The sequence below is a fragment of the Candidatus Lokiarchaeum ossiferum genome (assembly GCA_025839675.1).
GTDB classification, from domain to species: domain Archaea; phylum Asgardarchaeota; class Lokiarchaeia; order Sigyniarchaeales; family Promethearchaeaceae; genus Lokiarchaeum; species Lokiarchaeum ossiferum.
Window position 1 is genome coordinate 115,344 of sequence record CP104013.1, and the last position, 115,343, is coordinate 230,686.

Genomic DNA, 115,343 nt, shown 5'->3' on the forward strand with positions numbered 1-115,343 from the left:
ATTCAGCTTGGGACAATTTCATGCCAAAGATATGCTTTTAACTGGTCGCAAGGTATCTCTCGAAGAGTTTACTCAGTGGGGAGCGCTAACAAAAGTGTGTCCACCAGAAAAATTGGACCAAGAAGTTGAATTATTTGCTCAGTCCTTAGCAAAAAAGATCCCTTTCTTAATGAATACGATTAAACCGGCGATTAATCTTATGGCTTTTGCGCAAGCCATGAATTGGTTTGACCTAGAAAATGAATTGCAAGAATTTAAATCCACTGAATTTGACAATGTGAAGAAAAATATCCCCAAAAAAATTAAGGAAATGTGGAATAAATATGGGAAAGGCCTTCCTTATATTCGAGAAACATTATAGCACAAATATTTTCATCAGATTTATTTCTTAACCTTTTTTAAAATGAAGAATCTTTTTGTGATACTTATTAAATAATTTCAAAAATGTCATAAACTGGACTTGTTTGAAGGAATTGACCTCGATCAATGAAAAGTTGCAGATTTTTAGTATTTAAAATTACAATATATTTCGGGATTCTTCAAATATTATTAATATGATGATTATTAAAAATTATAATTCTTTTTGTAGTATGTGGCACATCAATCTTCGGAACAACAAAATTTAAGTTTTCACAACCAACAAAGAATAATTTCGAAAATACCGGTGCAAGTAGAGAATACTTATTCCGCGGCACAAAATTTAATCAAAATCATTACTGATGTGTCTACTAGCATTATTAAACAGCTTGAAGCAATTGACGTAGTTGTAAATGGGATTGAAAATTATTCTGTGTTGGCCGAAGAGGTGCATTCACAAACCGAAAGTTCTATGACTTTTGCTCATAAGACTGTAGAAGTTGCGCATTCGGGTCAAACCGCCACAGACGAAACCATGAATGCTATTGGCAACATTTCAACTTCCGTTGAAAACACGAGAAATGAAATTGATACATTACAAGAAAAAACGGTAAATATTGGAAATATTTTAAAAAATATGAAAGATATTGCTCAACAAACTAAAATCTTATCTATCAACGCAGCAATTGAAGCAGCACGTGCAGGGGATGCGGGATATGGATTTGCAGTTGTAGCAGATGAAGTTGGAAAATTAGCAAAAAACAGTGATTTAGCTGCCGAAGAAATCAAAACGATATTAATGGATATTGATGTGAGTATTAAAAGAACACTTACTGCAATGAATGACAGCACTAAAAAAGTGAATGATGGAGAGCAAGTGGTGAAGCAAACAGGAATTGTATTCGAAGATATTATTAATTCAGTCGAAAATACTCTTGAGGTATTTACCGAAATTAATGAAGGTTTGCATCAACAAAATCAGAATTTAGTTCAAATAATGCGTTCGACTGAAATTATGGATTCTGAATCTAAAAAAGTATTAATTTTAAGTGACATGGCTTTAAGTAATACTGAAAACACCAAGTCATCATTAACAGAATTAGCAAAGATCACAACCCAATTATCAGTAATATCAGAAAGAACGAATCAATTTTTAAATCAAACAGATGTTATCACAGAAAAAGTGCGATTAACAACCCATATCCAAAGGGAATTATTAACTTTAGATCCCGCAATTTCCAACGAGATAGAAGCGAACAGAATATTGGCCAATATTCATTCTGGATTAATTACTCTAAACGCAGATTTAACAATTTTGCCTGGAGTTGCTAAAAGTTGGTATTTAAAAGAAGATAATTTAACATGGGTGTTTTCCCTTCGAAAAAATGTGAAATTCCATCATGGAAGGATGGTTCAAGCGAGTGATGTAAAATTTTCTTTCGAAAGAGTATTAAGTCCTCAATTAAATTCACCTTGCGCATGGTTTTTATATCAAATTGAAGGAGCGGAAGCCTATCATGATGGGCGCACAAAATCTGTATCAGGAATTACTATAAATAATCAATACCAAATCGAATTGAAATTAAAAAGTCCATATTCAGGTTTCTTACTAAATTTGGCTCACCCAACATGTTCTATTCTCCCACGCGAAGAAGTTTTAAAGAACCATTTCATTGGATGTGGAAGCTTTTTATTAGATCAAATTGAAGACCGTTTCTATTTATTGAAGTGTTTTAAGGATTATTACGGTGGTTCTGCATATGCAGATGAAGTTTTAGTTGAATATAATAATCCCAATCTTGTTGACGATTTAATTGATGGTAAATATGATTTTGTTGATCTGAGAGATTCCACAATAATTGCAAAATTACAAGAAAAGACTCAGCATATGAAAATAGTAACCAGTGATTCAATCTCGACGAATTTCCTTACTTTCAATTTTAACTCGAAAAATCCCTTAATTCATGACAAGGATATTAGACTTGCCATAAATTATTCTATAGATAAAGCAACAATTAATAAAGAATTGTTATTGGGTCTTGTTGATGAATGTAAAGGTATTTTTCCCCCAAGTATGATCAACGATCTGACATTGCAAGGGTATAGATATAACGTCACGAAAGCAAGATCTTTGGTACAAGGAAAGAAACACTTGATTGACGGCCATCCTTTAAAAATATTAATTCGGGAAACTGATATTTTGCATAAAAATCAAAATTTTCTTGTTTTAGAACAGATACGTCAAAATTTGAAACAAATTGGAATTTCATCCCAATATGTTGAGGTTCAATCTGCAAAATATTATACTCGAGCAACTTCACAATTAGGCGATCTGTGTTTCATTGGATGGTTTGCAGACACGGGAGATATGGATAATTATCTCGAGCCTTTACTGAACTATTATAATGAAAACAATTTTGGATTTTACAAAAATGAAGAGGTGATGCAGGGTATAATTGATGCTAAGAAAATGATTATTCCTGCTAAACGAATTCAAAAATATAAGGAAATCCAAAAATTAATTTTAGCGGATGTTCCTTGGATTTATTTATATCATACGAAAATCATTAGCGCTATTCGGAAGAAGGGAATTGACAATGTGCAATACTTCCCGACTGGAGCATTAAAAATGGACAATATCTTGATTACTGATACACCTTAGAAGGGTTATTATATTCGTTATTGTTATTTTCTATTGAAAATGGGTTGCAAATCGGAGTTGTTTTAAAGCTCGTTCCATTTTTGCAACTGTATATTGAATGTCTTCAGCCGTTGTTCCTTTTCCGAGTGTTAATCGAATTGATCCGCTTGCATCAGATGGAGAAAGCCCTAGTGATGTTAGAACCCGTGAAGGTTTATCGGATTTTGAGGAACAAGCGGAACCGGTGGAAGTTGCTATACCTTGATTATCTAACAGCATAAGTAAATCAAACCCATCAACGCCATCAAACCGAAAATTGCAGTTATTATATAAGCGTTTTTCTTGGTTTCCATTTAGATAGGAGTAGGGAATTTTAGTAAGCACTTCACTAATAAATACTTCTTGAAGTTTTTTACCTTGCTCTTTCCACTTGTTCATATTTTGTTCGGCATTTTCAACTGCTCTTCCTAAGGCAATTATAGCGGGTACATTTTCAGTTGATGGGCGTAAAGAATTTTCTTGTAATCCTCCATACAACATTGGCTCTAAAAAAGTAGCAAGATTTGAAAATTTCTCTGAAGTCAATTTTTGAGAATTTATACACAATGCTCCAACACCTTTTGGACCGTATAGTTTGTGCCCTGAAAGAGATAATAAATCAATGTTTAAAGCTTGCATGTCTATCGGAATTTTTCCAAAGGCTTGTACAGCATCGCTATGAAAAATAATGTTATTCTTTTTAGCTAATTGTCCAATTTCTTTAATGGGTTGATAGGTTCCAATCTCATTATTGACAAAATGAATGGAAATTAACTGAGTGTTTTCTTGAATTAAAGATTCCAAAACAGATAATTCAACAAATCCTTCAGAAGTGACTGGGACATAGGAGACCTCAAACCCTTCATGTTCTAAATATTTAGCTGTATTGTAGATCGCTGGATGTTCAATTTGACTGACAATCAAATGAGGCCTTTCTTTAGCTCTATGTCTCATTATGCCTTGTAAAGCTAAATTATCTGATTCTGTTCCGCTACTTGTAAAAATTACACCTTTGGGATGAATATTAAGAGAAGAAGCAATGATCTTTCGTGAATTCTCTACGCTTTTCCGAGCTCTTTTTCCCATTTCATGCAAGGATGATGGATTTTCAAAATTATTTATTGAATATTCTGTGAAAACCTTAAAAACATCAGGATCCATTGGGGTTGTGGCTGCGTGATCTAGATAAACATATTTTTTTTGTAGCTGTGAAGTATCTCGTGAGGTCATAGTTCTTTACTGGTAGAATAGTCTTGCACATAATTTAATCTTAGTCTTTTAGACTATAAATTAGCTTATTTGCTCCCAATTTCATTTGTAATTGGCCAGCCCGAATAATACTTTTAATTTTCAATGGAAGATAGCGCTTTTGTTCCTTTTCTGTTATACTTAATTTACTTATTATATCCTCAATGGAAATCCATACTCCGGGTTCAAAAAGATTCAGAATACTTGCTGTTGTAAATGAATAGGGCATTTCACTTTTTTCTTGGGGTAATTTCTCGGATTCATGTTTGTAATCTTGACATTTTTCAACTTCACGTTCGAGAACAAAATATTGGCGCTTCAAACAAGTTGCATAGGGTTCAAAAATGGGAATGGCACCACTTTGAATGGGTATAACTCCTTTCTCATGGCGACCTCCTAAGTAAATACATGTGTCACATTTAATTTGGGTCATAAGAATTTTCCTTAAAAGTAATGTGATTAATGGCAATATATAATCTACCTTTTTTTCAATATTAGAATATAGTTTGTATTTTAACATTATCTTTCATATTTTTCTATTCCACCTTTTTCTTCATAGAAATAGTTATGGAATATTCCAAGTCTAATAAAAAATACATACTATTTTTCATCTATACAAATTCTTTATAAAAAGGTTGAATTAAAAATTGAAAAGTGAGGGTGAATAATATGTGGTTATGAGGTATGAAAAGAAAGAATTAACTAACCAAATTAGAGCCAAACAGTCTGGACAAATGGTTCAATTATCCAAAGGTAAAACATACTATGAATTGAAGGGTGCTCCAGCAAATGATCTGGTTGTTTTAGTGCATGGATTTTCAATGCCTTCATGTATCTGGGAACCTCTATTTTTATTTCTCCTTGATAATGGATTTTCTGTTTTAAGGTATGATTTGTATGGGAGAGGCTATTCCGATCGGCCTAAATTGAAATACAATAAGGATTTATTTGTTGATCAACTTCATGAATTGCTATCGGCACTAAACTTGAACTCGAAACCATACTCTCTTATGGGATTATCAATGGGAGGTCCTATTTGTATTCATTATACCGACAAATATCCTCAGTTTGTAAATAAGCTTGTTCTTTCTGATCCTGCGGGATTTCCATTTAACGGAATTCCTTTCATTATGAAAATTCCCGGATTAAGCAAATTTCTTTTTAAAACATTGGGTCCTAATTTGTTATTAAAAAAGATAGATACCGATTTTGGGAAGAACGTCGACATTTCGCATCTTTATGAATGTTTTCGAGAGCAGATGAAGTATAAGGGGTTCTTAGATGCCATTTTCTCGACCATGTTTCACTTTCCCATGAATACATCAAAACCCGTTTTTCAAAGAGTTGGTTGTCTTTCGATTCCCAAATTATTAATTTGGGGTGTAAATGATACCACTGTTCCATTTTCACTCCATCAAGAAGTAATTTCAACGCTTCCTGGTGTTGAATTTCACGCTATCTCTAATACATCTCATATTCCCCATTTTGAAAAACCCGAAGAAGTAAATCCAATCATTCTTAAATTCTTGCAATCAACTCACTAAATTTTACTTTTTTCATCATTTCACCTTTTTATTTTACGGAGGGTGATAACTATTTTAAACCCTAAGATGAAAAAGGATCATAACTTGGTGTTTATCTTATGGCTCTTTCATTCTCTGCTGTGTTAAATGGAATTAGCGGAACAATTGTTCTGTTAATTGGTATGTTTTATTCTATATCATTTTTGCTTATGTATCGCAAAAAAAAGTTGAAATTAATTCCAATTGTATCCTTATTGGCTTTTTGTGCTGGATTAATTTTTCTTGGAGTTTCATCTAATTTCCTTTCTCTAGTATTTACAGGAAACAATCTCGATAAAAATACCTATGGTCTTTTATCTTATACAATTATTCCCGTTGCCACATTAGTAGCGCTCTATCTTGGATTTCATATATTTAAACCCAAATGGAAACTACAAATCACTATATTTTATTCTATATTGTGGGTGGTGTATTGGGTGTGCATCTTTTTCTTTACAGACTCAATGTTTAAAGATAGTACTGAAGTTGGTGTTGATCTACTTGATATCTCGTTAAGTTCGGTAGTATTTTACTTAACGATGTTTTATGTGTTCAGTCTTTTATTTGTCTTAAGTGGTGGTTTCTTTAGTCTAAGCCGAAAATTCAAAAAAGAAGATCTGAATGCCCCAGAAATTAAATATCTCAATTTTTTAAGTCTTGGGTGGGCGTTATTTGGGATTAGCTCTATCATTGACAGTGGAGCACCTGTTGGAATACCTGTGTTGATCATTATTGCCCGAATAATGATGTGTACGGCATATATTCTAATTTTTGAAGGCTTCAAAGGGGCAAAATAATTTAACTGCTCCAAAACTCTTTTTTTTCATCTTTCCTTTTATTAATTACTTATGATAAAGGCTGTATCCTTTGATTTTTGGTTTACTTTATGCACTACTTCAAAAGATCGAGACAACAAAATCAATAACTTGCGATCTGATGCAATTTACATCATTTTAAGAGAATATGGTTATGCCGATTCAAAGAGAAGATTTCAATCGCATTATGACCTCTCAGAAAAAAAAATTAGTGAGGAAATAATTAATAACGGGTTTATTGATTATAGGATGGATGTCAGAATCTCACGTTTTTTGGAAATTATTCTTTCTTCTGATCCACTTTTAATGCAATCCCTAAAACGAGAACAGAAATGGAATGAAGTCTGTGAACGTGTAGGAGTGCCTTATATGGAGAAATTAATGGCAATTATACCTGATGCTGCCAGAAATTTTGAATTTGTACTTAACTATTTGAAAGAACAAGGAATTAAAATTGCTCTGATTTCAAATACTGGTAAATCTCCAGGGAGTATTTTACGAAAAGTGCTTGAATTTCATGGGATGCTTGATTACTTTGATGAAACCATTTTCTCAAATGAAGTTGAAATGATTAAACCCAAACGCGAGATATTTGAACTTCTAATAGACCGCGTTAATTTATCTCCTGATGAAATTTTGCATATTGGAGATGGGATTTTCCCTGATGTGGGAGGGGCTAATAATGCGGGAATGAAAAGTGCCCTTTATTTAGGCACTCTTCCTGAAAATTACTCCACTCGCCCAACCTTGGAAAAAGATTTTCACCAGATTCAACCAAAATATGTAATAGATGATTTTCAAGATCTGCCTGATCTTATTACTTCAATTAATAAAAATGATCCTTATTTCTATCGTATTAGGCATCATGCTGATATACTGCCAGCCTCGCTATATTTCTTGGCTGATTCGAAATAAGTTTCATTTTAAGTTTTTTCAACGTAACCTTTTTATTTTCAAGTTTCCTTTTTAATTTTGATCAGATTTAGGAGTCTATCACCATGTTTACACGAACAAACTCAGATATTTCACATGATGTTTTGGTTACTTTTTGTAGTGTTGTAAACGTGGTTGTGGTGCAAGTTTAATAGACTCCATAAAAAGTCAACCTCGTTTATTCTGTTCAACTTTTATGGAGTGGATCTATATTAGAGATCAAAAGATTAAAGAAGAAAAAAAAAAACATAGTTTACCTTTGAGATCATCGGACCAGTTTCCGAATCGATTTAGTTTTCAAAAGATTGAAAAAAATTGGATTAAATATTGGTCCGAAGAAGAAATTTATAAATTCAAGATACCCGAAAAAATCTCCCATAAAGATATTTTTTCCATTGACACCCCCCCAGACTTTACAAGTGGAAATTTGCATATGGGTCACATTTTGAATCATTCCTGGATTGATTTCATGGCCCGATTTCAGCGTTCTATGGGAAAAATTGTTTATTTCCCCCAAGGATTTGATTGTCATGGTTTACCCACAGAACTCAAAGTTCAAAAATTAACCGGTTTAACTCCCACGAGTGACCGGGCGACTTTCATTGAAACTTGTAAACATTATACAAGGAAATTCATTGATCGTATGAGAGAACAATTTGATAGTTTGGGCTATTCCACGGATTGGGATCTTTCTTATGAAACGATGAGTTCTGATTATATTCTTTCAGTCCAAAAAACTTTAATCGAATTTTATAAATTTGGGTGGTTATACCGAGCCAATTATCCCGTTCATTGGTGTCCAAAATGTGAAACATCACTGGCTAAGCAAGAGGTTGGCTATATTGAATCATCCGGTTTTTTATGGCAAATTAAATTGCCTATTAAAGGTGATTCTCATAAAAAATTAACTATAGCAACCACTCGTCCAGAGTTAATTGAAGCGTGTATTGCAGTTTTAATTCATCCAGATGATTGGAGGTATACTAATATTGAAAATGAAGAAATTTTTATTCCGATTGCTGAGAGATTTGTTCCAATTATTAAGGATCATGCAGTAGATATGAATTTTGGAACGGGAGTTGTTTATTGCTGTACATTTGGGGACGAAATGGACATTCAATGGCAGCAAAAATATCATTTACCTATATACCAAATTTTAAATCCTAATGGAACCATGAGCTCAATTTCGAAGTTTAAAGGATTGAAAAGTCTTCAAGCAAGATATAAAATTATTAATTTTCTTGAAGAACAAGGTTATCTTGGGGTAAAAGAAGATTATCCCCATAGAATTATTGTCCACAGTGAACGAAGTTCATGTAACTCTCCAATTGAATATCTCCCGATTCCTCAATGGTTTATAAAGATCAAGGAATTCATTCCTGAAATTCGAAAAGATGGCCATACTCTCAATTGGTTCCCCAACATGAGTCTTAAGTTGTTTGATTGGTGCGACAATTTAACCTGGGATTGGGTAATTTCACGACAAAGAGCTTTTGGTACCCCCATTCCATTTTGGTATTGTTCAAATCTGGAGTGTTCTTATGTTTATGTTCCTTCAATCGAAAATTTACCTTTAGATCCAACCAAAAAATCATGTCCAATAGACCATTGTCCAGATTGTGGTTCCGCTTTGACTGGAGAAAAGGATGTTTGTGATTGTTGGATAGATTCATCCATCACACCCCTTTTTATTTCTCAATGGGGTCGCAATGACTTATTTTTTAAATTAATCTATCCAATTACTGTTCGACCTCAAGGGTATGAAATTATCCGCACATGGCTGTTTTATACCCTTTTTAGATCTAAGAAATTATCTGGAAGTAAACCATTTCAAGATGTTATGCTCAATGGTATGGTTGCTGGACCAGATGGAAGAAAAATGTCAAAAAGCTTTGGAAATATTGTTTCTCCTGATGAAGTATTTCCTCTATATGGTACGGATGCTGTCCGCCTCTGGGCCGCAATGGGTCCCCCAGGTCAAGATTATCAATTTAAATTTGAATGGGTTCACCGGACAAATCCTAAGCAAAAAGCGGGAAAGAAATTCAATGAAGATCAAAATCGATTACAAAAAGGAAAAATGTCTCAAACAGAATTTGATGCTAAGTATATGAAGCATTTTCCAGGGATTCAAGAAAATGGAAAGATTATTAACAAAATTTGGAATGCATACCGTCTGATTTGGTTAATAAAACAATCTATTTCTGATCAAAAATTACAAATGACATCAGAACGGTTACATTCGCTTGATTTGAAATACTATTCCTTGACCGATATAGATATTTTCATTTTGAACAACTTGAAGAAATCACTCGAGGAAATTGAATCTTATTGGAAAAAATATCAGTGGAAGCAAGGTACATCCATTCTCCGAAATTTTTTCAAAGAATACTTTTGCGATCAATATTTAGAGGCCTTAAAATATCGCTTCAATTCAGAAAACAGGTTTGAAAAACTATCTGCTATAAGGATTTGTCTCTTCATCTCTTTTCAGTTGTTAAAAATTTGGGGAATACTCCTGCCTTTTATCACAGAAGAATTGTATTCTCGGTTATTTTCTTCATGGATCATACCAAAATCGATCCATTTAGAATTGTGGCCCTTTTTAAACTATAATTTTTCTCAAGAAAACATTGAAAGTGGACAATTACAACTAAAAGCTATAAAACGGATCAGAAAGGCAAAATCTCAAGTTAAATATGCTCTCAACGAATATTTAGAGGAAATATTAATATATTGCCCTGAAGTAGAACAAAGACGCCTTGAAAACAATTTGAATCCGGTTAAAAACACGCTAAATGTTCAAAAGATCACATTTCTCAGTGGAAGCGAGTTATTAAATTTGAAAGAATGTAATGTTTACCATCCCATCGAAGATAAATCTTCCGATTGGATCATTTTCATCAAGATTTTAGATTAAACTCCTTTAGAATGTTCAAACACAAACTTTTTTCTTTTATTTAATCTCGGAAGTGTAGTTATAAAAATATAAAATAGCAAGCGGATTTTATGAAGTTGATGTCTCAAAATTAAAACAAAATTCTCTATCTTGAAATTATTGGTTTTTCTTCACTTATTATTTTAATTTTGATTGATGAACTGTTTGATTTACCGCATCTTCTCTTAAATACTCCAAAAACTCCCTTCAATCTCACTGAAGTTATATTTGAAGTTACAAGTGCTTTTTTCTTAGGACTTTTTACCATTTTAAGTACTCAAAAGGTACTAAAAAGAAACCGAAAATTACGAAAGTTTTATCATATCTGTGCATCTTGTAAGAGAGTGAAATTAGATGAGAGATGGATCTCAATAGAAGAATTCTTACATGAGCATTCAGATGCAGATCTCTCTCATGGATTATGCGAAACTTGTATGGAAAAATATCTTTATGATTCTGGATTGGATTAATTTACTTCTTCTATTTCTGGTGAGAATAAGATGGAAAAAACCATTAAGAGTGAGGGAAGGGAACAAGTTGACTCGGGAGTATTAAATTTTATAAGAGTTGGAAATTAAATTAACAGTAGATTGAAACTAAATAACACCGTTTTTCAAATTAAAATAACTTCGGGAATCATTTTTGGGGGAATTGGGTACATAGTATTACGGCTTTTGTATCTCGAAATGGCCATTCTATTTTTAATTGTGGGGTTTCTACTTTCTTGCCTTATAACAATCGGGGTTGTATTTAGCGATCCTTTATCAGGGAAAGAATTAACCAATTTAAAAAATAGTATTTGGGAATTAGCTGTGAAATATATACATGTCTATATTTTAGCATTTTCTATTACGGCAGGGGGCTTATTCTCACTTGGGGGATAAAACAATGATACAAAAAACGACAGTTCAAAAATATCTTTTTGGCGCTCTTCTATTTGGTTCCCTTGTCACATTATTAATTACAGGCTCTGTTACGAGAGAAAACGGGGAATTATATTTTTTAAACGATTCGGAGGCAATTTTTAAAGGTAATTATTCGGGTTCGTTTTTAATCGCTCAACAATCAGGAAATATATCTGTTTTATCTGAAAACCAAGAAATCCTCTGGAATTTAGATCTTAATTCATCTGAGATACGAGATGTCGATATCCTCCCCAATGGAAATTTTTTGATTGCGGATTATTCTAATGACTGCATTCTTGAGATTAATCCATCAAACAACTCAGAAATTGTATGGATGTGGGATGCTCTAAATCCTCAACATATTAATTGGTCAGATTATGCCATTTTTAAAAATTGGAGCACACCTGTAAGAGCCTTCTTGAACGGGTCCCAAGGTATTTCTAACCCTTGGACTGGAATTTCAGAAGTTCAATTTATCGAAGGATCTCAATTCAATCGAAACTTTGATTCAATTCTCATTACTTTAAGCTTATTTGATATGGTAATTGAAATTAAATATTCTTCTACACCCTCTATATTATGGTCTTATGGTATTCCAGGATATTACAGTCAATTACAAGATCCTATTTATGCCAGTTATCTTTCAAGTGGAAATATTATCATTTCTGACTCCGGAAATCATCGGTTATTGGAATTGCACAAAACTTGGCATTATTTGCTTTGGACATGTAAAGTGCCTTTTCCTGAAGGAAATATGCACGAAATTAATGATATCGTGGAAGTAAATGCAACTCATCTATTAATTTCTGATTCTCAAGGGGGGAAAATCAAATTTCTTAACAAGACTTCTAAATCGTTCGAACAAGAATTGACCTTTTCTAACTTGATGAATCCCTACGATTTAGATAGAATTAACAATTCCCTTTATATAACAGATATTGATAATATTTATCGTGTATCCTTGCTCAATTATAATGTGGAATCTTTATTTACTACCCAAAATTATTTAAAACCATTTTATATAATAATGGGAATGGGAATGTTATACCATTGCCTTCTATTAGGATATGAATCAATATATTATTACAATCAAGAAGTTAGATGTAAGATAATTAGGAGTCCGCTTCGAAATCGGCTCATTATCCTTGGTTTGTGTACACTTGTTATATTATTACTTCCCGACATCGTTTCGTTTTATCTAAATTTTGAATCTTTAATTTAATTTCCTTTTTTTTTCCGAAAATTTTATGGGAAATCTAAACTTATTATGAATATGAACAAAATTGAACTCTTGGCCCCTGCTCAGAATAAGAAATCAATTAATGCGGTAAAAAATTTTGCCAATGCAGTTTATTTTGGGACTGAAGCTCTTAATATGAGGATGAATGCAGATAATATTTCCTTACAATCTTTGCCAGATTTTATTTCTCTCTGCCACTCTTATAATATAAAAGCATATATGACCACAAATGTAATTATCTATGAGAATGAATTGGAATATTTGGAAAAAATTATCACAACCGCCAAAGATGCTAACGTGGATGCACTTATTCTTCATGATATGGCAACTCTCGAACTTGCGAGAGAGGTTGGGATCCCATTTCATATTTCTACTCAAGCAAGTGTTTCGAATTCGAGAGCGGCTCAATTTTACGAAAATCTTGGAGCGGATCGGATTATTCTCGCTCGTGAATGTTCCTTAAATCAAATGAGAGAAATCGGAAAAAAACTGTCCAGAGCAAAAATTGAAGCTTTCGTTCATGGGGCGCAATGTACTTCAGTCTCCGGACGATGTTATTTTTCAGCTTATGTGAATAACGATCCAATCTGCTCGGCAAATCGTGGGAAATGTTTACAACCATGTCGCCATGAGTGGACCTTAACTCATAAAAATGGGACCGTGATTGATCAGCACCAAGGTTTCTTCCTCAATTCAAAAGATATGTGCATGATTGAACATGTTCCAGAATTAATTGAAGCAAATATTGCCTCCTTGAAAATTGAAGGGCGTATGAGAGATCCTCATTATATTGAAACAGTTGCACGATGTTATCGGGAAGCCATAGATAGTCATTATGACAATACAATTTCACAAGAAAAAGTAGAGCAATGGTTGACACAATTAAAAAGCGTGTATAATCGAGGGTTTTCGACTGGTTTTTATTATTCTAAACCTGGATCTGAAGATATCTCTGTAGAACGCTCTGGTAATTTAGCCACCACCAAAAAAACTCAAATTGGTAGAGTCATTTCCTATTATCGGAAGGTGAAAGTTGCCAAAATCCAACTTAATACCGGAATGTTGAAAATTGGAGATGAAATCATCATCGAAGGCGCAAAATCTGGATCCTATTTAAATCAAAAGATTACTTCTATGCAAATTAAAATGAAATCAATTACTGAAACCCCTCCTATTACAGAGGGATCCCAAATTCTCGTTAGCTTAACTGTTGACGAACCAGTCAAACAAGGAGACTGGATTTACCGATACCTTTAGATATCAAATTTTTCCAAAATTTCGTTTTTAGTCTTTACTCAAAAGTTCATTTATACAATTGGAAATTTTTTGTAATATTTTCAATATTATGTCTTTATGAGTTTTTGTTCGATGTATCTTAATATGGCCCTTTCAATTCATCTCCCTTTTGATGATCAAATACTCTCCAGCTTTGCAGGAATTGTATCATCTGTCACTAAAACCCCAATTATTCAATCAATTTATAAATTATTTGAAGAAATCAAAGAAGAAGTCATTTATGAGCTTGATCACCCAGAAGCAGAAAAAATGTGGACTTAATTGAGATCCAAAAAAAAATAATACGTTTTTTTAATTCGTTTTTCGTTTTCGTTTTATTACAAAAAGGGATGCCGCTTTCTTAATATCTGATTCATTCAAATTTGTTTTTTTCATACGTAATTTCAATTGTTCTATAAATTTCTCACATAAGGGAAGACTTAAATCTTCACCCAAAGCTTGAATCTCTTTTTGCAATCTAAGTTCATCAGAAATTTTTTCCCCATGAACAATGGCGGAGGGATTATTAAAGGATTCTAAGGGGTTATTTTTCACTTCTGCAGTTGGAGTCGCTTTCTTAATATCTCTTTTAACATTTTTAAAATCGTCTTTAATCATCGGCGAACGTTCAAGAGTTAGTGCTTTAGTCCGAGTTTCCCCTACTTTAATACCACTTGGTGATTTCGTTGATGGTTTCTGCTCCATTTGTTCATGGATGGTTGGTTTTGGAGGTAATTCTATGGATTTCACATTAATCGGGTTAACGCGATGGGTTTGAATTTTGAATTCATTTACAGGAGTACCTGGATCCATTTGAGGAATGGGGGTTTTTGGTTCTGAAAAATTGGCTGGAACCTTTGGAAGAGGATGTTCTGAAGCCGAATTTTGATCCAAAGAAGGAAGTCCTTCAAAAATAGGATTTGAATCTGAAATGTCACTTATTACTGAGTTTTCAATAGAATCTTTTGAAGAACTTACATCGGAATCAATTCCAGTCAAGATTGGTTTTTTTCCCGATAATCCTGTGAAAAATGGATTAGAATTATCAATTGTGTTTAATATATCGTCTTTATCATCATTTGAATCTGCTAAGTTATCCGATTGAGTTATTTTCGGAGGCAAAGACGAAATTTGGGGTGTAGAGGGTAAATTAGGGGTTTGAGGTTTGAATGATGAAAGCATAGGTAATTTTCCTTGGCCTGGAAGTGTTTTTGTTCCTTTAAACGAATCAAAGGATATCTTTTTGGGAGCCTTGATTTTTCTGGCTTCTCGTTCTTCCGCTTCCTGTTTTACTTTTGCTTTTTCTTCCAATTCATTTATTTTGTTTTTGAAGATTTCGAGATAACTATATTCTTGATAGTCTTCACAAATTTGGATAAGATCTTGTAAAATTGAAATTGCTGCCTTAAATTCTTCAGTTCCTACGAAATCATTGGCTTGTTGTAATTTTGTCCTAAAATCTGAAGGTAAACTACGTTTTAATCCAATTGTATCACTAAAAATCGAAGAAAGCTGTTCTTTAATATCAGCATCGGCCAAATCAACTTCAAATATTTTTTTTCCTTTTAATAAGTCATATTTCTCGGTTAGTTGTGGACCAGAAACAAAATCAGGACTATTTTTATGGGTCAATATGACTACCCAATTGCTATATTTGCCTTCACGGCGTATGAGATTCAAAAAGAATTTTACTTTTTTATCAGTTAATTTATTTTGGGAGCCATCTAAGATATAAAATATGAGATCTGAACCTCGTACATAATTATTCCATAAGGGAGAATAATCATCAGATTCGACAAAATCCCATAAATCAAAGAAGATTTCGCCAAGTTTAACTTGATAATATACTGCAAAGTTCATTATCTTCTTGTCTGGAGTTCCTGTTGCTCCCAAAAAAGAAGCGATGCTGGTTTTTCCCGCACCTAAGGGACCCATCAAAGTAAACTTTGGATGAAGAAAATAGTGGGTTTCTTTAATGAAGAGGGTAAATTCTTCTTTTCCAGTTGTTGGGTTTTTAATTTCCATAGGATCAGAAAAATGTTTAGAAAATAATTTAGCCGCTCGTTCAATTTCTTTTGCAATTATTTTCGGTCGATCGGCCATATCGGTGACAAAAATATAAAATACTCCCTTGAACATCCCATAATGAGCCTGAAAATCGAACATTGGTTTACTAAAAACTTTACCCTCCATGGGATTGCTAATAAAAGTATCAAGTTTTGTTATTAACAAGTTCATTGTGGCTGAATCGTAAGCTTGACCGAAGAAATGTGAAAAAATCATTTCTTTGTGGTGATATAGGAAGACTTGTCGTAGCATTTTTCTAATCTCTTTGTAATATATTTAAATCTATGTTAAATATGAATTTTTCTCAAATCCGAAATTTTCTGGCGAACTTGGTCAATATAGATATCATCTGTAGGTAATTCAGCTAATAGATCTTTCGCAATAGTTTCAGCTTCTTCAATTAAATGCAAATCTTGAAGTAAATCAATCAGTTGAACAGCACTATCGGTTGACAATTTAGCATGGACGATTGGGGGGTCATCTTCGTTTTTACCTGGACACGAAAACCCTTTGATAAAACTAAGAATAGAATCTTTAATGGGATTAACAACACTCTCTTCAAGAGGAGCTTGACTTTTAGTTAATTCTTTAACCAATCCCTTGAATCCTTGCATAATGGCATATGGTTCTTTATATAATTGAATGCCTCGAATAATACGATTAATTAAATCAATGCAAACTTCATCTGCTTTTAGATATAATGCTGAAACAACCAAAATTATTAAAGATTGTTCCCGTAAATATTGACTTCGAATATTTTTAATTAAATTATCTTTTGCATAAATTAAAATTTCAATGAGAGATGGTTCTTTGGTTTTTTCGATTACATCTGCCAAAAATAAAATAATTGTGTTCTTTAAACGGGCATCATTAGTATTACTACCAGTAGAATAGTTAATTAGGACATATTTGATACGTTCGATAGCTTCTTCGATCTTAGGGGGCTGTTCAACTAATTTATAAAAGGTACTTTCTATTGCACTGGCAATTTTTTCCTGATTATCAATTTGAAAGGGAAAATATCGGGATAATTCAGGTTGAGGACCTGCTTTAGTTGACGCTTTCTTAGTTCTTCTTCTTGGAGATTTGGTAGCATTCGTTGCTGAAGAATTTGAGGCTTTTTTTTCCTTTTGAACAAGATTAAGGTCTTGAATTTCATACTCTTTGACCTTCTGAAAAATTAACTTATTGTCTTCCTGCCAAAATGCAAACATGAGAGTTTCATCTTCATTTTCAACCAATTGTTCCCGTATTTTCTTAGGGATGGTGATTCCTCCATTCTTTCGCATTTTAATGATTTCTACAGGGTGTTTAGGTAACTTGTTTTTTGTGGGAGGTTCCTCGCTTACGCTTTTGTTATTTTCTAAATTTTGTTGGTTTTCACCCATACTTAACTTATGTCAACTTCCCACAAATAACTTTTACTGTTCTAAATTAGTTCATTCCTCAACTTGAAAAACCTTTTTGGGAGTCGTTAATAGTTTTAACTTGTAAATAACCATGACATTCACCGAAGAAGATCTTGTTAGTTATGTTTCCCGATCTAATATCCCTAAAGAAGCCATGGTTCAATTAAATCAACTTTTATTTAAAGAACTTCAAGAATATTGTGATGTTTGTGAAGATGATCGGATGATTTGTGTATTATCCCCTCAATGTCCAAAACGAATTTTATTAAAAGTTCGCATTCAATCGGGGGCAGTAGTCGATGATTTACCAAAATTTTGCTACTCTCAAGCGGTAAACAACATCAAACGATACTTAAACAAGAATACAACTCTCTATTCTCCGAGAGATGAACTCATTTTTAATGAAGATTTCATTAATATTATGTTTCCACGTTTACAGAAGAAAATTCTCTCCAACTATAAAAAAGATTTAAAATTAGTTCATGAACTCATAGATAAAAGTAAGATTCCCGCAGTACACCTCGATATTCGCCATTCTAATCATGATGTCTTTTATAAAATTCGGACAAAAGATAAGCTAATTCGGGAAGGAACTTTCATTTATGATATTATAGGAGAATTTCTTCTCATTTGGTATGAAGAAGCAATATTTTTAAGTAATTTTAAGACTGGAGTTACCATTATTAACGCTAAGAAGGATCCAATTGAGGATTTGAAAATAATCGATATTGTGTTTCATACCTATTGCTCAGAACTGAATATCCAAGGATTTACAACCTTAAATAGCGATAAACAAATGAATATTATTTTGAAACTCCCATTTGCCGATATTCACGAGGCGAATAAAAGCCCAGAAAAAGGCTTTTTCTATTCACTTATTCAATTTTTACAAGATTACTTTTTTGAAATCACCCTCTCTATTGATCCTCAAGAGAATTTCGTGCTTTCATTGAAATATCATAATTCCAGTGTCACCTACCGTACGTTCAAGTATAACAATCTAACTTATGAAATCATTCGTCAAACGGTTCAAATGATCGATGCTTTGAGACGAAATGAAAATAATTAAGGAGATAAAAAAAAAATGAGTAATATTATGGAAGAAATCTTCGAGTTTTTAGACAAGAATCAAAATGATCAAGCGGTTCAACTCATCAAAGAAAATTTGACCAAAAGAGATCAATCCTTTATTGAAGATTTAGTTCCCAGCTTAGGTATAATCACCAATACTTCCATAGAAGTGGTGGAAGCAATAATGCCCTCTTTATTGGGAATATTAAATTTTGACGATGATGTAATTCGGTATTCTATTATTATTTCGATTAAAAAGTTTGTAGAAGAACATAAGGAACTAATTTTCCCCTATATTGAAGACTTTCTTAAATACGGGTCTCCAAAAAAGCGCGAAGGGATTTTACTTCTCCTACAATATGTGGCTGAAACCGATCCAAAATCAATGGAGCCATATTATGATATTATAATTACCGAGTTGGCCGATTCTGAAGATTATGTTCGCAAAAAAGCCGTAGAAGTATTACAAGCTATCGGGAAAGAAGATCGAAATGAAATTGAATCACGAATTCTCAAATTTCTCAAATCCATGGAAGAAGAGTCGCAAAAGCAACAAAATGGGGAGAATATCCTCAAAGCTGCTGATGAAATTTTAGCTAAAAATACCGAAAATTCCCCTATCGACCCTGTGGATCAAATTCTAATTGATGCTGCTGATAAAGTATTAAAAAAAGGGTCCGATGGATCCTCAAAACGTGCACCCGAAGATGAATTAAGAGATGCAGCCGGTAGTGTTCTCAAAGAAATTGTTGATATCAAATCTCTAGAGAAAATTGAGCTGGAAAAGCGCCAAATGGAAGCCCAATCGAAAGCTTTGAAAGAGAAAATTGAAGAAAATGATCAAAAAATGCAGCTCGAAAAACTGCAATTGGAAGAGGAACAACGACTTATTGAACAAAAGCGATTGGAACAAGAAAAAGAACGTCTCAAGAAAGAAGTGGAACTGCTCGAAAAGCAACAAGAACTTAATAAAGTCAAACAAGAATTAGAACTCAAACGAATTGAAGAAGAAAAAGCTCATATCATCGCTAAAGAAGCCAAAAGGATTCAGAAAAAAATGAATCAACTGGAAAAAGAAGGTGATTCTGAGGATGAATTCGAAGAATTACTGTAATCTTGCCCAGTTTCTAATTTCCGAAGATTTATCATCTCTTTTTTGTTTGTTTTTTGGCTCTTGACTCAAAAAGACAAACAATTTTACCATAACACAACAACCAAAACATGGGATATATTATGACAAAATTAAAAGCTGTAATACTTGCCGCGGGAGAAGGCAAACGGTTAGCTCCTTTAACCGACACCCGCCCAAAACCAATCATTCCAATTGCGGGAAAGCCACTTTTGCAACATACTATTGAAGCCTTGAAAACCCAAGGTATTGAAGAAATTTTATTGATTGTGGGTTACCGCAAAGAACAAGTTATTGAATATTTTCAAGAAGGCCTTCAATTCGGTGTGCAGATCACTTATATTGAACAAACCGAATTCTTAGGAACTGGACATGCCGCAAATTTAGCCAAAGATTTTGCGGGATCTGATCCCTTCCTCTTAATTTATGGAGATTTATTCATGGATTCTGCAATTTATCACCTTGCCATTCAAAAATTTCAAGAAGACAATTGTGATGGCGTCATCACTGCTAAACAAATGCCCGATCCAACTAAATGGGGTATTTTAAAAACAGATGTGGGTGGATATTTAGAGCAGTTAATCGAAAAACCATCGGATGATAGATATGGAAATCTCGCAAATGCAGGAGTTTATTTATTTGATCCTTCGATATTTGAAAGTATCCATGAAACCCCCCTCTCGAGTCGCGGTGAATATGAATTAACTGAATCTATTGAAATTCATCTTCGCAAGAAAAAGAAATTTGCAGTCGTTGATATCTCTGCTCATTTTTGGAGTGATGTCGGTCACCCATGGCAATTGTTAGACGCCACAAAGCATGTTATCGAGATGTTGCCCGGAGATCCGGTCACCAAAACCCATTCTCCTCCCGCCCAAGTAATTAATCATGGTGGGAAAGTTGAAGAGGGTGTGACGATCCATGGAACTGTGGTTATTGGGAAAAATACCATATTGAAATCTGGCACTTATATTGAAGGACCCGTTATTCTTGGAGATAACTGCACCATTGGCCCTAATTCCTATCTCCGTCCTTATACTTGTCTTGGTAATGGCTGCAAAGTTGGAAATGGTTCCGAAATCAAAGGGTCGATTATCATGGATAAGACTGCCATCCCGCATCTCTCATACGTGGGCGATAGTATTATTGGAGAAAATGTGAATATGGGGTGTGGCACCATTACAGCTAATTTACGCTTGGATAAAATGCCGATTTCCATGCAAGTCAAAGAGAAACGGGTTAATACCCATTGTAAAAAACTTGGGACTATTATTGGAGATAATGCTCAACTCGGTATTCAAGTCAGCATTATGCCGGGCAAAACCATTGGGGCTAATGCCTATGTCGGCAGTAATACGATTGTTACTGAAAATGTCCCTGCTGATTCGATATATTATATGAAAGTTCAAAATAAAATAATTATAAAAACTTAACCTTTTTTTTAATCCACTACGTACGTTTTGGGAGACTTTTCATTTCGTGAAATTTCACAAGAAATTCAAAAGTTGAAAAAAAATGAAAAACCTTTGAAATAAAAATGTTAAAACCCAATTTTCTCTCAATCATCCCTTGAGAGATAACTTGCATAATCTTTCTTCTGGTCCCCTAATACTAAAAATCCTAGCATGCTTATAGTTCCCAAAAGTAAAATTCCAAGTACAACTAAAAATTCTCTCACGTTAAAAATAATTGGAAGGTTTAAATTCGAAACATCTCGTATTCCAGAATAGGTTGCAACTTTTAATAGACTAGCTGTCCAAGCATATCCTGTTAATAACCCTATGGTTGTTCCGATGATATAGGAACTAAAAATGACAAATATCATTTGAGTTATGATCAGAATGGAAATATTTTTTTTCCCAAATCCTTGTATAAGTAGTAACCCATGATATCGTTGATTTTCTTTCCGATATAGCAAGATTAGAATGATTATACTTAGTACTAAAAAGAAAGTTAGTAAAGTCAGTTCAATATAGACCGGATAGAATTCCGTAATAACACCTCCATGAGGTGAAAATATGCGCGTGGTTCCATCATCAATGTCTGTGGCAGTCTTAATTTCAAGTGAATAAGAATAAATTGCTGATATTTCTTGCATTGGGCAAATTGACTTTAATTCACTTAATTCAAAATGACTCGATAGATTTTTTTCAATAACACCCATGAAATTCAGGGTATCATGAGAGATTTTATCTTCTGGATTAATAAAAAATGCTATATCTGCAAGAATTTCTATATTTCCGCCATATGAATAGGTAATTCCAGGAATAAGACCAATAGTATCAATAATTTTTATTGATAGCGTTGATTGATTTGCAAAAGATTCCGTAAAGGGAAATAGTTTAGGATTTAAAGTAAAAACATCTCCAATCTTGTATTGATTATAATCTAAAAATTCCTCTGTCACTAAGACTCCTAAATCTTCATTGCTATTGACGTTATAATCCATGGTTTTTCGAATTTTTGAACTTAAATCGGGCATACTGGATTGGAGACTGCTCGATTGGGCTAAAACTTCAAACTTAGTGAAATTAGAAAGCACAAGTGTATCATATTCATAACGGTTTCCAGCACTCAAATCACTTTGGGATATAATTGAAGTGGCCCAAACATCTTGGATATCCTCAGAATAATAGGATCTATTTGAGAGGATGTTTTCAATTGTGATTAATTCTTCATAAGTAATAGTTTGATTCCCATCCCTCATATAGCTCCAATCATTTTGTGCCTGAATGTTAAAATCCCCCCCCAAAATTGCGTTATCAATCACTGGATTTCTTACCATATTTGAATTAAGGGATATGTTTGTAAAAATGAAAGTGCCGGAAATTATCGCTAATAGAATGGAAATTACTTTAAGATTATGGTAGCGTAATGTCTCGAGGGCATTTAATAACCCTTTTTCTCCAAGGAAAATTTTTGTAAATTTTTCACATATATTTGCATATAACAATGGTTTTTCAAAAACTAACCACCGCATTAGTCCATATATGATTAAAAATGGGCTGAAAAACGCTAGTACGACTAAGATATTATTATAACTATTTAATGTTTGCGCGAAAAATGCTATATTATCCATTTTTGAATAATATCCCCATTGAATTGAATAGATTAAGATCACTGGAATCCACCCGATAAAAAACAGCGGTAATCCAAATCTTTTGATGTTCTTTTTAAATTCATAATCAAGCGATTTATAGAGTTCTAGTTTAGATTCTCTTAAAAATTTAGATTTTTCTGTAATTGAAGTCTCATTTGGTGTATATTTTGCATCATTAAAAGAAGGCTGAGGTGGGGTTTTCTCTTTCTTTCTTTTCTTTTTCTTTTTCTTCTGTTGAGATAATAATAAATTTTCATTCAGTTGAGCATTTAACCCTAAAGTTTTGACAGATTCAGAAATTTCATAAATTTTTACCTTTTGAAATTGAACAATCATTTTAAGATATATTAAAGCGACAACCAAAGTACTCATGCCAATACTCCCTAATATTAGTCCAAAATTCAGAGTAAATTCCAAATATGATGTGGGAGGATATAATCTAACAAATTCAAAGTTACCTTCACTATTGCCCCCTGATGATCTCGCAAAAAGTAATGGATTTAATCCAACTTGAATAGGTTTATAAAAAATCCAACTGAAAAGAATACTTCCTAAACCAACAACAATTCCAATTATGAAGATCTCCCAAATTAATTGAATGTTTATCATTTTGCGGGGATAACCTTTGATTAAGGACTCATGATACGAAGATAATCGGGAAGTAAAAGATGTTTTTACTAGTAAATTTCCCACGATGATTGCACACATCAATAGAGGGACATTTAGTATTTGATAAGTATATAGCATTTCAGATGAATTTATGAGCTCTCTAAATGTTTGATGCATATCCGTTGTTAATCTAACTGTATCTGATATATGGGAATAATAGAAAGATGACCATTTTTCTTGAAAATTCTGTAGTTCTTTCTCTATTCTATTTGGATTAATCGTGCCACGATCATATTGATAACCAAATCCATTGCTTTGTTTCCAAGGATATGTTGAATTCATTGGTAAAGAAGAATAGGTTGAATTCAAGAGATTTATGTAGGGATTTGACGCAACTGCATTTTGATCTATAACCCCTAATATCACTGCCCGGTTCCATATTTGATAAGTGGCACTGGTTATTGAATCAACAGAATTGAAATCATAATAAAACTGTAAAGAATAATTAAAAAACCTGATCATACTCTGTTTAGGGGCAAAAATTCCGACAATCTGACCGTTTTGTTGATTAAAATTAAGGTTGCGTAAAATTTGGGAAGAGTTTTGTTTATTGTAGATTTTAAGAGTTAAATCCCTCGTATCATTGGAAAAAAAGCCAATTTTTTCCGCTGAAACTATGTCAATTATATATTCGGATGAATTTTGAGGTTTTTTTCCTTCTATCATCTCAAAATCTCTATCAAAATCGGGTGTATTGTAAAAACCTTCATCTGAGAAAAAAAAATCCAAATACTTTGAAGGATCGATTTTATCATCAATTGATGAGAGTCGAATAAAATCATTCGCCATATAGAATATGGGATGACTTGATTCAATGGGAAAATCCGAAATGACATCAGCATTTATGCCAGAATTATTTCCAAAAATTTCTTGGTTAACAAGGAGGTTTGGACTACCTCCAGTCGAATGATATACTCCAATATCAAAATAATTATACTTTAGGTTATTTATTTTGTATAGCTTCACGTTATGAACATAAATATTCATGACGCTTAACATTGCTAAAATCATCGCTAATCCTACGATTAATAAGGGTGTTCGCTTGACATTTTTGAGGGATTGGGTAAGATTGTACTTGAATTTAATTGGCATAGGGATCATTGGTTTTAAATTGCTTTAGGATATGTTTTTTACGAAAAAAGACTAAATTCAATTAGGATTATGCATATCATGCTTGAGATTAAAAATACCTCCAAATTCGTAGGTAATTTTATGACATTCAAGACAAGCCACAGAAATACGACTAACAATTTGCTGATTATGGTTGTACATCGCTCCAGCTTCTCTGTCATAATTTTTAATTATATTGGTTGATTGACAATTAGGACACTGGGATATATCGGAATATAGAGGATAATTTTGTGGACCATTTATTATAAAATGTGCTTCTTTTTGTTTGCGAGTAATTTTAGAAATTGAAGTTTCCTCTTTAACTTCAATATCATCCTCATTTTCATCTTGAGCTAATCGACCGTATTCTTTAACTATTTCCCCATCTTTCAAGATCATAGTTCTATCAGCGATCTTGCGAAAAGCGCTATCATGGGTCACAATAACCATGGCTTTATCTGGATTATCAGCTAAGGCTTTCTTAAAATACTGCATGATTTTTTCCGCAGAAATGGAATCAACATTCCCCGTTGGTTCATCAGCAATAATTATATCTGGATCATTTGCAAAAGCTTGAGCTATTGCAATTCTTTGCTTTTCCCCTCCTGAAAGCGCAAAAGGGCGATGTTTTGCACGATCTTCCATCCCAACTTCTTTTAATAGTGCTTCAACTCTTTCTTGCCGCTCTTTTTTTGGTACTTTTGCCACAATCATGGGCATCTCTATATTTCCAGCTGCAGATAGTGTCGGGATTAAGTTAAAAAATTGAAACACTATTCCTATATGGTTTTGCAAGAGGTCTTGTATTCCTGCATCCTTCAGACGATTTACTTCTAGATCGTTTACTAAAATCGTCCCCGAAGATGGACGGGAAATTCCTGCCAGTACATGTAAAAGAGTCGTTTTGCCAGATCCGCTGGGACCCATAATAACAATTAATTCTCCCGGATAAATATTTAGGCTAATATTTTTCAATGCCATGACCTCATTTTGACCTTGTTTAAAGATTTTATATACTTCTGAAAGCTTAGCAACGGGTTGAGTTTTGGAATTTGTTCGATGATTTGGTAAAGTTTCTGTCATTTTTATCACATTTTTTTTTGGTTTTTTCAATCTATTTCACTGCTTAGTATAAGCAAAAAAAGAATCCATTCTTTGTGTTTTGAAAAAAATAGTATAAAGAAGAATCGATCCCACAAAAATTGATGCCAAATTGATTCCTAAAAGAGGCCAATTAATCAAAATGGGGTATTTTGCCACTGATAATTTAAATTGCCAGTTTTCTTCCACCAGTAATTGTGCAGGGTAGATTTTAAGGGCGAGAATTATTGGTGCAATTACTGTTATAAGTGCAATTCCTAATGAAATAAGGAAAAATAGCAGCAATTGACTGAGTCCAAATAGATACACTTGTTTTCTACTTACTCCTCGGGTTAACAAATTTCCGTAGAAATTAAAATTATCTCGAGTGTTTTGGATGAAAAGTATTCCTTGCCCAAAACAAAGAGTAAATCCTATCAACAACAGGCTGTACAGGGAATAACCTGATTTTGTATTGAACACTGCAAAAGATGATGAATAAGCTAAATAACTATAATCCATTTCTCGAATTTCATAATTAGCTGTATTATTTGCAAGGAACGTATTTACATTTGAATTTTCTTGGATTGAATGTTTCCCTTTTTCTTCCAAGTTGCCCATAAAAACATAATTATGGGCTAAAATGGAACAATTTTCTTGAGAAATCGCATTTACGTCTATGAAAAAACTACTATCCCTTTCCCAAGATGATATTGCATCATAGACACCGGGAAACAAAACGGTTCTGGCAATGAATTCACATTCCAGCCATGTTGATTCTATTTGCATGCTTGTAAAATTAAAGTAAGTTAAATTCACAAAATACGGAGGATTATCCTTGATATTCTCACTATACTCATAATAGTTCCCGACTATAATCCCGATCTTGGAATTAGTGGGATCTTCATTATAACTAATCGTTTTTTGGATCGATTTTATTAAATCTCGTGTGGGAAGATATTGATCTCGGGCCGAATTTAAGGAAAGATATTCAGAATAGTTCAAATAGAACAATTCACGCTCAAATTTGGCTTCGCTTTCTGTACTGGAATATACCTCGGCTTTTTGGGATAGGATGCAAAGATGATTTTCTAAATCGAGTTTTTCGTCTTGAAATACAACGCTAAGATTTTTGTCAAAATCAAAAACTCCTTTCTGAAATGCCAGATTTTCAGGCCCTATATTGATATCAATTGCAATATCCGCCCCAATTCTTCCATTGTCAATCATCATAGGATAACTCGCGCTGGATGTGACAAAGGGGTTCAAAATTAAAATTGATGTTACATAAACCGATATCAAAATTATAATATAACGAAATTCTTTTCGTCGAATCATTTCCAAGCCTACAAGATAATTAATTTCCTTATGGAATGGTTTTGATAAGAATTTGCTCAGCTTGGCAAATCTTCGAGGTGATTCAACAATCAGAAATCTATAAAAGCCATATCCTACAATAAAAATCGGGAATATTGCACCAAACACAAGATATAAAGTTGGTTCGGAGTAAATTCTAATCACAGTCCATCTTAAATTATCCGATACTTCATGGTTTCCTGAATAGATTGCCAGTCCATAAATAAAAATTGGAATCAAAATAAAGGGGAAAAGAAAATAAGATATTTTTCGTATCTTTTTTTCTTCCCCTTCGACACTATCCTCATATTTTTCTTCGTTTTTACTTTGTTTTCGCTTTTCTACTTTCTCTTTTCCATAGGTTGAGTTCTCATCATAAATCCCTGCCAAATATTCTTGATTTTGCAACTCATAAATATCCTGAATTTCAGTTTTCTTTAGAATTTTTAAAAGATGACTGTAGGCAATGCCTATTATAATAAATCCAAATAAAAATGTTATTCCTAACCATAAAGGGTTAACTACCAGTTTAATATCTTGGGGTTCTAATGTAGGGAAAAATAATGGTGTCAAAGTGGTCCGTATCGGATAGAAGAGGATCATTCCGAGTAAAACACTAATTATCATGCTTATTAAACTCAAAATAATTATTTCTTGAATTATTTGAGCCGTAATTTGTTTTTTGGTCATTCCCTTAATCGACATTTGCAGAAAATTGCTTAATCGAGCTTCTTCCGCGTTCTTCATGCTAAAATAAGTAATTAAGAACGTAAAAAGTATTAAGGGGAGATTAATGGCTATACTTAGAAATCTTGTTGAATAAATATAAGATCTTAGACGCAATATCGAATCTCCATAGGTTCGGGTATAAATTTCATGAGAAAATTCTTTTTGCAAGAGCTGATGAACTTTAGTGATTCGATTCTCGTAGGAAATGATTTGATTGTAGTTGATGCTATCAAGCTTAGCCATCAGTGATATTCCATAGTGAATAAGATTTTCAACGTTCTCACTTAATCCAAAATTTATGTCATTTACTGCATCATATAAAGATTCATTATGAACAATGGAGTCATAAAATTGGTATACTGGATGATTTCCCAAGCTTGTTTGTGAAAAATTGGAATAAAAAAAGAGCGGAGCATCCCCAAAATATCCCAGATTGTCTGTTTCTCCTTCTAAAATTTTTTGATAGGTTAAATCCATTTGACATTGGTCTCCATTTAGTTCTATAATTCTTGAGGAAAAAGCGTAAAAACCAACGATTTTTGTGGATTCGAGCTGCATTGTATTAACAATCGTATCTATTTCAGGAAATGTGATATTCAGTTTGTTAGATGTTGGATCTAAATCAATTTGAGGGTGTGAATAGTTTCCGATGAAATAGGTTAGATCATAGGAATCATTCAACTCATACTTACTTTGCAATTTATATGTATAGGGTACTAACACTTCATTTTCGGTTTGAGGTACTCGACCTTCGATAATTTTGAAATTCGTGGTAAACCTTTCATTTTGGTAATATTCTTCTGAATATAACAAAAAATTGATTCTGGGCAGAAAAAACTCGTAAATTCCATGGAAATCGTACACATCCGTCAAATTTACTCTCGCTCCAAAATTACTCCAATGGGATCGAAAATTCAAATACGGGAATGTGTTGAAATCTTTTAGTAAATCTTGATTTTCAGGAGAATTTTCAGAAACCGTCACGAATTGATCTTGAAAACTTTCTATATCATTTGCAATATTATCTGGATTTGGAGATATTGGTTGGGAAGAAGTAACTAAAAATTCTGAATTTGTTTCAAGATGAGAGCCAGAATCCTCCGCGATTCCCGATTCAATCATACAATTTGTTGCAAAGATCATTGCCAGTGAAATACTTACGGAGAGAATTATCAAATAGGATTTTTTTACCCATAAAAACGTGAGTCGAAAGTAGAACGGTATTAAAGATTTCATGATTTTCAATTTCATCTTTTTGAATAATTAATTGTCATTTTATTATAAGAACTTTTTGACAAAAAAGATTTATAATGTCCCAATATGGCTGAACCAATAACCCTCAAACCATTTTTTCTACTCCAAATTGAAATGATTACTATATAAAATTTAATTAATGAAATTTTGATTTTTAAGACTAAATTCCCTATTATTAATCAATCTACGGGTTATGAGATTCTTTAGAAAAAAAGATTGGGAAGAGAAATACCGAGATCAGAATTTTTGCCTCAATTATACAATGAATATTTTGTGATATTTCATTTCAATGGCTTTTTTTTGATCACTTCATTTACCTTTCATGATGTTAAATGAAAATCGTAATTCTTGAACCATTATCCATTAGGCCCTCCCAATTACAAAGATATGTGGATGAACTTCAACAACTCGGCCATTCTGTTGTCCATTACCCTGATAGACCTAATGATACTCCTACGATTCTTTCTCGAGTTCAGGATGCCGATGTAGTAGTGCTCACCAATTTACCTTTTCCCAAAGAAGTAATCTCCCAGTGTGCTAGTTTGAAAATGATTTCCGTCGCCTTCACTGGAGTGGATCACATTGACTTGGATGCGTGTAAGGAACGAAATGTTGTCGTATGCAATGCGGCGGGATATTCCACCTATTCTGTCGTTGAATTAACTTTTGGGCTCATTTTTTCCCTCCTCCGGAATATTCTTCTGTGTGACCACAATATTCGTATGGGAAGAACACGGTGTGGGTTGATCGGGAATGAATTACATGGTAAAACCCTTGGAGTAATTGGCACGGGAGCTATTGGTTCTCAGGTATGTCAAATTGCCACAGCCTTTGGATGCAAGGTGATTGCCTACTCTCGGACCGAAAAAGCCGATTTACAACAACTTGGGGTTCAGTATGTAGCTCTAAATGAAATGTTGCAAAAGAGTGATATTGTCTCGCTTCATCTCCCGTTAAATTCCGAAACGAAAGGCTTGCTTGATCTGCATTCTTTCCAGATGATGAAGAAGACTGCCCTTTTAATTAATTGTGCCCGAGGACCGATCGTGAACACCAAAGATTTACTTCGCGCGCTTGATTTAAAACTGATTGCTGGGGCCGGTCTTGATGTTTTTGATCAGGAACCTCCATTGGATTCCAGTTCTCCCTTGTTTCAAGCGGAAAATCTCGTGGTAACTCCCCATGTTGCTTTTGCTACCCACGAAGCCTTTGAAAACCGCGCCCAAATTGTGTTTGAAAACATTCTTCAGTGGTTGAATGATACTCCAATCAATCAAGTATAATATTAGCGAAATAAAAATCTCTTTCCTTCTATTCATCTTTTCTTTTTCGCTTTTTTAAAACCACATCGGAAAACCTTTTTCATTCCATTCAACTAAGATTAAATACATGACCATCGAAAAAAAATATTTAATTTCGTGTTGGGGGACTATTATCCTCTTCGGTGTTTTGCTCTTTACATTATGGAAAGGGAGTTCCTCTGGGACAACATTGTTCTTAGTCATTTTTATTATAATACTTTGCTTGATTTCGTGCTATTTGGGAAATAAACCGGGAGAATTTCAGGCACCCAAATCATCGGAATCTTAAATCACACACAAAATGTTTTGTGTTGGAAGTTTTCATGCTGCTCATAATTGCATCGTGCTATCTGAAACCACCAATCGATGAATTATGAGAGTAACTCAAGAAACCGGGAACCACCGACTTATTCGAGGTTGTAACTAAAAATATATAACTTAATACAAATAAACTAAATTACATTTATGAATTACTTCAATTTCATTCTAAAACTTATCATCATAATCGCTGCACTTGTATGCGCTATTTTAATCATTAAAAAAGATTCTCTATATCTTGGAAACCGATTGATGGCCGTAGCTATGGTTCTTTTCTTATTTTATACTTTAGGTATTTTCCTTTACGATTTAATCGAATCCGAGTGGGCGGTTCAATTATTCCTACGAATTTCTATGATTTCTGCGATACTTGGGGCCAATTTGATTTATTTTAGCATGCAATGCCTGGTTAATTCGAGTCACTGGTTCAATCAAAAACGAAATTGGATTCCCCACTTCTTTATTGTGTTCATTTATTCCATTTACATTATCTCCATTGATTTCATAACTTTTTCCTTGTTACCTGATGGAGGTGTGAATGTACAGATTTCCCTTCTACCTACTGCAATAATGGGTATTGGAATGCTATTTTATTTAGGATCCAGCTTGTATTTTGTGAATAAGTATGGGATTAAGAAAACAAGCGGAATTCAACAACAAAAAATGAAAATCTTTTCCATGGGGATTATATCAGGCATTTTGAGCATTTTTATGAGTATTTTCAGTCAATTACCATTTTTTACTGATGCAACTGGCTCTCTATTTGATATCTTATTTTTCATGATTTTAGCCTTTTCATTGATGGTCCTGACACTTGGGTTTATTAAGAAAGGGAAGAACGATACGAAAGAAAGTAGAGAAAATAATTGAAACCAACAGTTTGAATCATATAATTTTTTTTACTTAATCCAATAATTTTGTTCAGAAGTAGAAAAAAAAAATTTAAAATTTTTGAACTTATTCTGCGAGTTCTTTAGGAAGATCTTCAATCTCTTCATCCGCATCTTCTTCTTCAGCCGGTGCGGCTTCAGGATCTGATTCCATTTCCTTCTTTTTGCGGACTTTCTTGGCTTTAACAGATTTCCCATGTTCATCTAATTCAATCATTACATCTTCAAAAGTCTCATCCTCGTTGACAATGATGTCGTCGTTAATGCCTTCAGGGACACTGATTACTTTTACTTTCCGTACTTGGCATTCTCGAAGTGGATAGATGGTTTTTGCGATCTTTGAGATGTTTTTAGCGAACTTGCCATTAACGATTCCTTGAATAAACTTCTCATGGGTCATATTTTTGGCAAATTCATTGAGAACTTGGTGGATAATTTTGCGGATGGTGACTTTTTGACTTTTCTTGGCCCGTCGTCGGGTGACAACAAAAGTGCTGACTCGATAAACAACATTATCGGCAGTGGTATAATTGAAAATTCCATCAATTCGGGATGATCCACGATGAATCAAAGAGCGGATAAAATCACGGGTTAATTCATGCCCCCAAAAGATAGTGTTAGCACGTTTACCAGCAATATCGGTAACTTTGAATTTGAGTTTGGTAGTGGTGTGTTTGAAGTTATTGGTTAGATCATACAATAAAATTTCCAAGGTGCGTCCAATGACACTGTCTGGATTGCTGGATGGAATTTGACCAATAAATTCTTCTTTAAATGTTTTTGGAGCGTAAACATCGTACCATTCTTTTGTCTTCCAGTTATCAATGGTTTTTCCTCTTCCTCGTTTTTTAGATTTGCTTGACATTTTTCATTTCACCTTATCGGAGATAAATTTGAATCTTTTCAGGGTCATATTTGAAGTCTTTTGCTACAACGCCCTTTTTACGATAATATTTGATTAACCGTCGGATTTTTGCTTCGGTTCGATTTAAACCTTTGCGGCCTTCTAAATCCTTTTTGTTTTCTTCCAAATGTCGTCTTACCGATACAGCTTTACGAGATAAAAATAGAACATCTTCGGGTAACTTAGGGAGTAAATCGTGTTCTTTCAAGATTTGAGAGATCGATTTTCCAGTTACAATTTTACAAAGAGGGGTTCCATATGCATCACGTAATGTAAGGCCGATAAGTGACATAGATTCTCCCTTTCGGGCTAATTCTACGACTTTTGCTTCCACTTCTTCAGCAGAGTGTGGAAACCATGGTTGAATCTCGAGTTTCGCAGGTCGCGAGCTTCCAGATTTTCCCTTTTTTCGACTGTGCATTCGTGCCATGTTAGTTTCACCAAATTGAAGTAATACGAGTTTATTCAACAAACTTAAATGTGAAATATTCCGGTATATGGTTCAAAGGTTGCTCTTCTCAAGTTTGAACAGATCGTGAGAAGAGTGTAAGTTGATAAAGCAAGCAAAAATATTAAATTTTCCGATTTAGAAAAAGGAATATCAAATTAAACAAACGGAAAAGTCTCTAATTTTATGAATTTATGCTGATTTATATTTTTTTCCGAATTGTTGCACCCAAAAAAGAAGAAAAGTAAATTATGGAACGTTTATTCAGTAGATATATATTGGTAGATTTATGAATCAAAAAATTCGGTGATATGGTTGGTTTAAAGTTTTTTTCCTTCCTCATGTAATTCGTTGTTTTGCCAGTTTTCAAACATTTGATCTAAGGATGCGGTAAATTCCTTCAATTTTTCAATGATTATTCGATTATTTTGGATTTGAAAGGGCAGGATTTGCATCCATTCAATTAAATATTCGTGTAATTCCTCTTCAGCGAGCCCTAAGCCTTGGGCTACTAAGGGGATATCAATTTCTGAGCTCATTTTTAAGATACGGGAGAATTTAATTAGCAGTTCGGATTTACTTTCCGGATTGGTCTTATGTTCTTGATTTATTCTGTTGTTATTATTAATTGATGAAGGTTGGTTAATTTTTTTTTCAAAATTGGCGAAATTATTCGTTTCAATTGCCTTTTCGGGGACTTCAGTAAAATCTTCAAAATTAAAAAATGCAGGCTTTTCTCCTCTAGGTTTAAAAATTTTTCTTATTAGATTCACAATTCCAACGAAAATGGCCACACCAATAGCGATTAATACTCCAAAAGTTAGTAAGAGCAAAAATCCATCTAGGAAACTATATCCACCTCCCATAGAAATTGTAGAATAATCAAATTTCCAAAGATAAAAATAGACTTTATTCATAGGATTCCGAGCGGTATTTTGACATCCGGTGAATTGCACCGATTGAGCGTTGTAAACGTACAAGTATGCACATACGCCTTGGTCAATTACACGTGCCTGAATGTCATCATAAATTTGTTCACGTTTGGTCACGTTTGTTTCAATTAAACCCGCTTTCATCAAAGCGTTTAATCCAAAAACAGGTTCCGAATCATTCACATGTGCATGGTTATCAATTGAGGAGGGGGATAATAATGGGTTGATAAAGTTGCTCGGATCATTATAGTCTGGACCCCATCCCAACATAAAGATTTGGCACGTTCCGTCATCTAATGAATCAACGAATTCTCCCCAAGTTAAACCAATAAGGGTGACTTTAATTCCAATTTTAGCAAAGTTCGCTTTTGCTACTTGTCCAACACCTTCACGCATGGAATTTCCAGAGTTGTAGGGGTAGGTATAAGAAACGACTTCAGTTGATTCCCAATCATCATCAGTTGAAGATGCGGTTAATCCTGTATCTTGAGCTAATGTATAATCTCCAGTCCCTTCTCCTTCCGCTATTGCTTGTAATATTATTTCGCGAGCTAAAGTTATATTTTGAACGGGTGCTTTGATGGAAGAATCGTGGTACATAATACCTTTGGGTACGATAGAGGTCATTTGGGCAATTTCACCTTTACCTAATTCTTCAATAATATAGGTGTAATTTAATGCGGCTTGCATCGCATTACGGGTTAATTTGTCAATGTTGTTACAATCAAATCCGAGATAAATGATGACAGTTCCTTGCATTCGGTCTCCCACGTCATGATATTCGCTTGCTTTATATTCTTCCATGAATTCCATGCTGATTCCATCAATTGCATCAAGGTCTCCATCAAGGAAATCTTGGTTTTTGGAAGTAACATCATCATATAAAACCCAATGCATTTCTAAGATGTCAGGGGCCTCTCCCCCATACCAATCTTCGAAGTATTTGAATTCAGTTAAACGGGTTCCCATCGAATGTTGGTAATATGGCCCTGTTCCGATTAAAGTATCGGTTGCGGTTATATAATAATCATCGACAGGCGTGCTACCTGCTGCATTCGATAGGATAACCGAACCAGAAAAACATAACAAAGAAACAAACGCGGCATATTTATAGTTTAATAAAAATTTAACATGGGTCGCATTTAATGCAGTGGTACTATAGATCAATAATGGTGTGTTCGGATGAAGCGCTGCTAAGGGTTCATATAATTCTGCAATTTGGGTTTTCGTTTCGGCAGAACAGAATCGATTCAATCGGTCGAAAGTGAAAACCACATCCTCAGCATCAAAATCCGAACCGTCATGGAATGTGACCCCTGTTTTTAATTCAACGGTGTAGCTATACTTGGTCCCATTGATTGTACTTTCAGTCCCCCACACACCGAAGGCTTTAGCCAACTGTGGCTGGATAGCGAGGTTAGGATCGGTCAAATCATAAGAGAAAAGCCCTTCGCAGACTTGATTGATGTGGGCGATTGAAGCGCTATCCCAGGCATATTGTGGGTCTAAATCCACAACGAGAGAAGAAGTCCCGTATATCAACGGACGGGGCTTTAATTCTCGTTCACCAGCCACGAGAAAAGGACTAAAAAAACTTCCTAAGATTACCGCTAACATAGCAACTAGGTTTTTTTTTTTCACGTTTTTTCCCTTTTAGATTTAGAATTTATACAATGGATAATTATTTCCTCAGCTATTTGAAGATAGTGGAAAATATATCCGCCAATATTGCGCAGATTATTTTAATCATACTTTTTTTTCCTATTCCGACAGATGGGAAGTAATACCTTTTATTTTATTCTGGAACGAAGAATTAAAAAATGCAATGGTATCCAAGAAACCAGTCCAATTTTTTTAGTATAAAAGAGATAACAAATTCTGAAATAATTGTAGAAACATAAATTCTTTTTTTCCAAGTAGTATGAAAGATCTTAATAATAAGAAAGAACTAGTTTTAAAAATAAATTGAATGTGTTAATGAAAAAAGGGACTGAATTTACCTTATACAAATAAAAATCAACAATATTACTAGGATTTGAAAATGAGCAATTTACGAAATCTATCTTTATCAAAAAAGAGTTTGAGAAAAATTGAGGGACTGAATATTTATACAGACTTGGTAACACTTGTTTTAAATCACAATGAGATACAAAAAATTGAAGGTCTTGATAATTTAAGAAAAATAGAGATTCTTAAAATGAATGATAATCAAATCCATAAAATTGAAAATCTAAGTCATTTAACCAATTTAAAAAACCTATCATTAAGTAGAAACTTAATTCAAAAAGTTGAAGGATTAGATAATTTATGTAATCTTCGTTCTTTGAATCTCAGTTATAATGATATTTCTAAAATAGAAGGTTTAGATAAGAATTTTGAACTCCGACAATTGCGGATACGTGATAATATACATATTAGAAAAATTGAAGGTTTAGATAATCTTAGATCTTTACAAGTATTAGACTTAGGAATAATAAATATAGTAAAAATTGAAGGATTATCTTATTTGCATTCATTAAAAGATTTAATTTTTACCTTACCAAAGAATTGTGAAGTTGATCTACAAATCGAAGGTTTTGAACACCTTATTTCAGCAAAAAATATCGATATTGATTATTATAAATTCCAAGAAGAATTTGTGGATTCAAAAACCATTGTATGTCTTTTAAGGTTTGCCTGTATTATTAAAACTCAAATAAAATTGGATGATTGGCAACGTATCTTAATGATTTTTCCGGGAAATTTTTGGATGTATAGCAATACCCATTCGATTGATCATGTAAATTGGTATTTAAATCAATGTCAACCACATCTGGAGAAATTTATCACAGATTTGACTTCTGAACAAAATTATCATTCCATTTATAATGCTTCTAAGAAAAATTGGGATCTTTTTCTAACTCGAGTGAAATTATTTTTGAAAGAATCTCCCCAAATCAAACCAATCTATGAAATAGATCCCAAACTATGAGTCATTCTAATATATTTTTGGGAATATTTAGTATTAACATTTTAAATCATAATTGAAAGATGCATTGATGCATTTTAAACCATAATTGAAATAGTGCAATGGGAGGATCTATCAAGTATTTTTAATTAAATATTTTTGAGATATAGTCCTTGAAATCGATTAGACATTCTAATTAAATCAAGAAACCAGTCAAATTTTTTTTGTATTCGGGATTGTAATCCTTATGGGTACAAAAATCACTTTTGTTACAGGTAATAAGCATAAATTTGAGGAAGTATCAAAATTATTGGAAACATCGGTGGAAGGGTATGAGGTGATCCAATCCACCAAAGAATTATCCGAATTACAAGCGGATTCCTTAGAAGAAGTGGCCAAATTCAAAGTGAATAGTGTTAAAACCGTCATCAAACCACCGTATTTTATTGAAGATGCGGGGTTTTTTGTTGATGATGTGTGTAAGGGTTTTCCAGGGGTGTATAGTTCCTATGTCATGAAAACCATTGGTTACGAGGGGATTCTGAAAATCTTAGGTTCGACTGATCAACGGAAGGCTCATTTTGAAAGTGTTATCGCCTATATTGATGAATATTATCAAATACGGTTTTTTAAGGGAATTAATGAGGGAGCCGTGGAACTGGAAGCCAGAGGAAAATCCGGTTTTGGCTTTGATCCCATCTTTATCTCGAAGGATACTCCAGATCGTACTTTTGCGGAATTAACCATGGAAGAAAAAAATGCGATCTCTCACCGGCGAAGAGCCATGATGAAACTGATCGAATTTCTAAATTCCAAAAAGAATAAGAGCCAATCAAGGTCAAATTAATAATTAAAAAAAACATTTCTATTGGATAGGGAAGATCTATCTTAATTTGGATGGGATAGGAGTTTTTTTTTCTTGGTATATTTAAAAATTAACACCATAACAGGGAAGAGAGCTATAGGAATAAAATTATACCCTTGGATGGTTTTGTTTCCATCTAATCCAAAAATTTCGATTATTCTCACCCCATCTTTTAAATCTGCTACATATATTAAATTGCCACATATTTCGACATCAAATGGTTCTCCACCATCCGAAAAATGTCCCAATTGTGTTGGGTTAGTTGGATCTGAAATATTCACTAAGTAAACTCCCTTTTCCATATCTGCAATATAGGCAATCCCATTCTTCACTTGTAAATCACATGGATCTCCTTCTAAAGAATAATGACTGACATGTATTGGCTTGGAGTGGTTGTTAATATTGTATATATGAAGCCCTTTTTCTAAGGAATTATCGGTGAAATAGGCATACTCCTTTTCAACAAAAACACCGAAGTATCCGGGGGAACGATTCATTTTTGAAAGAGTATTTAAGTTGGATGGAAGGCTGGCATTTATAATTTCAAATCCAAATTCATAATCGGCTGAAAATACAGTTTGATTTTGGACAAACAAATTACTGGGTTTCCCACCACTCTGAAAATGGACTATTTTGTTAGGGTGGTAAGGATCACTCACATTCACTATTTTAATACCCGCAGAAGATCCAGAAACGGTCCCATGATCACTGAGATAGGCTAATTCATCTTCAACATAAACATCGATAATCGCTCCCGCATCGTGATAACTGCTAAGATATGTTGGAGCCATAGGGTCGCTAATATTATATATCCTTAACCCCCCAAATAAAATGGCAATAAAAGCCAAATCGTGTTTAACAAATATCCCATTGGCTTTTTTAGCGCCTGAATCTTGGAATAATTGCGTAGGATTTTCAGGATCACTTACATTATACATCAGAAATCCATTGATATCATCAGCAATGTAGCTGATATTATTTTTCACAACAACATCGGTAACCATACCATTGGTTTCAATTAAACCAATCTCTTTCATAGGAAACCTCGTTCCGGAAGCTTTCGTAAAATTTCCGGGAAATATTCCACCCATCAGTAAGATAATACCAATGCAAATCAAAAATTTTGTTTTATATTTCATAATTATCACATTTTTTTTTTTAACACGGAGTTGTTATAGTTTTTTTCTCGGTCCATCCAAGCAATCGATTATTATTCTTGGCAATAATCGTTTCAAATTTATATCTAAGCAATTTTGGTTTTTTAACCAAGAAGAAAATATTGCCCATAGAGAATATGGCAAAGCCAATCAAGCTGTATATCGTTGTATCAAGAGTTAATTTTAAGTATAAGAAATAAATCCACCTGAAAAATAGCATATCTAAATTGAGTAAGGATGATTCTTGATCAGTCATGAATCTCATGGATTTCACTATTGTTAGTTGAGCTGATTTTAAACTTACAATAGTGTTGATGAATATAAATCATTTCAAGAAATAATAATTTTGAGTTCATTGGATTTGAACCCTGATCATGAACTAAGTACTCATAAACAATATTTTAGTTGTCTAATTATAATTTTTCAATTCATAATCAAAATTATTAGCTCATGAATTAATTATTTAGAAATTGAATTAGTCATAAAACCTCTATTTTTTATTGTTTTAGAGCAAAAATTGACGATTCAAAGGAATCATAAGAGAAAAAGAGAAAAAGATAGGGAAAAGGAAAAAAACCAGAAAAACAAGATTAGTTTTCCTTTTGTCCCTTGGTAATAAGGAGCAAAAAGATGAAAAAGATCACCGAAAATAAGAAAAGCAAGACGGGGATCATAGGTGTTGAATTTCCTGCCCATAAATAGGCTAAAAATCCAAAAGGTACGGCAAATATGATTGTGATTATTATTAAGGCAACAATATTTACAGGTGTCTCTTTTAAATCAATGATCAAAGGAATAATAACCGTCAAAGTTAACACAGTGCACATTATTTTATACACTAAAATTATTGCTGCTGAAGGCGAATAGGTAAATATATGGAACGTTTCCGGAATTCGAAACCATGTCCAAAATTCTTTAGTTCCATTTGCCATAAAATTTAAACTTGTAAATGCAGGTAACACTGCAGATAAAATAAAATTTAAAATTAAAGCAATAATTAGAACTAAGACCACATCATCTGCATCTTTATAGCCCTCACTTTTATCCTTTATTAATATATCTCGAAAGACTGCAAATAGCCAAAGGCATACAAGAACCATAGATGCACCTGTTGCCCCAAAATCATACATCGCATTCTTTGTAACGATATACCATAGATAATTTCCGGGTAGTAAAGCGAAGATGTAGGCTAACGTCCCGTAATTATCTCCTCTTTTGAAGAGATCATAGACTAAAAATATCCCATAGATCAATCCAAACGTTATAAGTAGAATTATTTCAGTTGCTGCGAAACCCATAATTTGATCACTTAGTTTTTAGTATTTATCCTAATGTAATCATATTGGTTTGGAATTATAAATATTTTTTCCACCAGTTGTTGGCCAAATTACATGGAATATTAGAATTTCTAAATTTTGTCTTTTCAATTCAAAAGGAAAAAAGTTTATACATTCAATCACCTAAATACACTTGGTATGGATTTGAAAAAAGAATTAATCGGGTTACGGATATTATTTGGGTCATATTTCTTGGAAACCCAAAAAACATGGGGAGAAAGTACCGTGAAAGCATTATTAAATCGGTTAGGGCAAAAACCCGCCGAGATTGTGGCCAACCAAATACTAGAAAAATATGATAAATCCTTGGATGATCCGTTTAAAATTCCTTCCGCAGCATTTTCGTTATTTGAAAACACAATTACAAAATTATTTAATTCTGAAGTTATTAGTCAAGAGACTTTAAGTGATCGGATCATCATTAAAATCAAAAATGAATGCACATTTCGCCAGACGATTAAAGGGAGAACAGAATTAGAATATGGGGGGACTTTATGTGAATTTACTGTGGGATATTTTGAAACTGCACTGAAAATGCTCACTGGATTAAATGTAGAATATCATATTGTAAAGAAAGAAACAACCGATGAATCTTGCGTCATAAATCTTGTTTTTTATAAGAAAACCGAAAATCTTAAGGAGTAATTTTCCCTTATTTCTATATTATTCTTTTCCGAAAAAGGAGATTCACTATGTTACCGTATACTTTTTATGATTATCCCCGTGGGGATATCGATACCCTTACCAAATTTGCAATATTTGGTATCCCTTGGGATGCGAATTCAACTCATATGCAAGGATGTGCCCGCGCCGCCCCCTTAAAACTTCGGGAAATCACCTCTCATCTTGCCCGTATGACCGAAAAAGGACATAATATTGAAGAATTTGCTGCGGCGGATTTTGGGGATGTGAATATTTATCCTTCCTTGCCTGATAAATCACGATCCAATATCATAGAATTTGTCAAAGAGTTTTTACCTTGGAAAAGTGCCTCCCTCTTGCCAATTATGATTGGGGGTGATCATTATTGCACCTATCCAGTTGTAAAAGCTCTTTCTGAAATATACGCGGAAAAATCCCAAGAGAAAATAGGAGTCATCATTTTTGATGCCCATCTTGATTACTATGATAAATGGTTGGATGTGGAAACGGATTTTCACTGTACGGTGACCAAAAGAATTACTGATTTGCCAAATATTGACCCCGAGCATGTGGCGGTAATTGGGATTCGGGATGCGGATATTCCAGAATATGAACTCGCCCGAACTGATGGCCTGTATTGGGTAAATGCCTATGAGTTATATCCCTACGATCAATTACAAAATCAAATTGAGAAGCTAATTACGTATTATAGGGCGAAAAACATAACCAAAATATACTTATCCATCGATATTGATGCATTAGATGGAGCTGTTGCTCCCGGAACAGGATATACTCTTCCTGGAGGTTTATCCTATCGGGATTTATGGCTATTCCTTCAGAAAATAATTCAGAATTTTACTCTCATTGGGATGGATTTAGTCGAAGTGGCGCCTGATATGGATCTCCCCTCAAAATTAACTCAAATTACTGCAGTAAAATTAATTACTGAAACGATGGCCTTTATTACTGAGAAAGAGGACTAAAAATGAAAGAAGCAAATGACAATTATCAAGGAAAAGCAGTAAAACAAGCCACTTTTCCTCCAAGTGCTGATATAGTTCAAATAGTAGAATCCTGGGATAATATGGGATTTAATGCCAAACGATTAGCACGTGCTTGCAAGATTTATGAAAAAATGTGCCAAGATAAAGAATGTGTGAAATTCTTTGCTTTATCGGGAGCAATGGTACCCGTGGGTATGCAAAAAGTTGTTTACGACTTTATAGATGAAGGTTTTATTGATGTATTGGTGACAACTGGAGCCAATCTAACCCATGATCTAGCTGAAGCCTTAGGAGATCACCACCTTCAAGGACACGCTACTGAAGATAAACAAACTGACGCTGCACTGCATGAAGATGAGTTAAACCGAATTTATGATGTGTATATGCCCAATTCGATTTATGAAAATATGGAAGATTGGATTGGGACATGGAAACTAGATCCAAAATCTTCTTTAAAAGAAGCCATTTGGGAAGTTGGTAAGCATTTACCCCAAGATAGTAAATCCGTCTTACGTATCTGCTATGATAAACAAATTCCAATCTATTGTCCAGCCTTTACTGATTCTGGTTTGGGCATGCAGCTTATGTTCAAGTATCCTAATATCAATTTGAACCATTTTGAAGATTTAAATGAAATGATAAATAAAGCATGGGATACCAAAGTTCCTGGAGTCTTTATCTGTGGAGGAGGAGTGCCCAAGAATTTCATTTTCCAAGCCATGCAATTTTCACCCAATTCTGCGAAATTCGTTGTGCAAATCACAACTGATGCTCAAGTTTCGGCAGGAGGTTTGTCATCAGCTTCTTTAAGTGAAGCGGTTTCTTGGGGGAAAATTAATGCGAAAGGTGAATCTTCTCAAGTGCATTTGGATGCCACTATTGCAATGCCGATTATTCTATCTTATCTAAAACAAAAAAAACTAGAAGGAACTTTGTAAATTTTATTCCTTTGTCAAGATCACTTTTTTTTTATAAATTGCAGAATCTTTTTGAACTTGTTTTTGAAGCATGTTAAAGGCATACGCTGAAGTTGAGAATGTTGTTGCATTAAATCGCTCCATAATTGCGGCTAATTCTTCATCGAATATTCTGACATAGACCTTTATTGATGGATATTTTTGATTTAACCGGGTACATAAGTAAAGGGAATCAGAAAATTCCTCTTCTTCCTTCCATACAATGAAAATTTGAGTTACTTCATTCAGATTAATGTGATCTTCAATAAAACGCAACCGATTAGCACTATCTGAAATTGCGTTAATGGCTGATTCTTCATCATACAAGTCGGAATCGATATGTTCATCCATGATGACTGTCGGACGACTCTGGTCTTTGCCTAAATACTCGGCAATTCGTTGGGATAAATTATCTCTTCCAAGAACCAATGTTTTTCCTGTCTCTCCTTGAGACCATTCTTTGATTGAACTCATTGCCCATTTGGATGTCGAGAAAGAAAATGCGTTAATTGGTTCCTGAGCCAAGTACTTATAGTAATAATCCCCAAACAATCGCACATATAGAGCACAATCTTTATTAATGTCTCTAATTTTATTACAAATCACAATTGAATCCCGTGCGTCATTTATAGTGATAAATACTTCTTTGGCTTTTGAAATTGAGGCATCTATCAAAATTTCATCATCTGTTGCATCTCCAATTACTACCGGTGCGGAAGAATTTATGAGATTTTCAACCTTATTATCTTCTCGTTCTATCAAAACGAAATTTTTATTATTCAATTGCAAATACTCAATAATTCTCTCCCCTAAATGAGTGGATCCGATTACAATCGTATGGTTTCGCTGGTGTTTTGCTAGAATCTGGGAGGTAATTACTGGGTTATATTTTTTAAAGAGTGCTCCAAAAATGAATCCTAAAATAATTGTTTCTAATAGTACTGGCCAAACTAGATTATAAAGACCGGCCATATCCGAATGATTATTTGAATTGCGAATTCCAAAGGAAATAAGAAGAATATTTCCAATTGCTTTATCATTTTCTACGAGGTAAAAAAAAATAAAACCCATCAACCAAAAACCAATGCATACCATAATAGGCCATTTGTTTTGTTTGATTTTTAATTTTAAATCAATTAAAAAAGTGTTTAAACTCATGCATAAATCTTGGGAGTTAATCCATATAAACACTACTTTTTCAATATATATTAAAAGAGACAAATACCTTTTTATTTGAGCCTAATAAGTGTACATTGGGAAATACCAGCATGTTAATTGATCATATTTGGATTTGTAATCAATTCGGAATCAATTCAGATTGTTTTCAGATATATCAAGAAAATACCGCAAGCTTCCTTAACGATCCAAAAATTTTAACCTCCCTAAAGAAGTGGCAAGCCTCCAAGTTTACACAAAACCATATTAGACTGAAATCCTCATCACTTAATCTTACCGAGGATGGTCCTATAAAAGAAACTTCCCTTTTCTTTTTTAGATACAGCTATTTATTCCAAGTTTTGAATACTTGTGTCCATTTTATTGCCCCTAAATTCAATTTGTCAAAAGATTATTGGGTTTATTATTATTGGACACACGATTATCAGAAAGAATTATTCCCAAATCTTAAAGAAACTTTCCCTTCGAATTTTAAAGGAAATGTAGTCATCGCAAAAGAAGATTTGTTTGGTGATCTGCTAAATGAAATACTAATGATTAATTTACGAGAAGAAAAAGGGATGTTTTATACTCCCCAGATTTTAAGTAATTTTTTTATGGAAATCCTAGTAAAAACTCAAATTTTCAGACAATCCCGAAAATTAATAGATCCAACTTGTGGATCCGGAAGTATTCTTCTGCCCCTAATAAAAAAGATTATTAATACTACAGAGAATATCGAGCAAAAGAAAAATCACATTTTAAATATTTACGGGAACGATGAAAATCCCGTTGCAATTTTGGCTACTCTTGCTAACATAGTCAACCTACTATGTGAATATAATTTCTCTTCAGGATTTTATCAAAAAATGTGTCAGAATTTTTCTTGTCAAGATGTTTTTAAATTCCATAATTTATCAGAGAATCATGATTATAAACATCACTTTGATATAATTATCGGAAATCTTCCATGGAATGTGATAAACAACATCCAAAACCCTCAAATTAAGGAATTGATCATTTCAGTTGGAAAGGAATTTGATATTTTTATGACATGGAAGAATCAATCCAATTTAGAAATTGCAACTGTTCTATTCAAAATTTTACAGCATAATTTACTTACCGAAAATGGCCATATTGGTTTTTTACTTCCTGCTAGTTTATTAACTGCAACGCAACATTCGAAATTCCGTCGATTTGAAGGATTGAAGAACTTGCACAGCTATCACATAATACCCGACTTCTTTCCAATACATTCGATGTATTTAATTGCTCAAAATGATCAAAATGCTTCTCGAAACGATGATTTTCAAATTATTACTGCAGAATACTATCATTTGTTTGAAGAATCAAATTCGTGGTCAAGAACTCGAAAAGAATGCTTGGAAGCATCTCATATTTCCTATCATCGTGGAAAACCTTTAGTCGGAAAGTATTATACTAAAAGCACGGAAGAATTTATTTTACCGATAAAGAAATCCGGATATTATTCTTCTGTAAAAAGAGGTATAGATATCACCCCTAGAAGGTTAATTTTTATCCAATCCACCAAATCCGTCAATGTTGCTTTTAAAAACCCTGAAACTCAAAAATTGGAGATTTTTCCTGATCTAGATCAAATGAAATCAACTCAGAGTTCACGATGGGATTTTACTCCGTATAAATCTTCCCAAATTGACAGCAGTGATCTTCATTTGGTTGTTAAAAGTACTGACTTAATCCCCTTTGCTTTGAATAACTTTCACTATGCCTTTTTACCACTTAAAATCTATGATGGACACTATATGTTAAAAAAAAATGAGGAGTTAGGTGCACATTCCCGTGACCATCTTAATCTACTTGAAGATATTTACAAAAAACACCGAAAACCTACTGCAAAAAATCAAACTTTGATGGATAGTCTAAATTATGGAAAAAAAATTCAAAATCCCGATATGATTGCTCCTATTAAGGTAGTTTATCCTGTTGGAGGCTCTTATTGTAAAGCAGCCATCATCAACCATCCAAATATAGTAATTGATGTTACATTTTATTATATTGCATGTAATGACAGGAATGAAGCATATTATTTGTTAGCATGGTTAAACTCTTCTCTTCTACAAAAAAATCTTCCCCGTGTTTGTACAATTGGGGCGAATGGGAGTATACGAGTCATTCATATGGCTCCCTGGATGTTTCCTCTTCCAAAGTTTAATTTTCAGCAAGAACAAATGAAAATTGTTGAATTATCGAAACAACTAGAAAATGTTTCCAGAAATGTTCTAATATCTAATAAGATTATTTCAAATCACTCTTTTCCTCATTTTACCAACAAGTTATTAAAAAAATCCCGAAGGAATGTCTATAAAATATTGAAAACAAGCTCAAAATATGTCGAAATAATTTCAAAAATTGATAATCTTTTTCTTTCTATGATAAAATTAAACGCAGAGTGAAAAATATTCTTCTATTTATTAATATCAACTAATTGCATGATAATCCAAAGGAGAGATTCTTCTATTCCATAATTTTTCTCAATTGAAACAATGCTAAATCCTGAATTCAGATTCAAATGATCAAAATGTATTAGATTATAAATTTCCTCTGTTGTATAGTTATTAATTTTATCTGATTCATTAGCTAAGAGAATTATGGGTATTTTTTGTCTTTTTGGTTCATTTATTCTGTCAGAACAATAATGATCAAAAACTTTTTGAAAATTTGAATGGAGTTTAGCGATTTCTTCACGGGGTGTTATAGGATCAAATACTGCTATTATAGCTATGGGCTTTTTGCAAACATCGAACCACATTTTGCAAGGAATCGTATCTAAATCATATGCCCAAAATTCAACTTGCTCTAAAAATTGTTTTAATATTAACTTTCCTGGGGTAATTGAAGCTAAATCATCTGATTCTGTATATGTCGACGCATTTTTGAACATATCAACATACAATTTTTGATGATCTGTAGAAACATTATCAATTAATCTTTGTTTACCCGCTTTTTTATTACCAATAACAAGTATTCTTCCCAATTGAATAGAATTTAAATAACGTTCTAAGAATCTCGCACTGGATGAGATAGTATAATTAAGAAAATAGAGAAAATCTCGGATTTCTTCATCTTTTTTTTCTTTTTCGCTGTAAAATCCTTTGTAGAGATTTTCTTTTGTTTTAAATTTATCTGCAATTTGGAGCATAAACTCTTTTACTGAACTGAATTTTTGGTTAGAATTTAAGACAACTGTTAACATTACCGATTCTATGCTACCTCGGGCCCATTCAGATTCAATCTCAAAAATATAGTTTCCTAAGGTCAATCCTTTCTCCACTATTCGATGTTCAAAAAATCCTTCGGGCAAGTTTAGATCAAGCAAATTGCAGACCAAGGTATCGATATGCGATTTAACTTCGGGAGGACTGGCCAAAAAAACCACAGGTCCTCGATGGGTATCGAAGTGAGTTAAAATTATCTGGAAGGGATTATCAGAAGTCTCATAGATTTCTTCCGTAATTTTATTTTTATAAAAGGAAATTAAAGGCATATACAAAATATATTTCACTTGACACCTTATTTACCTTTTCTACTACAATTCTATTTTTTTGAGGGAATGAATCACTTTTAAATTCTTAAATTGATATTTACCTATGCAAATATTTCATGGGCCAATAATCACTTGCGATAAAGAAAATCATGTATTCAAGTACCTTGTGGAAGATCAAGGCAAAATTATCTATGTTGGGGATGATCTTCCAAATGAATATGATCATCATGGAAAAATCATTGAACTGCAAGAAAAAGCTCTCCTTCCCTCTTTTGGGGATGGCCATATGCATTTTAGCAATTACGCACTGTTTGCTGGAACCTATTTTGATGTGAGAGAAGCGAAAAATTTTGAAGATATCAAATCCCAAATTACAAAATTCATAACAAAGCATCCGAAAAAGAAAATAATAATCGCGTTTGGGGCCTCGAAACATAGTGTTGAAGAAAAAAGATTAATTCCTAGACAAGAACTTGATTCGGTTTGCCCCAAAATACCCTTAGTCATAGTATGCTATGATGGACATTCTGCGATTTGTAATTCTGTTATGATGAATAAATTTCCTGAAAAGATCCAAAAACTTCGAGGATTCAACGCAGATCAAGGATATTTATTTAATGAAGCTTATTACGATGGTGTTGATTATGCCACCTCATTAATTTCGCCTATTACTCTCATAAACAGCATGATAAAAAGTTATGATATAATTGCAAAATATGGAGTTGGGATGATCCATGCAACAGAAGGTATTGGGTTTCCTAATGATCTCGATGTAACTCTTGTAAGTCTTATTGCCAAAGCAAAAACGAAGAGAAATTCATTTCAATCTCGTATTTTCTTCCAAACAATGGAAATTGAAAAAGTTTTGAAACGAAAATTGCCTCGAATTGGTGGATGTTTTGCAACAGCGTTAGATGGCTGTTTTGGTGCATGCGACGCCGCATTGCATGAACCTTATTCCAACGATCTTGATAATAATGGAATTTTGTTTCAATCCGAAGATGAAGTTTATAATTTTGCTAAAAAAGCCAATCGCGCTGGATTGCAAATTGAAATGCACGCTATAGGGGATGCAGCGGTAACTCGTGCAGTCAATGCCATTGAACAAGCGTTGGAAGATTTTCCTAGAGATGATCACCGCCATACAATTATTCATGCCTGTTTAATTCGTCCTGAGGATATGGAAAAAATTGCCCGACTTGGGATCGGAATAACACTTCAACCAGGATTTTTAATTAGTCCGCTAGAACCCATTGAATATCTAGAAGAAATTTTGGGTTCAAGAGTCAAATCTAGTTCCCCTCTCCGTAAGATCAAAGATGCAGGGATCCATCTTAGTGGAGGCTCTGATGCCCCAGTGACCCATCCTAATCCAATTGAAGGAATTTATGGGGCATGCAATCATCCTTATGATCCAAGTCAATCCCTAACTGTTCAAGAAGCTTTACATATGTATACTTCTGAAGTGGCTTGGACAACCTTTGATGATCACGATCGAGGTAGTTTAGAGCAAGGAAAAATTGCCGATTTGGTTATTTTGAATAAAAATCCACTCAAGGTTAAACCGGCTAACTTACTTTCGTTAAAGGTGGAGCAACTCTATCTTTCTGGTCAAAAATACAAATCTGGGATGGGTATACCAAGTATGCTTTGGAATGGACTCATTGGAAAGAAACCTAAGACATAATTCGTTTTTTGTTAGTTTCTGTTGAAAACACTTTTTTCACAAGATTGCTTTTTTTTTTTCCTCATTTGTAGTGAAATAATCTATATACTGCTTTCTAGTGGCACAAGAAGATATTGGAAAAAAAAAGATAAATATTCGAATTATTCCACTATGATTGAGGTCTCTTTTATTGTGTCTGATTCCATTGGTTCCGAAGCACCTTCAAATCTTTCAAAATCAATTTTATGCATTTGTCTTGTAAGAATGAAGATTGAAATTATTCCCATCGCAATGAATGCACATATTGTGAAAAGATTCCCAATTCCAAGATATATTCCTAATGGAGCCGCCAACATCATTCCAATTGGTGTGGCAATTGCACTAAAAACTGAGTCTAATGAAAAGACTCTTCCTAGTTTGTCCTTAGGTACAGAAATTTGAATATAGGTCAAATAGAATGTATTGATGACTGGGATTGAAAATAGAAGTATGAATCCTCCTAAGCTGATCAACCAAAATTGACCGAAAGGTGCTAAACCAACTAGAGCATACCCTCCAAATGCAATGTAGTGCCAGATAGAAAAGTGAAATCGTTTTCTTTTCCATGTTTTTTTTACCGACATAAGAATGGACCCACCTATTATTCCTGCTGTTATAAAAATGGAGACAATTGCGTAAGTATTAGCATCTCCTCCATGATCATAAAGAATAAAATAAGTTGTCAGTACATTGATTGGGGTAATCAGCAAATTGTTAAAAATTGCAGTAGTTATTAAAACCCACAATCCAGGTGTGTCTTTGATAGTTTGCATTCCTTCCTTGAAATCTTGAAAATACGATGATTTGGTATTTTTCTTTTCGATATTCGCTTCTTTAAGTAGACTTGAGACTTTTTGAACTTTTGGAATCTTGATTATTAGAAGTGGGATGAAACCAATTATGAAAGTTATAATATCTAGCCACATTATCTGAAAAATTGAATATTTTGAGACTAATAGCGCTCCAATAAATGGGGATACCATTTGAACTAACGCTTGAAGTAAAGAATTAAGTCCATTTATTTGTGATAATTTTTCATCAGGTACCATCAAAGGAATAATTGTATTGACCGCGGGTCGTTGAAAAGCGCTCCCAATGTATCGAATCCCCATGAAAATAATAAAAGTCCAAATACTTGAAGATAAGAATATTGCAAATAGGATTAATCCTAAAGTTACAAGTGCTTGATAAGCATCCGATAGGAAAATTATAACCTTTTTATTATAACGATCTGCTAATACTCCCGCTAATGCGCCAAAAAGTATATTTGGTAAAAACATAAAAAGCATCATTAAACTCATGTAAATTGGATTTGCAGATTGTTCAGTAATCCACCAAGATCCTGCAAATTGAACTACACTTGAACCGAAGAGAGAAATCAGTTGGCCAATCCAAAATATTAAATACATTTTGAAAGTTTTATTGTTTTTTTCAATTATTGGTTGATTTGAGTTTGTTTCTTCCATTTTTTTCACTTCATTTGAATTTATCAAAAAAAAAAATCCGAAGATATCATCAATAGATTAAGCCACTTCTGTAATTAATACTGGATCTGTTGTTTCTAAATTTTCTATGTGATCTTGTGCATCAATTGCATCAAATTGAACTTTTGAGTATTGTTTTGTGAGACTGAAAAGGGCTAAGATTCCAAATGCTATAATGCCACAGAGTGTGAACACCATGCTATTACCAATTAAATTAGCTAGTGGAGCTGCTCCAACCATTCCTATAGGAGTCGCCACTGTACTAAAGAAAGTGTCCATTGAAAATACTCTGCCTTGTTTTTCTTTGGGAACAATCACTTGCATGTAGGTAATGTAAAAGTTGTTTATCATGGGAATACTTGCCATCATCAAAAATCCTCCTAAGGCAATCATCCAAAACGCCCCTCTTGGCGCTAAACCAATAATGATCAATCCCCCATATGTCAGAAAATGGAACAAGATATAACTTCGTCTGCGATTTTTCCATTTTTTCTTTATTGACATGAAGATTGATCCCCCGATTACACCGATTGTAATACATGCTCCAATAATAGAGTATATCAATGCCGATCCTCCATGATCATACAGAACAAAATAAGAAGCAAGAACATTGACCGGTGTTGCGGCGAGATTTGTAAAAAGTACGGAGATAATTAAAATCCATAATCCCGGTGTTTCACTAATTCCTTTCAGCCCAATTTTAAAATCGGTGAAAAATGAAGACTTTATTTTGGTTTTCTTTTCTTCATTTTTAGCGGAAGAAGTTGCCATTTGATGAATATTTGGGAATGAAATGAATATTAAGGGGAGCATTGCGATTCCAAAAGAAATAATATCGATGATCATTATTTGCGAAATAGTGTAGTAGTTTAACAAGATTGCACCCACAAATGGTGATCCCATGGTTAAGAGTGCCTGCAATAATGAAGAGATTCCATTGATTTGTCCTATTTTATCATCAGGTACGAGCATAGGAATAACAGTTTTTACAGCAGGTTGTTGAAATGCTTGTCCAACATAACGTATCGATAAGAAAACTATGAATAACCATAAATCATTAGTAATTGTTGCAGCAAAGATAATAATCGCTAAGGTAACTAGGGCTTGAAATGCATCGGAAAGAATAATGATTTTTTTACGGCTAAATTTGTCTGCCAATACACCAGCTATTGGTCCGATGATGAGTTGAGGAACGAACATAAGTAACATTAAAATGGACATGTAAAGAGGGTCTTGAGATTGTTCTGTTATCCACCATGTGCCAGCAAATTGAACGATTGATGATCCGAATAACGAGATACTTTGTCCAATAAAGAAAATGATATACATTTTAAAGGTTTTATTATTTTTTTCAATTGTGAGTTGTTTTTCCATATCTATACTCAATCCTTTTATTTCGGCATAAGAATGGACTTTTTTTGCCTGAATATCACTAGTTTTCCAATTAACATTAAGGTGAGAAAAACGGGATATCCCTACAAAATAATTTTCGTATGCGAAATTTAAAGTATGATATAATTATGGTGTGTATCATATTTAAATATGTGTATTTTAGTGTGTATCAAAATATGTATTCTTTGAGTAAAAAAAAAGTTACATTTCAAGAAGCCAAGGATTGACTTTTGTCTAAAAAAAATGAACCCCGAAGGTATTTCATTACAAAAATTTAATTTGGTGATATACTTTTTTAAGTTTAACTATTTGGATGCCCCACTATGGATAAAACCTCTCATTATAATCGACAAGCTGAAAAATATCTCAATACCCGCAATTTCGATTCAATAGATTTTCAACCCTTTAAGACTTTTAAATGGTTTCAATTGCTCCTCGCCCCTATCATTGTTTGGTTAATTTATCAAGGTCTTCTTTTTGGATTGAACTATTTCCTGGGAAAAAATCCGAATTTGTTTAATTATCTTGCCGGTTTGACTAATTTAATTGTATTTGGGGGATTTTTCTGGATTTTTGGTCTCCGTTCAAGAAAATTAGATCTACTCATAACAGGTATAAAACCAATTGAATTCGGATCAAAAAAGTGGATTATTTTGGCAATCTTGAGTGCAATCGTATTGTTAATTGTCCGCATTGTTCTGATGATTATTTTAATTGATCTTTTTCCTGGAATTAGTCCTCCATCTAGAACAAGTGCTGACCCTTCTCCATTTTTACTTGATTTCACAGTTACTGCTCTAATGGTTCCAATTGGGGAAGAATTATTCTTTCGTGCCTTTCTTTTTAAAGGTCTATGCCAGAAAACACACATATGGTTCGCTATTATTTTGAGTTCAATTTTTTTTGGAGTTGCACATTTTTCTATCCTACAAGGAATCTCTGCTTTTATTTTTGGAATCGTTGTCGCTTATTTTTATCATCGCTCAGAGTCAATTTACATTCCCATAATCATGCACATGATAAATAATGGGCTTTTGACTATATTACTCCACTTTTTTTAAATGAAATTACGAAAATGAATGTTTATTGGTGAACCAGTTGAAAAATATTTGTTCTATTTAGGAAGAGCATATTAAAATTAAGAGAAACCTATTCAACATAAAATGAATTATTATTAAATAGTAGCAAATAAGGTGCATTCTTATGATAAATAATGAAAATTTAAACCACCATAACATAGAAGAAATTAAAGAATCAGGTTTGAAAACAAATGAAAAAGATGAAGAAGAAGGAATTTCTTGGGGAAAAATACTTCTAATTCCAATTTTGGCGTTTTTTCTCTATCACTTATTCAATTATATCTTTACATTGCTTATTCCAAATAATGAACCTTTACAAAGATTAGCCTTTGGATCCTCCAGTCTATTAGTTTTTGGAGGATATTTCTACTTTTTTGGTATTAGATCATCGAAAAATGGGGCTCAAGAATTCGGATTGAGTCCTATCTCATTCGGTAATCCCAAATGGCTCTCTTATGGCTTTTTGATAATCTTAACTTACGTTATTTTTGGAATTTTAATAATGATGCCCTTTTCTCAATTTTGGAATATTCTTATTAACGAGAACGTATTTTCCAAAGAAAACTTGAGTATCCTATTCTGGATCGAACTCCTTGTTATTGGGTTTATTGCTCCCATCAGTGAAGAATTTTTTTTCCGCGGGTTTGTTTATTCCAGCATTAGAAATAAGGTTGGTGTATCAAAAGGGGTTTTTTTAAGTGCCCTCATTTTTGGAATTGTGCATCTCAATTTATTACAAGGGTTTCTCGCTTTTTTAATAAGTATTCCTTTAGCATATTTATATGAGAAATCAAAATCGCTGTATGTCCCCATTTTTCTACATGTTTTGAGTAATGTGCTTATTCATCTTACTTCAGTAGTTTTCAAAGTCTATTGGGCAGCTTAATCTGGTAAGGATCTAAACATTTTTTTCTTAAATCAAAAAAAATCTACTCATTGCGGGTTTTTGATAAATTTAGTAGAAGAAAATAGATGTAAAGAAATTCATTTCATATTAAGTAAAAAAAAATGGAGATTAAATTTTCCGTTCTTTTAGCTTCTTACGGCGAATAAGAAATGCGATGGAATTGACGATCACAAAAGTACCAACTAGTAATCCTTTTAACCAAGTTTCTTCTGCCAAAAAGGATAGACCTAGTAAGGTCAATAAAATATTCGATATCGTTTCCTTGATAAATTCACCCTTTTCAATATTTTCGTCAATTTTTTCATCTATTATCTTATTCGTGTTGATTTCCTCTAAATATTGATCAATCAATACATCCAATTCTGCATTTTCTCCAAAATTTAACACTTTTTGGGGGTTTATAATCCAATCTTGACTCATTGCAGTGTTAATAAACGATTTTGACCTATTTGCAAAATATTCTTCACATTTTGGGAAAAAGGACGCCAGATCAAATTGTTCATCGTGAATTTCTTTCGTTAGAATGCAGCTGTTCCCAAATACATGTTTTCCTTCGAATAATTGAGGAAAATCGTAAAAATATTTGAACACATTGTTAAATTTCGTTGTGTAAAACGCTTGTTTTTCTTTTGCCCGAAAAATCGGAACTGTGGGGATGTACATTTCATCTTCATTGATTACTGGTACTTTTGAATAATTGCGGCTCATTTGCAGCATTTCTTTTATTATCTTTCTTCCAATTTGAATAAGAGTATATGCTGTTTTATCGATTTTTTCTTCAGTTGTGAAGCATCGGAGAATTAATATATTATTTTCAATATACCCATCTAATTTATCTTTAAAAATATCAAATTTATGTTCTTCTTTTGCTTTTTTAGGGATTGCAATCTTAAATCCCTTGAAGGTCGCTATTGGATTACAACTTGAGAAAAAGTGCGAGGCCCCATGGGCGGTAGGAAGTTTAAATAGCATATATACTTCATTCTTTCCTTGGGGAATCTTATAGGATTTCCATTTAAATTCCAATTTTTTAGATTTCACCTTAATGGGCTTTGTTTTATTAATATAGAACACGTGGCTCCCATTTTCAATTGAGAACTTAATTTTCTTTTTCCACCGAAGTTGTTTTAATACACCTCCTAATTCTGGTATTTCAGGATTGATAGCATTTGATATCAAGTTAATACGAAACTTATATTCTAATCCTCTTAACACCAATAATCGGGTTAAGTTTAGTTTGGTGACAACTTTACCCGTCCGAAGAATTCGCAATACTTCTTTTTCTATTTTAACCCTTTTTTTCAGCTTAAGCGCTTTTTCTTTCTCATTTTGATCTTGATCAATTTCTTTTTGGGTTTTTTGATTATATGGGTTTTCAGTCATAGTTTTCACAATTTTTTACAATACTAATAACTTTGTGAGCTGAAAATAAAAACCAATGGTTTGGGGAATGCAATTTAGAACTCTTACCTAGGTTAGACTTAAGACCTTTTTATTAGTTTGATTCTAATGCTCTATTATGAATAAAAAAAATATTAGAGAAACTAAAATTGAAGAACTTTTTTGTCAATGCGGTATGTTTTGTGGATTGTGCACTTCATATCTCTCTTATAAATATCAAATTCCCCGAAGAAGAGGAATTATAAGTTATTGTTTGGGGTGTCGCCCACGAGACAAACAATGTTCATGGATTAAGAAAAAATGTGAATATCCACAAAAAAATGAAATTAAATATTGCTATGAATGTCCTAATTATCCGTGCAGTCTAATTGATAAAATTTGTGATGGATACAACTCTACTGGCAAATATAGATTTGATTTCAAGGAGAATCTGAAAATAATACAGAATTATGGTTATGAAAAAGCAATTTCTTATCTAAAAAAGGACCACAGCTGTGAAAAGTGTGGCGAAATTCTTTGTATTCATAATAATCTATGTTATAATTGTGACAAAGATACCTTAGCAACCATGAAAAATTATAAAAATGATCAATAGTTCAAACTTATTAGAGTGTGTATTTGTAACTTAGCTAAATTTTTCTGGGTTTAATCAAGTGATAAATCCATCATCTTCTTCCACAAGAACTTCTAGAAGATTTATCTCATTTTCAAATTAAGTTTGAGAAGAAATGAGAGTGCGCCATCCGGGAATTGAACCCGGGTCTCCAGGTTGGGAACCTGAAATGCTAACCGCTACACAAATGGCGCATTTTTCTTTATGATACAAGAATCAAGAAAAGTAAAGATATACATATTATTTAAGAACCATATTTTAAAAAATTTCTGTTATGGATACTGCATCTTATTGGCTACCGTATAATTCAAATTACCTCAATAGTTTGTGCTGCCCCTTTTATTAGTTGTAGTGTTTTTTAAAAGGAATTTCTCGATGCAAAATGACCAGAAAAAAAAAATCATTTTCAAACAGTCGGAGGAAAAAAACGATTTTTACTTACTAAATATCTGGCTTAATTTCAAATCCACACTTGTTTAACATATCTCGAGAAATATTCCATAATTTCGATTGATACTCTTCATCTTGAGTCATTTTATGGGATTTTGCAATAGCGCATTTCTTAAAATATTCTCCTGAAATATTGGATACTTCTGGAGATGTTGCAAGATAGACACCAGTTTGAGCCGCTTTGTTAACAGGGGTATATAGTGGCCCCGATAGTGCTGTAAAAAAGCGCACAAATCGTGAATCATTTGAAGTTGTCATATTTGTTTTTACATGGCCAGGATGGAATGCATTTACGGTTATGCCCGTTCCAGCCAATTTTTTAGCTAAGTCTTTTGTAAAAAGGACATTTGCAAATTTTGCTGACCCGTAGGCTTTTTGTGATGCATATTTTTTTTCAAACATCAAATCCTCAAAATGGACTGTAAAAAACCGGTGAATATCTGATGAAACATTGATTATTCGGGCGGGAGCACTCTTTTTTAGAGATTCCAGCAGAAGTATGGTCAAATAGAAGTGTCCAAGGTGGGCCACAGCAAAAATCATTTCAAATCCATCTACACTTGTAGTGCGTTTTTGCTTAAAAACTCCCGCGTTATTTATGAGCACATCTAAACGGGGATATTTTGCCAAAAATTGATCCACCATGGGTTTAATTGTTCTCAAATTTCCTAAATCGGCAATTAATAGGTCGATTTTTGAATTTCCCGATCGATTTTTAATTTCTTCTAAGGCTTTTTTTCCACGATCTTCATTGCGACAAATCATGACTACATGATGGCCACGTTTCGCGAGTTGGATGGCCATTTCCTTCCCAATTCCTGAATTCGCTCCTGTGATCATACAGATTTTTTCCTCCATAAATACTGGAATGAAGGATTGCATTATAAGTTAGAGAAAAAGCTAAAAGATATCAACCATGTCTTTACCATGTTGGGGTTCAGGAATAATATCTGGATGAATTTAATCTATATTTGTAAACTTGTGGGATCAAAAAGGGAAGATTGATTGATAATATTCAAATTCCACTCATCAAAAGAGAATCGATTTGAAGTCTTTAATCATTCTTTCTTTAACCATCCTATCATACTGAAGTTTTATCAATTCGTACTTGTCCTGTGTCATTTCACCCCTGTCAAATTTTACTCGTGCTAGTTCGAGGAGTGAAGTAGGATTGATGGATATTTCGCAATTTTGATTTTGCATTATCATAACAGTAATTTGTTTTTGGTTATTTTTAAATGAATCTAATAATGTATACGATCGTTTTATAGTTGGATTTTGAGCATATCCTCACAATTGAACGAGAATTTAATACTTGATTAGATCGGTAGTTAAATTAATTTCGCAAACATGGCTAATTGTGGGATCTGGCTTAAAGCCGTATGTCCATGATGTGCCATATGCTCATATCCTTGTGCAAGTGACTCTAAAAAATTTAAACTAATTGAATTATACGCTGATGGTGGCACCGTCCGATATAAAAATCTGCCTAATGTTCGGATATCATGAGATGTCATAGAAACTGGTAGCGATAAGTGGTCCAAATGGTGTGCTAGTTCGCTGGGAAAAGGAAGTTTTTGGGAAACCAAAGATCTCTGGATCGATGAGGATGCTTGTGGAGATAAAATCGCCATAGATCTCTTTTGTAATGTAACTATATAATGGCAGAAAATTTTGATAGATCGCTCTTCATTTTTTTCAGTTGAGAATGAAATATTCCAGCAGACTTAAAAGTCATTTTACATGTATTAATGTAAGGACAACGTGTCTAAGTTATGAGTTCCTCAAAAAATAGTTTTGCTCTCGATGACTATCCCTTCGTGCTAAGTAATGCCCACTTACACTTTATGCAAGGAAAAATTAGCCAACATCAGTGGGTGCGTATTCGTGGGCTATGTGAAGCCAAGGTTAAGACGTCTTCTGCAAAAAAAAACTCCTAAAACAGCCATCTTTGTGATGTCTTCACTCTACAAAAATTTAGAGTGAAATCAGTATGTAGCTACAGAACAAAAACCAAGAATTTAAAAACTCTTTTCAAGAGCTAAGTATGATAAAAAATGAAAGTGGACAAAAAAATCATCATCCCGGTTATAATGCTTTTTGTGCTCGGATCGGTTTATGGCGGTTCATTTTTCGGAATTCAATCCTATATAAATTCTCAACTTGAGAATCCAAGTGAAGAAAGTAGTATGGAACTTCTTGATTTTCAAATCATTTCCATGGGGGATACTTTCATTGAAGTTTTTATTGATGCTGCATTAACAGGTTCAACTGAAAACACTCCGGCCTTTGAGGTTGAAATCCGGAATTTTCAAATCATTCAAAATGATCAGATTTTAGCGGAATATACTCCCCTTTCTTTTTTTAGCATCAATACTGGATCTTCACACTTCAGCTTCACATTAAATGTTACAATTGTGGATCAACAGAAATTATTTGATTCAATTCAATCCATTTTAAATAAAGAAAATATTTATATCAATTTTGAGGTTAAAGTCAAAGTCAAAGGAATAGCTGCCATTTATCCACCTTTCTTTATAAAAAAACAATTTTTTATCAATTCGACCAATCTTCTTGAATCTGGGAGCGAAGAAACATTCTATAATATCCAATTCAATTCCATTGATTTTGATATCACCAATTTAAAATGTGCCTTCAATTTTACTATTAGTATCACTAATCCTGTGAATTTTTCCATCAATATTACCGGTTTCAAAGGGTATGTGGATTTTGATGATTTAGATGGGGCAGGATTCTTAATATCGTCTAAAAATGATGTATTTCTTTTGGATTTTGATTATAACTGGGAAACTGAGCCCTTCACTTTGTTACCTGCTCAAAATTCTTCAAAAAATATCCTTTTCTCCGAAGATATTCCCGATGTGATTACTTCTTCGCGGATTTCAGATGAGTATTTTGTTAAAGATCATCTGCTAGTGGATATTACAAACGGGGAAATTGGATTAGAAATTGCGGGTTATCCATTTACTTTTCCCTTTTCATTGGAGAATATTTACATTCCTTTAAATGTTTAATCCAAACTATGAATAAATCAATGTTATTCTGAATATAAAGGAATAATTGAAATACCCAATGACCTCTGAATTACTAATCATCAATAGAATTATTGATAATTAGGAAAAATATAAATTTAAAAGAGATTGAGCAAAATTTACGGGATCAGATTTGAATTGTCCTCATGAGATAGAAAATAAAAAAACTCTTAATAAAAACAAATGAATCATCTCTCCATTAGATAGAAGTTTTTCAAATTCTATGATATGGAAATTAGTAAATTAAATTTCTGTTAGTTAGGATCCAAATTTTAGACTACGTCTTAACCCTCCGCTTGAAAATTTTTTGCTTTTTGCATTTTTAATTAAATGAATCATAACTCCCATCATGATAATGAAGAAGAAATTCATTGAATACCCTGGGATACTACCTAAAACATCTGCAAATGGATCTGTATCTTCTGATTGTGTCCCTCTAGGATTGGAGTTATCTGATGTTCCACTTCCTGTTCCAGATACGGGGATTACAATTATTGTCATAGTTGCATAATCAGTATTGCCTTGTCCATCAGTTACCCATAAAGTAATTGTAAAAGTTCCTGAAGAACTATAGCTATGAGTAGGATTTTGTAACGTTGATGATGTCCCATCCCCAAAATCCCAAAAATAAGTAAAGGGTAAAAATTCTCCGATAGATGTACCATAGAGAGAAAATTCTTCTAGGCGAAACACATCATTGCCACTTGAAGGGGTAAATGATACTTCAAGGACTTTAATTGGCCCACCATCTTCTATCGTCCACCCATATATGTAAGTTAGGATGTCATGTGCATTTCCTGCAATAGATTCGTGATAATTGGAATTTCCAGCATGAAATATCACATTTGATTGTAAAAATAATTCAGACCAGCCGAGGAGAAGCGCATCATAGTTTGTAGATGATAATGCCGCCTCTGCAAACATATTTTCCATGTTTGTAACCGATGAGACATCCCATTGACTAAGATCTTGATTGAAAACTGTTGCACCTTGGAACATCGAGCCCATTTGAGTAACGCTCGCTACATCCCAATTTTCAATTGGTTGATTAAAATTTTCTGCACCCTGAAACATGTACCACATGGAAGTTACTTTTGAAACATTCCACAATCCAATCGGTTGATTAAAGGCTTTTGCTCTCGCAAATGTGGCATGCATCGTAATAACATTGGAAACATCCCAACTCCCAATGTCTTGATTGAATGAATCTGTGTCTATAAACATATCCCATATGTTTGTAACGGATGAGACATCCCAAGAATCAATTGATCCATTAAATGCGGTTGCCCCTCCAAACATTCGACCCATATTTGTTACTCTAGACACATTCCAATTATTCAAGGGTTGATCAAAAGATATAGCCCAGTAAAACATACTACTCATATCAGTGACTTTTGAGACATCCCAAGTATCAAGAGGTTGATTGAAAGCTGATGCCCCAGAAAACATGGAATTCATATTGGTGACTGACGAAACATTCCAATCATTTAAAGGTTGATCAAAGTTCTCAGCGCTATCGAACATCTTATTCATTTCAGTTACATGGGATACGTCCCATGAATTCAATGGTTGGTTGAATGCGAAAGCATGCTCAAACATGCATTCCATGTTTGTAATCTGTGATGTATCCCAATTATCTAAAGGTTGGTTGAAAGTTTGCGCCTCATAAAACATCCATCTTGTGGTGGTGACTTGCGAGATATTCCAAATATTTAGGAATTGATCGAAATTTAGAGCATTACTGAACATTCCGTGCATATTGTTGACATGAGACACATCCCAATTCCAAAGAGGCTGATTGAAAGCTGATGCCCCAGAAAACATGGAAAACATATTGGTAACTGAAGAGACATCCCAATTATTAATATCTTGATTGAATGATATGGCATTTTCAAACATATGACTTAGATCTGTTATAGAAGAGACATCCCAATTATTGATATCTTGATTGAACGCTAATGCGCTGGAAAACACCCCACTCATGGTAATAATATTTGTGAGGTTCCAATTCCCTATGGGTTGGTCAAAAACTGATGCTCCACAAAACATTCCATCCAAGTGTTGAACATTCGAAACATCCCATTCTCCTATCGCTTGGTTAAAAGCTGAAGTTCCTGAAAACATAGATTGCATATCTAAGACGCACGAGACATTCCATCCTCCGATCGGTTGATTGAAGGCAAGAGTATCTAAAAACATTCGATTCATTGTTGTTACTTTTGAAACATCCCAGTTCCCAATGGGTTGATTGAAAGAAGATGCCCCCTCAAACATTCTAGATGTGTCAGTCACTCTAGATATATTCCAATTTCCAATCTCTTGATCGAAAGTTTCAGCTCCACAAAATAGGCTATTCATTGTATTAACATTCGAAACATCCCAATTATTCAATGGTTGATTGTAGATGTTAATTCCATGGAACATTTCTGCCATATTTGTGACTGATGATACATCCCAGCTATTTATGTTTTGATTAAAACTATAGGCATCAAAAAACATCCCCCCCATATTTGTTACTTTAGACACATTCCAAGTATCAAGGGGTTGGTTAAAACTTGTTGCCCAATGAAAAGTACCCCCCATATTCGTGACTGAAGACACATCCCATATTCCAATTGGTTGATTAAAACTCCATGCATGGGTGAATATACTGCCCATATCTATCACAGAAGAGACATTCCAGACTTCAATTGGTTGATTGAAGTCAGTTGCCCATCCAAACATCATATTCATATCGGATACAGATGAAACATCCCATAAGTTGATAGGTTGGTTAAAATCAGTCGCTAAATCCCATTCACCAGTAAAAAACATTTCCCTCATGGAAGTGATTTGGGCAACATCCCACGAATTCATATTTCCTATTGTTCCTAGATTAAGACAACGATAAAATGTTCGTTCTAAACTAGTCGTACCCGCAAGATTTGGGGCATCAATTGCGGTAAGGATAAGATTTTCGCATCCTTCAAAATAATTTCCATTATTTCCAAATGCTATAGAACCCCATTGGCTAATTTCGCTTATCTTTAAACAATCTCCACTTCCTGCAAATCGCCATCCCTGGAGAATCCCGCTAATTTCAACTATATATATTCCACTCGAGGGATAAGTATGAGTTATTTCACTTTGATTCCAGGCGGTAATTGTATTATTTTCACCATCACCCCAGGCAACCTCAAAAGAATAGGTTCCACTTGATTCCAAGGGCAATTTGATTTGATTATTTCCGGAAACTCCTTCCATCTCGGTATTCCATACTGACACAAAAGTATTTGATCCATAGGATGATTTGATTTGTGTTGGTTCAGAATATTCATCCCTTAATTCTTCATTCAAGGGTGTTATGTCAACGGTTCCAAATATTCCGATACAGAGTAAACTTATCACCGCCAAGACTCCTCCGATATTCTTGTTGAGTTGTTTCATAATATATCTATCTGTTTGTTTTGTTTTATTACATTTTTTATTGAATTATGACACTAGTATCTTTATAATTTATAAAATGTTTCGAAGTCCGTTATGAATCTAATAGAGAATTTGATTGTTTTATTATTGATCTCATAATCAAGTCAATTCATTTTCCTTTTTAACCAAGCTTTTACACTCACAATAGTCATTAGAGATAACAATGTATGCGAAGCAGACATTATATAGGTCTATCCATTTATGGGAATTCTGAAAAGTACTGCTAAAAAATTACTGGGTGATTAAAAGAGGTATGTCTCAATCATCCTCATTTATTCCAAGTCCTTCATTCTGCTATCCAAAAAATTTCTGTACTCCGTTTTCTCACTTCAGTGGAACTCATTCTCTCCAGCATAAACCTTCCTAAACCAATGCCTTCAAAAGAACGAAAATGCTTGACCTTCTTATATCGAACTGTCCCCCCTTCAACTTATTCTGGCATCAGTATTCCCTTTTTTCACTCTTTCCCGAAGGAATGCTCATCCATTACGTCTCATTGCAAGATGTCATTAAGCAATATTCCACAATTGACCGCTTTCGCTCGCTTTTGCCCTAAATGAGTACCTAAACATTTAATAACATTTTAATCATACTTCTATCCAAGATGTCAAAAGATATTATGATTACCAATATCGAGGAAGGCCGAAAGGCAATTAATCTGGCATTAAACCATCTTAATACCAATATTATTAGCAAAATTTATGGTCTCGAGCAGAAAAGCTTGTCTTTGGATCAATATAATGGGACTTTTCAGCAATATGCACGTTGGTTAGTTTGCCTTAACAATTTCATTAAATCAGGAGAATTATACGACCTCCAAAATTTCTTAGAAAAACCGAAGAAGCTGCGACATTACCGAAAACCTCCAACTGTAGAAGGTACCTCGAAAAAGATCAAATATTCCATCGAAATGCCTCCGGAAAAAATCACCGCTTTAAAAAATTCATTGATTACCGAACAAGAACGGATTAGAGATTTAATTACTTTGGTATTAGAAGCTCGAAAACGCGTTAATGAGCGAAAAGCAATTCGACTTAATATATTGATATCTATTGGAGCGGCATTAATGGCATTAGTGTCTCTTCTCTTCAGCTTAAATGTTTTTCCATAGGGGAAAATTTTGTTTGGATTTCCTATTTTTTTCTTCCATAAATTAAAATGCAATAATTATCAAATGTCGGGCGAATCCCACATAATTCATTAATCCGTTTGAAAATGGAAGAATATCTGAAATCAATGATGAGAGGGACCAATGATGATCCTTTAGAGATATGTCTCCATAGATCTCTTATGTGATAAATCTAAAGGAAGGCAGAAATTTTTGAAGAATTATTCTTCTTCATCTGGGAATCATATTCATCCTTAGACTTAAAAGTCATTTAAAATATATTACAGTAAGGACAATTGATTTGTTCATGAATTCGTCAAAAAAAACTTTTAATATCAAAGATTATTCCCTCGTCCAAGAGAATGCCTATCTACATTATATAAAGGGTAAAATATCTTTGGATCAATTATATCGTATTCGTAGGAAATGTTCTGCCAAAATTAAGTCTGACTCCAAGAATTAACTTTTATATTTAATTCTCTTATTGACAGGGTCTGTACAAAATTAGGATCGAGTTTTTCCTGAATATATTTGGGCCCATCCTTCAATGTTATCAGATTTCATCAAAATATGATCTTTAATTTAAAGTACGTGCAGAAAAGAATTTAGTGTTTACATTTTGGAATGTAGTTTCTAACTTTAGATACTAAATAAAAAATAAAAAATCTACAATTTCAAAATTCTACCCCGTAAAGATTAAGGAATGCTTTAGAAATTGCCCCAAAATGTAAATACGTATGAATTTTTAGATTAATACCGTGGAAAATTCTAATATTTGTTTAATACTTCTTTATATTAATGAAAAAAAATAATGGGAAAGAAGGAACTCGAATTCGCATTCCAACCTTGTTATCCTGATTTATCTCCTTTTCCTTGCATTTTTAATTCAATATGATTAATTCGGTTTTTTTTTGAAATAAGAAAAATTACTGCCCAAATTGAAAATGAACTGAATCCTATAATACTGTAAATATTAAACACTTCAATATTCATCGTTGGAGTATCATTATCTTCTAAACTACTTTCTATAGGACTAGTCGTTGTATTTGAATTTTCGGTCGTAGTTGTTGTACTTGATGCCGTAGTTGTTGTACTTGATGTCGTAGTTGTTGAAGAGTTAATTTTTCCAACATCAATCGTAGATCTCCTACTTTCTCCTCCGATGTTACTTGCTTTTATATAATAGAAATAATAATATCCAATAAGGACCTCCCAATCAGAATAAGTAAAGTTATACCTATCAACCACTGCAAGAAGGAAGTAAGAATCTTCAAATAATTCGCTTCGACATCTACATTACATAAAGGGTAAAATATCTTCATAGGGAATATGTAGAAAATGCAATTTTACTTTTTTGTAGATGAATTGACTTGAATTATCTTCGAAATGTAGAAAATAAAAGTAGCTATTGATTTGTATTTATTGATATTGAATGAGTAGGGAAGTAAACCAAAACAAAACAAACCTCTTTTTATTAATAAAAAAGACAAAGCGATCAATACTAGTATCGATCACCATTAGTGTTTTATTAGTGGGAGGATCTCTACTTCTAATGCAGTTAAAGTGGCTTCCAAAAACAGTTGGAGGAATCCTTTTATTTACGGTTCTCTTTTTTTTTGTGAGATCTGTGTGGTTAGATTATTTATATCTACGAAGGTTAATTTTGATTGGATACGTCTAACAAAATGCCAAATGTCAGGAGATTGTTAAAAAATGTCCCTTACTACTCCCTTGAGTAGGCGCTCCCATCCATTCGCTCTTTGGATCCGATCTCTGGTTTCTTACCACCTTTTGGGATAAGATCCAAATGCGCACCTCCAATCTCCCCTCATCTATCAAGCATCTATTTAATGATCGTGCTAATATCCCCCAAATTCACTCGATATATGTGAAATCATGTCTGGAATTAGCTAGGGACTATGCAAAGGGTCACACTCTCTCCCCGATTCTTCACGAACGTCTTCTACATGAAGGATCCGATCGGGAATATGACATTATTGCTGCTGCCCGCCCCACCGACAAATTGATCCTTCCCTTTCTTCAATTACGAAATAAAATTGCGGTGAAAGATCATTCACTCTTGTTATAAAAGAAAGTTAAAAAATCTCCTTCAGGAAAAGAAGGATCTCGAACCGTGCTTTAAATTAATTCAATTTCTACTAAAACTTGTTCAGGGAACATAATTTTCATTATCAAAACCATAGAACGTTCATCGGCATTAACATCAATCAAACGCTTATGGATTCTCATCTGATAGTGCTCCCACGTAGTTGTTCCCTCCCCACAAGGACTTTTTTGGGTAGGGATGGTAAGTTTTTTGGTGGGAAGGGGGACGGGGCCATACATTTTGACACCGGTTTTGGTGACAACGCGTTTAATTTCACTGATAACTTGGTTGAGGGCATCCATATCAACGGAGCTTAATCTGACTCGTGCTTTTTGCATAATAATTCACTTTAGGTACGGAGTTATATCGTTTGGCTTCGGATCCGAATTTAGAGAACAATGAGGTATTAGCGCAGAAGGGAAAGGATTCGGATCTGCCCCACCAAACGTACTCACAATAGAAGGCTTAGGTCTATCGTCTGCAACAGAGAATTTCATCCATTGCCAAACCACTGAGTTTTGAAATGTAGCATATATAAAAAATTTTTCGATAAAAGGGGGGAAAAAAGAGGGAAATCGGGGAGATGGGATTGGAAAAGAGGAGGTGAGAAGGGTCGGGTGAAGTGAAACGGGTGAATTTTTTCGTTATCGATCATTTTGATCGTAATGAGAATGAATTGCCATACTTTATACAGAATAATTGTGTTTTGGAAAGTATTGATAATGAATTTGTAATTACTTGACAAAATTTAGAGTTGATTTCCTCAATGAGATATCTGGTTCCTATTTTTAACTCAGAGTAATTCGCGTGCGTGATTCTCTGGGAAATGAACACATTGAAAAATATATCATCCAGATACCAGAACCTTCTTCTAATACAGGTCTAATAATTGGATTAATTGGTGGAGGGTTAGTTTTAATCGGTACAGGAGCAGGTGTTTTTATATTTCTCAAAAAAAAAAAACAAGGTTAATGTTATAGGTTTGCCCGACTGTGTTAAATTGCAGTGAATATTTTTCTTTTTCTCTCTTTTTATTCTTAATTTGAGTTGTTATTTTCATTTTAGGTGATTTCATTTAATTTTGGGATTCATTACATACAGTTGCAAGCTTGATTATCGCCTAATTATCATTAGATAAACTTGAGGGGGATGAAAAATATAAAAAGGATGTCAGCATTGAACTTCAAATATGCACAAAAGCGAAACTACTCAGAAAAAAAAAGGAAAGGCAAAGGAAAATCAAACGAAGGCGAATAAAAATTCAAAAATGACCTTAGGTGATCAATTACTCGAAAAAGAATTTCAAAGGAAAAAGGATGTTGAAGATCTACTGGCGAAACACCAAGAAGATAAAAACAATCCCCAACAAGAAAAATAGACTACAAAATTAATTCCAAACCTTTAGTCTCGCTTATAAAGTTGAAAGAACTCGATATACGTTTTGAATGGTATAAGGTTTGGGAATAATAGCAAATATGCCATGTTTTTGGTAATTCGCCATAAAGGGGTCATCTGAATAACCGCTAGAGATGATAATTTTTACTTTTGGATCGATCTTTAAAAGTTGGGTTGCAACATATTTTCCGCCTCGTTTTCCTGGGATGATAAGATCCAATATGGCACAATCATAGCGATGATGAGACAACAAACTTTGATCATATTTTTGCAACAAATCCTCATCAATCTGGGTAAAATCAGCCGTACATCCAAGCTTATTCAGAATTTTCAATAACACATGTTGAATCATAGACTGATCCTCCAAAATTAAAATGTGTTTTCCTAACTCATGGAATGAGAAATTGGTTTTTACATGCGTTTCAGAAACAATTTCTTTAGAAACGGGAAGAATAATGACAAATTTTGCACCTAATGTATATGTATCGTCATGAAATAGCAATCCTCGGTGCTTTTTAATGATAGAATAGGATGTGGTAAGCCCTAAACCAGTACCATGAGGTTTTGTGGTAAAATACGGGTCAAAAATTTTGGATGCATTTTCCTTGTGGATTCCTACCCCAGTATCTTCAATACTTAGGTAAATGTATTGGCCTGGAGGGACCTTAATGGAATTTAAATCATCAAAATGGACATTTTTGGCAGTAATTTTTACAACTCCTCCGTCAGACATCGCCTGAACTGCATTTAGCAAAAGATTCTGAAGAACTTGATGAATTTGGGCTTCATCCCCATAAATTGGTAATAAATCCGGATCGATGGAAGACTGATATGTGCAATTAGTTCCCTTAAACACTAATTCGGAGGTAAATGAAATTGTGGATGCCAAATCAAGAACTTTTTTGATGGGGGCACCTCCTTTGGCGAAGGTGAGAAGCTGATTCGCAAGTTTTTTTGCTTTATTTCCAGCAAGATCCATTTCTTGACAAAGTTCTTGCAAATCTTCATGTTCTTCGAGTTCCATCGCAAGAAGGGAATTGAGTCCCAAAATAGATGTCAAAATATTATTAAAATCATGGGCGATTCCACCTGCCAGTAATCCGATTGTCTCCATTCTTTGAGTGATGCTTTGATCCTGTTCTAAGCTTTTACGTAGAGAAATGTCGGTCACAACTTCTATAATTCCCACCATATCTCCATTTGAATCAAAATAAGGGGTAGCATTTTTTATAACGGTTTTATCAATGGATGATTTGGTTTTTAACTTAATTTCTATTCCTTGTATTTTTTCCCCTGCAAAAATTCTCCGCAAGACACATTTGTTTGTGTGACAGATCATCGTTGGAAAATCAATATAGCATTTTTTTTGTGTAAACTGCTGCACCTCCTCAGAATCACATCCCATGATGTTTAAAAAAATCGAGTTCACATATCGGACAGAAAAATATCTATCAACAATACGGATTCCTAAAGGCAGAGAATTTAAAATTTGATTGATTTGAGTATCCAGATTTGGATTTCTCGGATTTCGTGTTGATTTGATCTTCGGATCAATAATACAGCTGGATCTGATGAAATTATGATTTGTGTCATAAAGAATTTTACCATTATAGCTTATTTCAATGAAGTTTCCGGATTTCTGCCTCATTTTAAATATAATTCCAGCGATTTTTCCTTCTTTTTGAAACCTTGGAAAATTTAACTTGAAATTTTCGAGATAATCTTCATGTACTAAATCCCCAAACCATGTTCCGATAATTTCTTCATGATCATATCCAAAAAGTTCTAACCATGCATCATTTACTATGATAATATTCCCATTTTTGTCTAAAGATTGGTATGGAACTGGAAGGGTGTTATAATCCATTTGTGAATCACATAAAAAAGCTAATCTATTTACCTAATTTATATGTACCTAAGTACTTAATGAATGAAAATCTTAGGAGAATAGGTTTTTTTTTTCATTTCTTCTTCAGTTGCAACATTAGAAATTTTTTTTCCTTTTTGGTATTGGGAAACATTATATACATCCCACCAATGAAAGGATAACGCCTCAAAGTGGATAGAAATACTTCTTCTTCTAGTTTCGTTGGATAAAATTCAATAACAATATGTCCGTGATTTTTAAGAATTTTTTGGATACATTGAAATGCTTTTCCAATTTGTTGTTCCATCTGTTTTCGGGTTTTAGCATGGGCCGCAGCAAAATTAAAAGCCGAGATGGAAATAACATGATCTACTTGATTGGTGCGAAGTGGAATAAATCGCATATCAGCATTAATCAAATGCAAATTGGGATCTGTGGGGCATTCATCTAACATGTCATGGGAAAAGTCCACACCTATGACTCGAGAGCCTTGAGCAAGAATCGTGTGGCTGGAATAGCCGGTACCACACCCAATGTCCAAAAAGAGTAATTCGTGTTTTGGATTTGTTATGATACCGCCGATTTGCTCATCTTCCAACATGTTCAAGGCGGTTTCGGTAGTATGAATTTGATTTCGCGCCATCCATTGGGATGTTCCATAGGCCTCTGCTTCTAATCCAAAATATTCATCAAGATCGGGGCGATTATTTTTGCGAGGTGACAATTTGATCTACCATAACTTGGAACAATTAATGTATAGGTTTTTCTAAATAGAGAAAAATCCTACGCTTTTTGGGAATATCGGGATTATCGATGATGAAATTGCCGGAGAAATGATCCGTATCGGCAATGATCCCTCCAAATTCTTTCATGGCCTCATCGGATTTAGGATAAAACTGCATGATAATTTTACCCCCAGGTTTTAGGACAAAATTACAAATCTCTGCAATATTTTTGATATATTGGGTCCTTTTCTTTAATTTTGGTTCTGCCAACACCCATTGAACAGCGGATATGGATATGATGAAATCGAACATTTCGGGACGAAATGCAAATTGGCGCATATCTGCGTGGACTGGATTAATTTCGGGAATATCGTAGAAATTGAGAAACATACGATTAATATCAATACCCACGGTCTGATAATGTTTCAAACGTAAATATGTCGAGGCAAATCCACACCCCATTCCTAAATCTAAAACTCGTGCAGGAGGTTCGGCTTCCAAAATCCGCAAGGCTCTTTTGGTGATTCCTTCTTGAATACGCATTAATGCTTTGGAACGCGCATATTCGGTGACTTCTTTCTGGGTATAAAACACCAAAGGATCACGCGCTTGTTCTTCTGGGCGCTGATGTTTGATAAAGAACTCAAAAGCTTGCTTCTTCCGTTCTTGCTTTTTTTTGGACATATTTACTCGACTTGTGAAATTATCTTAATGCAACTCGGTATTTTGAACTAAATAATCGACATAAAGCTCCAATACCCGTTTGTATTTATATGAAAAATCTTTAGTTTTCCTTCCTTCAAAGATTTTTATTATATGTAAAGAAATGAAAGCTTCCCAATATTCTTTGTGATGTAAGGGGGGAAAGGAAGATCGCAAAATTTGAAGATAAAAATCTTCTGGATTTAAATCGGCTCACGGTGTTCTTTTATAATAAAATTTTTTATTGATGTCGTATTTTTTGACCATAAGAATATAATATTCATTACATTCAATGTGAAATTTTATGGCAAAGAAAGGAAAAGCTGTCAAAGAAGAAGTTGTAAAAGCACCTGAAATCGAAGATGAACGTCTCGATAAGACGGAAGTGCTCACCAAAGTCAAAAAGATGGCAAAAAAATATGGTAAAGTGGCAAACATCGAATTAAAACAAAGAGATCCTTATGTACCTCGTGCATTAGAAAATAAACTCAGACAAGATATTGTGAAGATGAAAGCCATTACCGCAAATGATTTAGCTGCACGACATGATGTTCGTGTTTCTGCGATGAAAAAACTACTTTTAACCATGGAAGATGAAGGATTAATTGAACGAATTGCTTCTTCTTCCCGATTGAAAGTATTTAATCCCGTACAGTAAACTTTTTTTTTTTCTGACACATCGTTAGATTGTTATTATATTTTTCTTCATTCTATTATAAACAATAATCATAGGAATAAAAAACAATGGCAAATTTTTTAGAAGAACTTCAAAGCAAAATTACCATAAAAGAAGGTATTGAAGGACATCGGAGCATTTTACGGGAAATTTATCGTGCAGGACATATTTCATTGCAAGACTTGGCTTTTAAAACACTCCTCCCAATTTCGCTTTTATCAAAAATTGTCAATTTTCTTATCGAAAAAGAACTGTTGGGGCGTATTCCCGAAGGAATTCTTTATACAGACAAAGGAATGCAATTTGTTGAAGCAGAATTACACTTTTATGGAATTGGAATCAGCAATTGTGAAGAATGTGGAGATACTCCAGTATATATTTCACCTCGCTGGGATGATTTACTTGATAAGATGGACTTGATTTTAGACTCGCGACCAAAAGTAGATACAACCCTCGATCAAGCTTTTGCAGATGCCGAGACAGATGTACTTCGGGCCCTTTATCTATATCAAAAGGGTGCCTTGGAAGGAAAATCGCTGTGTTTCTTGGGCGATGATGATTTCACTTCTCTATCCGTGGTAAATTTATATGAAGGTATTATCCCTGAAGACCAAAAGATGATTCCAACCGAAATAATGGTTGTGGATATTGATCAGCGGATGTTGTCTGGAATTCAAGCAAATATTCCCAATAAATCAATGAAAATTGGATTTGAACTGTGGGATTACCGTCATCCTGTCCCAAAAGGACTGATCCACCGATTTGATACCATTATGGTGGATCCCCCCTATTCATTAAGTGGGTTACGTTTAGTGCTTTCACGCGCAATATCATTATTACGAACAATTCCAGGCGGTGAAATTTATTTGTCTTTTGCTCATCGCGCAGCGGAAGATACACTGGCGATGCATGCATTGTTTTGTAAACTTGGATTAGCAGTGATCGAAATGATCCCTCGCTTTAATTATTATGAAGGGGCGGGAATTTTAGGAAATACTACTCAAATGATACGATTGGTTACAACCAGCAAGAGTTCTCCCTTAATCTCTCCGAAAGAAGAATTTCAAGAGAAAATATACACTGGAGAAATCAAACCCAATATTCGGTATTACTTCTGCAATAATTGTGGAAAATTAATTCCGATTGGTGAAACAGAGCAAATAAAGACGGTTGAAGAATTGAAAGCTCAAAAATGTCCTCATTGTAATGCAGATGGTCCCTTTAATTTAGATCATAAAGAAGATGCCTAATCATCATCCATCATATCCCAAAACATGGGCGGCTCGTTCGATTTTTTACTTTTACTATTTACTTTAAATTTTGGAGCGTCTTTTTTAGATGAAAGTTTGATTTGACCTGCAGCCGCAATCTTGCTTTGTTCATGTCGTTCCTTTTTATCAATATAATTGATCGTTTGTTCCAAATGGAGTATTTTTGCTTCGGAATCGTCTGAATTCGCAGCTGAAGTATCTTTTGTAATATCTTCTGAAGTTTCATTTTGACTTCGTTTAATATTGCGCGAGGTTTTCTTTCCTTTGTTCTCTACATAATCTTTCCACAAGGCGATTTCATGCTTGATATCATGAGCTAAATGATTAAGAAATGTCTCAAAAATCTGAAAATTCGAGTTTGCACGTTTTTTGAATATATAAAATCGATCCGATTCACTTAAACTTTGAAAATCCAATATAACTCGTTCATTGAGGGCCGGATCATTTAAATCTATCATCATTTTTTTGTAATTCCACTCTTTCATATCAAAAAAATCATCTTCAAAGATATCTTGAATCACTTCCAATGTGCTTTTCGTACTTTCCGATTTTTCCGTTGAAGATTCTTCAATGTTTGACCCATTCTGGGTTTCGAGTTGTTTTATTCGCTCTTTGTCAGCTAACTGCGATGTTCGGTAAATTCCACGAATTGATAACCAATGGTAATATTGTCCATATATTATAATATAATCCGGATTATTAGCAAATTGTTCCAGCTTATTCCATTTGACTTTTGTATTTTGAGAGATTTTTTTTTTTAGTTCTTTTTGGGTAAAATAAATCGCACCGGTCATATCCTCGCTATCTTGATACAAAAATTCATAGTTGAAAATTTCGGCTAAAATTTTTAATTCCAGATCCGTTTTCATGGTATGAATATTTTCCATCAACATAATTGGGGTAATATAGTCGCGATCTTGAGTGTAATTTAAATATAAATAGCCTTCTTTTAATTTTCCTTGATCTAACATGGCTTTATGAAATTGTTCTTGATTAAAAGAGTTCATTACTCGGATATCTTCATAAGTATAGTTTAAGCGATCACTGAAAAAGGAATATATCTGATCTTTGCCTTCCTTTGATGAATATCCTACAGCTTTTAATAATAAATATTGAAGAGCAATAGCATATTGCAATTCTTTTTGTTCAAATTTTGTTTTAAGAAAAATTAACTTGACTTTATTCCATGTTTTTTGTAAAAAGTCTTCAATTTCCTTATTTTGGGGTAAATCAAGTAACATAAGTAAAGCCGAAAGTCCACAACCATTCGGGTGTTGTGTATAAGTCGGAATATTACGAATTAGGGGCTTTTTACTAGACAAGATAAATAAAAATAGGTATTAATTCCTTTATTTATTTTGTTATTTGCTATCTTTGTTTTTTAATCACATAATCCAAAAATGGGGTTTTTCCCGACAAAATCCATTTAGTATGAGTTAATAGAGGTAGGAAATTTCTTTTAGGAATACCGTTTGGTCCTAAATTAGAAAATTAGGAATTGGGTTTCAACAATCGGTAATTTTTTTAGCGATTTTGCATTTTAAAACTTAGATTTTTGTTCCAACTTTGCACGTGTATCCAAGCGGTTACGGAGCCGGATTCGAAATCCGGTGCCCTCACAGGTTCATGGGTTCAAGTCCCCTCACGTGCGCTTATTATTACCCTTAGATTGATAGTTATTTTTCCCTTTTCTTTAATATAGAATGGAATTCATTAAGGGGGAAAGGAAGGGATATAAATCACACCCTCAAAAATTCAAGAAACTAAAATATTAACCGATTTTTTATGATCTGGATATTGAAATGGCAAAGTTTCATACATAAGGAAAAGGTTATCCAATTCATTCTCCAAATAATGATCAATAAAATGAAGATCTATTAAAATGGAATACAATTGGTAAAGGACCCCATTAATAGGAATATATCTTGCAAATTCGATGTTGATATTTGCCATATCGGAAATCTTCAAAGTTAAGTTTGGTGTTATTGCTCTATTTAGAAGAAGGAAGTTATCTTCTTTTCTTAAAAATAGGGGATAAAAAAAGGGTGCTCGAGTTCTTCTTGAATCTGTTTCAATGATATAATTCATCGATGTTTGATTCCTTTTCATCGGAATTAGTCTGTTTTGGTGACTGAAGTATTATTATTTCTTCGTTTAACTCGTCATTAATTGGAGGAATTGCGAAATGTTTCTTTTTTCTAATAAAAAGCTTTTTAATTCTATCGAGATATTTTTGTTGGCCTTTCACCCATTTCTTGTTCAATTTATGGGCATACAGACCAATAAATAAACTGATTAGATTTCCTCTAATGAATCTACGAAAAACGTTACCAAATTTATAAAATTGGTCATGAGCCATTATTTGGGTTTGTTGTAAGTCCCAGAGTGAAAACTGCTTAGGAATGAAATTAACATGGTGGGTATCGTATTTCTCCCAATTCTGCTCTAACAATCTATTCTCTTCAATCATTTGTTTAAAAAATCCTGTACCTGGTAAGGGAGTTAAAATTAAAAACTGAGCGCTGCCAATTTTAGATTTTATCGCAAAATCCACGGTGCTTTGTGTTGTTGCGATATTATCACTATCGAACCCAAACACAAACATACCATGAATGTGAATTCCACGTTTTCGAATTTCTTTAATGCCAAATTGAATATCTTGAATGGATTGTGCTTTCTTCATTTCTTTCAAAGCTTCAGGGTTGACTGATTCAATTCCTATGAAAAGTACCATACAACCTGATTCTTTCAGGAGATCCATTAGTTCGGAATCTTTAGCGATATCAATCCTTACTTGTGTTACCCATTGAAATAATCCTCCAAATTCCTTCTGGTGAGAAATCATAGCTCTCAACAATTGTTTTGTACGGGTTTTGTTGGCAGAAAAATTGTCATCGTAGAAAAACAAAATATCTTTTTTAGGATTATAGCGTTTCATTTCACTTATTATACTTTCAACGGATCTAAATCGGAATTTTTTTCCAAACATTGAGGTAACTGAACAAAATTTACAATTGAAAGGGCATCCTCGACTCGCTTGGATTGGAATGGTCATTTTTCGTGTAATACCATTGTATGCTTTACCTCCATTATCAAGTAAAGAAAAATCGGGAAAAGGAAGACTATCTAAATTCTCGATGGGCCGACATAAATCATTATGAGTAATTTCGCCCTTATTTATCCAAGAAAGGGAGGGAACTTCCTCAAGGTGCATATTATTATTTAATTCAGAAACAAGTTTCGGTAAGGGAATTTCGCCTTCACCTCGAATAACAAAATCGCAATGATCCAAAGCTTCATTAGGAAGGGCGGTTACGTGTGGACCTCCAAGAACTACGGGTATCCCTTTTTCCCGAAAATAATCGGCTAATCTAAAGGCATAAGTAATGGTGGGAGTGATTGAAGAAATGGCAATTAAATCTGCGTCAAGATTTCTCTCAATGATTTCGTCGGTTTTTAAAAAATAAGCTTCAACCAAATAGCCTTCTTGCTTCATTATTGTAGCCAATAACACCGAACCTAATCGAGGAAGTTCAAATTTGGAATAAATGTGTAAATTCTCAGTTTTTGGTTCTAAAAAGATAATTTTTTTAATTGACATAAAGATCACATAGGATACTTGTTTGTTTGCACAAGAAGTATGTAGTTGTTAGATCAACATAGATATTTAAACCTTTTGTTAAATCTACATTGTTATTTTTAGATTTTCCCACATCAAAGCAGTCAACTTCATAATGAAGAAGATCTTTGATATTAGTGTAATGGTCCGGGTTGCTAAACATTTGGAACATGGTATCTTTGAATATCGCGAAAATCGATTTGTGGGTTATTTTAAGATGAATGGGCAATTACATAAATGCCATATACTTAACCCAGGTAGAATGGAAAATTTTCTAAACCCTGGAGCTGAAATACTGGTAGAGAATCGTAAATCTCCCAAACGTAAAATTGCATTTTCTTTACTTTATGTGATTCATCCCAATTCATTAATATTAATTGATTCTCAGCTTCCCAATAAGATTATTAAAGAAGCATTGCAAAATCGAGTAATTGACCAGTTCAAGCATGCAAAACTCATAAAACCTGAACAAACCTATGGAAAATTAAGAAAATCACGAATTGATTTTTTGTTAGATAATTCTCTTTACATTGAAGTAAAAGCAACGAATTTTGTGCATGAAGGAATTGGATATTTTCCGGATGCGCCTAGTATTCGAGCTCAAAAGCATATTACTGAATTATGTGAGGTAATAGAGAAGGATTCTTCAAAGGAAGCCTATATCATTTTTCTCGCCCAAAGAACGGATATCACAGAAATTCGGCCTTTTGATAAAATCGATCCAAAAGTTGCACATTTATTGCGAGCGGGGGCGGCTAAAGGAATAAGAATGCTTGGCTTTTTAATAAAGTATGCTGAAAGTGGACATTTAGCTTGTTTGGGTGAAGAAATTCCAATCAATTTGCAACCTTATGATGATTTTTAGATAGAAAAATGGAAAAAAATGTGTTTTATTACCAAGTCAATTTAGATAATGCTTAATTTTTTGCCAACTTTTTCAATGGAGGCTAAGGCTTGGTCCAAATCTTCTCGAGTTAAGGCAGCATTCATTTGAACTCGGATACGTGATAATTCACGGGCAACCATTGGGAAGACAATTGGAGTACCATAGATATTTTCTTCACGGAATAATATATCGGCTAATTGCTGGGATTTACCCGGATCTCCTACTATTAGAGGTATGATCGGTGTGCAGGAATTACCCGTATTAAAGCCTAGGGCTTGGACTTTTTCTCTAAAATAGGTTGTATTTTCCCATAACCGTTCAACAATTTCTGGTTCATTTTCAACCACAGAGATTGCGGCATCGGCGGCTGCAACAACACTTGGAGGATGGGCAGTACTTAACAAATAGGATCGACTTTTATTGGTGACAAACTCACATAAATCTTTAGAACCAGCGACAGTTCCTCCGAAACACCCGAAACCTTTGCTTAAGGATCCTCCTTCAACATGAACTTTGCCTTGTAATCCAAAATGAGCAACTATTCCTCGTCCTTTGCCTAACATTCCTTCCCCATGGCAATCGTCTACATAGATCATAGCGCCATAAGGTTCACAAACTTTAGTTATTTCATCAAGGGGGGCCATATCTCCATCCATGGAAAAGACTCCATCTGTAATCACTAAAATTCTTCTTGCTCCTGCGGCATCGGCTTCTTTTAAAACGCTTTCCAAATCGGAGGCATCATTATGTTTGTAAACACCTCGTTTTGCTTTGGTTAAGCGAACCCCATCAATGATAGATCCATGATTGAGAGCATCCGATATAACATAATCTTCCTTTCCAACTAATTGTGGAATTACTCCTTGATTCACAGCAAATCCAGTTTGACATAACAAGGAGGCTTCAACTCCTTTAAATTTAGCGAAATGTTCTTGGAATTTCTTTGTTAAATCAAAAGTTCCAGCAATTGTTGGCACTGCGCCTGCCCCCAAACCATATTTATCTAAGGCATCTCGAGCAGCTTGAACCACTTTAGGGTGAGTTGCTAATCCTAAATAATTATTTGTGTTTAGCATGAGGACTTTTTTTCCATCTACAGTTGAGTGTGGTTTAGATCCTTCTTCTAAATGGCGAATAACCCAGTTAAGATTATTGTCATAGAGATTCTTAACTTCGGTTCCGAGAAAATTTGTGGGATTTCTTGTCATTTTAACACCAATGAATGTTTTTTATAAATCTTGAAAATGATTTACAGCTAATCTTCATGAAAAAATTAAGAAGAGTTAGATTATAATTTTTCCCAATTCAGATTTGAATATAATTCGCCTTCAACCCCAATAAAATGGGATGAAAATTCAGTAAAAATTATGACTGTGTTGAATTTACCTAACATTTATATGAAGTGTGAATATTTGATACCCTAGAATTAAGAAATATCTTCAATTGAATCATTTATAGTAGCTGAAAAATAATGCGAAAAATTCTTGTTATTGGAAGTTTAGGACAAATTGGGAGCGAATTAGTACCTGCTCTTCGTAAAAAATATGGAAATGATAATGTTATCGCTTCTGATCGAAGAAATCCCGAAATCGAAAGCGAATTGGGTTCTGGACCTTTTATTAATATTGATGCTTTGGATCGAGATGCAATCCGTCAAGTTTTGAAGGATTATCAAATTGATACGATTTATCACATGGCATCATTGTTATCTGCAACAGGAGAAAAAATGCCTCAAGCAGCATGGAATTTAAACATGAATGGGTTGATTAATGTATTAGAACTTGGGCGGGAAAATGGCATAAAAAATATCATTTGGCCAAGTTCAATTGCCGCTTTTGGTCCAACTACCCCAAGAGATAATACACCTAACGACACGATACTCCAACCTTCAACTATGTACGGAGTCACCAAGGTTGCTGGTGAATTGTTAGCAGAATATTATTTCAATAAATATGGATTAGATACACGATCAATGCGATTACCTGGAATAATCAGTAGTGAAACCTTACCAGGAGGGGGAACTACAGATTATGCCGTTGAAATATTTTATGAAGCTATTAAAAATAAGCGATATACATGCTTTGTTAGTGAAGATACCGTATTACCAATGTTATACCAACCCGATTGTATTAAATGTATGGTTGATTTATTAGAAGCGGATAACTCCCATTTGAAGCATCACATCTTTAATTTAACAGGAATGAGTTTTTCTGCAGGAGAACTTGCTGCTGAAATTAAAAAACATATCCCAGAATTTGAAATCGAATATCGACCTGATTTTCGACAAGCAATTGCTGATACATGGCCTCGTACTATTGATGATTCGTGTGCTCGAGCAGAATGGGGCTGGAGTCCCGATTATGATCTTGCTTCTATGGTAAAGGATATGATTGACAAATTGCGTGCTAAGTTAAATGCTTAAAAAGCTCGTTTTTTTTAGAAAAAGGTATAAGAAATTAAATTCCAATTCCTTTTCTTTTTTAATTTTGTTTGTTTAAATTATCATAGATGACTAATTTTGAAGAAATAATTCGGATCCCTTCACCTATAGGCAATCTTGAGGCAAAATTTTCTAAAGGGAATAATTCAAAAAAGTTTGGAATTATTTTTTGTTGCCCGCACCCTATATATTCAGGTACGATGGATATGGAGTTAATTTCTATCATAATGTCACCCTTTATTGAAGCAGGTTATCCCACAATTCGATTCAATTATCGAGGAAAGGGAAATTCGGATGGACAATATGGACGGGGAATTGGAGAACGGATGGATGTACGAACAGTTTGCACCCACTATCTGTCTACTCCAAATGTCCCGCCAAAAATCGTTTTAATGGGATATTCTTTTGGGGCCGCCATTGGATCTTCAATCGTTTCTGAATTTCAAGATATAATCGGTTATGTCGCAATTTCTTATCCTTTTCCAATTAATCCCATTTATATTAAAAACGCTTCCGTATCAAGACCTAAATTGTTTTTATGGGGGGATGCTGATAAAGTAATTAGCATTTCTGCATTGGAGTCTGCTTATGCCGATCTTCAGGAACCTAAAGAAAAAAAAGTATTTCCCGGAGCAAGACATTCATGGAAAACATTTGAAGAAAATTTGGCCACTTTTATTTTTTCCTGGGTTAAAAATTTACATTTTATTAAGTGAGAATCATGCACAATAAAAAAATTATGATCCCCAATAGTGTTGGAGTACTGGAAGCACAAATTTCCGATAGCATCGAACATTTCAAACTGGGTTTGGTTCTATGTCATCCGCATCCTCAGTTTGGTGGAACGATGACAAATAATGTAACTGGGAAAATTTTTCATCATTTTTCTTCTTTAGGATATCCGTGTGTTCGGTTCAACTTCCGTGGTGTGGGAGCATCCTCAGGATCTTATTCCAATGGTGTCGGTGAAAGACAAGATGTGAAAGATGTGTGTAACTTCTTTTTGAAAAACAAACCGCAACTGGAAAAAATAATTATTATTGGTTATTCCTTTGGGGCAGCAATTGGTTCATCTATTGTAGATGAAATTTCAGAAATATGTGGATTTGTGGCAATATCATATCCGTTTACCTTTATTCCTGATTTTATCACAAGTTCTTATTCAAATAAACCCAAATTATTTATTATGGGAGATCAAGATGATTTTACATCTATTGCCAGCTTTAAACGAGAGTACGAAAAATATCCAATCCCAAAAAATCAAGAGATTCTGGAAGGGATAAATCACTTTTGGAATGGGAAAGAAGAACTTGTCATTAAAAAAATTGAATGGTGGATCAATTTGCTATAAAATCTAAAAAATAATATACAAATCCATGAAATTCAATTTTATTAGACAAGAAATAGATGCAATTTTTGTCTTATAGATACCAATATTCCAAGACAAACTTAGAATAATTACAGAAATATTATTATTTAACTAAGAGAAAATTAAGCTGTATTAACTAACATAAAGACTTCAAATGAAGACCTTAGTTATATCTTAATATGGATTTAATGGAAATAAAATGATTCAAATCAAAAATGATGAAATGATAAAAGATTCTTCTCACCATGCACGCGCACTAGTGTTGGATGATGATCCAGCAATATGTAAAATGCTCTCAAAGTTACTTCTTCGGCTGAAATTTGACGTTGTGTGCACTTTTCAAGGTAAGCAAGCAATGGATGAATATAAAAAAGCTAAATCTTTAGCTGAGGGATTTGATGTTGTGATATTGGATTTAATAATACCCGGCGATATGGGAGGTGAAGAAGCCTTTCAGCACATTTTTGAATTTGACCCTAAAGTTAGAGCCATTGTGTCTAGTGGATATTCAAAAAATCCTATAATGTCTAATTATCAAAATTACGGGTTTAGAGCAGCTCTTCCCAAACCCTATAATTTTAGTGAATTAAGAGAAGTTATTGAAGAAATAATGCAAGTATCTTAGATTCTATATTTTCCATGGAAAAAAGGGAAATTTGTGGTCCTTCCTTTTATTCTTGTATTCATCTAATTTTGAATCAAAATCACTTTTATATATGGAATTCCTTAAGGATATGTAATAATGGAAGAGAATTCAATACATAAAATTATTAAATTATTACAAAATCTACCTAAAGATTTTCAAAAAAATAACATTAATGTGCTTTCAGAGATTTTTGGCTTATTAGAGCATTTAGAAACTGTATTCGATAAACATTATCAAATTTCAAAGCCTTCGACGCATTTTACTTCAAGAAGTGAAACAACTTCCAATATACCTCAAATTTCAGTTCAATCAAATGCTGATGCTCAGAAGTTACAAAAAGATTTATTAAAATATTTACGCCGGACTCGTAGTTCTATGGTTCGAATAGATCATAAGAAAATTATAGAGGATCATTAAGTCTCTTAACAAAAATTAACGATCGGCATTTTGGTTTTTTTTTCCCCTTATATTTTATTTTTTATGTTCTAAAATGTGCTTTCCATTTAAATAAGATATTGAAATATGAAACAAGTAAAAAAAACTCGCTCAAAATCTAAAAGCTTTTTATGAGGCTTAACGTTTTAAATCCTATACCTCTACAAAAGTTTATGGTTATTAGACAATGAGATTACTTAAAGATAGAATACTAAAAGAAGTTACAGCTTCGGAAATAACTTCAATTACCTTTGAACCACGTAAGAAATTCATTGCTATTGGAGCCTTTCAAGAACCAGTTCTGGTATATCGCTATCCATACATGAAATTGTTTAAAAAAATTATCCATCGAGAAAAAATTCCGATTACTGATGAAGAAATATCTTTAAACCCTGATTTAAAAGTTATAGTTGATCCTAGTGGAGACAAATTCAAAAAAGGTAATATACTATCTCCAGCAAATATCCTTTTTACAAAAAATGGCTCCAAACTCGTTATTGGATATGAAAATGGAGATATTCTTGTTTATAATACCCAATTGTGGAAGAAAGAATCAGAATTAATCTTGAATGACAAAATTTCTTCAATGAATTTTATTAAAGACAACACCTTGCTTTTTGTACTTTTAGCAAACTGGACTTTTCATTTAATCAATACGAAAACATGGAAGATTAATAAAACTTTTCAACTTAAAACTGCAAACGATGGAAGAGCCGTATTAACAAACGATCTCAAGAAGATTTATGCAATTACAGATAAAAAAAGAATTAGCGTTATCGATGTGAGCACGTTGGAAGAAATTCATTCATTCAAAGCCCATAATTCTGGAATAAACATGATAAAATTATCCCCCAATGAAGATATATTATGTTCTTGCGGGAATGATTGTAAACTAAGTTTATTTGATCTCCAAACTAATGAATTATTAAGTTATTTGTTAGGGCATTCAGATGAAGTGCATTCTTTTGCTTTTTCTCAAAAAGGGGATTTTATTGTATCTGGTTCTGAAGATAATACATTGCGCTTGTGGGATTCGAAAACATACAAATGTGTAAAGATTATGCATGAAATTCCAAATTCGTTTGTTATGGAACGATATGGGGAATTATTAGTTATGGGTAATGTTGAAGGTGATATCTGTACCTTCAAGTTTTACTAGTTTTTTTTTTATATGCCAAAATCGCTCTTTCCCCAAAATATTATATTTTGTTTTTAACTTTTTATTACCTATTTAAGATATTCACAATTAAATCCTGATTTGTATGGCTTCCGAAGAAAATAGAAAATCAAAATACTTTTTAAAACAAGAAGCTAAACGTTTAAAAGACGAAGAAAGGCGTCGGAAGAGCTTGGAAAAAAGCGAAGCTCGATTACGGAAAGAAATGGCCCGAGATGATAAAAGAAATAAAAAAAATCGGCAAAAAATTCTGTCTTCCGAACCTTCAAGAAATAAACCAATCGATACGAAAGTAAATAAAAAAAAAAAGGAAAAGACTAATAAATCTTCATCAGGATTCCAAAATTCTCAAAAAAGAAAATCTAAGAAAGAACAACCTAAGAAAGAACAACCTAAGAAAGAAAAACCTAAGAAAGATAAACCTAAGAAAGATAAACCTAAGAAAGAAAAACCTAAGAAGGAAAAACCTAAGAAAGAACAACCTAAGAAAGAAAAACCTAAGAAAGAAAAAGCTAAGAAAGAAATATCTAAGAAGGAAAAACCTAAGAAAGAAAAACCTAAGAAGGAAAAACCTAAGAAGGAAAAACCTAAGAAGGAAAAACCTAAGAAGGAAAAACCTAAGAAGGAAAAAGCTCCGAAATCAGTTAAAGTGAATAAACCAAGAAAGAAAAAACATGCTGCCAAAGACCAGATTCTTAAAGAGATTACTTATGAAAAAACAGTCCAAACAGAAATATTAAGCCATAGATCGAATAAAAAAAGAAAATCTCTCCCTTCTCCATTATCAAATCCACAATATCAACCAAAACCTCAAAAAATCCAGAGTTCAAGGAAGCCTGAACCCAAAATTTCCGGATTTACATTTGCAACGGAATTAAAAAATGATAAAATAAATTTTACTGATACTATTAAAGCTAAGTTCATCATAGCTAACAACGGTTATCTTCAAGATACGGATCGTATCTTATATAAAATATACATGGTAAATTCTTCTGAAGAAGTTTTTCTTCTCAAAATTGGTTTAAAATCCTTTAAACGTAATTTAAAGCTATCAATTTCCACTAAATTTTCTAAAATTATTCCTCCAACTCCCTTCTTTAATTTTAGGATTGAATTATTTTCACATCGGAAATTAATTGCTAGCTACGATGGGGAAGAAATAAAAGTCGATGATATCAAAGCTGAAAAAAATATTAAAATTCAATCCATTGATATTGTTTCAAACGTCATTATTCCCAAAAATCCTCTGATCTTCTGGCTTAAATACACATATAAACCTATTCCTCGGGCTAGAACGGTAGAAATGCAAGTTTCTTTATCATCTCAAAATTTGAATTTAGAAGAAAATACCTATGAATTGGAACTTGGAGATTCTTCCCATAAGGGTAATGATTCACAAATAATTCCATTTTCGTTTAATATTCCTGAATTTACAGATGAGAAAGAAAAATTGAAATTTAATGTTTCTATCATGGATGTAGAATCACAGAAGACTCTTTTTTCAAAAAATTTGTTGATCAATGGAAAATCTTCACTAATGGGGTTACGGTATGAACACATTGGATACAAACGTGATATAAAAATTGGAGAGACTGCTTATATGGTGGCCGATTTAATCAACAAAACACCTTATAAAGTAAAAGGAAAAGCAACATTTACTTTTTTCACAGTTTTATCGGAAAGTGTCAAATGTTTCTCTCGAAAATTCCGAATCCGTCCGAATAATTATGATAAAATCTCAGAGGATATAACTCTTACTGAAGATCTCGGAGGAAAAAAGATGTGGGTGATTGTTCGCTCCAAATTTAAGACAAAAAGAGGAAAAATTTTACTTGAGGGCATGTCCAAACAAATAAATCCAAGAATTAATAATTCACCTCATTTTATTGCAAAAATTCGGGCAGCAATCCATGCTGATGGTGTATACTTTAATGATATAATTACAATTGGGATTGACACTCGGATTCGTACACGGGATAAATTAAAGCATGCAATTTGTGAAGTGGTTCAAAATTTTGAAAATATAGATATAAAACCGATTCACACCTTCAAAATAAAAGATTTGGAATCATTTCATAGTAATTTTCATTGGAAGGTACCACCAAAATATGGTCAATGTACCCTTGATGTGCGATTTTATGTAAACGGATTACGAGTGCTTGATGAAAATATTGAGAAGAGCCCTCTTACTTTTGATTTATACCCAAAACCAAAATAAAAAAGTGTAAATTGCACCGTTTTTTAATTCATTTATGCATGCCTTAGGGTTTCATTATTTAATTGAACTTTATGAGTGTGATCATAATCTTTTGAAAAACTCCAATTTTCTTGAAAATCTTCTTCGGGAGTCCGTAAAAGAAAGTGGTGCTACCGAAATCGGACATGTATTTCATGAATTCTCACCACATGGTGTAAGTGGAGTGGTTTTGATTTCTGAATCTCATTTTTCGATTCATACATGGCCTGAACATAATTATGCGGCGGTTGATCTTTTTACTTGTAATCCAGATCTTAAAATTCAGCATGTCTATCAGAAATTGAAAAAAGAGTTAGAATCACCTAAATCATCTATTTTAGAAATCAAACGTGGAATCGAAATTTAAATTTCTACTTCAATTTTCTCCAATACTTCCTATTTGATCAACAATTTTAACAATAGTTACAATAAATGCAATTCTATTTGAACTTAATATTATTTAAGAAAATTTAGTTAAGATGACTTTTGTGTTATATTTTTTCTACAAACATTTAAATATCTACGTTCGCTTATTAATATTAGAATCGAACGTATTGAAAAAATTATTATTTTCAATACTTATGGTGAAAAAAAATGAAAAAAAAAAACATAAAAAATAACAATTATCGCTTAGCCTACAATTACACAACTGATTTACGTACCATTGCATAATTTTTTTTAAAATCACATAAGGAGAAATCAAACAATGAAAAAAAATAACATGAAAAATAACAATTATCGCTTAGCCTACAATTACACAATTGATTTACGCACCATTGCATAGTTTTTTTTAAAATCACATAGGGAGAAATCAAACAATGAAAAAAAATAACATAAAAAATAACAATTATCGCTTAGCCTACAGTTACATAACCGATTTACGCACCATTGCATAGTTTTTTTTAAAATCACATAGGGAGAAATCAAATAATGAAAAAAAATAACATAAAAAATAACAATTATCGCTTAGCCTACAGTTACACAACCGATTTACGCACCATTGCATAGTTTTTTTTAAAATCACATAGGGAGAAATCAAACAATGAAAAAAAATAACATAAAAAATAACAATTATCGCTTAGCCTACAGTTACACAACCGATTTACGCACCATTGCATAGTTTTTTTTAAAATCACATAGGGAGAAATCAAACAATGAAAAAAAATAACATAAAAAATAACAATTATCGCTTAGCCTACAGTTACACAACCGATTTACGCACCATTGCCTAGTTTTTTTAAAAAACTGCACATAAACATATCTGGTATACAAATTTAGATATTATACACTACTCATAGTTTAAATTTTCATTTATTCTTACTATTCTTATTCTTTAAATAAATTAAAAAATCAAACAACTATTCCATCTTTTATATTTATGTTCTATTTATTGAATATGATAAGGGACACTCAATATTTTCAGACTTGGAATTCTCCAAATTATGGATATGCTAAACGTTCTTTTGATCTTCCAATTCTCCATGTAATTGGTCTTGTTGGTTCAGGAAAAACCTTTTTTATAAAGAAATTCTTTTCCAATGTCCCAACCTTTGATATCAAAAAAATTTATGAAGATTTTGGATTTTCACCCGAAGATTTACATAAACAACCAGAAAAATATTCCCAGTTTCAAAGCGCATTACAAATAAATTTTGAGAAATTTCTTGCTTTTGTTAAAATGGAAAAATTTCCGATTGTTTTAGTAGAATCATCAGGCATAAATCAAGCTTTGAATCAGATACTAAATCAATACAATAATTATAGAATATGGATAAAAGCTGATATTTCTAGAATAACTTCTCTTAACATCTATACAAATAGACCTTATGCAAAAAAATTGAATGAACATATGCTAGGTTTAAGAAAAAATCGGAAAATAATTTTCAATAATGAGTTTGATCTCAAATCACTGGAGTTTTCAAATTCATTACCTCCGATTCTTAAGTCAGATTTAAATCCATTTAAAGCTAAAAGGCCAAATCCAGAAAGGGACAATAAAATGCAAGATTTTCGTAAAAATGATCGCTATCATTGTCCAAATTGCGGAGCTAATTTTGGTAGAAGCAAATTATTAGAATTACATTTTTCAAGATCAAAAACGTGTCAAAAAATTTTGGGTTAACCTCTCTATTTTTTTTTAAAGAAAATGACATATTCCGTAAATTCTTTCATAGATGCTTTTTTATTTTGATTTGGAGAGTTTTTTTGAAAAAACTACTGCAATAAGGGCTTCTTGGGAGTATTTTTATGAAACGGATAATGATCATCGGTTGTGCAGGATCAGGAAAATCAACTCTGGCTTCTAATTTGGGAACAACATTGAATTTACCGGTCTATCACTTAGATAAAGTATTTTGGAAACCAAATTGGGTAAAGATATCACCTGAAGATTGGCAGCAATATATATCAACTATTATCCAAAAAGAATCTTGGATAATCGATGGAAATTATTCAAGCACAATGGAAATTCGAATGCGTCGTGCAAATATTATAATTTATTTAGATTTTCCTCGTTTTTTTTGTCTCTGGCGTGTAATTAAGCGACGATTTCAGTACAATAACAAGTCTCGACCGGATATAAATGACCAATGTAATGAAAAACTTGACTTGGAATTTCTTAAATGGGTATGGAATTATCCCAAACGCTCTAAACCAAAAACGATGCAATTATTGGAGCAGTGTACAAAAAATCACATTATTTTTCATATTACCAAGAAAAAGCAATTACTAAACATTCAAGAAAAAATTTTGAATCTCTTTTTTTGAGACAGAGATCATTAAATTTGTAAAGATTATCACTTCAATCTGTTTAAAAGATTATAGAATCATGATATTTCATGTTCTAACTTCTTTGAATATTGTAAACTCTAAGGAAAAAATCTAAAAAATTATTCAATTAAATACGATCAAAAGATTATGCGTCTTCAATTGTAATTGCTTCTTCAGGACATCCAGACACACATGCTTGACATCCAACACAATCATCTTCACGAGCAACAACAGTTTTACCGTCTACCGGTGCATCATAACATTCTGAAGGGCATACATCAACACATTCGCCACAACCGGTACATTTGCCAAAATCGATTATTATTTTAAAATCTCCCATGGTTTTTCTACCTCGGAATTAATTGGTTCTTTAAACACCAAACCAATATGACTTTATTAGGTGCGATTTCATTAAAAACTTTATCTGGCAAATTTTGAATATTCTTTCCGCGGAAGTTAGCATTCTATTCGCAAAGCTAATTTTAAAATTAAACACAAAAAATGAAGAAAAATAGTTAGGAAAAAAATTCAGTAAATACCGTCGTATTTCTGGAGAATTATAATAATGCCTTCTTAGGAGGACATCCATGCATATCTCGAATTTTACATTTTTCTTTAGTAGAACTGCCTTCACACATTGCACAGTCTACATCTCGAAGCATTTGAACAATGGCATCTTCTTGGCGAGGTACTACATCTTTTTCATCAGCAAGCATTTCATCATCTAATTCATCAAGGTCTTCTTCGATAAATTCGGGACCATCTTCTTCTTCTTCTTCGATCTCAATTTTTTTCTTGGCCATATTAATTGAAAATTTCCAAAAAAAAAAAAGTTTTCGATATTCTGATTTTGGAGTTACTTTATGGTAAATCTTTTTCTGAAATCTCACCAAAAAAATTTTAATGAGATTAGAAAAAATCCGTCATATAGGTAGAAAATTAAAAAATTTCCAATCCTTTACTGGGACATTATAGAATCCTTCCATATTCCATTTTTCTTATATATATTAGATTTAACATAAATCAATTTGTATCGATTAGAAAAAGAAGCCATCTGGTATTAACAATTTAATGTTATCAAACTATCTTTTTAGTATTACAGATGAAACATTTCTTAATCCAAATTTCAGTTGACAATTCTCCAGTTTTAAATTATTTCTCGAAATTTTTAACATATCAAACTTTTTCGGGAAAAAAAAAATCAAATAATCAAGTTCATTATGAAATTTTGGAAAATGGTTTAGTTTTGGTATATTCAGATTATACAACCTTTCTTGATTTTAATGATCAACCACCAATTAGAGATATATCCATGAAAACTAAAATTTTGTCTACTTTAGGGGGACTATCTAAAATAATCGTTCCTGCAAAAGGTATTAATTTAACAATGGAACCTTTCCACTGTGAATTTGATAATTTCTTTCAAGAAATTAAGAAATATTTTACATTATTGCATGAGAATTTTCAATTGTCTCAAGATGGAAAGAAAGTGCATATAAAATTAACTCAGATTGAGGCAGTGACCGCATTTCTCAACGATTTTTTCAAGAGATATGGGATGTTTTAAGCTTAATTACATTTTATTAGAAATCATTAAGATAAAAAGAGAATAGGAAAAAAGCTTAAATAAAAAAAATATTGAATTTAAACGTCAAGGTGCATTACACTATCTTTACGTTGAGACCCAGATTCGTATTTTCTGTCTTTCTTGAAAGAATCTCGAAGGGATTGAAACACGAGGTCTAATGGAATATTCATTGGACAATTAGTAGTGCATCGCCCACATTCTACACAAGTATCCCCAACATGGGTAAATCTGGTAGTAAGAAAAGTCATCTTATCCATGGTTTTAGCTTTAACTTGGGTTGTGAGGTTACAAACTTTGCAGAAACAGACGGGGCAAGACTTTACACACATTCCACAGGCAGTACATTTTGTTAAAAGGGAAAATCGCTCTTCATTAGCAAGGAAAGCAGAAAGATCTTTTTCTCTTTTGGTTGTGCACTTGGAAATAACTTCTTGTGCAACCTTGTCATAATCTGCACTAATTTTTTCGTCAACCGCTTTTTTACTCCATCCTAAAGTTTCTACCATTCTTTTTGCTCGATCACTTTGTGGTGTTATAATATAATCTTCCGATTTTTCAGGAAGGGAATAAGTTCCGATCATGAAATCTGCCAGTGCATGATCTTTTTGAATACATCGGGAACAATTACCCGCAATATCAATATCTTTTCCTAAAGGAAAAGATTGAAATTTACCATTTTTCATTTTTAAAATAAAATTGGAAGGGGTAAGTCGTTCATATTCAATATCTGCATCTTTAATTTCAGTTTTTTTAAAGAATTTTTTAAGGGATTTGTTCGGAAGGTATCCTAGATCATGAAAAGCAATAATAAACAAATTTTCCCATACGACTTGCTTTTTCTTGTCCAATTCTACCATCGCTCTTACATCACATGCTCGCCCAATAACTGCGACCTTTGTATTAAGCGCTTTTTGACTGTGCAATATGGAATTTGATGCCGAATCTGTCCGGGCGTAACCGTATGTCATTAATTGTGAAAGAGGAAATAAATCAATCTGAGCAGGGTCGGAAACAAATTCCGGAGTTACTACATAGCGATTCTTCTTTTCTGTACCCGAAAGTATTTCAGACACAACATTTTTCTTCAAGAGATGTTTCAAGAGTTCTTGGAAATCAGTTTTTGTAATTTGATAGCGCAAAATTCTTACCTCTGACTATATATGTGATAGCTAAAATCAAAAACTTAAAGAAACTTTCTATTTCTTCCAGTGAAGGAAAATCATACTATTATAATACCACTTCGTCGAAAATGAAAAATGGAAGGCATGGAATTGTAGGAAAAAAAACATTTTTATCGATACATCCTAAATAAAAACTCTCACTGACAATAGATGAATTTTGTTGAAAAATTTATTAGAAGTTTAATTTATAGGAAGAATTTCCTTAAATTTTCTTAATAGCATGGTCAAAATCTGTATTATCGGGGTTTTATGGAACAAATGCAAGGAAATTCGAGTAAAAATGCCTTCCAATAGCAAAAATTTTCCAAATAAGCAATATTTAAATGTAATTTTTCTGATTTACTTAATATTTTTTCCCATCATCGCTTTTTCCACTTCATCACCATCTGAAAATAACTATTCGACTCAGATATTAAATACAGATAATGGTATGAAACCCCGACCAAATATATATTCTCCCTCCGCAAAATCACCTGTAATGGTTGATGATATTCTCATTTATGATGTAATCCAAAGTGAAAATGGAACGCTATGGGAAGGAAAGTATAAGTATACAATCTCTTCGATTACTAATATTTTAGGTGTTCTAAATATAAAAGCAAATTTGTTCATAAAAAATTCAACCACTACTGAATGGGGTTCTTCTGTAAATTCAGAAATGACAATTGGGGAGTTAACCCTAAATAATGTCAAAATTGGAAATCCTTACATAATACAGCATCAATATTTCTTTTTTGATTTTCAAGGCGAAAATGATTTGAGTTCTGCAAAAGAACTGATACGTCAAAATATAAGTTCTGAAAGCTCAATGAATGTAGATAGTGAGATAGAAGAATGGCTGGATTATTTTAATCCTCATCTTTCTTTAGAAATGTCAAATTTAACTCATGAAGGTCACTTTTCTTATGAATTCTATCGAGGAATTTTAGCTTGTTCTAATGAATCAATTATCCAGCTCTCCAATTCGAATAAAAGTGAAGATTTTTTCATGTTAAATCAAGCTGAATCCTTCATTCAAAAAGAACAATATAATTTTTGGGGAGCAACGACCCAAAATATACCCCTTCATGCAGATGACCAAATAATTAACACTGATAAATTGATTTATTCTTATTCTGATGATGTAAGTTCTAATCCAGAAACTATTTTAAAACAATATACGATTATATCTATTGATCCTGATCCTCAGAATCGCAAAACGATAGTAACAACTACGATTGAAGATTATGATGAAGAAAATAGCATTTGGGAATCAAAAGGATCTGGTTTGATCACTATAGACCATTCGAATCCCTTTAAATTAGCAAGTTATCAAACTAATTTTCTAATTCTACCCTCAACTTTACGCTTCAATATAAATGATACAGTTGAGGAATTAGAAGCCACAAAGTATTGGTTAGAAGAATATAATATCTGGGACAGTTTTGATTATATAATAAATGCTCAAGATTACTCTTTTCACCTTAAATCTGGCTCAAGAGAAATTAACGTTGCAGCGACCTACGGGTTTGATAATATTTTAATGAATTATGAATTGACAGAATATACTTCATCCGTAAAAACAAAATTCATAAGTTACGAACTCAAATACTTGGAATCTAAAATCAAAGATTGGCTAGATACACCGCCCGCAGCCCCAACATTGCGTTTGTTATCTTCAAGTCTTACTACAAATATCTCAATTCGTTTATCTTGGACTCAACCTTTTTTCACTGTAGGTTCAACGGTATACATGCACAGGAGAGAAGGGTTTAATTCATCTTTAGCCTCTCCAGCTACATCTTCGTATATTCCAGTATTGGAAGGGCTTACAAATACCGAACTGACCTTTCAAGGTGCTGTTAATTATACTTATTACTTCCGAGTTGCATCCGTTAATCCGGGAGGAATAGAATCAAGTTTATCCAACTCCGTTACAGTAATAATAAGCGCCAAAGAGGAAACCAGCTTTCCAACTTGGATAATTTTCTTGATCATATTCATAATTATTGGTGGTGTTGCTACCTTCTTCATGATTAAAAAACTAAAAACAACAAAAAAAAAAGAAGAGTTAGATCTTTCCGATTTTTCTTAAAAAAATGTGAAAATATTACATATTTTGGGAAGAATCGGACTGATCTTCATCAAAAACCTCGATTTTTTCTTCTTCATCTATAAAAGAAACTTCCACTTGGTCTGGTTTCATAGATTTTTTATCATCATCATGTGAATTTGACTCCATGGTGAGATTATTGTTTTGCCATCCTTTCTTTTTGACGAGATATGAAGCAACGAAAGCTAATCCTATTGAAACACCGATAATTCCTCCAACTATGGCGTATGGAATTAATTTAGAAATTAAAGCTGAACTAAACATCTGAGTCGATATTACATTTCCATAAACATCCAGTATCATAATGATAAACCGCAGATTCGAATCCATATTTTCTAAATCATTTAAAATAATTTCGCATGAATCTTGACTATTATCATAAATTTGGGTATAAGTTTTCCAACCTTGTCCTTGGGAATATAATATTTGAATCTTCTGGATGGGGTTTTCATCTGAAACATGTAAATTGATTTTAAAAAGCATATCATCAGTGTCATCCTTTTGCGAATATTGATAGGATTGAATTTGTGGTGTATAAACATCCCTATAAAGGGTATCATTTGAGTAGTATTTGATTGGTATGTTTTCAAGAACCAATGTGTCTGCGGACACAGAAACGCTGTCATACATCCCCCATAAACGACAATCACCAAAATAGGAATTCTTCACTCTCGCAATTTGCAATTGGTAAGTGATGGATAGAGTTCCGACTTCCAATTCGGAAATGAACATATTTAAACCCGAAGTGGTAACCTCTAATGTCGTATTAATTACTTCATCATTCATCAAAAAAACTAAAGAATTTTCAATATATGATGCACCTGCGGGGAATGAATCACTAAAGGCATAATACTGTCCGATTTCTCCATTATTTTGAATTGTTATGGAAATGTTTACAATATCTCCTGGTAATAATAACTCGTTTGATTCAATATCTTTCCTAAGAGATAGAGATGATTCGGATGATAAAGGCTCTAATAAAGGTGAATTTGTTTTTAAAATATGGTGATTTCTTGAATTTTGAGATTCTAAAGGCAGAGTATTAGTACTGACTTCCACATTAATAGGGCCGATTGTTTTTCGTAAGGCTTGTTGACTTTGGCAACCTTGATCTGTTCGATTGTAAATTATTGTGGCTCTAATTATCATTTGATCTATTTCATAATCCCCAGTTGTTTGTGGAGCTTGTAACGTAAATACTACCTCACTATCCGATTCTATCAATGAAAAATATTTCTCATAATCAATATCTTTTAATTTCATTTCTTCCGGAATTCCCTGTAATGCAACCGTAACATCTTTCATTGGAATTCTAGAAGTAATATCAGAAACAATCATAGAAACTTCAAATTCTTCTCCAGGTTGAACAATTATAGCTTTATTAGTGTTAATCGTTGGGTTTGCTCTAATGATTTGTTTTTGTGAAAATACATAAGAAATTTGCCCTTCACCTTCAAGATCTATTCTAATATTATTTGATTTCAAATTTGTGTTGGGAATTCTAAGTAAAACATCATTCAAATCAATTGAGGTATTACTAACAGCGATTTTTTTAAAAGGTTCTAAATCATCACTAATATAAATTGAGATATTCCCGTCAAACTTAATTATCTCATTTGTACTGGCAAATGACTTCAAATTTGTCAAGCTTGTAATTGCTGCGGCCGTATCAGCAGTACTGCTCCAACCCCATTCATTTTTCTCATTTAGCAAATATTCAATTGATTTTTGAATTATTGAAAAATGATCCAAATATCCATCTAGCGCCAGAGCCCAAACACAATAGGAGGTGATCTCAACATTATTACCAAGATTTCTCCAATACCACCCAATACGGCCTGGATTGCTCCAATAGACAGTTCCATCCTTTGTATCACGCTCTAACAGAATATAATTAATTAAAGTGTCACAAAATGCAGTATTTTCAAAGCTCGAATTTTTAAATCCAAGATAATATAAGGCTGCCCCAAATGGACTTTGGTTATCGGCTGTTCCCCATAAATTTTGTAGTGCAATATTGGCTTTTTGAATCGCTGTTGAAAGCGTTGATGTTAATGTTGGAGCAGAAAGTAAAGCTTTTGAAATATACGCTGTAGATTCAAAAAGGTTAGAGCTTAAGTATTCAAACATCCATGTACCATCACTTTTTTGATTCCCAAGAATGAAGTCAATAGCTTTCGAAAATACACTTTCACTAATTGAAAAACCTGCTGCATCAATTTGATATAGAGCAGAAAGAACTATCGCAGACATTTGAACTCGCGAGTTATCGTCAAACCACCATCCCCACCCTCCATCACTATGTTGAAATCCATAAATCCGATTTAGACCTTCGAAAATCATTTGAGTCATTTCCTGCTGTTGTGTAGAAGAAAGCATATTATTATCTTGAAGATATTTATAAATTTTTGCCGTAGGAAGCAATTTAGACATGGTTTGCTCTACACACCCATACGGGTAACCAATGAGTGATTCCCAAGAGTCGATTGAGATATCCATTAAATCTGTATAAAGTGCAATGGTTTCTTTATTGTAAATGCTTAAGGGATCAACAGTAAAATTAATTTGCGTCGAACCTAAAGTTGCATTCAAAAATCCTTTGGTAAAATTGATAAGTTCAAGACCATTGGGTTGTACATAAATATTCATAAGTTTAGCATCCGAGTAGACTTGGCCAGATATATTCGTCGCAGCTAATAAGGTTATATTATTCATATAGGGATTTTCACAGTACAAAGAAAACTCAATTTCTGCGACATAGTCTTTCGGCACTAGTATTTGTTGGACTTCATTATTTAATACTGCAAATCCAGGCGCATCTATAGCCACATAAACATGAGTTGCTTCTTCCAAATAATTGTGTACATAGCCTTTAACTGATAAAATATCATCCTGATAAATTGGTTCCGCAATATCAAATTCAATGAAAAAGGGAAGATATGTTTTAATTTGAATGGTCTGAATTTCTCCCCATAACAGATTTCCTTCTTGGTCTGAATCATAATGATTTCCCACCGCACGAATTGTCCATTCCCCAATGTTATCAGGTAATTTAAATGTAAAATCAGTTGATTCCGTAATAATCAGGCTTGGGATCCAGTTTGCAGATTCCGATATGTTTTTTCGAATTTCTGTTTCAAAATTTGATAATAAATCATTAAAGCTTGGAGGTTCAATAGCTCGTTCCCCACCTTTTTGACTATTGGCATCATCTGCCGCATAATCTGAAACCATTTCCATTGTATCATCAACAAAATATCTGTTCGGTATATAGATTCCTCCAGTGGAAGATCCATACCCAATCCACCAATAACTTTCAGCACTAAATCCGGATCCCCATGAACTCCCGGAACCAATATAGGCATAATATGAAGATTGAGTGAAGTAGGCAAGTTCTGAATCATCCTCGGGCTCCACATCTAACACCGAACTATCAATAAATGAGAGTGATACAAGGGTTGGATGATTATCATTGGGAGATATTGTCAACGTTATCGTATCTCCCGGTTCATAAATTTCTTTATCCGTTTCTAGAGTGAAGCCTGTATCATAGGAAATATGGGCAACAATTGCTTCTTCATACAATCGTCCCGTTGTAGAAATAGAATACACCATAATTGTAAAATCTGGACCCAAAGAAGAAGTTATAGGCAGATTATAATCAAAATTTCCTCCATTTAGGAGCAATTTTTCAGAAAATAACAACCCCCGTTTATAGATTTCTATATATACAGGCAAATTTGACGGGATCGGAATGTTACCAGAAATCGATAATATATCACCCAAGGTCACTTGAATTTCTTTTCGTTCCGTATCAATTATAGTTCCATTCGAATTAAGAGTGATAGCAAAATCTTCCCCCACTGTAAAAGTTAAATAAGCGGAGTGATAATTATAACCACCATAGAAATCTGTTGAAGGAGAATATACATAAGAATAGATTCTGTATTCTCCTGTTGGAGCATAATCTGATAAATAAACTTCTATATTTTCTTCTCCTGTCAATTCTACATATTTTTCGCCCAAAAGTTGATATTCTGAATCGTATAAATAAATATATCCTTGCCCAGTTTCTTCTTCTTTTGTAATTATGTCATGAAAACTCATTGTTAGTGATAAATTATCTCCTGGATTAATTGCAACTGTGGAGGGTTCTAGATCCAACGAATATTTTTGAAATCGGAAATAAGTCGAAGATTCAGTTTCTCTTTGATCTTCCAATGAGACAGAAATTTTAACCTCAAATAAATTATATAAACCAATTTTTGCTTCCGGTATATTAAAGATTAATTTGCCTGATCCATATATATTGGTGGTTGCTTGATAAGAATCGATCAATCGTCCCTTACCAATATCAACAAGATAGTTAACAAATTTAAAATGACCAAAAACTTCAATGGTGACCGTTAAGTTGGCCAAAGGATTATAATCATAGTTCCAATAATAATCTCCACTCCGATCGTTTAATATCAATTGATAAGCTGAAAAGTGATACTCGAGTTCATCAGCTGGATTAGGCGCCCAATCTGTTAAATATCCATAGGCATATAGCTCTTCAATGCGAGTGAATTGTTTGCTTGTAAATGCTTCCCTATTATACTGATCTATTACTTCTACTTCCGCTTTGAAGGAATAATCGAGTTCTTCAAACTCTGCAAGATTTACTGAAAACTCAAGGTTACCCATGCTATTGGTCTTTCCTTCAACTTGAGTAACTATGGTTTCCGTATAATCTTTTAAAACCATAATAACAGAAGCATCCACTACAGGTTGCCCAAAATAATATTCCACATGAATTTTACCTTCAAACAACTCGCTGGTTCCAAATATGTTAAAATTTTTATTAGGATAGAAATCTCTTCCGTTTGTATCAATTTCCACTCGAAACACTGGTTTTACATAATATTGGACTTTAATATCATATCTATATTGGATATCCTCTATTTCAAAAGTGATCCCATATAAACCAAGATCACAATCCTCGTCAAATGGTATTTGATAAAGCAAAACCCCATTTTGGTCCGATACAATATTATCCCAAAAGATATCCATCTCATCCGGATTTGAGAGAGTAATCTGAACAGGAAAGTTTTTCAAAATCGTTTTCGTTTCATTCATGAAAGAGTATTGAAGTATAAGTGCTCTGAGATTAACCACATCTCCTGGATTATAAATTGTTTTATCGGTGGTCACTACAAATTGATATTGATCTAAATTGGATTCCTGTTCTCCACCCCAAAGTGAATAATAATAATAATCCCACGATTTGTAAATAAAAGTAGAATACTTGGCTGAATTATCGAGCGTTTTAATCGTTAAACGAATTGAATAATAATAACTTTCTTGGGAAAGAAATTCCGCTGATATAATAGCATATCCATAAACATCAGTTTGTGTTGTTTCAGTTGAAATATCTTCCCATGCTTCTAGACTATAGTTATAATATGACAAAGAATATGTAAAATCAATATTGCTTAGAGAGGAATAATCCGTCAGATTTACTATTTGGACTGCTGCCTTATAATCGTTGTTATCCATAAAATAACGCGGACCCTTACAAAAAATTCCAACATCCCCAATCGTAAATTCTTTATATGCATCATTTCCACCATCGGTGTAAGCAAAAATTGTGTAAATCCCGAGATTGGCTGTATTGGATAGTGTGTAACTTGCTTCTCCATTACTATTGGTTTGAACGGTAAAAGTTTCAACTGGTGTAGATACTTCATAATAATTATTGTAATAATAATACCAATTTCGATAGTATCCAGAATAAATTGAAACATGAATGGCTTCATTTGCAGCAGGAACTAAATTATCGGTAAGATAAAATTTCATGTTCAGAGCTTCATTTGGAATAATAGCATTTTTATCGAGATAAATACTTAAAGCTTCATAGTCGGAATAATCTGCTGATTTAGGTGTTTGAAGCGATTCCTCTTCATTATTATCGTCGGAAAGTAGAGGTGTTGTTTCTTGTACCTTAAAATAATAAGGTGATGAATGACTCGGCAATTCCTGTTCTAATTCAGGATGAATTATACCTGCTTGTGAATTTTGATCTTTTTCAATAATTGAATTTCCTAACCCCAAGGATAAAAATTGAATCATAATCATTAGGAAACATAATATCGTTTCCTTCTGTGATAAAAGTTTAAATTTTTTCATTTTTCCGTTATTCCTAAATTGTGATTAAGTAAGATTTAGGGTAATACAACTTAATGCTACAGATTAGAACACCAAAAAAAAAGGGAGAACAATTTGAAATTAGTATACTTCCGTTAATTTTTATTAAATTTTAAGGTTGATTTCAGCAATATTATTTAAATTTTATAATCTTGAGGATAATAGAGACAAATTTTAAGTGATTGAATCGAAAATGGCTTGTATTTAACTATAAATTTACTATCGCTCATTAACTTCTTTAAATAGGCTTATTTTGATAGTGTACCCACACATCCCACCAAGTATATAAGGTTATCAACCCACCAAATAAAAATACAAACAGACTATCTTTTCCCCAAAAAGAAAATATGAATATGAGATATCCTATGAAAAGAACTGAAAAGAAAACGGCTGCAAATAAGACTTTTGGTAATAATCTCCGTCCAATTAAAATCCACGATGTTAAAACTGGCAGATCTGCTTTTTTAATTAAATAATAAACCCCATTTCGATTTTCAACCAATTTTAAATCGGTTAATTTTTCCAAATGATATCGTGCTACACTTGGGCTTGATAAATCTAAATGTCTCTGCAGTTCTCTTACGCCTATTTTTATTTTGTTAAGTAATACAAAATAAATCATAAGAGTTCTTCCATTTAGTTTCTTAAGAACTTCTTGACGGTTTAAAGCTTTTTCTTTAGACAGATTAGTAATGGATTTCATTTTAATCGAAATATAATAGATCCTTTGTTATATTTTGATAAAAACTCTGAGGTAATAAATTCGAACAAAAAAAGAAAAGGAAGAAAAAAAAATCTAGTTGAGAATTTCGCCTTCGGCAGGTTCTGGAAACCCTTTTTTGATAATTTTACCCAAGGTGATTATTCGATTTTCATCTTGTGATGGATCTACTTCTCTCACAAATATTGCCCCCTTTGGACAATATTCAACACATTGAGGTTTATCGAATTCGGTAGATTCACATAAATCACAAGTGATTGCTTGTTTGTTTTTAGTATGAATAGTGATGGCTCCATATTCGCAAAAACGAACACATGCCCCACATCCATCACATTTATTGTAATCTATTTTAATTACACCAGTTTCATCATTTTTAGTTATAATTCCAAGAGGACAAGCTGAAACACAACTTGGATTAAAACATGACACACAGCTAATGGTTGCATTAATTATTGGTTCTAAACGAATTCGGTGAATACGGGCATTTAATGGATTAAATTCTCCATCATGCACCATTGAGCAGACGGACTCACAAATTTCACAACCTGTGCATCTTCGTTCATCCACAACAAGAATTTCATGCATTTTAACTTCTTCAGTAGGTTTAGTTTTTGTTGCCATTTTTTTCCACCTATATCTTTCCAATTACAAATTCTAATCCGCGCTCTTTAAGCGCCTTTTCTGTTGGAACCCCATGTTCGTCCCAATCATGAACTTTGTAATAGGATAATATTGCTTTTTTGAATTCCTTTTCATCATTAAACCAACCCTTTGTTGGGCCATCAGTATTTGGTTCATTGAAATTTCTCCATGGCAATGTGTCTTCCGAAGCTGGATCAATACCTTCAAATTTGCATTCACGAATATTGAAACATTTTGCGAGATCATGAATTCGAGTTCCGCACATCTCCAGTTCTTCACCATTCATTGGGATTCCGGTGACCATCTCATAAACTTCTGCAACTTCTGGAATACCCCGATGATAAATGCCCCGTGTAAATTTACAAACAACGAGGGAATCAATAACGGCGAGGTAATTTTCCATTCCCATCAAATCTTTTCCACGTTTTTCTGCTTGGTCATATTTAGAGCGGTCGTATTTCTTTTTCATGTCGTATCCATAAGATCCACTTCGTAAATGACACGCTCCTCGCACTGAGACTGCAAAACCAATTGATGCGGTAGATAAACCTTTCAATTCATATCCTGGAATTCCGACTCCTTTAATTTGCATTGCATATCGAATAGAATCATTACCCAGTTTTAATGCAGCTCCACGAGAACCTTCTGCCAAAATATCTCCTGCAGGTGTGGACCGTAAGCAAATATCTTCGATCATTTGGACCATGGCTTTTCCATCGCCCCAATTGAAGCCATCTTTGTAGACTGGATTATCTCCTAACATTTCTTTGGTAATTAATCCTTTTTCATATGCTTCCATACCAAAACCAAGAGTAATTCCTCCAGACATTGTGTCAATTCCATATCTATCGCATAATTCTACACCTTTTATGATGGCGGCAAAATCATCAACCATGCACACGGGTCCTAAGGCATAAATACTTTCAAAATCAACACTTGATACTACGTTTGGCCAATCTTTATGATCCTTGGGTATTCCGCAAAGGTGATCGCATGCAATTGGACATTGGGAACATCCTGTTTTTTTAACAACCCATTTCTCATCCATTGTTTCTCCAGAAACTTTATCAGCCGTTTCAAAAAAGCCCGTTTGGAAATTTTTTGTAGGTAATACTCCCAAATCGTTGAATTTCATAACATTGATTGGAGTTCCCAAATCTCGATATTTAATTGTATCTTTCCCATTGGCTAACTGAATCAATTCCTTGGCTTTAACCATAAATTCCTTTGGTTTGGCGACTTTAATTGGTTTGGATCCGCGGAATGCTAAGGCTTTGAGATTTTTAGATCCCATAACGGCACCCATTCCAGTTCTTCCCACTTGACGAGCACGATCATTAGTAATACATGCAAGCCTGCTAAGATTTTCTCCACCTTGGCCGCATCCCATAACAGCAATTCGTTGATCTCCAAACATATTTCGAATTTCTTCTTCCGTATGCCAGATATCAGTTCCCCATAGGGTATCTTTACACGGAATTATTTTTACAGCATCATCATCAAAGAAAATAAAGACCGGTTCTGGAGATTTTCCTGTAATTATTAAGAGATCAATCCCCGCCCTTCGCATTTGAGCTCCGACGGATCCAGAACTAATTCCGAACCCAATTCTTCGAGATGCTGGTGACTTGGCACCAACGGCATATTTTGATGATGTTGGAACAATTGTCCCTGGAAATGGGCCAATTGCTACAATAAATGGGTTTTGAGGATCAAAAGGATCAATTCCTACTGGACATTCATCCCACAATATTTTGGTGATGAACCCATATCCACCGATATAATTTTTGCAAAATTCTTTATCTAATTTTTCTTTTTTAACTGTTCCGGTAGTTAAATCAATCCGGACACATATTTGAGTGTAAGCTTCAACCATTTCATATCCACCTTTATAATCGATTATTTACTCCATAAAAAATCTTCGTTCCATTATAATGGTTCATGATATCTGTAATAATTGATTTCATGTTTTCTTTTATCGAAGATCCAAAATCAGTCGGTACTAATTGGGCATCAGAAATGATCTTATTACGTGTTTCTACTTCAATTTTATCATTAATTATCCATGTTGGTAACATTTCTTGAACCCATTTCCGCATTTCATCTTTGTTTAATTCTTTAATCGCATTAGGGACTAATTCTCGCAATTGAACAATAATACTTTGAATATAATCCATGGAAAAAGGTTTGCCTCCTTCCAAAGCAATTAATAATTCTTCCATATAGGGTTCCCTATTGAAAGTATCTAAAGAACCAATTATTGTTTTAATTGTTCCATCCAAAAATTCATCTTGTTCTAGTTTATCGGGGAATAAAACCGCAGTACTCAAATAATAATTAATTTGTGCAATTTTCCGGTTATCCCAGAATTCTTTTCCAAGAGGATCCATGTTTTTAATTTTTTCAACAATTGTGTCGACCATAGCAAAAATTTTGTCATCGTTTGCGGTCGTATCATTGCTGCGAATAATTGTTTCAATTTGACCAACTTGAGATTTGATTGCAACTGGTTTCACAGTTAATAATTTAAACATTTCTGCAGTTTTCTTCTCATCTAATTCAAGTATCATGCGATTAATTTTAGTTAAAAATCCCAGAGAAATTAAAAATTGTTTAAACTCTGTATCTTCGGGTACATCGATACTTATAGATTTTAATTCATCTAACCCAAAGTATTCGAGCAGCTTAATGAAGGTGAAATCTAAGATTCCTCGATAAGAGTGAGATTTGTTAATTCCCGCGGGACCAAAACGAAGTTCTGAGCCGACTTTTTCAATTCCCACAAACATCCCAATGTGAATTGTATTTGCATACACATCAACAATCTCGGTTGTGGTTTTTCGGGGGCGTTTCGTTATTCGTATTTTTTCCTTGTCGCCAAAATTTATCTCAATCGGAAAATATTCTTTAGATTTGAAGAATTTGGATGCAAGGTTTTGTGATTCTGCTGTTATTTTTAAGCACCTCAATATAGGAATTTAATATTGATTTATTTGATTTGATCAATACATGATGGAAAAAAAGCATTTTTAGTTTGAGCCATCACTCAAACTAGTGTTTTTTCTTTAATGGATTTGGCCCCAATTTCTTAAGACCCGCTGTATATTCATGGACTATTTCGGTAAGTTCTGCGCCTTCGCTAGCAGAAATATGTCGGAGCCAAACACGATTAGGATCAATTCCAAACTGTTGAATATATTCTTGAACCAAAGGCATACGTCGAACTGTCTTGTAATTACCATTTACATAATGACAATCGCCAATGTGACATGCTCCAATGAGAACACCGTCTGCACCTCGTTTTAAAGCTTCCAATACCATTTCAGGTTCTACTCGTCCAGAACACATCACCCTCATAACGCGTAAATTTGCTGGGCGTTGCATTCTTGAAGTTCCCGCTTGATCACAACCTGTATAGGTGCACCAGTTGCAAAAAATACCTAATATAAATGGTTCAAATTCTTCTGCTTCCACACCTGATTCAGTTGAAATTATTTCTTCATTTTTAATGCTATCTGCGGTCATTTTAATTTCCTCCTAACACACCTTTAATTATGGCCATCAACTGTTTAGTTGTAAAATGATTTTGTAATATGGCATTGCTTGGGCAAGTGCTCACACAAGTTCCACATCCTTTGCATTTAATACTATTGATTTTTGCTTTACCAATAGATTCATCAAAAGTTATGGCTCCATATGGGCACTGGCCTATACACGAACGACAACCTGAACATAAGCCATTTTGTACTATTGAATAATAGGGATCAACCTCTACTTCTCCTTTAGCCATAAGCACTGCAGCACCTGCAGCAGCACCTTTCGCTTGTGAGACAGCATCGGGAATATCCTTTGGTCCTTGAGCCACACCAGCAATAAAAATTCCATCTGTCAATGAATCAACAGGACGCAATTTGGGATGTGCTTCCATTAAAAATCCATCGGTTGATTGTTGAATGGATAATAATGAAGTGATATTCTTAGTATCAGATCGAGATTCTACTCCAGTGGATAATACAACTAAATCTGCATTTATATTGATTGGTCTTGAAAGAAAAGTATCCTCGGCTCGAATATATAATGTTTTGTCTGGATTTTCTTGAATTTCTGCAAGTCGCCCTCGCATATATTTAATACCAAATTGATGGCTAGAAGATTCATAAAATTCTTCAAATCCTTTTCCGAAAGCTCGTATATCCATGTAAAATATATAACAATTTGCATCTGGATGTTTTTCTTTGTATTGACGTGCTTGTTTGATCGCATACATACAACACACGCGTGAACAATAAGCATGACATCCTTCCCGAGTATCTCGACTACCAATACATTGAAGCCAAACTACCGTATGGGGATCAGATCCATCGGAGGGTTTAACGGGATGACCCAAGTTTGGGCCTGTACTGCTTAAATTTCGTTCCATCTCTAACCCGGTGATAACATTCTCATATTTTCCATATCCGTAATTTCCTAAGGGTGTTGGATCAATTGCATCATAGCCCGTGGCAACGATAATTGTTCCCACTTCTATATCCACTAATTTATCTACATCATCAAAATTTATTGCTTGAGGTTCACAAACAGTTGTTTGTGCACAAATTCCACATTGGATACAACTATCCATATCTATTGTATATTGTCCTGGAACTGCTTGTGGAAATGGAATGTAAATTGCTTTTCGTGGCCCCATTCCTAAATCAAACTCATTTGGAACAGTAACTGGACAGTGCATTGCGCATTCTCCACATCCCGTACATTGACCTTGATTTACATAGTGGGCTTTTTGCCTAATCGTAACTTCAAAGTTCCCGACATAACCATCTACGTTTTCTACTTCACTATAACTCATTATGGTGATATTGGGATTCCGGGATACTTCTACCATTTTTGGAGTTAAAATACAACTAGAACAATCCATTGTTGGAAAAGTTTTATCAAGTTGCGCCATATGTCCCCCAATGGTTGTATCCTTCTCTATTAGATATACTTTAAAACCTTGATTGGCTAAATCAAGAGCAGAATTTATTCCTGCAATGCCTGCACCAATAATTAAGCAAGAAGGTTTTACTTTCACTTTTTGAGGTTCCAGGGCTTTTAATTGGGCCACTTTTGCTACTTGCATCCGAAGATGATCTTTGGAAATACGCGTTGCTCCAGGTTTATCGTACATATTTACCCATGTTCCATGCTCGCGAATATTCGCTTGGGCAAAATAAAAAGGGTTTAAATTTGACTCCTTTAATACTCTGCGAAAAGTAGATTCGTGCATTCGTGGTGAACAAGCTGCCACAACTACACGATTTACAAGACCTTCTTTGATATCTTTGGCAATCTCTGCTTGACCATTATCGGAACAATAAAATTTATATTGCTTTGCTAAAACAACATTCGGTAAAGTTTTGGCAAAGGCTTCCATCTCATCCATATCAATGACACCAGCGATATTTACACCGCAGTGACAAAGGTAAACACCTACACGGATGTCTCCAATATCGGTGGCTGTTATTTTTGGTTGTGAATTTGATTTACTCATAAGATCACCGTAAATTATTTTTTCTCCTTTTTCTCTTGCTTTTCATCTTTAGATTCAGGAACAAAGCCCACCATTTTATCAAAGTCCAAATTGTGCATTAATGTCTGGATATCCTTTATGGTCTCTGGATGAGAGAGAGTTGTTGGTGGAACATTGGGCAATCCATAAGATTGTCTCATTTTGCTCCAATTATTATCGGGTTCTCCCTTGACAATCCCTAAAGGAACACCATGACCTGTTTTAGCTAAAGTGTGAGTCACAGCAGTATGGGGTGGTTTCATGTAACCCCTCCGACTTGCGATGTTACGCAATTTGATGATTACATCGGTGACTGGGATGTTTCTCGGGCATCGTTCATAGCAAGTGTAGCAAGTTGAGCATAACCAGATATCCTCCGATGAAATAACTTCATCTAACCCAATTAGTGCCTTTCGGATGATTTGGCGAGTTCGAATTGCCGTCCGTCTTCCTGAGGGACACCCTCCTGTACAAGTTCCACATTGAAAGCATGCTTTTACCACTTCCAAAGCTTCATCCAGAACTAATTGGTCGGAGATATCATTATTGATATCTAGTATTAAATCTGGGTTAATTTTTTCCATAGTTTTCCATTCCATTGTTCTTGCATTTCACGATATCAGATTACCAGGCAGTTTTAGGAGTTTTAAGTTCAACTCTCGTAAAAAAGTTCAAATACCTCAGTAATCTCGCAAATTAATGAAATTTAAATTTGAATGTTATAATTTTTTTCTCTCTGATTTAAAAAGATTAATTTATTTTATTTTGGAAAAACGGAGAATAACAATGAAGATTTTAGTCTTTTTTATCTCTTTTACCCATTTTATTTAGACTTAAGGGTCCTTTTCCATGATTTTTTTCCAAATTATGATCGATATGCGTTATTGCGTAGTCATTTTACAATAATTCCTTTTGAGGAAATAATTTAATCTATTTTCGGAAATAAGATGAAGCAAATCTTAAATAAGACTTTAAAGTTGGTTAATATCATTCTATTAAAAAAAAATTCACTTGGAATTTTTTATGAGTTGAGTCGAATAAAATGGAAGACGTTGGAAAACAGATTCAAAAGCTAAAGAAACTCGATGAATCCGCTGAAAATTTAATTCATCTTGGGAATCTTTACCTTAAGAAACAAGATAAACTCGAAGCCCGATATTATTTTCAACAAGCAATCGAAAAATATCCTAGTCATATCGAAGGATATATCAAATTGGGTGAGTTTAGCTTAGAACAAAATAAACTTAAAGAAGCGAATAATCATTTTAGCAAAGCCTATGATATTGACAGTAAAAATGTCGAAGTGCTCATAGGATTGATTAAAACCCATTTGAAACGTGATGGATTATCGTTCGCTGATAGGTATTCAGAAAAAGCAATAAAAGTCGCTCCTGAAAATGTAGAAATCTTATTTTTAGCAGGATTAACGAAATTGAAACAACATAATATATTTTATGCTAAAAAATATCTAAATCTCGCTATGGAAAAGCAAGATGCTGAATTTATGCCATTTATCCGATTTTATCTCGGTGTCTTGCTCGTAAAACAAGGACTTTTCGAAACCGCATTAGATCATTTCCGAGCAATTCAAGAAAGTGCACCATTCCAAAATATTGATTTAAAAAATGGCCAAGCTTTACGAAACAATGTAGCTTACACCGAATTTCGTGTGGGCAATATTGAAAAAGCCGAAAAATTATTTGTTGAATTAACCTCAACTGCAAAAGCAGTGGATCCTTATATTTGGGTCAATTTAGGGCAAATTTATTGGATACAAAACAAAGTAGAAGATGCGGTCAAAGCTTTGGAAACTGCTCATAAAATGGATTCTCGTTCATGGCCTTGGATGAGGGAAACTCGAGAGTATTTAGAAACTGGAGAAAAAGGATTGGCTCAGAAAATTAATGGACTTATGAAAGAAAATCCCAATGGGTTAAACCTTGGAATGTATTTAGGGTGTGTTATTCCAAATCGTTATCCATTTATAGATGCCGCTTCTCGCCATGTGTTAGATGCCATGAAAGTTGGTGTCGCAGAACTTGAAGGAGCAGGATGTTGTCCTGCTCCCGGTGTGTTTCGATCCTTCGATATTAACACTTGGATGACTTTAGGCGCTCGTAATATTACCATCGCTGAAGATATGAATCGGAATATGTGTATTATGTGTAATGGCTGTTTTGGAACGCTTAATGATATTAACACAGAACTGAAGGAAGATAAAACTAAACGAGATTTTGTTAATAAGCAACTTAAAGAGATTGGAAAAGAATTTAAAGGCACTGTTGATGCAGAACACCTTGTTTGGATTCTATTTAACGATATTGGGATTGAAAATATAAAGAAAAAAATAGTCCATAAATTGGGTTATAAAGTTGCCGTGCACTACGGTTGTCATATTATTAAACCAAGTCACAATAAACCATGGGCCGATAGTTCAGAAACTCCTGAATTCATTGATAAATTGGTTGAAATTACCGGATGTCAATCTGTGCCCTATCGTGATAAACTTATGTGTTGTGGTGCAGGTGGTGGTCTTCGAGGGTCTGAAAAAGAAATTTCTTTGGATTTTACTCGAGATAAACTCGAATCCATTCGTAATGCTGGTGTGGATATAATTATTGATTGTTGTCCTTTCTGTCATTTGCAATTAGATTTAGGTCAGATGGAAATCAATGGATTATTCAAAGATAAAATTTCCGCGCCCTTCAAAATTCCTGTTATTTATATCACCCAGCTATTAGGTCTTGCGATGGGTATGGATCCATATCGATTGGGGTTGCAAAAAACACCCGTTCCGAAAGGTCTTCCGCCTTTTACTCCCGTTGACTCCATTTTTACACAATTGAGTGACGACCTAGATCTCTAAACTGATCCCCTCCATTCACTTATATTCAAGTGAATGCTTTTTTAGAAATGATAAATTTAACAAAATATTAGCACTTCGTAAAATAACGAGGAAATAACTATGGCTTTCCCTAAACTATCTAAAGTAATTGACGAATCACAAATTAAAATTGAGCAAAAATACTTAGTGAAAAAGTATGAGCTCATCTTAGATCGACTCAAATGTGTTGGATGTGGACAATGCAGTATTGTCTGTCCTAAAGACGCTATTTTATTCGGTCCAGCTGCTGCTGTTTACGAAAATAAACCCAAAGATTTGAATGCCGCTGTTATTGATACAGTAGATGAAGAAAAATGTGTCTATTGCGGTACTTGCACCGTGTTCTGCCCCTTTGATGCCATTCATGTTTATGAAGATGGTGAAAAAATCAAAATGGAAGATTTGGATATTATCAAGCATAACTCCTTACCAACCCTAAATGCAGAAATGGTGGCTTGTTCCAATTTAGGAAGAGATGCAAAAGTCTATTGGGAAGGAGAAATTGAAGTAAAATTCAAAATGCCAGAAGATAAAACCGAATTCAAGCAAATCTATACTAATAAATGCCCAGGTGATTGTCACAAATGTGACCAAATTTGTCCTACTGATGCTATCAAGTTCCGCGAAATGGAAGATGCATGGAAATCGAAAATTCTGATGGAAGTCGATGACGAAAAATGTATCAATTGTGGCGCTTGTGCTCTGGTCTGTCCTCAAGATTTTTATGCCGTTCGATGGACAAAAGTGAAAACTACTGGTGCTTACAACCAAATCTTCTGGGATCCAATCAAAGAAAAACTCTTGGGTCAAAGAGTGGTCTTTTCTAAAGAAGAATAATTTGGTTCTCACTTTTTTTTTCCCTCCTTTATGTGTTTGAAATACAGAGTTATAAGAAAATCATTCACTATTATTGAAGCAAAGAAAATTTAGGTAAAAAAAACCTTAATTAACCTTAGAAAAAAGAATTAGATTTCTTAAATTGTTTCAAAAAAAATGAAATCTTTACAATTCTATTTAAACCCCAAATCTATAAATAAAATGTATTTTAGATCAAAAATGTGCAAGATATTTCTTCAAATCAGTTTTATTGGTTAAAGCCAAAACTTATTCAAAACTTAAGATTCATTTCATCGGTAATTGCTTTACTTTTTGTCATTCTTGGATTTCTTACTAATGATCATTTTAGATGGTATTCGTTAGCTATTGAAGTGATATTGATATTCCCTTACTTCTTAAAATCAAAAATTAGAAATCTATTTGGAATGTATTTAGGTTGTTTTGGAATTTCTTTCATTTTACTTGTAAAATCTGCTTTGGATGGGACTGGTGCCATTTTAAATATTATTTCAATTATTATCATTATTTCGGCTTTACTCCGAAATAAGAAATTTACTCTATTCCTTTCTATTTTTAGTGGGGTAAGTATTATCGCAATCACGTTTTTCGGAAAACTTGACCTTTTTCCTGAGATGATACCTGGAACCTCACTACAATATGATAATTCAAGTTCAATTCCATTGATTACATTGATAGTTGCAGCTCTTTTATCCTATTATATAATTGATTTCTTGATTGAGTCTATTTTAAAGCAACAAGAAATTAATAGGATTCTTAAAAAAGATCAAGAACAATTAATCATCTCTGAGAAACTTGCTTCGCTCAGTTTACTCGCTGGAGGAATAGCCCATGATTTCAATAATTATCTCACAGCAATTTTGGGGAATTTAAACTTATTAAAGATGGACGTTGAATCAAATCAAGATTTATATGAACTCGTTCAAGATGCAGAAATTGCCACAAATCAAGCAAAAGAACTGACAAATCAGCTCTCGACATTATCAAAAGGTGGCCATCCCATAAAAAAGAAACTTGTCTCAATTGAAGAAAATATCAAAAAAATTGTTCGATTTCACTTATCTGGTTCCAATGTGAAACCATCATTTGATATGAATTTGGAAGAATGGACGATTGAAGCTGACGTTGGTCAATTCAGTCAAGTTATTCAAAATTTGACCATAAATGCAAAACAAGCCATGCCTGATGGGGGTAGTTTATTGGTTGAATCCCATTACTTAAACCTCCCTTCTACTAATACATATAATGTAAACGAAGGAAATTATATTCAAGTAAAATTTATTGATACGGGTAAAGGAATACTCAAGCAAAATTATAAAAAGATCTTTGATCCTCATTTTTCCACTAAGAAGGAAGGTCTTGGACTCGGATTGATGATTTGTCAAAAAATAGTGTCTGCACATGAAGGAATTATTTCTTTATCTTCTCAAGTTGGCAAAGGATCTGAGTTTACAATACTACTTCCTGCAATCCAAAGTTCACAAATATTCCAAAGAAACGAAGACTCTATGATTCAAAATTTTGCATATAGTGTTCTCGTATTGGATGATGATCCTAAAATTTTAACCATTTTGAAAAAAATGCTTAACCGACTTGGAAGTACGGTGTTTACAACCAAAGAAGGCAAGGAAATTTTAGATCTGTATAAATCATTGATAGAAGGAGATCAAAAGATTGATTTCTTAATACTTGATTTAACAATACCCGGTGGAATGGGGGGATTGGAAGTTATGAAGCATCTTCTGAAAATAAATCCTGAAGTTCGCGTGATAGTTTCTAGTGGTTATTCAAAAGATCCTGTCCTAAATCAGCATGTTAAGTATGGATTCAAAAGCGTCCTAAAAAAACCTTATCATATCGAAGAACTAAAGTTAGCCATCAACGAATGCATGAAAAATTAAATTCAATGCAAATTATAAGTTAATCTTATAATTTAAGATGAATCAACCCTGGTAATATGTTGTTAGGAAACAAAATTTGATATACTCAAGTTCTTTCTCCAAAAATTTGAATAAAGTGAAAGTAAATACCGTTTGAATAAAGAAGAAAACTAATAAATAAAATGATTAACTATGATTCCACCCCTGACACCCACTTTCACCCTTAACAATGGAATATCCATGCCTCGGGTTGGCTTAGGTACATACATGCTTTCAGGGACATTGGGCAAACTCACAATGAAGCAAGCAATTAAATTAGGTTATCGATTGTTTGATACTGCAACTTTATATGGCAATGAGCAAGAATTGGGGCAATGTCTTGCTGAGTCAGGATTATCACGGCAAGAATTTTTCATTACTACTAAAGTTTGGAACTCGGATCAAGGGTATGCTTCAACCTTGCGAGCTTTTGAGATAAGTCTTAAGCAATTAAACTTGGAATATGTTGATTTATACTTAATACATTGGCCAGTACCAGGGAAACGAAAAGATACATGGCGTGCCTTAGAAAAATTATACTCTGATGAAAAATGCCGCGCAATTGGGGTGAGCAATTATTATATTCCCCATATTGAAGAGCTTTTAAGTTATGCTTTCATTCCCCCCATGGTGAATCAAGTGGAATTTAGCCCTTTTTTATTTCTTCCTGAACTTCTTACCTATTGTAAAAATCATGATATTCTTCTACAGTGTTATTCCCCTTTAACCCATGGCAATCGCATTTATGATTCTGGTATTCAATCTGTTGCCCAATCCTATCAGAAAACAGAAGCCCAAGTTCTGCTTAAATGGAGCTTGCAACATAATACCAGCGTGATTCCAAAAGCCTCCTCCAAAAAACATCTCGAAGAAAATATTACTCTGTTTGATTTCGAATTATCATCGTCCGATATGCTCCGTTTAGATCAATTGCATGAAAACTTACATACTGATTGGGATCCCAGCACAGTTTTGTAAGACTTGAAAAGCGATCGGCGCCCATGGATGTGAACCATCAAGTTTTTTGCCTATCATGATTTTTTATTATTTACTATATATCCATGGCTCCGAGCGGCCGGGGTGGTCCCTGGCGCCGGACTTCAAATCCGGTCTATCCTCACCCGATTGGGGGTTCGATTCCCCCTCAGAGCCGCCACAAAAGTTTAACTATGGTTAAACCTTTGAAGGTTAAACGATAGTTTAACGATGGTTTAAACACAAAGAAAATGTGATAACTATAATTATAGAAAGCAAATTCTTTACAAAATTTGGATTTCATATTTCATTTTAGAACTAACTCTAATTTTTATTAATCTCTATTTCCAAACACGATCCATGATAAATATTTTGATTATAAATTTTAAAAGCTGAGCTTTTTTTCAGAGTAATTTCCCAATCCATATCTTGAATTATAATAATTATTTTTCCTGTAAATTGGGACAACTCTGTTTTTGTAGGAATTATGGATGTCATCATCGATATACTAAAAGCAAATTGTGTTCCTAAGAATTTTAGGCTAATTGAAAACTCTTTCAATCCGATTATAATTTTTCCTTCATAATCCTTATCAAAATCTATTGTTGAAATTGAAATTTTTGCTAATAAATTAGGAGGAAAGAGAGGAAATGAATCTCTTATATATTGGTAAGGAGCAGAAATAAAAGCTCTAATCGAATGATTATATTCTTCATTTTTTTCTTTATTTAAAGATAATCGCCCATATTTATCCATATCAAAAAAGTCATCAAGATGAATTAGTTTGAAATATAATTTTAATAACCATTCTTTAAATTCAGTATATTTATTAATAATATCTTGAACATCATGTAATTTACGAGATCCTTTTATAATTTCATCAATCGATAATCCTTTATGAAATAAATTATTCCGAGTAGAATGCATAAAATCAATTAATTCTTCATCATAATTTATTTCATCTAATTCAGAACACATAAGTTTTATTTGATCCTTTATTCTTGGGAATTTCCATAATTCTTTACATATTATTTCTGATATTTTTCTCGGCGAATACTCTTTATAAATAATATCCTGCGTTCTTATCATTCTTTCTACTTTTTCTGTTAACTTATTCTTTTTTTCTTTAGAAATTGTGATCAATTTCTTTTTTTCCCAGTTTTTAATATTACTCCTGATTGCCTTGGTAATTTCTTGAATTTTAACTAAACCTTTGTTGTTAGTTTTTAGATTTTTTTTTAGATATCTATGAATTTTTTTTTTTAGCTTTTCTAATTTTTTCTCACTTATCAAAGTGTTTTGTTGTTTATTCTTGAAATAGGTGCTTGTAATATGTTCTAAAGATAACCAACCTAAACCTATACTTTGATCGATAGTATTTTGATTAAAACTTTGAATCAAAATTCTCAAGCGAGATGAGTAATCATTATTCTGAAAAAATAAATTCCATAATTGGGAAATACAAAACCGAAATAATTGAGGTGTACCTATTAAATATGGGATTCGAGCATAAGGTTTGTAAAATTCAATTTGAGAAGGATAACTTTCTAAAATTCTTACTACATTGTTTCTTGAATTGAAATGAAAACAATTGGTAATTTGAATACGATAATTCATTAATAATAAACATAATTCGGTAAATGGTGATAATAAAGCATAGACCTCATCAATTATTTTTATTTCTTCAGGAAGATCAACATCTAAATATAACCAAATGTTAGAATTTACGTCCATCTTAAATCTATCTAACACATTTTCAGAAACTGGATGAGAATCATAATATGATTTCATTCGGATATTTTCTTCAGGAGCTAAAATAAATTTTTCAAATGCATCTAATTCAATTTTTATTGGGAAATTAAGATGAATACCTCTTATTTTTACTAAGATTCGATTAAGCATAAAAAAAGAGATATTTATTTCTAATTAAGCTTTTCCTAATAAGGGAAAAATTGATCATAAAGCTTTAATCTTTCTTTCCCTGATTTATCATTCTGCGTATATCGTTTAAGATATCTTTGGGCATTCACCCCAGATGGTGTTTGATTCAATAGAATTGAGCGAATACCTGTATCTAGCAACCCGTTTTCAACCCAATGGCTATTAATTGCATCTCGGAACAAGTGGGGATTTACGTGGCGTTTCGGGTAATCAGAGAGTATTTTTCTTACCGTTTTAGTTTCAATAGGAAAGAGAAATTCTTGATCAGGGTTCTCGAACTGTAATTGCACTAGATATGATTCCAAGTGCACTTTGAATTTGCGAGGGAAGAAATACCGATTCCATCCGGTTGATCCTTCTGTCGGTTTCTCTTGTGTTTGAAACGTACGATTCTTCATGTCTATATTTTTAATTTTTATCGCACATAAACCACCAACACGACATCCTGAATAAGCTAACATAGAAACTAGTACATAATCTCGCATGGATCGATTCTGATAAAAATCCTCAATCTCAAAAATGTCT

General features: G+C 33.4%; 96 protein-coding genes and 3 tRNA genes (2 of these 99 cut by a window edge). 53 read left to right on the forward strand and 46 right to left on the reverse strand.

The window, feature by feature from the left end; all coding sequences use genetic code 11:
* Together NEF87_RS00510 and NEF87_RS00515 are read left to right on the forward strand one after the other, a co-directional pair.
* Positions 1-361, forward strand: the end of a protein-coding gene (locus tag NEF87_RS00510) for an enoyl-CoA hydratase/isomerase family protein (protein WP_457918171.1). The gene continues 467 nt to the left of window position 1, outside the view; 361 of the gene's 828 nt are visible here — the last part of the coding sequence; the start codon falls outside the window, past its left edge; its stop codon occupies positions 359-361.
* 231 nt (positions 362-592) lie between these two features.
* The gene (locus NEF87_RS00515; protein ID WP_457918172.1) at positions 593-3,019 is read left to right on the forward strand and encodes an ABC transporter substrate-binding protein; all 2,427 of its coding nucleotides are present in this window, start codon (positions 593-595) and stop codon (positions 3,017-3,019) included.
* A gap of 30 nt (positions 3,020-3,049) precedes the next feature.
* On the opposite strand, the gene NEF87_RS00520 is transcribed toward NEF87_RS00515, so the two are convergent.
* Entirely contained in the window at positions 3,050-4,267 is a 1,218-nt protein-coding gene (locus NEF87_RS00520; RefSeq protein ID WP_457918173.1) for a cysteine desulfurase family protein, read from the reverse strand.
* 40 nt (positions 4,268-4,307) lie between these two features.
* Positions 4,308-4,718: a hypothetical protein gene (locus NEF87_RS00525; RefSeq protein WP_457918174.1), complete on the reverse strand. Its 411-nt coding sequence runs from the start codon at positions 4,716-4,718 to the stop codon at positions 4,308-4,310.
* A 244-nt stretch (positions 4,719-4,962) separates the two neighbouring features.
* Here NEF87_RS00525 and NEF87_RS00530 point away from each other — a divergent pair, with 244 nt between their 5' ends.
* The 4 genes from NEF87_RS00530 to valS all read left to right on the forward strand — a co-directional run bounded on the left by NEF87_RS00530 (position 4,963) and on the right by valS (position 10,515).
* Complete coding sequence (locus NEF87_RS00530; protein WP_457920110.1) at positions 4,963-5,829, forward strand: alpha/beta fold hydrolase; 867 nt, start codon at positions 4,963-4,965, stop codon at positions 5,827-5,829.
* Positions 5,830-5,927: 98 nt separating this feature from the next.
* The gene (locus tag NEF87_RS00535; RefSeq protein ID WP_371804409.1) at positions 5,928-6,644 is read left to right on the forward strand and encodes a hypothetical protein; all 717 of its coding nucleotides are present in this window, start codon (positions 5,928-5,930) and stop codon (positions 6,642-6,644) included.
* A 51-nt stretch (positions 6,645-6,695) separates the two neighbouring features.
* Positions 6,696-7,577: an HAD family hydrolase gene (locus NEF87_RS00540; RefSeq protein WP_457918175.1), complete on the forward strand. Its 882-nt coding sequence runs from the start codon at positions 6,696-6,698 to the stop codon at positions 7,575-7,577.
* Between the two features lie 277 nt (positions 7,578-7,854).
* On the forward strand, positions 7,855-10,515 hold the full coding sequence (gene valS / locus NEF87_RS00545; protein ID WP_457918176.1) for a valine--tRNA ligase: 2,661 nt from the start codon (positions 7,855-7,857) through the stop codon (positions 10,513-10,515).
* Between the two features lie 124 nt (positions 10,516-10,639).
* Here valS and NEF87_RS00550 read toward each other — a convergent pair whose 3' ends face one another.
* Positions 10,640-10,801 carry a hypothetical protein gene (locus NEF87_RS00550; RefSeq protein WP_457918177.1) on the reverse strand — a complete coding sequence of 54 codons (162 nt, stop codon included), beginning with the start codon at positions 10,799-10,801 and terminating at the stop codon, positions 10,640-10,642.
* 76 nt (positions 10,802-10,877) lie between these two features.
* On the opposite strand from NEF87_RS00550, the gene NEF87_RS00555 reads away from it, so the two are divergent.
* From NEF87_RS00555 to NEF87_RS00575, 5 genes are all read left to right on the forward strand, one after another.
* Entirely contained in the window at positions 10,878-11,003 is a 126-nt protein-coding gene (locus NEF87_RS00555) for a hypothetical protein (RefSeq protein WP_457918178.1), read from the forward strand.
* A 120-nt stretch (positions 11,004-11,123) separates the two neighbouring features.
* On the forward strand, positions 11,124-11,417 hold the full coding sequence (locus NEF87_RS00560) for a hypothetical protein (RefSeq protein ID WP_371804413.1): 294 nt from the start codon (positions 11,124-11,126) through the stop codon (positions 11,415-11,417).
* A 4-nt stretch (positions 11,418-11,421) separates the two neighbouring features.
* Entirely contained in the window at positions 11,422-12,660 is a 1,239-nt protein-coding gene (locus tag NEF87_RS00565) for a hypothetical protein (protein ID WP_457918179.1), read from the forward strand.
* 51 nt (positions 12,661-12,711) lie between these two features.
* Positions 12,712-13,935, forward strand: a complete 1,224-nt coding sequence (locus tag NEF87_RS00570) for a peptidase U32 family protein (RefSeq protein WP_457918180.1) — start codon at positions 12,712-12,714, stop codon at positions 13,933-13,935.
* Between the two features lie 96 nt (positions 13,936-14,031).
* Positions 14,032-14,235: a hypothetical protein gene (locus NEF87_RS00575; protein ID WP_371804416.1), complete on the forward strand. Its 204-nt coding sequence runs from the start codon at positions 14,032-14,034 to the stop codon at positions 14,233-14,235.
* Positions 14,236-14,265: 30 nt separating this feature from the next.
* On the opposite strand, the gene NEF87_RS00580 is transcribed toward NEF87_RS00575, so the two are convergent.
* Positions 14,266-16,272 (reverse strand): Rab family GTPase, encoded by a 2,007-nt coding sequence (locus tag NEF87_RS00580; protein WP_457918181.1) that lies wholly within the window; start codon positions 16,270-16,272, stop codon positions 14,266-14,268.
* A 35-nt stretch (positions 16,273-16,307) separates the two neighbouring features.
* Positions 16,308-17,408 carry a hypothetical protein gene (locus NEF87_RS00585; protein ID WP_457918182.1) on the reverse strand — a complete coding sequence of 367 codons (1,101 nt, stop codon included), beginning with the start codon at positions 17,406-17,408 and terminating at the stop codon, positions 16,308-16,310.
* A gap of 112 nt (positions 17,409-17,520) precedes the next feature.
* Between NEF87_RS00585 and NEF87_RS00590 the strand changes: the two genes are divergently transcribed.
* From NEF87_RS00590 to glmU, 3 genes are all read left to right on the forward strand, one after another.
* Complete coding sequence (locus tag NEF87_RS00590) at positions 17,521-18,498, forward strand: hypothetical protein (protein ID WP_371804419.1); 978 nt, start codon at positions 17,521-17,523, stop codon at positions 18,496-18,498.
* 15 nt (positions 18,499-18,513) lie between these two features.
* Positions 18,514-19,614, forward strand: coding sequence for a hypothetical protein (locus NEF87_RS00595; protein ID WP_457918183.1), 1,101 nt, complete (start codon positions 18,514-18,516; stop codon positions 19,612-19,614).
* Between the two features lie 119 nt (positions 19,615-19,733).
* Positions 19,734-21,062 (forward strand): bifunctional sugar-1-phosphate nucleotidylyltransferase/acetyltransferase, encoded by a 1,329-nt coding sequence (gene glmU, locus NEF87_RS00600; protein ID WP_457918184.1) that lies wholly within the window; start codon positions 19,734-19,736, stop codon positions 21,060-21,062.
* 125 nt (positions 21,063-21,187) lie between these two features.
* Here the strand turns inward: glmU and NEF87_RS00605 are convergent, their stop codons facing one another.
* From NEF87_RS00605 to NEF87_RS00615, 3 genes are read right to left on the reverse strand one after another with little or no spacing between them, the layout of a single operon-like run.
* Complete coding sequence (locus NEF87_RS00605; protein ID WP_457918185.1) at positions 21,188-24,490, reverse strand: hypothetical protein; 3,303 nt, start codon at positions 24,488-24,490, stop codon at positions 21,188-21,190.
* A 57-nt stretch (positions 24,491-24,547) separates the two neighbouring features.
* Positions 24,548-25,591 carry an ABC transporter ATP-binding protein gene (locus NEF87_RS00610; RefSeq protein WP_457918186.1) on the reverse strand — a complete coding sequence of 348 codons (1,044 nt, stop codon included), beginning with the start codon at positions 25,589-25,591 and terminating at the stop codon, positions 24,548-24,550.
* A 36-nt stretch (positions 25,592-25,627) separates the two neighbouring features.
* Positions 25,628-28,909 carry an FtsX-like permease family protein gene (locus tag NEF87_RS00615; protein WP_457918187.1) on the reverse strand — a complete coding sequence of 1,094 codons (3,282 nt, stop codon included), beginning with the start codon at positions 28,907-28,909 and terminating at the stop codon, positions 25,628-25,630.
* Positions 28,910-29,259: 350 nt separating this feature from the next.
* Here NEF87_RS00615 and NEF87_RS00620 point away from each other — a divergent pair, with 350 nt between their 5' ends.
* The 3 genes from NEF87_RS00620 (at position 29,260) to NEF87_RS00630 (ending at position 31,416) form a co-directional block, all read left to right on the forward strand.
* Entirely contained in the window at positions 29,260-30,210 is a 951-nt protein-coding gene (locus NEF87_RS00620; RefSeq protein ID WP_457918188.1) for an NAD(P)-dependent oxidoreductase, read from the forward strand.
* Between the two features lie 106 nt (positions 30,211-30,316).
* The gene (locus tag NEF87_RS00625) at positions 30,317-30,517 is read left to right on the forward strand and encodes a hypothetical protein (protein WP_457918189.1); all 201 of its coding nucleotides are present in this window, start codon (positions 30,317-30,319) and stop codon (positions 30,515-30,517) included.
* Positions 30,518-30,693: 176 nt separating this feature from the next.
* Positions 30,694-31,416 carry a hypothetical protein gene (locus NEF87_RS00630; protein ID WP_457918190.1) on the forward strand — a complete coding sequence of 241 codons (723 nt, stop codon included), beginning with the start codon at positions 30,694-30,696 and terminating at the stop codon, positions 31,414-31,416.
* An 87-nt stretch (positions 31,417-31,503) separates the two neighbouring features.
* Here the strand turns inward: NEF87_RS00630 and NEF87_RS00635 are convergent, their stop codons facing one another.
* From NEF87_RS00635 to NEF87_RS00645, 3 genes are all read right to left on the reverse strand, one after another.
* The gene (locus NEF87_RS00635; protein WP_371804427.1) at positions 31,504-32,301 is read right to left on the reverse strand and encodes a 30S ribosomal protein S3ae; all 798 of its coding nucleotides are present in this window, start codon (positions 32,299-32,301) and stop codon (positions 31,504-31,506) included.
* Between the two features lie 13 nt (positions 32,302-32,314).
* Entirely contained in the window at positions 32,315-32,770 is a 456-nt protein-coding gene (locus tag NEF87_RS00640) for a 30S ribosomal protein S15 (protein WP_371804428.1), read from the reverse strand.
* Positions 32,771-33,108: 338 nt separating this feature from the next.
* The gene (locus NEF87_RS00645) at positions 33,109-35,361 is read right to left on the reverse strand and encodes an ABC transporter substrate-binding protein (protein WP_457918191.1); all 2,253 of its coding nucleotides are present in this window, start codon (positions 35,359-35,361) and stop codon (positions 33,109-33,111) included.
* A 400-nt stretch (positions 35,362-35,761) separates the two neighbouring features.
* Between NEF87_RS00645 and NEF87_RS00650 the strand changes: the two genes are divergently transcribed.
* Both NEF87_RS00650 and NEF87_RS00655 read left to right on the forward strand, forming a co-directional pair.
* Positions 35,762-36,691, forward strand: coding sequence for a leucine-rich repeat domain-containing protein (locus NEF87_RS00650; RefSeq protein WP_457918192.1), 930 nt, complete (start codon positions 35,762-35,764; stop codon positions 36,689-36,691).
* A gap of 223 nt (positions 36,692-36,914) precedes the next feature.
* The gene (locus NEF87_RS00655; protein WP_457918193.1) at positions 36,915-37,514 is read left to right on the forward strand and encodes an XTP/dITP diphosphatase; all 600 of its coding nucleotides are present in this window, start codon (positions 36,915-36,917) and stop codon (positions 37,512-37,514) included.
* A 41-nt stretch (positions 37,515-37,555) separates the two neighbouring features.
* On the opposite strand, the gene NEF87_RS00660 is transcribed toward NEF87_RS00655, so the two are convergent.
* The 3 genes from NEF87_RS00660 to NEF87_RS00670 all read right to left on the reverse strand — a co-directional run bounded on the left by NEF87_RS00660 (position 37,556) and on the right by NEF87_RS00670 (position 39,987).
* A complete protein-coding gene (locus NEF87_RS00660) occupies positions 37,556-38,671 on the reverse strand; it encodes an LVIVD repeat-containing protein (protein WP_457918194.1) in 1,116 nt (371 codons plus the stop codon).
* A 19-nt stretch (positions 38,672-38,690) separates the two neighbouring features.
* Positions 38,691-38,945 (reverse strand): hypothetical protein, encoded by a 255-nt coding sequence (locus NEF87_RS00665; protein ID WP_457918195.1) that lies wholly within the window; start codon positions 38,943-38,945, stop codon positions 38,691-38,693.
* Positions 38,946-39,279: 334 nt separating this feature from the next.
* Positions 39,280-39,987 (reverse strand): hypothetical protein, encoded by a 708-nt coding sequence (locus NEF87_RS00670; protein WP_371804434.1) that lies wholly within the window; start codon positions 39,985-39,987, stop codon positions 39,280-39,282.
* 177 nt (positions 39,988-40,164) lie between these two features.
* Between NEF87_RS00670 and NEF87_RS00675 the strand changes: the two genes are divergently transcribed.
* Genes NEF87_RS00675 through NEF87_RS00685 form a run of 3 tightly spaced genes read left to right on the forward strand, consistent with a single transcriptional unit; the run spans position 40,165 to position 42,610 of the window.
* Positions 40,165-40,671 (forward strand): hypothetical protein, encoded by a 507-nt coding sequence (locus tag NEF87_RS00675; RefSeq protein ID WP_371804435.1) that lies wholly within the window; start codon positions 40,165-40,167, stop codon positions 40,669-40,671.
* Between the two features lie 47 nt (positions 40,672-40,718).
* Positions 40,719-41,651 carry an arginase family protein gene (locus tag NEF87_RS00680; protein WP_457918196.1) on the forward strand — a complete coding sequence of 311 codons (933 nt, stop codon included), beginning with the start codon at positions 40,719-40,721 and terminating at the stop codon, positions 41,649-41,651.
* A 2-nt stretch (positions 41,652-41,653) separates the two neighbouring features.
* A complete protein-coding gene (locus NEF87_RS00685; protein WP_457918197.1) occupies positions 41,654-42,610 on the forward strand; it encodes a deoxyhypusine synthase family protein in 957 nt (318 codons plus the stop codon).
* A gap of 3 nt (positions 42,611-42,613) precedes the next feature.
* On the opposite strand, the gene NEF87_RS00690 is transcribed toward NEF87_RS00685, so the two are convergent.
* Positions 42,614-43,786 carry an NAD-binding protein gene (locus tag NEF87_RS00690; protein WP_457918198.1) on the reverse strand — a complete coding sequence of 391 codons (1,173 nt, stop codon included), beginning with the start codon at positions 43,784-43,786 and terminating at the stop codon, positions 42,614-42,616.
* A gap of 110 nt (positions 43,787-43,896) precedes the next feature.
* Between NEF87_RS00690 and NEF87_RS00695 the strand changes: the two genes are divergently transcribed.
* Positions 43,897-46,218, forward strand: coding sequence for an N-6 DNA methylase (locus NEF87_RS00695; protein ID WP_457918199.1), 2,322 nt, complete (start codon positions 43,897-43,899; stop codon positions 46,216-46,218).
* A gap of 11 nt (positions 46,219-46,229) precedes the next feature.
* Here the strand turns inward: NEF87_RS00695 and NEF87_RS00700 are convergent, their stop codons facing one another.
* A complete protein-coding gene (locus NEF87_RS00700; protein WP_371804440.1) occupies positions 46,230-47,309 on the reverse strand; it encodes a hypothetical protein in 1,080 nt (359 codons plus the stop codon).
* A gap of 103 nt (positions 47,310-47,412) precedes the next feature.
* On the opposite strand from NEF87_RS00700, the gene NEF87_RS00705 reads away from it, so the two are divergent.
* On the forward strand, positions 47,413-48,996 hold the full coding sequence (locus NEF87_RS00705) for an amidohydrolase (RefSeq protein ID WP_457918200.1): 1,584 nt from the start codon (positions 47,413-47,415) through the stop codon (positions 48,994-48,996).
* Positions 48,997-49,136: 140 nt separating this feature from the next.
* On the opposite strand, the gene NEF87_RS00710 is transcribed toward NEF87_RS00705, so the two are convergent.
* Positions 49,137-50,480 (reverse strand): MFS transporter, encoded by a 1,344-nt coding sequence (locus NEF87_RS00710; protein WP_457918201.1) that lies wholly within the window; start codon positions 50,478-50,480, stop codon positions 49,137-49,139.
* A 57-nt stretch (positions 50,481-50,537) separates the two neighbouring features.
* Complete coding sequence (locus tag NEF87_RS00715; protein WP_457918202.1) at positions 50,538-51,872, reverse strand: MFS transporter; 1,335 nt, start codon at positions 51,870-51,872, stop codon at positions 50,538-50,540.
* 341 nt (positions 51,873-52,213) lie between these two features.
* On the opposite strand from NEF87_RS00715, the gene NEF87_RS00720 reads away from it, so the two are divergent.
* A complete protein-coding gene (locus tag NEF87_RS00720) occupies positions 52,214-52,951 on the forward strand; it encodes a CPBP family intramembrane glutamic endopeptidase (RefSeq protein ID WP_457918203.1) in 738 nt (245 codons plus the stop codon).
* Positions 52,952-53,093: 142 nt separating this feature from the next.
* Positions 53,094-53,855 carry a CPBP family intramembrane glutamic endopeptidase gene (locus NEF87_RS00725; RefSeq protein WP_457918204.1) on the forward strand — a complete coding sequence of 254 codons (762 nt, stop codon included), beginning with the start codon at positions 53,094-53,096 and terminating at the stop codon, positions 53,853-53,855.
* Positions 53,856-53,984: 129 nt separating this feature from the next.
* Here NEF87_RS00725 and NEF87_RS00730 read toward each other — a convergent pair whose 3' ends face one another.
* The gene (locus NEF87_RS00730; protein ID WP_457918205.1) at positions 53,985-55,259 is read right to left on the reverse strand and encodes a hypothetical protein; all 1,275 of its coding nucleotides are present in this window, start codon (positions 55,257-55,259) and stop codon (positions 53,985-53,987) included.
* Positions 55,260-55,395: 136 nt separating this feature from the next.
* On the opposite strand from NEF87_RS00730, the gene NEF87_RS00735 reads away from it, so the two are divergent.
* A complete protein-coding gene (locus NEF87_RS00735) occupies positions 55,396-55,872 on the forward strand; it encodes a DUF3795 domain-containing protein (RefSeq protein ID WP_457918206.1) in 477 nt (158 codons plus the stop codon).
* 140 nt (positions 55,873-56,012) lie between these two features.
* Here NEF87_RS00735 and NEF87_RS00740 read toward each other — a convergent pair.
* The 3 genes from NEF87_RS00740 to NEF87_RS00750 all read right to left on the reverse strand — a co-directional run bounded on the left by NEF87_RS00740 (position 56,013) and on the right by NEF87_RS00750 (position 57,974).
* Positions 56,013-56,084 (reverse strand) — tRNA-Gly (locus tag NEF87_RS00740).
* A 247-nt stretch (positions 56,085-56,331) separates the two neighbouring features.
* Positions 56,332-57,198, reverse strand: a complete 867-nt coding sequence (locus tag NEF87_RS00745; RefSeq protein WP_457918207.1) for an SDR family oxidoreductase — start codon at positions 57,196-57,198, stop codon at positions 56,332-56,334.
* Between the two features lie 473 nt (positions 57,199-57,671).
* Positions 57,672-57,974 carry a hypothetical protein gene (locus NEF87_RS00750; protein ID WP_457918208.1) on the reverse strand — a complete coding sequence of 101 codons (303 nt, stop codon included), beginning with the start codon at positions 57,972-57,974 and terminating at the stop codon, positions 57,672-57,674.
* Between the two features lie 423 nt (positions 57,975-58,397).
* Between NEF87_RS00750 and NEF87_RS00755 the strand changes: the two genes are divergently transcribed.
* Positions 58,398-59,375 (forward strand): hypothetical protein, encoded by a 978-nt coding sequence (locus NEF87_RS00755; RefSeq protein ID WP_457918209.1) that lies wholly within the window; start codon positions 58,398-58,400, stop codon positions 59,373-59,375.
* A 276-nt stretch (positions 59,376-59,651) separates the two neighbouring features.
* Here NEF87_RS00755 and NEF87_RS00760 read toward each other — a convergent pair whose 3' ends face one another.
* A complete protein-coding gene (locus NEF87_RS00760) occupies positions 59,652-62,819 on the reverse strand; it encodes a BspA family leucine-rich repeat surface protein (protein ID WP_457918210.1) in 3,168 nt (1,055 codons plus the stop codon).
* 643 nt (positions 62,820-63,462) lie between these two features.
* Between NEF87_RS00760 and NEF87_RS00765 the strand changes: the two genes are divergently transcribed.
* A complete protein-coding gene (locus NEF87_RS00765) occupies positions 63,463-63,969 on the forward strand; it encodes a hypothetical protein (protein WP_371804454.1) in 507 nt (168 codons plus the stop codon).
* 846 nt (positions 63,970-64,815) lie between these two features.
* On the opposite strand, the gene NEF87_RS00770 is transcribed toward NEF87_RS00765, so the two are convergent.
* Positions 64,816-65,214 carry a hypothetical protein gene (locus NEF87_RS00770; protein ID WP_457918211.1) on the reverse strand — a complete coding sequence of 133 codons (399 nt, stop codon included), beginning with the start codon at positions 65,212-65,214 and terminating at the stop codon, positions 64,816-64,818.
* Positions 65,215-65,773: 559 nt separating this feature from the next.
* Here NEF87_RS00770 and NEF87_RS00775 point away from each other — a divergent pair.
* A complete protein-coding gene (locus NEF87_RS00775) occupies positions 65,774-66,055 on the forward strand; it encodes a hypothetical protein (RefSeq protein WP_457918212.1) in 282 nt (93 codons plus the stop codon).
* Between the two features lie 50 nt (positions 66,056-66,105).
* On the opposite strand, the gene rpsJ is transcribed toward NEF87_RS00775, so the two are convergent.
* Both rpsJ and NEF87_RS00785 read right to left on the reverse strand, forming a co-directional pair.
* On the reverse strand, positions 66,106-66,411 hold the full coding sequence (gene rpsJ, locus NEF87_RS00780; protein WP_371804487.1) for a 30S ribosomal protein S10: 306 nt from the start codon (positions 66,409-66,411) through the stop codon (positions 66,106-66,108).
* Between the two features lie 6 nt (positions 66,412-66,417).
* Entirely contained in the window at positions 66,418-66,585 is a 168-nt protein-coding gene (locus NEF87_RS00785) for a hypothetical protein (protein ID WP_371804488.1), read from the reverse strand.
* 295 nt (positions 66,586-66,880) lie between these two features.
* Between NEF87_RS00785 and NEF87_RS00790 the strand changes: the two genes are divergently transcribed.
* The gene (locus tag NEF87_RS00790) at positions 66,881-67,045 is read left to right on the forward strand and encodes a hypothetical protein (RefSeq protein ID WP_457918213.1); all 165 of its coding nucleotides are present in this window, start codon (positions 66,881-66,883) and stop codon (positions 67,043-67,045) included.
* A gap of 217 nt (positions 67,046-67,262) precedes the next feature.
* Complete coding sequence (locus NEF87_RS00795; protein ID WP_371804490.1) at positions 67,263-67,451, forward strand: hypothetical protein; 189 nt, start codon at positions 67,263-67,265, stop codon at positions 67,449-67,451.
* Between the two features lie 33 nt (positions 67,452-67,484).
* Here NEF87_RS00795 and NEF87_RS00800 read toward each other — a convergent pair whose 3' ends face one another.
* From NEF87_RS00800 to NEF87_RS00810, 3 genes are all read right to left on the reverse strand, one after another.
* On the reverse strand, positions 67,485-69,335 hold the full coding sequence (locus NEF87_RS00800) for a hybrid sensor histidine kinase/response regulator (protein WP_457918214.1): 1,851 nt from the start codon (positions 69,333-69,335) through the stop codon (positions 67,485-67,487).
* A 94-nt stretch (positions 69,336-69,429) separates the two neighbouring features.
* Entirely contained in the window at positions 69,430-70,059 is a 630-nt protein-coding gene (locus tag NEF87_RS00805) for a class I SAM-dependent methyltransferase (RefSeq protein WP_457918215.1), read from the reverse strand.
* Between the two features lie 25 nt (positions 70,060-70,084).
* Positions 70,085-70,744: a class I SAM-dependent methyltransferase gene (locus NEF87_RS00810; RefSeq protein WP_371804493.1), complete on the reverse strand. Its 660-nt coding sequence runs from the start codon at positions 70,742-70,744 to the stop codon at positions 70,085-70,087.
* A 322-nt stretch (positions 70,745-71,066) separates the two neighbouring features.
* Here NEF87_RS00810 and NEF87_RS00815 point away from each other — a divergent pair, with 322 nt between their 5' ends.
* Both NEF87_RS00815 and NEF87_RS00820 read left to right on the forward strand, forming a co-directional pair.
* Positions 71,067-71,420 (forward strand): hypothetical protein, encoded by a 354-nt coding sequence (locus tag NEF87_RS00815; protein WP_457918216.1) that lies wholly within the window; start codon positions 71,067-71,069, stop codon positions 71,418-71,420.
* 86 nt (positions 71,421-71,506) lie between these two features.
* Entirely contained in the window at positions 71,507-72,688 is a 1,182-nt protein-coding gene (locus tag NEF87_RS00820) for a bis-aminopropyl spermidine synthase family protein (protein WP_457918217.1), read from the forward strand.
* On the opposite strand, the gene NEF87_RS00825 is transcribed toward NEF87_RS00820, so the two are convergent.
* Complete coding sequence (locus NEF87_RS00825) at positions 72,685-74,031, reverse strand: hypothetical protein (protein ID WP_457918218.1); 1,347 nt, start codon at positions 74,029-74,031, stop codon at positions 72,685-72,687. The two genes, NEF87_RS00820 and NEF87_RS00825, sit on opposite strands and share 4 nt — an antisense overlap.
* A 246-nt stretch (positions 74,032-74,277) precedes the next feature.
* Here NEF87_RS00825 and NEF87_RS00830 point away from each other — a divergent pair.
* Positions 74,278-74,360 (forward strand) — tRNA-Ser (locus tag NEF87_RS00830).
* A 104-nt stretch (positions 74,361-74,464) separates the two neighbouring features.
* Here NEF87_RS00830 and NEF87_RS00835 read toward each other — a convergent pair.
* Together NEF87_RS00835 and NEF87_RS00840 are read right to left on the reverse strand one after the other, a co-directional pair.
* Complete coding sequence (locus tag NEF87_RS00835; protein ID WP_457918219.1) at positions 74,465-74,662, reverse strand: hypothetical protein; 198 nt, start codon at positions 74,660-74,662, stop codon at positions 74,465-74,467.
* A gap of 118 nt (positions 74,663-74,780) precedes the next feature.
* A complete protein-coding gene (locus tag NEF87_RS00840) occupies positions 74,781-76,310 on the reverse strand; it encodes a B12-binding domain-containing radical SAM protein (protein ID WP_457918220.1) in 1,530 nt (509 codons plus the stop codon).
* A gap of 133 nt (positions 76,311-76,443) precedes the next feature.
* Between NEF87_RS00840 and sfsA the strand changes: the two genes are divergently transcribed.
* On the forward strand, positions 76,444-77,193 hold the full coding sequence (gene sfsA / locus NEF87_RS00845; protein ID WP_457918221.1) for a DNA/RNA nuclease SfsA: 750 nt from the start codon (positions 76,444-76,446) through the stop codon (positions 77,191-77,193).
* Between the two features lie 41 nt (positions 77,194-77,234).
* Here the strand turns inward: sfsA and NEF87_RS00850 are convergent, their stop codons facing one another.
* On the reverse strand, positions 77,235-78,422 hold the full coding sequence (locus NEF87_RS00850; protein WP_457918222.1) for an aminotransferase class I/II-fold pyridoxal phosphate-dependent enzyme: 1,188 nt from the start codon (positions 78,420-78,422) through the stop codon (positions 77,235-77,237).
* 263 nt (positions 78,423-78,685) lie between these two features.
* Between NEF87_RS00850 and NEF87_RS00855 the strand changes: the two genes are divergently transcribed.
* The 10 genes from NEF87_RS00855 (at position 78,686) to NEF87_RS00900 (ending at position 88,283) form a co-directional block, all read left to right on the forward strand.
* Entirely contained in the window at positions 78,686-79,636 is a 951-nt protein-coding gene (locus tag NEF87_RS00855) for an NAD-dependent epimerase/dehydratase family protein (protein WP_371804501.1), read from the forward strand.
* An 86-nt stretch (positions 79,637-79,722) separates the two neighbouring features.
* Positions 79,723-80,370: an alpha/beta hydrolase gene (locus NEF87_RS00860; protein ID WP_371804502.1), complete on the forward strand. Its 648-nt coding sequence runs from the start codon at positions 79,723-79,725 to the stop codon at positions 80,368-80,370.
* A gap of 5 nt (positions 80,371-80,375) precedes the next feature.
* Positions 80,376-81,005, forward strand: a complete 630-nt coding sequence (locus tag NEF87_RS00865; protein ID WP_457918223.1) for an alpha/beta hydrolase — start codon at positions 80,376-80,378, stop codon at positions 81,003-81,005.
* 217 nt (positions 81,006-81,222) lie between these two features.
* Complete coding sequence (locus tag NEF87_RS00870; protein WP_457918224.1) at positions 81,223-81,648, forward strand: response regulator; 426 nt, start codon at positions 81,223-81,225, stop codon at positions 81,646-81,648.
* Positions 81,649-81,765: 117 nt separating this feature from the next.
* Positions 81,766-82,086, forward strand: coding sequence for a hypothetical protein (locus tag NEF87_RS00875; RefSeq protein ID WP_457918225.1), 321 nt, complete (start codon positions 81,766-81,768; stop codon positions 82,084-82,086).
* Between the two features lie 205 nt (positions 82,087-82,291).
* Entirely contained in the window at positions 82,292-83,263 is a 972-nt protein-coding gene (locus NEF87_RS00880; RefSeq protein ID WP_457918226.1) for a WD40 domain-containing protein, read from the forward strand.
* Between the two features lie 103 nt (positions 83,264-83,366).
* The gene (locus NEF87_RS00885) at positions 83,367-85,499 is read left to right on the forward strand and encodes a hypothetical protein (RefSeq protein ID WP_457918227.1); all 2,133 of its coding nucleotides are present in this window, start codon (positions 83,367-83,369) and stop codon (positions 85,497-85,499) included.
* 34 nt (positions 85,500-85,533) lie between these two features.
* Entirely contained in the window at positions 85,534-85,884 is a 351-nt protein-coding gene (gene speD, locus NEF87_RS00890; RefSeq protein WP_371804508.1) for an adenosylmethionine decarboxylase, read from the forward strand.
* Between the two features lie 1,029 nt (positions 85,885-86,913).
* The gene (locus tag NEF87_RS00895) at positions 86,914-87,639 is read left to right on the forward strand and encodes a hypothetical protein (protein ID WP_457918228.1); all 726 of its coding nucleotides are present in this window, start codon (positions 86,914-86,916) and stop codon (positions 87,637-87,639) included.
* A gap of 125 nt (positions 87,640-87,764) precedes the next feature.
* Positions 87,765-88,283 carry a DNA topology modulation protein gene (locus NEF87_RS00900; RefSeq protein WP_457918229.1) on the forward strand — a complete coding sequence of 173 codons (519 nt, stop codon included), beginning with the start codon at positions 87,765-87,767 and terminating at the stop codon, positions 88,281-88,283.
* Positions 88,284-88,431: 148 nt separating this feature from the next.
* Here the strand turns inward: NEF87_RS00900 and NEF87_RS00905 are convergent, their stop codons facing one another.
* Complete coding sequence (locus NEF87_RS00905; protein WP_371804511.1) at positions 88,432-88,626, reverse strand: 4Fe-4S dicluster domain-containing protein; 195 nt, start codon at positions 88,624-88,626, stop codon at positions 88,432-88,434.
* 217 nt (positions 88,627-88,843) lie between these two features.
* Positions 88,844-89,089, reverse strand: coding sequence for a hypothetical protein (locus NEF87_RS00910; protein ID WP_371804512.1), 246 nt, complete (start codon positions 89,087-89,089; stop codon positions 88,844-88,846).
* Between the two features lie 299 nt (positions 89,090-89,388).
* Between NEF87_RS00910 and NEF87_RS00915 the strand changes: the two genes are divergently transcribed.
* Positions 89,389-89,853 (forward strand): hypothetical protein, encoded by a 465-nt coding sequence (locus tag NEF87_RS00915; RefSeq protein WP_457918230.1) that lies wholly within the window; start codon positions 89,389-89,391, stop codon positions 89,851-89,853.
* A gap of 77 nt (positions 89,854-89,930) precedes the next feature.
* Here the strand turns inward: NEF87_RS00915 and NEF87_RS00920 are convergent, their stop codons facing one another.
* A complete protein-coding gene (locus NEF87_RS00920; RefSeq protein ID WP_457918231.1) occupies positions 89,931-91,013 on the reverse strand; it encodes a Coenzyme F420 hydrogenase/dehydrogenase, beta subunit C-terminal domain in 1,083 nt (360 codons plus the stop codon).
* 262 nt (positions 91,014-91,275) lie between these two features.
* On the opposite strand from NEF87_RS00920, the gene NEF87_RS00925 reads away from it, so the two are divergent.
* Complete coding sequence (locus NEF87_RS00925; RefSeq protein ID WP_457918232.1) at positions 91,276-93,129, forward strand: hypothetical protein; 1,854 nt, start codon at positions 91,276-91,278, stop codon at positions 93,127-93,129.
* A gap of 15 nt (positions 93,130-93,144) precedes the next feature.
* On the opposite strand, the gene NEF87_RS00930 is transcribed toward NEF87_RS00925, so the two are convergent.
* From NEF87_RS00930 to hdrC, 8 genes are all read right to left on the reverse strand, one after another.
* A complete protein-coding gene (locus tag NEF87_RS00930) occupies positions 93,145-99,264 on the reverse strand; it encodes an MG2 domain-containing protein (protein WP_457918233.1) in 6,120 nt (2,039 codons plus the stop codon).
* A gap of 307 nt (positions 99,265-99,571) precedes the next feature.
* Positions 99,572-100,036 carry an ArsR/SmtB family transcription factor gene (locus NEF87_RS00935; RefSeq protein ID WP_371804517.1) on the reverse strand — a complete coding sequence of 155 codons (465 nt, stop codon included), beginning with the start codon at positions 100,034-100,036 and terminating at the stop codon, positions 99,572-99,574.
* A gap of 93 nt (positions 100,037-100,129) precedes the next feature.
* Positions 100,130-100,675: a 4Fe-4S dicluster domain-containing protein gene (locus NEF87_RS00940; protein WP_371804518.1), complete on the reverse strand. Its 546-nt coding sequence runs from the start codon at positions 100,673-100,675 to the stop codon at positions 100,130-100,132.
* Positions 100,676-100,685: 10 nt separating this feature from the next.
* A complete protein-coding gene (locus tag NEF87_RS00945) occupies positions 100,686-102,572 on the reverse strand; it encodes an aldehyde ferredoxin oxidoreductase family protein (protein WP_457918234.1) in 1,887 nt (628 codons plus the stop codon).
* A gap of 13 nt (positions 102,573-102,585) precedes the next feature.
* Complete coding sequence (locus tag NEF87_RS00950) at positions 102,586-103,665, reverse strand: hypothetical protein (RefSeq protein ID WP_457918235.1); 1,080 nt, start codon at positions 103,663-103,665, stop codon at positions 102,586-102,588.
* A gap of 82 nt (positions 103,666-103,747) precedes the next feature.
* Entirely contained in the window at positions 103,748-104,221 is a 474-nt protein-coding gene (locus tag NEF87_RS00955) for a hydrogenase iron-sulfur subunit (protein ID WP_457918236.1), read from the reverse strand.
* Between the two features lies 1 nt (position 104,222).
* Positions 104,223-106,226, reverse strand: a complete 2,004-nt coding sequence (locus NEF87_RS00960; protein WP_371804522.1) for a CoB--CoM heterodisulfide reductase iron-sulfur subunit A family protein — start codon at positions 106,224-106,226, stop codon at positions 104,223-104,225.
* A gap of 14 nt (positions 106,227-106,240) precedes the next feature.
* Positions 106,241-106,828 carry a CoB--CoM heterodisulfide reductase subunit C gene (gene hdrC / locus NEF87_RS00965; protein ID WP_457918237.1) on the reverse strand — a complete coding sequence of 196 codons (588 nt, stop codon included), beginning with the start codon at positions 106,826-106,828 and terminating at the stop codon, positions 106,241-106,243.
* A gap of 458 nt (positions 106,829-107,286) precedes the next feature.
* On the opposite strand from hdrC, the gene hdrB reads away from it, so the two are divergent.
* The 5 genes from hdrB (at position 107,287) to NEF87_RS00990 (ending at position 113,058) form a co-directional block, all read left to right on the forward strand.
* Positions 107,287-109,110 carry a CoB--CoM heterodisulfide reductase subunit B gene (hdrB, locus tag NEF87_RS00970; RefSeq protein WP_457918238.1) on the forward strand — a complete coding sequence of 608 codons (1,824 nt, stop codon included), beginning with the start codon at positions 107,287-107,289 and terminating at the stop codon, positions 109,108-109,110.
* Between the two features lie 99 nt (positions 109,111-109,209).
* The gene (locus NEF87_RS00975) at positions 109,210-109,965 is read left to right on the forward strand and encodes a 4Fe-4S binding protein (protein WP_457918239.1); all 756 of its coding nucleotides are present in this window, start codon (positions 109,210-109,212) and stop codon (positions 109,963-109,965) included.
* A gap of 221 nt (positions 109,966-110,186) precedes the next feature.
* Positions 110,187-111,884: a response regulator gene (locus NEF87_RS00980; protein WP_457918240.1), complete on the forward strand. Its 1,698-nt coding sequence runs from the start codon at positions 110,187-110,189 to the stop codon at positions 111,882-111,884.
* A gap of 171 nt (positions 111,885-112,055) precedes the next feature.
* Positions 112,056-112,880 carry an aldo/keto reductase gene (locus NEF87_RS00985; protein WP_457918241.1) on the forward strand — a complete coding sequence of 275 codons (825 nt, stop codon included), beginning with the start codon at positions 112,056-112,058 and terminating at the stop codon, positions 112,878-112,880.
* 85 nt (positions 112,881-112,965) lie between these two features.
* Positions 112,966-113,058 (forward strand) — tRNA-Sec (locus tag NEF87_RS00990).
* 143 nt (positions 113,059-113,201) lie between these two features.
* Here the strand turns inward: NEF87_RS00990 and NEF87_RS00995 are convergent.
* Together NEF87_RS00995 and NEF87_RS01000 are read right to left on the reverse strand one after the other, a co-directional pair.
* Positions 113,202-114,779 (reverse strand): hypothetical protein, encoded by a 1,578-nt coding sequence (locus NEF87_RS00995; RefSeq protein WP_457918242.1) that lies wholly within the window; start codon positions 114,777-114,779, stop codon positions 113,202-113,204.
* Positions 114,780-114,814: 35 nt separating this feature from the next.
* Positions 114,815-115,343, reverse strand: the 3' portion of a protein-coding gene (locus tag NEF87_RS01000) for a tyrosine-type recombinase/integrase (protein ID WP_457918243.1). 422 nt of this gene lie beyond the right edge of the window; the window shows 529 of its 951 coding nt (coding positions 423-951); its start codon lies beyond the right edge, outside the window; it ends in the stop codon at positions 114,815-114,817.

Excerpts from the sequence above, each read along its gene's own strand:
- NEF87_RS00660 (WP_457918194.1), bottom strand. The coding sequence starts at position 38,671 with ATGAAATATAAAACAAAATTTTTGATTTGCATTGGTATTATCTTACTG.
- NEF87_RS00550 (WP_457918177.1), bottom strand. The coding sequence starts at position 10,801 with ATGGTAAAAAGTCCTAAGAAAAAAGCACTTGTAACTTCAAATATAACT.
- NEF87_RS00715 (WP_457918202.1), bottom strand. The coding sequence starts at position 51,872 with ATGGAAAAACAACTCACAATTGAAAAAAATAATAAAACCTTTAAAATG.
- NEF87_RS00905 (WP_371804511.1), bottom strand. The coding sequence starts at position 88,626 with ATGGGAGATTTTAAAATAATAATCGATTTTGGCAAATGTACCGGTTGT.
- NEF87_RS00945 (WP_457918234.1), bottom strand. The coding sequence starts at position 102,572 with ATGGTTGAAGCTTACACTCAAATATGTGTCCGGATTGATTTAACTACC.
- NEF87_RS00620 (WP_457918188.1), top strand. The coding sequence starts at position 29,260 with ATGAAAATCGTAATTCTTGAACCATTATCCATTAGGCCCTCCCAATTA.
- NEF87_RS00850 (WP_457918222.1), bottom strand. The coding sequence starts at position 78,422 with ATGACAAGAAATCCCACAAATTTTCTCGGAACCGAAGTTAAGAATCTC.
- NEF87_RS00530 (WP_457920110.1), top strand. The coding sequence starts at position 4,963 with ATGAGGTATGAAAAGAAAGAATTAACTAACCAAATTAGAGCCAAACAG.
- NEF87_RS00815 (WP_457918216.1), top strand. The coding sequence starts at position 71,067 with ATGGCAAAGAAAGGAAAAGCTGTCAAAGAAGAAGTTGTAAAAGCACCT.
- NEF87_RS00680 (WP_457918196.1), top strand. The coding sequence starts at position 40,719 with ATGTTACCGTATACTTTTTATGATTATCCCCGTGGGGATATCGATACC.
- NEF87_RS00935 (WP_371804517.1), bottom strand. The coding sequence starts at position 100,036 with ATGAAATCCATTACTAATCTGTCTAAAGAAAAAGCTTTAAACCGTCAA.
- NEF87_RS00630 (WP_457918190.1), top strand. The coding sequence starts at position 30,694 with ATGAATTACTTCAATTTCATTCTAAAACTTATCATCATAATCGCTGCA.
- NEF87_RS00875 (WP_457918225.1), top strand. The coding sequence starts at position 81,766 with ATGGAAGAGAATTCAATACATAAAATTATTAAATTATTACAAAATCTA.
- NEF87_RS00650 (WP_457918192.1), top strand. The coding sequence starts at position 35,762 with ATGAGCAATTTACGAAATCTATCTTTATCAAAAAAGAGTTTGAGAAAA.
- NEF87_RS00960 (WP_371804522.1), bottom strand. The coding sequence starts at position 106,226 with ATGAGTAAATCAAATTCACAACCAAAAATAACAGCCACCGATATTGGA.
- NEF87_RS00625 (WP_457918189.1), top strand. The coding sequence starts at position 30,317 with ATGACCATCGAAAAAAAATATTTAATTTCGTGTTGGGGGACTATTATC.
- NEF87_RS00520 (WP_457918173.1), bottom strand. The coding sequence starts at position 4,267 with ATGACCTCACGAGATACTTCACAGCTACAAAAAAAATATGTTTATCTA.
- NEF87_RS00745 (WP_457918207.1), bottom strand. The coding sequence starts at position 57,198 with ATGGAGGAAAAAATCTGTATGATCACAGGAGCGAATTCAGGAATTGGG.
- NEF87_RS00760 (WP_457918210.1), bottom strand. The coding sequence starts at position 62,819 with ATGAAACAACTCAACAAGAATATCGGAGGAGTCTTGGCGGTGATAAGT.
- NEF87_RS00605 (WP_457918185.1), bottom strand. The coding sequence starts at position 24,490 with ATGCCAATTAAATTCAAGTACAATCTTACCCAATCCCTCAAAAATGTC.
- NEF87_RS00615 (WP_457918187.1), bottom strand. The coding sequence starts at position 28,909 with ATGAAATCTTTAATACCGTTCTACTTTCGACTCACGTTTTTATGGGTA.
- NEF87_RS00800 (WP_457918214.1), bottom strand. The coding sequence starts at position 69,335 with ATGGATTATAACACCCTTCCAGTTCCATACCAATCTTTAGACAAAAAT.
- NEF87_RS00910 (WP_371804512.1), bottom strand. The coding sequence starts at position 89,089 with ATGGCCAAGAAAAAAATTGAGATCGAAGAAGAAGAAGAAGATGGTCCC.
- NEF87_RS00730 (WP_457918205.1), bottom strand. The coding sequence starts at position 55,259 with ATGACTGAAAACCCATATAATCAAAAAACCCAAAAAGAAATTGATCAA.
- NEF87_RS00540 (WP_457918175.1), top strand. The coding sequence starts at position 6,696 with ATGATAAAGGCTGTATCCTTTGATTTTTGGTTTACTTTATGCACTACT.
- NEF87_RS00855 (WP_371804501.1), top strand. The coding sequence starts at position 78,686 with ATGCGAAAAATTCTTGTTATTGGAAGTTTAGGACAAATTGGGAGCGAA.
- NEF87_RS00810 (WP_371804493.1), bottom strand. The coding sequence starts at position 70,744 with ATGTCCAAAAAAAAGCAAGAACGGAAGAAGCAAGCTTTTGAGTTCTTT.
- NEF87_RS00570 (WP_457918180.1), top strand. The coding sequence starts at position 12,712 with ATGAACAAAATTGAACTCTTGGCCCCTGCTCAGAATAAGAAATCAATT.
- NEF87_RS00590 (WP_371804419.1), top strand. The coding sequence starts at position 17,521 with ATGACATTCACCGAAGAAGATCTTGTTAGTTATGTTTCCCGATCTAAT.
- NEF87_RS00655 (WP_457918193.1), top strand. The coding sequence starts at position 36,915 with ATGGGTACAAAAATCACTTTTGTTACAGGTAATAAGCATAAATTTGAG.
- NEF87_RS00900 (WP_457918229.1), top strand. The coding sequence starts at position 87,765 with ATGAAACGGATAATGATCATCGGTTGTGCAGGATCAGGAAAATCAACT.
- NEF87_RS00675 (WP_371804435.1), top strand. The coding sequence starts at position 40,165 with ATGGATTTGAAAAAAGAATTAATCGGGTTACGGATATTATTTGGGTCA.
- NEF87_RS00695 (WP_457918199.1), top strand. The coding sequence starts at position 43,897 with ATGTTAATTGATCATATTTGGATTTGTAATCAATTCGGAATCAATTCA.
- NEF87_RS00565 (WP_457918179.1), top strand. The coding sequence starts at position 11,422 with ATGATACAAAAAACGACAGTTCAAAAATATCTTTTTGGCGCTCTTCTA.
- NEF87_RS00575 (WP_371804416.1), top strand. The coding sequence starts at position 14,032 with ATGAGTTTTTGTTCGATGTATCTTAATATGGCCCTTTCAATTCATCTC.
- glmU (WP_457918184.1), top strand. The coding sequence starts at position 19,734 with ATGACAAAATTAAAAGCTGTAATACTTGCCGCGGGAGAAGGCAAACGG.
- NEF87_RS00975 (WP_457918239.1), top strand. The coding sequence starts at position 109,210 with ATGGCTTTCCCTAAACTATCTAAAGTAATTGACGAATCACAAATTAAA.
- NEF87_RS00685 (WP_457918197.1), top strand. The coding sequence starts at position 41,654 with ATGAAAGAAGCAAATGACAATTATCAAGGAAAAGCAGTAAAACAAGCC.
- hdrC (WP_457918237.1), bottom strand. The coding sequence starts at position 106,828 with ATGGAAAAAATTAACCCAGATTTAATACTAGATATCAATAATGATATC.
- NEF87_RS00665 (WP_457918195.1), bottom strand. The coding sequence starts at position 38,945 with ATGACTGATCAAGAATCATCCTTACTCAATTTAGATATGCTATTTTTC.
- NEF87_RS00885 (WP_457918227.1), top strand. The coding sequence starts at position 83,367 with ATGGCTTCCGAAGAAAATAGAAAATCAAAATACTTTTTAAAACAAGAA.
- NEF87_RS00700 (WP_371804440.1), bottom strand. The coding sequence starts at position 47,309 with ATGCCTTTAATTTCCTTTTATAAAAATAAAATTACGGAAGAAATCTAT.
- NEF87_RS00640 (WP_371804428.1), bottom strand. The coding sequence starts at position 32,770 with ATGGCACGAATGCACAGTCGAAAAAAGGGAAAATCTGGAAGCTCGCGA.
- NEF87_RS00860 (WP_371804502.1), top strand. The coding sequence starts at position 79,723 with ATGACTAATTTTGAAGAAATAATTCGGATCCCTTCACCTATAGGCAAT.
- rpsJ (WP_371804487.1), bottom strand. The coding sequence starts at position 66,411 with ATGCAAAAAGCACGAGTCAGATTAAGCTCCGTTGATATGGATGCCCTC.
- NEF87_RS00750 (WP_457918208.1), bottom strand. The coding sequence starts at position 57,974 with ATGGCGATTTTATCTCCACAAGCATCCTCATCGATCCAGAGATCTTTG.
- NEF87_RS00670 (WP_371804434.1), bottom strand. The coding sequence starts at position 39,987 with ATGGGTTTCGCAGCAACTGAAATAATTCTACTTATAACGTTTGGATTG.
- NEF87_RS00930 (WP_457918233.1), bottom strand. The coding sequence starts at position 99,264 with ATGATTATGATTCAATTTTTATCCTTGGGGTTAGGAAATTCAATTATT.
- NEF87_RS00915 (WP_457918230.1), top strand. The coding sequence starts at position 89,389 with ATGAAACATTTCTTAATCCAAATTTCAGTTGACAATTCTCCAGTTTTA.
- NEF87_RS00895 (WP_457918228.1), top strand. The coding sequence starts at position 86,914 with ATGATAAGGGACACTCAATATTTTCAGACTTGGAATTCTCCAAATTAT.
- NEF87_RS00940 (WP_371804518.1), bottom strand. The coding sequence starts at position 100,675 with ATGGCAACAAAAACTAAACCTACTGAAGAAGTTAAAATGCATGAAATT.
- NEF87_RS00880 (WP_457918226.1), top strand. The coding sequence starts at position 82,292 with ATGAGATTACTTAAAGATAGAATACTAAAAGAAGTTACAGCTTCGGAA.
- NEF87_RS00580 (WP_457918181.1), bottom strand. The coding sequence starts at position 16,272 with ATGCTACGACAAGTCTTCCTATATCACCACAAAGAAATGATTTTTTCA.
- NEF87_RS00595 (WP_457918183.1), top strand. The coding sequence starts at position 18,514 with ATGAGTAATATTATGGAAGAAATCTTCGAGTTTTTAGACAAGAATCAA.
- NEF87_RS00690 (WP_457918198.1), bottom strand. The coding sequence starts at position 43,786 with ATGAGTTTAAACACTTTTTTAATTGATTTAAAATTAAAAATCAAACAA.
- NEF87_RS00755 (WP_457918209.1), top strand. The coding sequence starts at position 58,398 with ATGAAAGTGGACAAAAAAATCATCATCCCGGTTATAATGCTTTTTGTG.
- NEF87_RS00610 (WP_457918186.1), bottom strand. The coding sequence starts at position 25,591 with ATGACAGAAACTTTACCAAATCATCGAACAAATTCCAAAACTCAACCC.
- NEF87_RS00765 (WP_371804454.1), top strand. The coding sequence starts at position 63,463 with ATGTCAAAAGATATTATGATTACCAATATCGAGGAAGGCCGAAAGGCA.
- NEF87_RS00955 (WP_457918236.1), bottom strand. The coding sequence starts at position 104,221 with ATGACCGCAGATAGCATTAAAAATGAAGAAATAATTTCAACTGAATCA.
- NEF87_RS00795 (WP_371804490.1), top strand. The coding sequence starts at position 67,263 with ATGCACAAAAGCGAAACTACTCAGAAAAAAAAAGGAAAGGCAAAGGAA.
- NEF87_RS00710 (WP_457918201.1), bottom strand. The coding sequence starts at position 50,480 with ATGGAAGAAACAAACTCAAATCAACCAATAATTGAAAAAAACAATAAA.
- sfsA (WP_457918221.1), top strand. The coding sequence starts at position 76,444 with ATGAAGAAGATCTTTGATATTAGTGTAATGGTCCGGGTTGCTAAACAT.
- NEF87_RS00775 (WP_457918212.1), top strand. The coding sequence starts at position 65,774 with ATGCGCACCTCCAATCTCCCCTCATCTATCAAGCATCTATTTAATGAT.
- NEF87_RS00525 (WP_457918174.1), bottom strand. The coding sequence starts at position 4,718 with ATGACCCAAATTAAATGTGACACATGTATTTACTTAGGAGGTCGCCAT.
- NEF87_RS00585 (WP_457918182.1), bottom strand. The coding sequence starts at position 17,408 with ATGGGTGAAAACCAACAAAATTTAGAAAATAACAAAAGCGTAAGCGAG.
- speD (WP_371804508.1), top strand. The coding sequence starts at position 85,534 with ATGCATGCCTTAGGGTTTCATTATTTAATTGAACTTTATGAGTGTGAT.
- NEF87_RS00985 (WP_457918241.1), top strand. The coding sequence starts at position 112,056 with ATGATTCCACCCCTGACACCCACTTTCACCCTTAACAATGGAATATCC.
- NEF87_RS00820 (WP_457918217.1), top strand. The coding sequence starts at position 71,507 with ATGGCAAATTTTTTAGAAGAACTTCAAAGCAAAATTACCATAAAAGAA.
- NEF87_RS00535 (WP_371804409.1), top strand. The coding sequence starts at position 5,928 with ATGGCTCTTTCATTCTCTGCTGTGTTAAATGGAATTAGCGGAACAATT.
- NEF87_RS00925 (WP_457918232.1), top strand. The coding sequence starts at position 91,276 with ATGGTCAAAATCTGTATTATCGGGGTTTTATGGAACAAATGCAAGGAA.
- NEF87_RS00865 (WP_457918223.1), top strand. The coding sequence starts at position 80,376 with ATGCACAATAAAAAAATTATGATCCCCAATAGTGTTGGAGTACTGGAA.
- NEF87_RS00995 (WP_457918242.1), bottom strand. The coding sequence starts at position 114,779 with ATGCTTAATCGAATCTTAGTAAAAATAAGAGGTATTCATCTTAATTTC.
- NEF87_RS00725 (WP_457918204.1), top strand. The coding sequence starts at position 53,094 with ATGATAAATAATGAAAATTTAAACCACCATAACATAGAAGAAATTAAA.
- NEF87_RS00835 (WP_457918219.1), bottom strand. The coding sequence starts at position 74,662 with ATGGCAAATATCAACATCGAATTTGCAAGATATATTCCTATTAATGGG.
- NEF87_RS00870 (WP_457918224.1), top strand. The coding sequence starts at position 81,223 with ATGATTCAAATCAAAAATGATGAAATGATAAAAGATTCTTCTCACCAT.
- NEF87_RS00720 (WP_457918203.1), top strand. The coding sequence starts at position 52,214 with ATGGATAAAACCTCTCATTATAATCGACAAGCTGAAAAATATCTCAAT.
- NEF87_RS00635 (WP_371804427.1), bottom strand. The coding sequence starts at position 32,301 with ATGTCAAGCAAATCTAAAAAACGAGGAAGAGGAAAAACCATTGATAAC.
- NEF87_RS00705 (WP_457918200.1), top strand. The coding sequence starts at position 47,413 with ATGCAAATATTTCATGGGCCAATAATCACTTGCGATAAAGAAAATCAT.
- NEF87_RS00840 (WP_457918220.1), bottom strand. The coding sequence starts at position 76,310 with ATGTCAATTAAAAAAATTATCTTTTTAGAACCAAAAACTGAGAATTTA.
- NEF87_RS00735 (WP_457918206.1), top strand. The coding sequence starts at position 55,396 with ATGAATAAAAAAAATATTAGAGAAACTAAAATTGAAGAACTTTTTTGT.
- hdrB (WP_457918238.1), top strand. The coding sequence starts at position 107,287 with ATGGAAGACGTTGGAAAACAGATTCAAAAGCTAAAGAAACTCGATGAA.